This is a genomic window from Dyella sp. ASV21 (genome assembly GCF_016428975.1).
Taxonomy (GTDB): Bacteria; Pseudomonadota; Gammaproteobacteria; order Xanthomonadales; family Rhodanobacteraceae; genus Dyella.
This window is the reverse complement of record NZ_JAELTT010000004.1, coordinates 1-113,970: the sequence shown is the minus strand read 5'-3', so window position 1 is coordinate 113,970 and position 113,970 is coordinate 1. Positions and strand designations below refer to the sequence as shown.

Annotated in this window: 112 protein-coding genes and 1 tRNA gene (1 of these 113 only partly in view); 35 read left to right on the top strand and 78 right to left on the bottom strand. The window is 65.1% G+C overall.

Annotation, left to right across the window (positions count from 1 at the left end):
• The 3 genes from prfA to ppk2 all read left to right on the top strand — a co-directional run.
• A protein-coding gene (gene prfA, locus JHD67_RS02675) for a peptide chain release factor 1 (RefSeq protein ID WP_199097025.1) crosses the window boundary here: on the top strand, positions 1-252 show its 3' portion. 828 nt of this gene lie to the left of the window's left edge; only the last 252 of its 1,080 coding nucleotides appear in the window; its start codon lies beyond the left edge, outside the window; it ends in the stop codon at positions 250-252.
• A gap of 72 nt (positions 253-324) precedes the next feature.
• Positions 325-2,427, top strand: a complete 2,103-nt coding sequence (locus JHD67_RS02670) for a tetratricopeptide repeat protein (RefSeq protein ID WP_199097023.1) — start codon at positions 325-327, stop codon at positions 2,425-2,427.
• A gap of 33 nt (positions 2,428-2,460) precedes the next feature.
• Positions 2,461-3,246, top strand: a complete 786-nt coding sequence (gene ppk2, locus JHD67_RS02665; RefSeq protein ID WP_199097021.1) for a polyphosphate kinase 2 — start codon at positions 2,461-2,463, stop codon at positions 3,244-3,246.
• 3 nt (positions 3,247-3,249) lie between these two features.
• Here the strand turns inward: ppk2 and JHD67_RS02660 are convergent, their stop codons facing one another.
• Positions 3,250-3,750: a VOC family protein gene (locus tag JHD67_RS02660; RefSeq protein WP_199097019.1), complete on the bottom strand. Its 501-nt coding sequence runs from the start codon at positions 3,748-3,750 to the stop codon at positions 3,250-3,252.
• Between the two features lie 357 nt (positions 3,751-4,107).
• Here JHD67_RS02660 and JHD67_RS02655 point away from each other — a divergent pair, with 357 nt between their 5' ends.
• Positions 4,108-6,873 (top strand): EAL domain-containing protein, encoded by a 2,766-nt coding sequence (locus tag JHD67_RS02655; RefSeq protein ID WP_199097017.1) that lies wholly within the window; start codon positions 4,108-4,110, stop codon positions 6,871-6,873.
• A 7-nt stretch (positions 6,874-6,880) separates the two neighbouring features.
• Here JHD67_RS02655 and JHD67_RS02650 read toward each other — a convergent pair whose 3' ends face one another.
• Genes JHD67_RS02650 through JHD67_RS02640 form a run of 3 tightly spaced genes read right to left on the bottom strand, consistent with a single transcriptional unit; the run spans position 6,881 to position 8,903 of the window.
• Positions 6,881-7,147, bottom strand: coding sequence for an acylphosphatase (locus JHD67_RS02650; RefSeq protein WP_199097015.1), 267 nt, complete (start codon positions 7,145-7,147; stop codon positions 6,881-6,883).
• Positions 7,148-7,149: 2 nt separating this feature from the next.
• The gene (locus tag JHD67_RS02645; RefSeq protein ID WP_199097013.1) at positions 7,150-7,629 is read right to left on the bottom strand and encodes a TlpA disulfide reductase family protein; all 480 of its coding nucleotides are present in this window, start codon (positions 7,627-7,629) and stop codon (positions 7,150-7,152) included.
• Entirely contained in the window at positions 7,626-8,903 is a 1,278-nt protein-coding gene (locus JHD67_RS02640; RefSeq protein ID WP_199097011.1) for a YihY family inner membrane protein, read from the bottom strand. The genes JHD67_RS02645 and JHD67_RS02640 overlap by 4 nt, the downstream gene beginning before the upstream one ends.
• A 134-nt stretch (positions 8,904-9,037) precedes the next feature.
• On the opposite strand from JHD67_RS02640, the gene wrbA reads away from it, so the two are divergent.
• The 3 genes from wrbA (at position 9,038) to JHD67_RS02625 (ending at position 12,603) form a co-directional block, all read left to right on the top strand.
• Entirely contained in the window at positions 9,038-9,640 is a 603-nt protein-coding gene (wrbA, locus tag JHD67_RS02635; protein WP_199097009.1) for an NAD(P)H:quinone oxidoreductase, read from the top strand.
• The gene (locus JHD67_RS02630; RefSeq protein ID WP_199097007.1) at positions 9,637-9,984 is read left to right on the top strand and encodes a DUF2069 domain-containing protein; all 348 of its coding nucleotides are present in this window, start codon (positions 9,637-9,639) and stop codon (positions 9,982-9,984) included. The genes wrbA and JHD67_RS02630 overlap by 4 nt, the downstream gene beginning before the upstream one ends.
• A 120-nt stretch (positions 9,985-10,104) precedes the next feature.
• Positions 10,105-12,603, top strand: coding sequence for a prolyl oligopeptidase family serine peptidase (locus tag JHD67_RS02625; protein ID WP_199097005.1), 2,499 nt, complete (start codon positions 10,105-10,107; stop codon positions 12,601-12,603).
• Positions 12,604-12,677: 74 nt separating this feature from the next.
• Here JHD67_RS02625 and JHD67_RS02620 read toward each other — a convergent pair whose 3' ends face one another.
• Positions 12,678-14,168 (bottom strand): PLP-dependent aminotransferase family protein, encoded by a 1,491-nt coding sequence (locus tag JHD67_RS02620; protein ID WP_199097003.1) that lies wholly within the window; start codon positions 14,166-14,168, stop codon positions 12,678-12,680.
• Positions 14,169-14,250: 82 nt separating this feature from the next.
• Here JHD67_RS02620 and JHD67_RS02615 point away from each other — a divergent pair, with 82 nt between their 5' ends.
• The 4 genes from JHD67_RS02615 (at position 14,251) to JHD67_RS02600 (ending at position 18,332) form a co-directional block, all read left to right on the top strand.
• Positions 14,251-15,246 carry a transporter gene (locus tag JHD67_RS02615; protein ID WP_199097001.1) on the top strand — a complete coding sequence of 332 codons (996 nt, stop codon included), beginning with the start codon at positions 14,251-14,253 and terminating at the stop codon, positions 15,244-15,246.
• Positions 15,247-15,289: 43 nt separating this feature from the next.
• Positions 15,290-16,045, top strand: a complete 756-nt coding sequence (locus tag JHD67_RS02610; protein WP_199096999.1) for a class I SAM-dependent methyltransferase — start codon at positions 15,290-15,292, stop codon at positions 16,043-16,045.
• 69 nt (positions 16,046-16,114) lie between these two features.
• Positions 16,115-17,761, top strand: a complete 1,647-nt coding sequence (locus JHD67_RS02605; protein WP_199096997.1) for an acyl-CoA dehydrogenase family protein — start codon at positions 16,115-16,117, stop codon at positions 17,759-17,761.
• Positions 17,762-17,840: 79 nt separating this feature from the next.
• Positions 17,841-18,332 (top strand): asparaginase domain-containing protein, encoded by a 492-nt coding sequence (locus tag JHD67_RS02600; protein ID WP_199096996.1) that lies wholly within the window; start codon positions 17,841-17,843, stop codon positions 18,330-18,332.
• Positions 18,333-18,412: 80 nt separating this feature from the next.
• On the opposite strand, the gene JHD67_RS02595 is transcribed toward JHD67_RS02600, so the two are convergent.
• Positions 18,413-21,085 (bottom strand): protease pro-enzyme activation domain-containing protein, encoded by a 2,673-nt coding sequence (locus JHD67_RS02595; RefSeq protein WP_199096994.1) that lies wholly within the window; start codon positions 21,083-21,085, stop codon positions 18,413-18,415.
• Between the two features lie 941 nt (positions 21,086-22,026).
• Entirely contained in the window at positions 22,027-22,584 is a 558-nt protein-coding gene (gene sufT, locus JHD67_RS02590; RefSeq protein WP_199096992.1) for a putative Fe-S cluster assembly protein SufT, read from the bottom strand.
• A gap of 217 nt (positions 22,585-22,801) precedes the next feature.
• On the opposite strand from sufT, the gene JHD67_RS02585 reads away from it, so the two are divergent.
• Positions 22,802-23,245, top strand: coding sequence for a hypothetical protein (locus JHD67_RS02585; protein ID WP_199096990.1), 444 nt, complete (start codon positions 22,802-22,804; stop codon positions 23,243-23,245).
• A gap of 56 nt (positions 23,246-23,301) precedes the next feature.
• On the opposite strand, the gene JHD67_RS02580 is transcribed toward JHD67_RS02585, so the two are convergent.
• A complete protein-coding gene (locus tag JHD67_RS02580; RefSeq protein WP_199096988.1) occupies positions 23,302-24,735 on the bottom strand; it encodes an NAD(P)(+) transhydrogenase (Re/Si-specific) subunit beta in 1,434 nt (477 codons plus the stop codon).
• Entirely contained in the window at positions 24,735-25,040 is a 306-nt protein-coding gene (locus tag JHD67_RS02575; RefSeq protein WP_199096986.1) for an NAD(P) transhydrogenase subunit alpha, read from the bottom strand. The genes JHD67_RS02580 and JHD67_RS02575 overlap by 1 nt, the downstream gene beginning before the upstream one ends.
• Positions 25,041-25,178: 138 nt before the next feature.
• Between JHD67_RS02575 and JHD67_RS02570 the strand changes: the two genes are divergently transcribed.
• From JHD67_RS02570 to JHD67_RS02560, 3 genes are read left to right on the top strand one after another with little or no spacing between them, the layout of a single operon-like run.
• Complete coding sequence (locus JHD67_RS02570) at positions 25,179-25,760, top strand: RNA polymerase sigma factor (RefSeq protein ID WP_199097051.1); 582 nt, start codon at positions 25,179-25,181, stop codon at positions 25,758-25,760.
• On the top strand, positions 25,757-26,140 hold the full coding sequence (locus tag JHD67_RS02565) for a DUF3619 family protein (RefSeq protein WP_199096984.1): 384 nt from the start codon (positions 25,757-25,759) through the stop codon (positions 26,138-26,140). Before JHD67_RS02570 ends, JHD67_RS02565 begins: the two co-directional genes overlap by 4 nt.
• Entirely contained in the window at positions 26,140-26,721 is a 582-nt protein-coding gene (locus JHD67_RS02560) for a DUF3106 domain-containing protein (protein WP_233171591.1), read from the top strand. The genes JHD67_RS02565 and JHD67_RS02560 overlap by 1 nt, the downstream gene beginning before the upstream one ends.
• Positions 26,722-26,761: 40 nt before the next feature.
• Here the strand turns inward: JHD67_RS02560 and JHD67_RS02555 are convergent, their stop codons facing one another.
• Positions 26,762-27,862: an NAD(P) transhydrogenase subunit alpha gene (locus JHD67_RS02555; protein ID WP_199096982.1), complete on the bottom strand. Its 1,101-nt coding sequence runs from the start codon at positions 27,860-27,862 to the stop codon at positions 26,762-26,764.
• A 162-nt stretch (positions 27,863-28,024) separates the two neighbouring features.
• Between JHD67_RS02555 and cdd the strand changes: the two genes are divergently transcribed.
• The 8 genes from cdd to JHD67_RS02515 all read left to right on the top strand — a co-directional run bounded on the left by cdd (position 28,025) and on the right by JHD67_RS02515 (position 34,565).
• The gene (gene cdd / locus JHD67_RS02550; RefSeq protein ID WP_199096980.1) at positions 28,025-28,432 is read left to right on the top strand and encodes a cytidine deaminase; all 408 of its coding nucleotides are present in this window, start codon (positions 28,025-28,027) and stop codon (positions 28,430-28,432) included.
• Positions 28,433-28,524: 92 nt separating this feature from the next.
• A complete protein-coding gene (locus tag JHD67_RS02545) occupies positions 28,525-29,094 on the top strand; it encodes a nitroreductase (protein ID WP_199096978.1) in 570 nt (189 codons plus the stop codon).
• On the top strand, positions 29,091-29,981 hold the full coding sequence (locus JHD67_RS02540; RefSeq protein WP_199096976.1) for a 5'-3' exonuclease H3TH domain-containing protein: 891 nt from the start codon (positions 29,091-29,093) through the stop codon (positions 29,979-29,981). Before JHD67_RS02545 ends, JHD67_RS02540 begins: the two co-directional genes overlap by 4 nt.
• Positions 29,982-30,008: 27 nt before the next feature.
• On the top strand, positions 30,009-30,833 hold the full coding sequence (locus JHD67_RS02535; protein ID WP_199096974.1) for an AraC family transcriptional regulator: 825 nt from the start codon (positions 30,009-30,011) through the stop codon (positions 30,831-30,833).
• Between the two features lie 258 nt (positions 30,834-31,091).
• Positions 31,092-32,057 carry a DMT family transporter gene (locus tag JHD67_RS02530; RefSeq protein ID WP_199096972.1) on the top strand — a complete coding sequence of 322 codons (966 nt, stop codon included), beginning with the start codon at positions 31,092-31,094 and terminating at the stop codon, positions 32,055-32,057.
• Between the two features lie 70 nt (positions 32,058-32,127).
• Positions 32,128-32,703, top strand: coding sequence for an NUDIX hydrolase (locus JHD67_RS02525; RefSeq protein ID WP_199096970.1), 576 nt, complete (start codon positions 32,128-32,130; stop codon positions 32,701-32,703).
• Positions 32,704-32,798: 95 nt separating this feature from the next.
• A complete protein-coding gene (locus tag JHD67_RS02520) occupies positions 32,799-33,158 on the top strand; it encodes a hypothetical protein (protein WP_199096968.1) in 360 nt (119 codons plus the stop codon).
• 210 nt (positions 33,159-33,368) lie between these two features.
• Positions 33,369-34,565, top strand: coding sequence for a GGDEF domain-containing protein (locus JHD67_RS02515; RefSeq protein WP_199096966.1), 1,197 nt, complete (start codon positions 33,369-33,371; stop codon positions 34,563-34,565).
• Positions 34,566-34,595: 30 nt separating this feature from the next.
• Here the strand turns inward: JHD67_RS02515 and JHD67_RS02510 are convergent, their stop codons facing one another.
• The 12 genes from JHD67_RS02510 to JHD67_RS02455 form a co-directional block, all read right to left on the bottom strand.
• A complete protein-coding gene (locus tag JHD67_RS02510) occupies positions 34,596-36,065 on the bottom strand; it encodes a DUF4034 domain-containing protein (RefSeq protein ID WP_199096964.1) in 1,470 nt (489 codons plus the stop codon).
• Between the two features lie 240 nt (positions 36,066-36,305).
• Entirely contained in the window at positions 36,306-36,608 is a 303-nt protein-coding gene (locus tag JHD67_RS02505; RefSeq protein WP_199096963.1) for an STAS domain-containing protein, read from the bottom strand.
• A gap of 12 nt (positions 36,609-36,620) precedes the next feature.
• On the bottom strand, positions 36,621-37,805 hold the full coding sequence (locus JHD67_RS02500; protein ID WP_199096961.1) for a methyl-accepting chemotaxis protein: 1,185 nt from the start codon (positions 37,803-37,805) through the stop codon (positions 36,621-36,623).
• A gap of 15 nt (positions 37,806-37,820) precedes the next feature.
• A complete protein-coding gene (locus JHD67_RS02495) occupies positions 37,821-38,918 on the bottom strand; it encodes a chemotaxis response regulator protein-glutamate methylesterase (RefSeq protein ID WP_199096959.1) in 1,098 nt (365 codons plus the stop codon).
• Positions 38,919-39,027: 109 nt separating this feature from the next.
• Entirely contained in the window at positions 39,028-39,687 is a 660-nt protein-coding gene (gene cheD, locus JHD67_RS02490) for a chemoreceptor glutamine deamidase CheD (RefSeq protein WP_199096958.1), read from the bottom strand.
• Positions 39,684-40,565, bottom strand: coding sequence for a protein-glutamate O-methyltransferase CheR (locus JHD67_RS02485; protein ID WP_199096956.1), 882 nt, complete (start codon positions 40,563-40,565; stop codon positions 39,684-39,686). Before JHD67_RS02485 ends, cheD begins: the two co-directional genes overlap by 4 nt.
• Before the next feature lie 2 nt (positions 40,566-40,567).
• Complete coding sequence (locus JHD67_RS02480) at positions 40,568-42,280, bottom strand: methyl-accepting chemotaxis protein (RefSeq protein WP_199096954.1); 1,713 nt, start codon at positions 42,278-42,280, stop codon at positions 40,568-40,570.
• Positions 42,281-42,306: 26 nt separating this feature from the next.
• The gene (locus JHD67_RS02475; protein ID WP_199096953.1) at positions 42,307-42,813 is read right to left on the bottom strand and encodes a chemotaxis protein CheW; all 507 of its coding nucleotides are present in this window, start codon (positions 42,811-42,813) and stop codon (positions 42,307-42,309) included.
• Between the two features lie 118 nt (positions 42,814-42,931).
• Positions 42,932-44,617 (bottom strand): methyl-accepting chemotaxis protein, encoded by a 1,686-nt coding sequence (locus JHD67_RS02470; RefSeq protein WP_199096951.1) that lies wholly within the window; start codon positions 44,615-44,617, stop codon positions 42,932-42,934.
• Between the two features lie 169 nt (positions 44,618-44,786).
• Entirely contained in the window at positions 44,787-46,760 is a 1,974-nt protein-coding gene (locus JHD67_RS02465; protein ID WP_199096948.1) for a chemotaxis protein CheA, read from the bottom strand.
• Between the two features lie 136 nt (positions 46,761-46,896).
• Positions 46,897-47,259 carry a response regulator gene (locus tag JHD67_RS02460; RefSeq protein WP_199096946.1) on the bottom strand — a complete coding sequence of 121 codons (363 nt, stop codon included), beginning with the start codon at positions 47,257-47,259 and terminating at the stop codon, positions 46,897-46,899.
• A gap of 14 nt (positions 47,260-47,273) precedes the next feature.
• On the bottom strand, positions 47,274-47,651 hold the full coding sequence (locus JHD67_RS02455; protein ID WP_199096944.1) for an STAS domain-containing protein: 378 nt from the start codon (positions 47,649-47,651) through the stop codon (positions 47,274-47,276).
• 142 nt (positions 47,652-47,793) lie between these two features.
• Between JHD67_RS02455 and JHD67_RS02450 the strand changes: the two genes are divergently transcribed.
• Together JHD67_RS02450 and JHD67_RS02445 are read left to right on the top strand one after the other, a co-directional pair.
• Entirely contained in the window at positions 47,794-48,933 is a 1,140-nt protein-coding gene (locus JHD67_RS02450; RefSeq protein WP_199096942.1) for a flagellar hook-length control protein FliK, read from the top strand.
• On the top strand, positions 48,930-49,202 hold the full coding sequence (locus JHD67_RS02445) for a flagellar biosynthesis protein (RefSeq protein ID WP_199096940.1): 273 nt from the start codon (positions 48,930-48,932) through the stop codon (positions 49,200-49,202). The genes JHD67_RS02450 and JHD67_RS02445 overlap by 4 nt, the downstream gene beginning before the upstream one ends.
• A gap of 332 nt (positions 49,203-49,534) precedes the next feature.
• On the opposite strand, the gene JHD67_RS02440 is transcribed toward JHD67_RS02445, so the two are convergent.
• The 46 genes from JHD67_RS02440 to JHD67_RS02215 form a co-directional block, all read right to left on the bottom strand.
• Complete coding sequence (locus tag JHD67_RS02440) at positions 49,535-51,466, bottom strand: AI-2E family transporter (protein ID WP_199096938.1); 1,932 nt, start codon at positions 51,464-51,466, stop codon at positions 49,535-49,537.
• Positions 51,467-51,563: 97 nt separating this feature from the next.
• Positions 51,564-52,034 (bottom strand): chemotaxis protein CheW, encoded by a 471-nt coding sequence (locus JHD67_RS02435; protein ID WP_199096936.1) that lies wholly within the window; start codon positions 52,032-52,034, stop codon positions 51,564-51,566.
• A 52-nt stretch (positions 52,035-52,086) separates the two neighbouring features.
• Entirely contained in the window at positions 52,087-53,202 is a 1,116-nt protein-coding gene (motD, locus tag JHD67_RS02430) for a flagellar motor protein MotD (protein ID WP_199096934.1), read from the bottom strand.
• On the bottom strand, positions 53,199-53,939 hold the full coding sequence (locus tag JHD67_RS02425) for a flagellar motor protein (protein ID WP_199096932.1): 741 nt from the start codon (positions 53,937-53,939) through the stop codon (positions 53,199-53,201). The genes motD and JHD67_RS02425 overlap by 4 nt, the downstream gene beginning before the upstream one ends.
• Before the next feature lies 1 nt (position 53,940).
• On the bottom strand, positions 53,941-55,935 hold the full coding sequence (locus JHD67_RS02420) for a chemotaxis protein CheA (protein WP_199096929.1): 1,995 nt from the start codon (positions 55,933-55,935) through the stop codon (positions 53,941-53,943).
• 15 nt (positions 55,936-55,950) lie between these two features.
• A complete protein-coding gene (locus JHD67_RS02415) occupies positions 55,951-56,592 on the bottom strand; it encodes a protein phosphatase CheZ (RefSeq protein ID WP_199096928.1) in 642 nt (213 codons plus the stop codon).
• Positions 56,589-56,996 carry a chemotaxis response regulator CheY gene (cheY, locus tag JHD67_RS02410; protein ID WP_199096926.1) on the bottom strand — a complete coding sequence of 136 codons (408 nt, stop codon included), beginning with the start codon at positions 56,994-56,996 and terminating at the stop codon, positions 56,589-56,591. The genes JHD67_RS02415 and cheY overlap by 4 nt, the downstream gene beginning before the upstream one ends.
• A gap of 67 nt (positions 56,997-57,063) precedes the next feature.
• The gene (locus JHD67_RS02405) at positions 57,064-57,798 is read right to left on the bottom strand and encodes an RNA polymerase sigma factor FliA (RefSeq protein WP_199096924.1); all 735 of its coding nucleotides are present in this window, start codon (positions 57,796-57,798) and stop codon (positions 57,064-57,066) included.
• A 1-nt stretch (position 57,799) separates the two neighbouring features.
• Entirely contained in the window at positions 57,800-58,726 is a 927-nt protein-coding gene (locus JHD67_RS02400; protein ID WP_199096922.1) for a MinD/ParA family protein, read from the bottom strand.
• Positions 58,727-58,740: 14 nt separating this feature from the next.
• Entirely contained in the window at positions 58,741-60,138 is a 1,398-nt protein-coding gene (gene flhF, locus JHD67_RS02395) for a flagellar biosynthesis protein FlhF (protein ID WP_199096920.1), read from the bottom strand.
• Between the two features lie 151 nt (positions 60,139-60,289).
• Positions 60,290-62,380 (bottom strand): flagellar biosynthesis protein FlhA, encoded by a 2,091-nt coding sequence (flhA, locus tag JHD67_RS02390; RefSeq protein WP_199096918.1) that lies wholly within the window; start codon positions 62,378-62,380, stop codon positions 60,290-60,292.
• A gap of 11 nt (positions 62,381-62,391) precedes the next feature.
• Positions 62,392-63,528, bottom strand: coding sequence for a flagellar biosynthesis protein FlhB (flhB, locus tag JHD67_RS02385; RefSeq protein WP_199096916.1), 1,137 nt, complete (start codon positions 63,526-63,528; stop codon positions 62,392-62,394).
• Positions 63,529-63,538: 10 nt separating this feature from the next.
• On the bottom strand, positions 63,539-64,309 hold the full coding sequence (gene fliR, locus JHD67_RS02380; RefSeq protein ID WP_199096914.1) for a flagellar biosynthetic protein FliR: 771 nt from the start codon (positions 64,307-64,309) through the stop codon (positions 63,539-63,541).
• Positions 64,306-64,575, bottom strand: a complete 270-nt coding sequence (gene fliQ / locus JHD67_RS02375; protein WP_199096912.1) for a flagellar biosynthesis protein FliQ — start codon at positions 64,573-64,575, stop codon at positions 64,306-64,308. The genes fliR and fliQ overlap by 4 nt, the downstream gene beginning before the upstream one ends.
• A gap of 7 nt (positions 64,576-64,582) precedes the next feature.
• Positions 64,583-65,374, bottom strand: coding sequence for a flagellar type III secretion system pore protein FliP (gene fliP / locus JHD67_RS02370; protein ID WP_304487896.1), 792 nt, complete (start codon positions 65,372-65,374; stop codon positions 64,583-64,585).
• The gene (fliO, locus tag JHD67_RS02365) at positions 65,371-65,745 is read right to left on the bottom strand and encodes a flagellar biosynthetic protein FliO (RefSeq protein ID WP_233171590.1); all 375 of its coding nucleotides are present in this window, start codon (positions 65,743-65,745) and stop codon (positions 65,371-65,373) included. The genes fliP and fliO overlap by 4 nt, the downstream gene beginning before the upstream one ends.
• Before the next feature lie 5 nt (positions 65,746-65,750).
• Positions 65,751-66,095, bottom strand: a complete 345-nt coding sequence (gene fliN / locus JHD67_RS02360) for a flagellar motor switch protein FliN (protein ID WP_199096910.1) — start codon at positions 66,093-66,095, stop codon at positions 65,751-65,753.
• A complete protein-coding gene (fliM, locus tag JHD67_RS02355; protein ID WP_199096908.1) occupies positions 66,092-67,108 on the bottom strand; it encodes a flagellar motor switch protein FliM in 1,017 nt (338 codons plus the stop codon). Before fliM ends, fliN begins: the two co-directional genes overlap by 4 nt.
• 12 nt (positions 67,109-67,120) lie before the next feature.
• A complete protein-coding gene (locus tag JHD67_RS02350) occupies positions 67,121-67,627 on the bottom strand; it encodes a flagellar basal body-associated FliL family protein (RefSeq protein ID WP_199096906.1) in 507 nt (168 codons plus the stop codon).
• Positions 67,628-67,965: 338 nt separating this feature from the next.
• A complete protein-coding gene (locus tag JHD67_RS02345; protein WP_199096904.1) occupies positions 67,966-69,285 on the bottom strand; it encodes a flagellar hook-length control protein FliK in 1,320 nt (439 codons plus the stop codon).
• Positions 69,286-69,319: 34 nt separating this feature from the next.
• Positions 69,320-69,757 carry a flagellar export protein FliJ gene (fliJ, locus tag JHD67_RS02340; protein WP_199096903.1) on the bottom strand — a complete coding sequence of 146 codons (438 nt, stop codon included), beginning with the start codon at positions 69,755-69,757 and terminating at the stop codon, positions 69,320-69,322.
• Positions 69,754-71,118 carry a flagellar protein export ATPase FliI gene (fliI, locus tag JHD67_RS02335; RefSeq protein WP_199096901.1) on the bottom strand — a complete coding sequence of 455 codons (1,365 nt, stop codon included), beginning with the start codon at positions 71,116-71,118 and terminating at the stop codon, positions 69,754-69,756. The genes fliJ and fliI overlap by 4 nt, the downstream gene beginning before the upstream one ends.
• Positions 71,115-71,771 carry a FliH/SctL family protein gene (locus JHD67_RS02330; protein WP_199096899.1) on the bottom strand — a complete coding sequence of 219 codons (657 nt, stop codon included), beginning with the start codon at positions 71,769-71,771 and terminating at the stop codon, positions 71,115-71,117. The genes fliI and JHD67_RS02330 overlap by 4 nt, the downstream gene beginning before the upstream one ends.
• Positions 71,768-72,760, bottom strand: a complete 993-nt coding sequence (fliG, locus tag JHD67_RS02325) for a flagellar motor switch protein FliG (RefSeq protein WP_199097042.1) — start codon at positions 72,758-72,760, stop codon at positions 71,768-71,770. Before fliG ends, JHD67_RS02330 begins: the two co-directional genes overlap by 4 nt.
• 150 nt (positions 72,761-72,910) lie before the next feature.
• Complete coding sequence (fliF, locus tag JHD67_RS02320) at positions 72,911-74,614, bottom strand: flagellar basal-body MS-ring/collar protein FliF (protein ID WP_199096898.1); 1,704 nt, start codon at positions 74,612-74,614, stop codon at positions 72,911-72,913.
• Positions 74,615-74,662: 48 nt separating this feature from the next.
• A complete protein-coding gene (gene fliE, locus JHD67_RS02315) occupies positions 74,663-74,986 on the bottom strand; it encodes a flagellar hook-basal body complex protein FliE (protein WP_199096897.1) in 324 nt (107 codons plus the stop codon).
• Between the two features lie 152 nt (positions 74,987-75,138).
• The gene (locus tag JHD67_RS02310) at positions 75,139-76,566 is read right to left on the bottom strand and encodes a sigma-54 dependent transcriptional regulator (protein ID WP_199096896.1); all 1,428 of its coding nucleotides are present in this window, start codon (positions 76,564-76,566) and stop codon (positions 75,139-75,141) included.
• 361 nt (positions 76,567-76,927) lie between these two features.
• Positions 76,928-77,485 (bottom strand): PilZ domain-containing protein, encoded by a 558-nt coding sequence (locus JHD67_RS02305; RefSeq protein WP_199096895.1) that lies wholly within the window; start codon positions 77,483-77,485, stop codon positions 76,928-76,930.
• A gap of 92 nt (positions 77,486-77,577) precedes the next feature.
• Entirely contained in the window at positions 77,578-77,856 is a 279-nt protein-coding gene (locus tag JHD67_RS02300; protein ID WP_199096894.1) for a flagellar protein FliT, read from the bottom strand.
• Between the two features lie 16 nt (positions 77,857-77,872).
• On the bottom strand, positions 77,873-78,307 hold the full coding sequence (gene fliS, locus JHD67_RS02295) for a flagellar export chaperone FliS (protein ID WP_199096893.1): 435 nt from the start codon (positions 78,305-78,307) through the stop codon (positions 77,873-77,875).
• A 15-nt stretch (positions 78,308-78,322) separates the two neighbouring features.
• Positions 78,323-79,846 (bottom strand): flagellar filament capping protein FliD, encoded by a 1,524-nt coding sequence (gene fliD / locus JHD67_RS02290; protein ID WP_199096892.1) that lies wholly within the window; start codon positions 79,844-79,846, stop codon positions 78,323-78,325.
• 190 nt (positions 79,847-80,036) lie between these two features.
• Positions 80,037-81,476: a flagellin gene (locus JHD67_RS02285; RefSeq protein ID WP_199096891.1), complete on the bottom strand. Its 1,440-nt coding sequence runs from the start codon at positions 81,474-81,476 to the stop codon at positions 80,037-80,039.
• Positions 81,477-81,780: 304 nt separating this feature from the next.
• Positions 81,781-83,217: a flagellin gene (locus tag JHD67_RS02280; RefSeq protein WP_199096890.1), complete on the bottom strand. Its 1,437-nt coding sequence runs from the start codon at positions 83,215-83,217 to the stop codon at positions 81,781-81,783.
• Positions 83,218-83,504: 287 nt separating this feature from the next.
• The gene (locus JHD67_RS02275; RefSeq protein WP_199096889.1) at positions 83,505-84,932 is read right to left on the bottom strand and encodes a flagellin; all 1,428 of its coding nucleotides are present in this window, start codon (positions 84,930-84,932) and stop codon (positions 83,505-83,507) included.
• Between the two features lie 318 nt (positions 84,933-85,250).
• Positions 85,251-86,477 carry a flagellar hook-associated protein FlgL gene (gene flgL / locus JHD67_RS02270; protein ID WP_199096888.1) on the bottom strand — a complete coding sequence of 409 codons (1,227 nt, stop codon included), beginning with the start codon at positions 86,475-86,477 and terminating at the stop codon, positions 85,251-85,253.
• Positions 86,478-86,488: 11 nt separating this feature from the next.
• Positions 86,489-88,366: a flagellar hook-associated protein FlgK gene (flgK, locus tag JHD67_RS02265; RefSeq protein ID WP_199096887.1), complete on the bottom strand. Its 1,878-nt coding sequence runs from the start codon at positions 88,364-88,366 to the stop codon at positions 86,489-86,491.
• Between the two features lie 18 nt (positions 88,367-88,384).
• Positions 88,385-89,326 carry a flagellar assembly peptidoglycan hydrolase FlgJ gene (gene flgJ, locus JHD67_RS02260; RefSeq protein WP_199096885.1) on the bottom strand — a complete coding sequence of 314 codons (942 nt, stop codon included), beginning with the start codon at positions 89,324-89,326 and terminating at the stop codon, positions 88,385-88,387.
• The gene (locus JHD67_RS02255; RefSeq protein ID WP_233171589.1) at positions 89,326-90,495 is read right to left on the bottom strand and encodes a flagellar basal body P-ring protein FlgI; all 1,170 of its coding nucleotides are present in this window, start codon (positions 90,493-90,495) and stop codon (positions 89,326-89,328) included. Before JHD67_RS02255 ends, flgJ begins: the two co-directional genes overlap by 1 nt.
• Positions 90,495-91,178: a flagellar basal body L-ring protein FlgH gene (gene flgH / locus JHD67_RS02250; RefSeq protein ID WP_199096883.1), complete on the bottom strand. Its 684-nt coding sequence runs from the start codon at positions 91,176-91,178 to the stop codon at positions 90,495-90,497. Before flgH ends, JHD67_RS02255 begins: the two co-directional genes overlap by 1 nt.
• A gap of 8 nt (positions 91,179-91,186) precedes the next feature.
• The gene (flgG, locus tag JHD67_RS02245) at positions 91,187-91,972 is read right to left on the bottom strand and encodes a flagellar basal-body rod protein FlgG (protein WP_199096881.1); all 786 of its coding nucleotides are present in this window, start codon (positions 91,970-91,972) and stop codon (positions 91,187-91,189) included.
• A gap of 27 nt (positions 91,973-91,999) precedes the next feature.
• Complete coding sequence (gene flgF, locus JHD67_RS02240) at positions 92,000-92,740, bottom strand: flagellar basal-body rod protein FlgF (RefSeq protein ID WP_199096879.1); 741 nt, start codon at positions 92,738-92,740, stop codon at positions 92,000-92,002.
• A 9-nt stretch (positions 92,741-92,749) separates the two neighbouring features.
• A complete protein-coding gene (gene flgE / locus JHD67_RS02235) occupies positions 92,750-93,967 on the bottom strand; it encodes a flagellar hook protein FlgE (RefSeq protein ID WP_199096877.1) in 1,218 nt (405 codons plus the stop codon).
• A 35-nt stretch (positions 93,968-94,002) separates the two neighbouring features.
• The gene (locus JHD67_RS22845) at positions 94,003-94,698 is read right to left on the bottom strand and encodes a flagellar hook capping FlgD N-terminal domain-containing protein (protein WP_199096875.1); all 696 of its coding nucleotides are present in this window, start codon (positions 94,696-94,698) and stop codon (positions 94,003-94,005) included.
• Positions 94,699-94,715: 17 nt separating this feature from the next.
• Positions 94,716-95,144: a flagellar basal body rod protein FlgC gene (gene flgC / locus JHD67_RS02225; RefSeq protein ID WP_199096873.1), complete on the bottom strand. Its 429-nt coding sequence runs from the start codon at positions 95,142-95,144 to the stop codon at positions 94,716-94,718.
• Positions 95,144-95,545, bottom strand: a complete 402-nt coding sequence (flgB, locus tag JHD67_RS02220; RefSeq protein WP_199096871.1) for a flagellar basal body rod protein FlgB — start codon at positions 95,543-95,545, stop codon at positions 95,144-95,146. Before flgB ends, flgC begins: the two co-directional genes overlap by 1 nt.
• A gap of 439 nt (positions 95,546-95,984) precedes the next feature.
• Positions 95,985-96,917 (bottom strand): chemotaxis protein, encoded by a 933-nt coding sequence (locus JHD67_RS02215; protein ID WP_199096869.1) that lies wholly within the window; start codon positions 96,915-96,917, stop codon positions 95,985-95,987.
• A 170-nt stretch (positions 96,918-97,087) separates the two neighbouring features.
• Between JHD67_RS02215 and JHD67_RS02210 the strand changes: the two genes are divergently transcribed.
• The 5 genes from JHD67_RS02210 (at position 97,088) to JHD67_RS02190 (ending at position 101,297) form a co-directional block, all read left to right on the top strand.
• Entirely contained in the window at positions 97,088-98,395 is a 1,308-nt protein-coding gene (locus JHD67_RS02210; RefSeq protein ID WP_199096867.1) for a methyl-accepting chemotaxis protein, read from the top strand.
• Complete coding sequence (gene flgA / locus JHD67_RS02205; RefSeq protein WP_199096865.1) at positions 98,392-99,081, top strand: flagellar basal body P-ring formation chaperone FlgA; 690 nt, start codon at positions 98,392-98,394, stop codon at positions 99,079-99,081. The genes JHD67_RS02210 and flgA overlap by 4 nt, the downstream gene beginning before the upstream one ends.
• 90 nt (positions 99,082-99,171) lie before the next feature.
• Positions 99,172-99,495, top strand: a complete 324-nt coding sequence (flgM, locus tag JHD67_RS02200; protein WP_199096864.1) for a flagellar biosynthesis anti-sigma factor FlgM — start codon at positions 99,172-99,174, stop codon at positions 99,493-99,495.
• Positions 99,492-99,941, top strand: a complete 450-nt coding sequence (locus JHD67_RS02195) for a flagellar protein FlgN (protein WP_199096863.1) — start codon at positions 99,492-99,494, stop codon at positions 99,939-99,941. Before flgM ends, JHD67_RS02195 begins: the two co-directional genes overlap by 4 nt.
• A gap of 93 nt (positions 99,942-100,034) precedes the next feature.
• Positions 100,035-101,297 (top strand): HDOD domain-containing protein, encoded by a 1,263-nt coding sequence (locus tag JHD67_RS02190; protein ID WP_199096862.1) that lies wholly within the window; start codon positions 100,035-100,037, stop codon positions 101,295-101,297.
• Between the two features lie 52 nt (positions 101,298-101,349).
• Here JHD67_RS02190 and JHD67_RS02185 read toward each other — a convergent pair whose 3' ends face one another.
• The 7 genes from JHD67_RS02185 to rsmD form a co-directional block, all read right to left on the bottom strand.
• Positions 101,350-102,366, bottom strand: coding sequence for a TMEM43 family protein (locus JHD67_RS02185; protein ID WP_199096861.1), 1,017 nt, complete (start codon positions 102,364-102,366; stop codon positions 101,350-101,352).
• 35 nt (positions 102,367-102,401) lie between these two features.
• Positions 102,402-103,244, bottom strand: a complete 843-nt coding sequence (locus JHD67_RS02180) for an MBL fold metallo-hydrolase (protein WP_199096859.1) — start codon at positions 103,242-103,244, stop codon at positions 102,402-102,404.
• Between the two features lie 2 nt (positions 103,245-103,246).
• On the bottom strand, positions 103,247-104,968 hold the full coding sequence (ggt, locus tag JHD67_RS02175) for a gamma-glutamyltransferase (RefSeq protein ID WP_199096857.1): 1,722 nt from the start codon (positions 104,966-104,968) through the stop codon (positions 103,247-103,249).
• Positions 104,965-105,264, bottom strand: a complete 300-nt coding sequence (locus JHD67_RS02170; protein WP_199096855.1) for a YfhL family 4Fe-4S dicluster ferredoxin — start codon at positions 105,262-105,264, stop codon at positions 104,965-104,967. The genes ggt and JHD67_RS02170 overlap by 4 nt, the downstream gene beginning before the upstream one ends.
• Positions 105,265-105,402: 138 nt before the next feature.
• Positions 105,403-105,903 carry a hypothetical protein gene (locus tag JHD67_RS02165; protein WP_199096853.1) on the bottom strand — a complete coding sequence of 167 codons (501 nt, stop codon included), beginning with the start codon at positions 105,901-105,903 and terminating at the stop codon, positions 105,403-105,405.
• Positions 105,904-106,139: 236 nt separating this feature from the next.
• A complete protein-coding gene (coaD, locus tag JHD67_RS02160; RefSeq protein ID WP_199096851.1) occupies positions 106,140-106,643 on the bottom strand; it encodes a pantetheine-phosphate adenylyltransferase in 504 nt (167 codons plus the stop codon).
• 85 nt (positions 106,644-106,728) lie between these two features.
• Complete coding sequence (rsmD, locus tag JHD67_RS02155) at positions 106,729-107,298, bottom strand: 16S rRNA (guanine(966)-N(2))-methyltransferase RsmD (protein ID WP_199096849.1); 570 nt, start codon at positions 107,296-107,298, stop codon at positions 106,729-106,731.
• A 74-nt stretch (positions 107,299-107,372) separates the two neighbouring features.
• On the opposite strand from rsmD, the gene ftsY reads away from it, so the two are divergent.
• From ftsY to JHD67_RS02130, 5 genes are all read left to right on the top strand, one after another.
• Positions 107,373-108,521 carry a signal recognition particle-docking protein FtsY gene (gene ftsY, locus JHD67_RS02150; RefSeq protein ID WP_199096847.1) on the top strand — a complete coding sequence of 383 codons (1,149 nt, stop codon included), beginning with the start codon at positions 107,373-107,375 and terminating at the stop codon, positions 108,519-108,521.
• A gap of 13 nt (positions 108,522-108,534) precedes the next feature.
• Complete coding sequence (locus JHD67_RS02145; RefSeq protein WP_199096845.1) at positions 108,535-109,626, top strand: AsmA family protein; 1,092 nt, start codon at positions 108,535-108,537, stop codon at positions 109,624-109,626.
• Positions 109,623-110,654, top strand: coding sequence for an A/G-specific adenine glycosylase (gene mutY, locus JHD67_RS02140; protein WP_199096843.1), 1,032 nt, complete (start codon positions 109,623-109,625; stop codon positions 110,652-110,654). The genes JHD67_RS02145 and mutY overlap by 4 nt, the downstream gene beginning before the upstream one ends.
• A gap of 27 nt (positions 110,655-110,681) precedes the next feature.
• Positions 110,682-110,960, top strand: a complete 279-nt coding sequence (locus tag JHD67_RS02135) for an oxidative damage protection protein (protein ID WP_199096841.1) — start codon at positions 110,682-110,684, stop codon at positions 110,958-110,960.
• A 66-nt stretch (positions 110,961-111,026) separates the two neighbouring features.
• Positions 111,027-111,102 (top strand) — tRNA-Phe (locus JHD67_RS02130).
• Positions 111,103-111,352: 250 nt separating this feature from the next.
• On the opposite strand, the gene JHD67_RS02125 is transcribed toward JHD67_RS02130, so the two are convergent.
• From JHD67_RS02125 to JHD67_RS02115, 3 genes are all read right to left on the bottom strand, one after another.
• The gene (locus tag JHD67_RS02125; protein WP_199096840.1) at positions 111,353-111,757 is read right to left on the bottom strand and encodes a hypothetical protein; all 405 of its coding nucleotides are present in this window, start codon (positions 111,755-111,757) and stop codon (positions 111,353-111,355) included.
• Positions 111,758-112,070: 313 nt separating this feature from the next.
• A complete protein-coding gene (locus JHD67_RS02120; protein WP_199096839.1) occupies positions 112,071-112,436 on the bottom strand; it encodes a YciI family protein in 366 nt (121 codons plus the stop codon).
• A gap of 353 nt (positions 112,437-112,789) precedes the next feature.
• A partial coding sequence (locus tag JHD67_RS02115) for a hypothetical protein (RefSeq protein ID WP_233171588.1) occupies positions 112,790-113,970 on the bottom strand: 1,181 nt, incomplete at its 5' end.

The window sequence follows — 113,970 nt, the reverse complement described above, 5'->3', positions numbered from 1 at the left end:
CGCCTGCTCGATGACGAACGCAGCAAGCAGGCCGCCGTCCAGGCCGAATCGCGCCGTCTACAAGTGGGCTCGGGTGACCGCAGCCAGCGCATCCGCACCTATAACTTTCCCCAGGGACGCATCACCGACCACCGGGTCAACCTCACCCTGTATCGCCTCACCGAGGTGCTCCAGGGCGACCTTGATGAGCTGGTAGATACCCTTACGCGCGAAAACCAGGCCGACGAACTGAAGGCCCTCACCGCCGGCTAGGGGCTGTCGCAGCATCCTGCGGCGAGGGTGTTCGGATTGGCAGCCACCGCCGCGCTGCGCTAGTTTGCGCGGATGACGAATTCCTCCTCCCCCTCCCCGCAGCTGTTCGCTCAGCACATCGTTGAACAATTGGAGCGCGGCGACGTCGCGCGCGCCGAGGCGCAGGCCGAGCGCGCCTGCGCGCTGTATCCCCACGATCCCGAGCTGGCGCGCCTGCACGGCATCGCGCTACTGCAACTGGAACGCTACGACGACGCCGGCGCCGCCCTCGAACGCGCTGCCACGCTGGCTCCGCAAAGCGTCGAAGTGCAATGCAATCTGGGCAGCGTGATGCTGGCCCGCGGCGACGTGGACAACGCCATCGAGCGATTGCGCGCCGCCCTGCGCATGGCGCCAGGCCATCCGGCCGTGCTGCTGATCCTGGGCAACGCGCTGATGGCCGCCGGCCGCTACCCGAACGCGCGCGAGTCCTATGCCATGGCTACCCATGGCGCACCCGAGCACCCTGGGCTGCGCCTCAATCTTGCCGCGGCCGAGCTGGAACTGGGGCACTACGATCAAGCCAGCACGCAAGTGGACGAAGCCCTCGGCCTGCATGCGCGCTTTGACGCCGCCTATGCCTTGCGCGGCCGCATTCGCATGGGCCAGCACCGCCCCGCCGAAGCCATCCAGGCCTGGCAGGCCGCCGAGCGCATGGCACCCAACAATCCCATGCATCCGTTTGCCGTGGGTCAGGCCCTGGAAGACCACGAACAGTTCGCCGCCGCAGCCGATGCCTATGAACGGGCGCGTCGGCTGGCGCCGGATGACGGCCCGACCGTGGCTCAGCTGTTATTCGTACGCCGCAAGCTCTGCGACTGGCGCGGCCTGGACGAACTCAGCGCCAAGGCCCGTGAGCTCGCCGACGACGGACACAGCCTGGTCAGCCCGTTCGTCATGTTGTCCGAGGACGTCGACGCCGCGCTTCTGTTGCGCTGCGCCAGCACCTACGCGGCCTCGATCGAACGCCAGACTGCCGCATTGCGCAAGCAACTGGCCTTCACGCATGCCAAACCCATGCCCGACGCCGCGATCCGCGTGGGCCTGGTGGCCGATGGCTTCAACGAGCACGCTACCGGCCTGCTGGTCGTGGCCATGCTCGAAGCGCTGACCGACGACGACCTGGAACTGCACCTGTTCGCCACCACACCCGACGACGGCGGCACCCTCCGCCGCCGCCTCGCGGCGGCCGGCACCCTGCACGATGTGTCGGCCCTGCGGCCGGCACAGATAGCGCAGCGCATCCATGAAGTAGGCATCGAAGTGCTGTTCGATCTCAACGGCTATTCCGGTCGCGACAATGCCGAAGTGTTTGCCCTGCGACCGGCCCCTGTGCAGGTGAACTGGCTGGCCTATCCCGGTAGCACCGGCGCCCCGTGGATGGACTACCTGCTGGCCGACGCCTCCGTGGTGCCGGACAGCCTGCGCCCCTATATGAGCGAAAAACTCCTGCGCCTGGCCCGCTGCTACCAGCCCAACGACAACACCCGCGTGGTAGCGCAGCCCCCCTCGCGCGCCGAATGTGGCCTGCCTGAGCAAGGCATGGTGTTCGTTTGCTTCAACAACAGCTACAAATTGAATCCGACCGCGTTCGCCCGCTTCATGGTCATCCTGCAGCAAGTGCCTGGCAGCGTGCTGTGGCTGCTGAGCGGACCGGACGGCACCGATGATCGCCTGCGTGCCGCCGCCGTCGCGGCCGGTGTTGCGCCCGAACGGCTGGTGTTCCAGCCGCATCTGCCGCACGCCGAGTACCTCTCGCGTTACGTGCACGCCGACCTGTTCCTGGACACCCTGCCCTACAACGCCCACACCACCGCCTCGGACGCGCTGTGGGCCGGCTGCCCGGTGCTTACCTGCACCGGCCGCACCTTCGCCGGCCGCGTGGCGACCAGCCTGCTGATGGAACTGGGCCTCCCCGAGCTGGCCTGCGAGGATGAGGAAACCTTCATCGCCATGGCCACCCAACTGGGCAACGACCGCGATGCGCTCATCACGCTGCGTCAGCATCTCGCGCAGCAACGTACACATAGCTCGCTGTTCGATATGCGGGATTTCGCCGTCGATTTCCGCCGCGCCGTGCAGGCGATGAGCGCGCGCTACCGCATCGGCCGCAAGCCGGTGGACCTCGACATCTAGCGCTGGACATTCACCCTCAGGGAGCCTTTGCATATGGCCAAGCTCAAGGACAAGACCTACCGCCGCGAGATGGCGGCACTTCAACTGGAATTGGCCGGGCTCAATCGATGGCTGCGACGCAGCGGCCATCGATTGGTGGTGTTGTTCGAAGGTCGCGACGCGGCTGGCAAGGGCGGCACCATCAAGGCCATCACCGAGTCGATGGATACGCGCGGCTACCACATCGCCTCGCTGCCCAAGCCCGATGAAACCGAAGCCACCCAGTGGTACTTCCAGCGCTATGTGCAACACCTCCCCAGCGCGGGTGAAATCGTGTTGTTCGACCGCAGCTGGTACAACCGCGCGGTGGTCGAACCCGCCATGGGCTTTTGCACCAAGGCGCAATACAAAGCCTTTATGAACGCAGTGCCCGCGTTTGAGAAGCTGCTCACCGACGATGGCATCATCCTGCTCAAGTATTGGCTGGCCGTGGATCAGGAGGCGCAGGAAGAACGCTTCGCCGAACGTGCCAAGGACCCGCTCAAGCGCTGGAAACTCTCGCCCAACGACCTGGCCTCCCGCGAAAAATATGCTGAGATCGGCCACCTGCGCGACCTGATGATCGAACGCACCCATCGCCCGCACGCACCGTGGTTCGTGGTGGATTACAACAATCAGAAACAGGGCCGCATCAACCTGATCCGGCACCTGCTCGAACAGGTGCCGCGCCACGACGAAACCATTCCCGAACCCAAGCTGCCCAAGCTCAAAGGCAAACCCAAGACCGAGCACGTGACGAGCAAGGCGCTGTGGGTTCCCGACACGTGTGGCAGTGACTGAGCATCAGCCTGCGGCAGCCCGGCGCAACACGGCCAGATCCAGCTTCTGCATGTGCATGATGGCCGCGGTGACGCGGGCGACCTTGGCTGCGTCGGCATCCTTCAGCATGGCAATCATCTCCTCGGGCACCACCTGCCAGGAGAGGCCATAGCGATCCTTCAACCATCCGCATTGACCGGTTTTCACGGCGGCGCCATCGAGCAGTCGAGTCCAGTAGTAGTCGACCTCATGCTGTGACCGGCAGTTGATTACCAGCGACACCGCTTCGCTGAAGCGGAACATCGGGCCACCGTTGAGCGCCGCGAACGACTGGCCATCCAGCTCAAAGTCCACCGTCATTACCGAGCCTTCCGGGCGGCCCGATGCGTCGGCGCTCTCGCGCGTGTAACGCGTAGTCGCCAGGACGCGCGCGTTCTCGAAGATGGACACGTAGAAATTCACCGCCTCCTCGGCCTGATCGTCGAACCACAAAAACGGAGTGATGCGCTGAAAGCGACGGGACATGGATACATTTCTCCAAACCATGCGATGAGTAGATCGCCTTGTACCTTCGTCCTTTCGACGTACAGGCACGGCGCGAATCGACAGCCCACGACCACCGTCACCTGCGCGAGCTTTCGTGATCTTTGTGCAGGCCGCGTGAAAACATGCACGGGGATCTAGACCGCCGCCATGGAGACGCGCACACTCGGCCCGCCACAAGCGCCGTACCGCCGTACCCAGTAGTACCGCTGTACTTAAGCTCGGGCCATCCTGGCCGATACAGACATAACCTGTATTCCCAGACCGCACAGGGGGCGTGTCATGGCTGGACATAGCCGGGAGGCTGTGCCGCACAGGGATGAACAGACAACTGAGATCGTGCTTCCGTTCGTCTTGGTTGTTGCGGTGATGATCGGCTTATGCGTTGTCAGCCTCGACATTCTGTCCGCGGCCAGGGGTTTTGTTGGCGGCGAAAGCCACTGGTCCAAGGGCCAGAAAATTGCCACGGCGCATCTCGAGCGCTACCTCACCGATGCCTCCGAATCGGAGTACCAGCAGTTCCGTCAGGCCATTGCCGTGACCCAGGGCGATCGGAACGCCCGCCTGGAACTCGACAAACCCAACCCGGACATGGCGATCGTCGAACGCGAATTCGTCGCCGGCGGCATCGATCACGCGGATGTACCGGGCATGGCGCGCCTCTATCGCTACTTCCATGCCGTACCGCCAATTGCCCGCGCCATCGCGATCTGGCAACAAGGGGATGAGTTGATCGACCAGACCATGGCGCTGGGCGAACAGATCCACGCCCGCGCGACGCTCGGCGAACACGACGCGCCCTCCAGCAATCGCTACCGCGCGCAACTGCGCGACCTGGATGAACGTCTAACCCCGCTTGAGAATGCGTTTTCCGCCGCGCTGGGGCAGGCATCCAGCGATACCACCGACTTGCTGCGCGTATGCCTTTGCCTGATTGGCGCGGTATTGGCACTGGGTGCGGTACGGCGTGCCCGCCGCCTGCTGCGCGACCACATCCAAGTCGAACGCGCCCTGCGCGCCAGCGAGGATCGCTTCCAGTTGGCGGTGGCCGGCAGCAGCGATGGACTGTGGGATTGGGACCGCCGTAGCGGCCATATCTACCTTTCGCCACGCTTGCGCCAGATGCTCGGACTGAGTGGCAATGAAGATGCCCGCGGCCCCTCGATATTCCGACGCCTGCATCCTATCGATCGCCACTGCGCCAAGCGCGCCGTCGTGGCGCATGTGCGTCACGGCCAATCGCTCGATCTGGAATTTCGTGTGCCCCAGGTTGATGGCGGGTCGCGCTGGTTCCGTGCGCGGGGCACATCGGTGCGCGATCCCCAGGGCGTCGCCTTGCGCACCGCCGGCTCGCTGACCGAAATCACCGAACAACGCCGTGCCGAAGTCATGTTGTTCGCCGCCAAGGAGCGGGCGGAAGTCACCCTGCAATCGATCGGCGATGCCGTCATCACCACCGATGCCCACGGCCGCGTTCAATACCTTAACCCCAGCGCCGAACGCCTCGCGCAGTGCAGCCTGGAGGACGCCCGTGGACGCGCGGTGTCGTCGATCTGCTGCTTTGTCTCGGAAGCCACCGGCCAGCCGATTACCGACCCGATACGACAGGTATGGCGTGGTCGTAACAGCTGGAGTTCGAAAGACCGACTCGAGCTCGCCCAGGCGGATGGCCGCACCATTGGGGTGGACCTTACCGTTACGCCGATCCGCGATCGCCAAGGACACATGGATGGCATCGTGCTGGTGATCCGCGACGTCAGCAGTGACCGCGAGCACGCCGCACAACTCGCCTATCAGGCAAGCCACGATGGGCTGACCGGCCTGATCAACCGGCGTGAGTTCGAGCGACGACTGGGCCTCTCGACTCGCGCCATGCGATCCGGCGGGCCGCCTTTCGCCGTGCTGTATCTGGACCTGGACCAATTCAAAGTGGTCAACGACACCTGCAGCCACGCCGCCGGCGACGAACTGCTGCGGCAGGTCGCCCATCTGTTCACGCACCAGGTGCGCTCCACCGATGCGGTGGCGCGCCTGGGCGGCGATGAGTTCGTCATACTGCTGGAAGACTGCCCTGCCGATGCCGCGCGCAAGATCGCCGAAAACCTGCGAGCCACCTTAGGTGACCAGCACTTCGTATTCGGCGAACGCAGTTTCACCATCAGCGCCAGCATCGGGCTGGTCTGCCTAAGCAATGAGCAAATCGGGCGCGAGGAAATCCTCGGCGCCGCCGATGCCGCCTGTCACCTCGCCAAGGAGAAAGGCCGCAATCGCGTACAGACCAACCAGTTGGACAACGGCGAAGTTGCCGAGCGCCAGTCGGAAATGTGCTGGGTGAGCCGCATCCAGGCAGCCCTCACCGATGGACGCCTGCGGCTCTATGCGCAGGACATCGTGGACATGCGCCAACCGAACGAGCGCCGTCACGTGGAAATCCTGCTGCGCATGCTCAGCGAGGATGGTTCGCTGGTGCCACCGCGCGCGTTCATTCCCGCCGCTGAACGCTACGGCCTGATGCCATCCATCGACCGCTGGGTAGTGCACTCCACCTTCGCCGTGCTGCGGCGCCTCATCGATCATGAGCCCGAACGCGTCCCGCGCCTGTGCGCAATCAATCTTTCGGGCACCTCGATCTGCGAAGAAGGCTTTGCGGTCTACCTGCACCAGCAGTTCGCGGAACACGACATTCCGCCATCGCTGATTTGCTTTGAGATCACCGAGACCGCGGCGATCTCCAGCCTTTCGCGCGCCACCACCTTCATCAAAGAGTTGCGCGCCCTGGGCTGCCTGTTCTCGCTGGACGATTTCGGCGCCGGCATGTCCTCGTTTACCTATCTCAAGCACCTGCCGGTGGACTTCGTGAAGATCGAAGGGAGCTTCGTGAAGGACATGATCGAAGACCCCATCGATTTCGCCATGGTCGAGGCCATCAACAATATCGGCCACGTCACCGGCAAGCTGACCATCGCCGAATGCGTCAGCTCCACCGAACTGGTCTACGAAGTCGCGCGGCTTGGCATCGACTTTGCGCAAGGCTTCGCGCTATCGGTACCCCGCCCGTTTGTGGCCGAGGCATACGCGGCGGAGCCTTTGCTGGCCGTGCGCTGAGGAATACTCAGCGCGTGTGGAAGCCCTGCAGTTCGCCCGCGTCGCAAGCATCACGCACCACGGTTTCCACCCGCGCGGCCGCCGGCCCCTCCCACAACCATCGCTCCAGCGCATCGATAGCGCTATCGCTACCGACAACAACGACCTCCACGCCGCCATCGGGCAAATTCGCCGCGTAGCCGGCCAGGCCGAGCGCAAGCGCCTGCTCGCGCGTGCTGGCGCGATAGAACACGCCCTGCACGCGACCGCTCACCAGAAAACGCGCTCCCGCCATGCTCAGTGACCCAGGCCGATCGCCTGGCCCAGCGAAGCATCCGTCACCGGGCCCACGAAGCGCTTGGCGACCTTTCCATCCGGCCCGATCAACCAGGTGGTGGGCAGGCCACGCGGCTCATCGAAATCCTTCAGCGGCTTATCCAGCGTGACCTGCGCAATGGGGTAGCTCACCGGGTGCTTGGCCAGAAACGCCTGGATGTCCGCCGCGTCGCTGTCTTCGTAGGCCACGCCAATGGCGGCCACCTTGTCCTTGTGCGCAGCGACAAACTTGGAGATGTCGGGCATCTCCTTGATGCATGGCACGCACCAGGTCGCCCAGTAGTTCACGATCACCCACTTGCCGCGTTGTGCGGCGAGATCGAACGGCTTGCCATCCAGCGTGGTCACCTTCAGCGACGGCTGCGCGGGCATGGCCGCATGGACGGGAAGGGCCGCGGCAGCGACCAGCGCCAGTACGGCAAACGATTTCAGCAAAGTCATGCAGCGGGTTCCTCGGACAATAGGGGCGCCGGCACCGCCGGCGGAAACAGCTCATCGAGCCGGCGTTCCAGCGAGCCATGGACGGATTGCGCGGCGGCCTCTAGCACGCTCACCAGCACAGGCGACAGCGCGAGACCGGTGGCCTGCACATCCTGCGCCGGTCGCAGCGGCAAGCGGTAGCTGCTTTGCGCATACACGTGTTGCAGCTCGGTGCTGTCCGGGCTGCGCGCCAGCAGCCAGCTACCGTTCTCGTCACGCCGGATCATGCCGGCACGCTGCAGGTCTTCCACGTAGCTGCCGATCGCGCCACGGCGCAACGCCGGCTCGCGATTGCGCAAATCATCCAGGTTCAGCGCTTCGCCACGCCGATGCGCTTCAATGAAATGACGCAACACCACCAGCAAGCCGATAAATGCGCCGTCCTCGGACAGGCAAGCTGATGGCGGCTGGTAATCGAACGCCGAGAGCGACGCCGCCACGGACGCGCACAGAATCACGATCACCCACGACAAGTAGATCCACAGCAGCAAGATCGGCAGCGCCGCCAGCGCCGCGCCATACACTTGCTGATAGGTATGCGCATGATGGATGAAACGCGCAAAGCCCCAGCGAGCCACCTCGAACGCCACCGCCCCCAGCACCGCGCCTAACGCCGCCTCCTGCCAACGCACGCGGCGATTGGGCACCACCATGTAAATCAGCATAAGCGTGAGGAAAGTCACCAGGAACGGCAAGGTCGCCACCAGGCGCTGGCGCAGGCCCAGCTGATCGGCCGCGTCGTTCAACATCGGCAGCGCCGTGGCATAGGAGGCCACCGCCAGGCCGCCCACGATCAGCACCGGCCCCAGGGTCAGCGCCGCCCAATACAGCAGCAGGCGCGATACCCAGCCACGCTGGCGCTGCACACGCCAGATGCGGTTGAGGCGATCCTCGATACTCACCATCATCGACAGCGCACTGAAAAACATCACCATGATGCTGATGCCGGTGAGCTTGCTGGCGTTATCGGCGAAGCCGTTGAGGTATTCCTGTACACGCTCGCCGGCCGCCGGCACGAAGTTGCTGAAGACAAACTGGATCAGCATGGTGCGCGCATCGGCAAAAGCCGGGAACGCGGCAAAGATCGCCAGCGACGCCACGATCAACGGCACCAGCGACACCAGCGTGGTGTAGGACAGCGCACCCGCCGTCTCGAAACATTTGTCATCGATAAAGCGCTGCCACAGGAAATGGCTGAAGCTGCGCACGCGGTCGCGGTCGAAACGCAAGGCCATGACGGCTCCTTCTGCAGCGCCGGACATCGGCCCGTCATAGATGCACCGTGGCCCATGGGCCTGGCGTGAACGGACGGACTACACCGGCTTGATCGACCGGTACACTAACCGATCACTACGCCAGCGCCCACACCATGAGCCAAGACATCCTGGTCCTTTACTACAGCCGCACCGGCCACACCGCCCAGCTCGCACGCTTGATCGCGCGTGGCGTGGAAGAAGTGCCCGGCATGCGCGCCCGCCTGCGCCAGGTGCCACCCGTGGCCCCCGTAACCGAAGTGGCGCAGCCGCCGGAGCCCGAGCAGGGCGCGCCTTACGTGAGCCGCGAGGACCTGACCGAATGCGTGGGTCTGGCGCTGGGCAGCCCCACCCGCTTCGGCAATATGGCTGCGCCACTGAAATACTTCCTCGACTCCACCGGTGCCGAATGGGCCAGCGGCGCGCTGGCCGGCAAACCCGCCGCCCTGTTCACGGCAACCAGCACCATGCACGGCGGCCAGGAGTCGACCCTGCTTACCATGGCGCTGCCCCTGCTCCACCACGGCATGCTGCTGGTGGGCCTGCCGTATACCGAGCCCGCGCTCACCGCAACGCAGAGCGGGGGTACCCCCTACGGGGCAAGTCACGTGGCGGGCGCCAAGGGCGACAACGCCATTACCGAGCACGAACGGGAACTGGCGCGCGCCCTGGGCCGTCGCCTGGCCGACGTGGCCCGTCGCCTGAGTGCATCGGCATGACGGCGCCGGTCGCCAGGCACTACCGCGTGGGCCTGCTCGCCTGGGCCGCACTGACCGCGCTTCAACTGGCGTGGCATGGCTGGCTGTTTCCGGCCGAGCAGATGCCGATGGCGCTGGTGCTCACCCTGACGGTGATACCGCTGCTCCTGCCGCTGCTCGCGTTGCGCAACGTGCGTCGCGCCCTGCTGTGGGTCGGCATCCTCAGCCTGTTCTATTTTTGCCATGGCATCAGCGAAGCCTGGAGCGCCCCCGGACAGCGCGCGCTCGCCGTCGCCGAAATCGTGCTGACGCTGGTGTTGATTGGCACGCTGGGGCTGGGTGTGCGACGCAAGTCGCCCGCCTGAAGCGCTCGTTTTCCGGCGGCCCTGGCTAACGAAAAATATTGCGAGTCGTGACTTCCAGCAGGGAGCGCCGCTGACGGCGGTGTGTAATGTCCAGGGGATCACCCCCCGGGAGTACGCACGATGCCCTTTGCCGCCATTCACAGGCGACTGCCCCTCGTTGCAGGTCTTTTGGCCCTGCTGCCCGCCGCGCTCCAGGCCGGCTACGACAAGCCGCCGGAGCCCTTGCTCGGCGTCATGCATGCGCCGCTGCCGGCGATTCCCATGCTGGACCCTACGCGCCAACGCATGTTGCTGGTGGAGCAGGCGCAGTATCCATCGATCGAGCGCGTGGCCGAGCCCTACGTGAAACTCGCCGGCCTGCGCATCGAGCCGCGCAACCACAGTCGCCACGACGCCTCCAGCGGCTACGGCATCCGCACCTGCCTCAAACGCTTCACCGTGGAGGACGTCGCCAGCCATCAGCAGGTGCCCGTCGCCCTGCCGGCCGATGCCTGCCCCAGCGTTCCACTATGGTCGCCCGACGGTCACCGCTTCGCCTTTACCAATACCACCGACGAACGTACCGAACTGTGGCTGGGCGATGCCCTGACGGGCGCGGTGCATCGGGTCGATGGTGTCTCGCTCAATCCGATCATGGAAGACAGCGTGCAGTGGTTGCATAACAGCGACTCCCTCCTGGTGAAGCAGGTGCCGCTCAATCTCGGCGCCGCACCAAAGATCAGCGCCACCGGTGGCCCGGAAATCAAGGAATCGATCCAGGGCAAGGGCGAGAGCAGCACCTACGAGGCGCGCGACACGCTCGGCAGCCCAGAAGACGAAGCACTGTTCGACTACTACGCCACCGCCCAACTGGCCGTGGTGGATGCCGCCAGCGGACAGGCCCATGCGGTCGGCAAGCCCGGCGTGCTCGCTGGCGTCAGCGGCGCGCCCGATGGCGAACATGTATTGGTCGAAACGCTGAAGAAGCCCTACTCCTACGTCACCACGTATGAGCGCTTCGCGCGTGATGTGAGTGTGCTGGATGTGCGCACCGGCCAGTCGACGCCCATCGCCTCGTTGCCGGTTGCCGATCGCGTGCCGGTACGCGGCGTGCCGGTGGGCCCGCGCGAACTGGAATGGCGCGCCAACGCGCCAGCCACCCTGGTATGGCCCGAAGCGCTGGACCAGGGCGACTGGAAGGTCAACGTGCCTCATCGCGACAAGCTGATGCTGTGGAGCGCACCTTTCACTGGCAAGCCCAAGGAAATCGCACGTACCGTGCAACGCTTCAGCGGCATGCGCTGGCTGGCCGACGGCAACGAGCCGTTCGTGTACGAACTCGACGCCAATCGCCAGTGGATCCACATCACCCGCATCGACGTGGCCAATCCGTCCAAGCCGGCGCGCACGCTGTGGGACTACTCGCTCAACGAGGTCTACAACAACCCCGGCACGCTGCTCACGCAAACGCTGCCCAACGGCGCCAGCGTGGTGCGCCAGGATGGCGACGCCGTCTACCTGTCCGGTCCGGGCGGCACGCCCAAGGGCGATCGCCCCTTCCTCGACCGCTACAACCTCTCCAACGGTCACACCGAGCGCCTGTTCCGCAGCAGCGCCGACACCTATGAACGTCCGGTGGCGGTGCTGACCGGGGGTGAGCGCTTCATCACCGTGCGCCAATCGCCCATCGATCCGCCCAACTTGCTGCTCTACACACTGGGCGCATCGGTGGCGGGCGCCCAGGCCGGCGAGGCTGCGTTTGCCGCCAGCGCAGCGCCCATCACGCACATTCCCGACCCGACACCGCAGGTGCGTGGCATCGGCAAGCAGCTGGTGACCTACAAACGCAAGGATGGCGTGGAGCTGTCCTTTACGCTCTATACGCCGCCGGGCTACACGCCTGGCACGCGTCTGCCGGCCGTGCTCTATGCCTACCCGCAGGACTTCGCCGACCCCAGCCAGGCCGGCCAGATCAGCGGCTCCCAGCAAAAGTTCGATGTGCTGCGCGGCTACCGACTATTGCTGCTGTCGGGCTACGCCATTATCGACAACGCCTCCTTCCCCATCGTCGGCGATCCACGCACCGCGTACGACACCTACATCGACCAGTTGGTGATGGACGCACAAGCCGCCGTGGACAAGGCGGTAGAGCTGGGCGTGGTGGATCGCAACCGCATCGGCGTCACCGGCCACAGTCACGGCGCGCTGATGACCGCCAACCTGCTCGCGCACACCGAACTGTTCCGCGCCGGCGTCGCCACCAGTGGCGGCTACAACAAGACGCTCACACCGTTCGGCTTCCAGAACGAACGCCGCTCGCTGTGGCAGGCACCATCGGTGTATGAGCAAGCCTCCACCTTCTTCCACGCAGACAAGGTGAAGTCGCCGCTGCTCATCATGCACGGCATGGACGACGCCAACCCGGGCACCGAGCCGATCCAGTCGCAGAAGCTATTCCAGGCCATTCGCGGCCTGGGCGGCACCACCCGCCTGGTCATGCTGCCGCACGAACCGCACTGGTACACCGCGATGGAATCCAACGAGCAGGAGGTCTACGAAATGCTCAACTGGTTCGATCGTTATGTGAAGAACGCACCGGTGAGAACCGACACGGCGAAGCCTGCCAAGGCCGCACCGTAAGCCGGCACGCGCGGAGGGTCGCCAAGCGGCGGCCTTCCGCGCACATCGCCAACGCCTTTCCGCCAAGCGCTTGCTCAAAAGCAACGACTGAGCTGACGCACGCCTTCGCGAATCTCTTCCAGCGACGCGCCACCGTAGCCCAGGATCAGCCCGCCGCGCTGAGGCGGCTTGAGGTAGCACTGCGACAGCGGACGCACTGACACACCGCGCTGCGCGGCGGCGCGCGATACGGCCACATCATCGACGCCCGGCGGCAACAGCCCTGCCACTTGCATACCGGCATCGGCGCCGACGACGGCCAGGCGCCCCCCCATCTCTAGCTCTATCGCCGCCAGTACGGCAGCGCGGCGCGCCTGATAGAGCGTGCGCATGCTACGGATGTGGCGCGCGAAATGCCCTTCGCGAATGAAGTCCGTCATGGCGTACTGATAAAGGGTGGAAGTGAACGTATCGATGGCGTCGCGACCCGCCTCGAAGGCACCCGCCAGATCGCGCGGCACCACCAGATAGCCCACTCGGATGGCGGGAAACATTACCTTGCTGAAGGTGCCCACATAAATTACTCGTTCATGCGCATCGGTGCCTTGCAAGGAAACCAGCGGGCGACCGCCAAAGCGATATTCGCTGTCGTAGTCATCCTCGATGACCCAGGCATCGTGGCGCGCGGCCCACTCCAGCAGCCGCATGCGTCGTGCCGCACTCATGGTGCTGCCCAGCGGAAACTGATGCGACGGCGTGATGTAAACCGCGCGCGCGTGCGGCCCCAGGCGTTCGCCTTGCGCCACGTCGATGCCATCCTCGTCCACCGGCACCGGAATCAGCTGTGCGCCGGCTGTACGCAACGATTGATGCGCGCCGGGATAACCGGGATCTTCCATCCACACCGCATCGCCGTCGTCGAACAACACATGCGCGCAGATCTGCAAGCCCTGCTGCGAACCGGTGGTGATGAGCACCTGCGATGCGTCGCAGCGCACGCCACGCGTGGCACCGAGGTATTCGGCAATCGCGGTGCGCAGCGGCATGTGTCCCATCGGACTGCCATAGACCATGCCCTCCTTGCCCAGGCCACGCGCGTGCCGACTCACCAGGCGCGACCACACGCCCAGGGGAAAGTGTTCCAACGCCGGCACACCCACGCGAAACGCGCCCAGATTGGCTAGCCAGGTCTGCTCCGGCCCACGCATCTGCGCCACGCGCTGCGATACACGCCGCGAGGCCCCGTTGGGCCCACCATTGACGCCATGGGACAACGGACGCGGGCGCCCCGGTTTGGCCGGCCCCACCAGCACGGCGGGAATCGCCCGCGCGACGCAGGTACCCGCGCCCTGAAAGGTTTCCAGGTAACCCTCGGCCTGCAGTTGTTCGTAGGCGCCAAGCACCGGAATGCGCGAAATCTTCAGCTCGCTGGCCAGGCCGCGACTGGAGGGCACGCGCTGCCCCGGTCGCAACTGGCCGCTAAGGATGGCCTGGCGAAACCAGTCCGACAGTTGCAGGTACATCGGCATGCTGTTGTGCGGGTCCATCGCAACCGGGGGCACAAAGCCGGCAGGCAGGCGGCTCATGGCGAATCCCTCCAAGTGGTTATATGCAATCAGCGCAAAGTGGTTATTCCAGCAAACCACTTTTCGGCCTAGCTTGCGCCCCATGAACGGATCGGCACAAGCCTCCCCCGCACCACTAGCGCTGTTGCGACAGCTTGCCGGCGCGGGCCTCCTCGGCCTGCTGCTTTCGCTCGTGGCGCCCCTCCCGGCCTGCTCGCAGGAGCAACCGCAATCGCGTGACGACGCATGGTGGACCGGCCCCATGCTGGCCAACTCAGCCGAAACGCTGCCCCCGGGCCACTTTCTGCTGGAACCCTATCTGTACGACGTACAGAGCAAGGGCGTGGATAGCCTCGGCTCGCGCACCTATCTCAATTACGGACTCGCCAATCGCCTTACCGTCGGCATCATTCCCGTGTTCGGCTACAACCGCGTCAGCGGCGCGCCCGATAGCAGTGGCGTGCAGATGGGCGATTGGACGGTGCAGGCGCAATACCGGCTCACGCAATTCCATGAAGGCAGTTGGTTGCCGACGATTGCGCTGCAGATCCAGGAAACACTGCCCACCGGCAAGTACGACCAGTTAGGCAACCGCCCCGCCAATGGGCTGGGCAGCGGTGCTTACGGCACTACCATCGGCATCAATTCCCAAACGTATCTGTGGTTGCCCAATGGACGCATCCTGCGTGTGCGTTTCAACATCTCCGCCACGTTTTCATCGCGCACCGATGTCCAGGGCGTGAGCGTATACGGCACCGACGCGGATTTCCGTGGGCGCGCGCGGCCTGGCGACAACCTGTTCGCCGACGCCGCCGTGGAGTACAGCCTGAGCAAGCGCTGGGTACTGGCACTGGACCTCACCTACAGCCACAACGGCAGCACGCGAGTGAGCGGCGAGGAGTATCTCGGCAACAGTGATCCTTTCCCGCCCACGACACGACTGGGTAGCGGCACCAGCGCGGCCTTCGGCGTGGCGCCCGCGGTGGAATACAACTGGTCGTCCACTATCGGCTTGTTGTTTGGTGTGCGCGTGATTCCTTCCGGACAACGCACGGCGTCGTCGATAACGCCCGCGTTCGCGCTCAACGTGGTGCATTGAATGTCTCGGGTCCCCGTGCCCGCACTCTTATGCGGAGGTACGCATGAAAGCCTTGAAGCTGCTGGTTGTAGCCATGGTGCTGTTGCCCGTCGCCCGACTCTGCGTGGCGCAGGCCGCACCCGATGTCATCGCGGCGGCCCTCGCCGATACGCAACGCCCGGCGGATGATCGCGCGCAGGACGCCCAGCGCAAGGCCGCCCAAGTGCTGCGCTTCAGCGACGTGAGGCCAGGCGACGTAGTCGTCGATCTCATGCCCGGTTCGGGCTACTACACGCGATTGCTCAGTCGCATCGTCGGCCCCGCCGGCAAGGTGTATGCGCTGCAACCGGTGGAAATGGACAAAGCCGCACCCAAGGGCCTGCAAAGCCTGCATGGCTTTGCAGGCAAGGCACCCTACGCCAACGTGGTCGTGTTGCTGCAACCGGTAAGCGCGATGACGCTGCCCGAGCCGGTGGACCTGATCTTCACCTCGCAGAATTATCACGACCTGCACGATCCCTTTATGGGTTCGCCGGATATCGCCAAGCTCGATCGAGGCCTGTTCGAAGCGCTCAAACGCGGCGGTCGCTTGATCGTACTTGACCACGCCGCCACCGCCGGCAGCGGCCTGCGTAACACCGACGACCTGCATCGCATCGATCCAGCCACCGCGAAGGCCGAACTGCTTGCCGCGGGCTTTCAACTCGATGGGGAAAGCGATGTCCTGCACAACCCTGCGGACGATCACACGTTGGGGATACGCGATCCGTCCTTGCGCGGCCACACCGATCGCTTCCTGCTGCGCCTGCGCAAACCTTAGCGACGCTGCGTCGGTACGCGGGCCCAGGCCGAGCCTATACTCGACCTATCGATCCGCCGAGAACCGACCATGGGTTTCCTGCAAGATCCGCCGCAGCTCGCGCACCCTTATCGCGACGACCGCCTGTTGCTCAGCATGCTCGATCGCGCCCTGCCGCCCGCGCGGCGCGGCGCGCTCGACGCGGATCTGCACGCCCTGGGCGACTACGCACAAATGGCCTGGCAACGCGTGGGCGCCACCAGTCGCCGCAAGCCCGTGCTCACGCAATGGGATGCCTGGGGCCAGCGTATCGATCGCATCGAACTTACCCCCGCCTGGCAGGAAGGCCCACACCTGACCACACGTCATGCCGTGCTCGCCGCCGGGCACGAGGCGAGCGAACACGCGCGACTCGAACAGTTCGCCCGGGTCTATCTCTATCACCTGGCCAGCGAGTTCTACACCTGTCCACTGGCGATGACCGATGGCGCTGCCACCGCACTCAAGGCCTCGGGTAACCAGGCCTTGATGGAGCGGGCCTTACCGCATCTGCTTAGTCGCGACCCCGCCAACTTCTGGCTCAGCGGCCAGTGGATGACCGAGAACGCCGGCGGCTCGGACGTAGGGCGTACCGAAACCCTCGCCCGCCAGGACGCCTCCGGCCAATGGCGCTTGTATGGCCGCAAGTGGTTCAGCTCGGCGGTGGTGGGCGAAGCCGCCCTCGCCCTGGCCCGTCCCGAAGGTGCCGCCAGCGGCCCGGGCGCGCTGGCGCTGTTCTACGTGGAAACCATGGATGGCGCGCGGCGCAAGCCAGAATTGGTGATCGACCGCCTCAAGGACAAATTGGGCACGCACGAATTGCCCACCGCGGAAATCCATCTGGAAGGCCTGCCCGCGTGGCCACTGGGCGAGTTGGGCAACGGCGTGCGCCAGGTGGCGCCCATGCTCAATATCACGCGCACCTGGAATGCCGTGTGCGCCACCGCCAGCATGGCGCGCGCCATCGCCTTGGCCCGCGACTACGCCCTGCGCCGCCACGCTTTCGGCAAACGGCTGATCGACCAGCCGCTGCACGCGCAAACCCTGGCCGACATGCAGGCCGAGTTCGAAGGCGCGTTCGCGCTCACTTTCGAAGTGGCGCACCTGCTTGGCCGCGTGGAGCACGGCACCGCCGCCCCGCATGAGGCGGCCTTGCTACGCCTGCTTACCCCGCTGGCCAAACTGTGGACCGGCAAGCTGGCGGTGCGCCTGTGCTCCGAGGCGCTGGAATGCTTCGGCGGCGCCGGCTATATCGAAGACACCGGGCTCCCCCAGTTGCTGCGCGACGCCCAGGTCTATGCCATCTGGGAAGGCACCACCAACGTGCTTTCGCTGGACAGCCTGCGCGCCCTGGCTGGCGACCAGTTCGGCGCGCTCCAGTTGGCCATCGATGGCTGGCTGGCCGACAGCATCGACGCCCAGGCTCGCCACCACATCCATGCCGCCATGGCCGCCGCCAGCAGCTATCTCGCCACGCATGCGGGCCAACGCGATGCCCTGGAAGCGGGCGCGCGCGGCCTGGCCCTCACCCTGGCGCGCTGCACGGCGGCGGCCTTGCTGGCCCGCCACGACAGCTGGCTGGCACCCCGTGGCGCCGCCCACGCCGGGGCCGCCTTGCGCCGGTTCGTGGGCCATGGCCTGTCGCGCCTGAGCCATGCCGACCCTACCGACACGGCCCTCCTGCTAGGCCCACACTGAGCGGGGCTGCGGACGCCGCGAGCACGGGGAGGCCGCACTCGCTAAAATAGCCGCTTCCCCTACCTCGCGATCACAGACCATGCAGCATCTGACCATCGTCACCACCGGCGGCACCATCGACAAGATCTACTTCGACGACAAGTCGGATTACAAGATCGGCGCCCCGCAGATCGGCGAGATCCTGGGCCAGCTCGGTGTCGCGTTCCAGTTCGACGTGATCCCGATTCTGCGCAAGGACAGTCTGCACATCACCGAGGAAGACCGTGCGCTGGTGCGCTCCACCATCGAGGCGCAGCCGCATCGCCATGTGCTGGTGACGCACGGCACCGACACCATGGTGGAAACGGCGCGCGAGCTGGCCCACATCAAGGGCAAGGTGATCGTGCTTACCGGCGCGCTCAACCCGGCTCGTTTCCAGGGCTCGGATGCGGTGTTCAACATCGGCTGTGCCGTCGCGGCGGTGCAGACGCTGCCCGATGGCGTCTACATCACCATGAACGGCCGCGTGTGGGACCCGGCCAAGGTGCGCAAGAACCGCGACGCCAATCGCTTCGAAGAAGCCAACGGCTGATCGCCCTCGCCTTGACGACAAACGGCCCGGTCATCGCTGACCGGGCCGTTTGCTTTTCAGGGCGAAGGAAGCGCGCCCGATTACTGCACGGTGAGGTTCACGTCATCGAGCACGAACGAAGTCTGCCGCGAGGCATTCTCCGTGCCGGTGAACTTCAGCGTCACCGTCTGCCCGATGTACGCACTCAAGTCGAAGCTGGCCTGCGTATAGCCCGACGCCGCGTTGAGGTTCGAGTACGTCGCCAAGGTCTTGAGCACGGTGCCGCTGCTGTTGAGCACCTGTACGCTGAGCTTGTCGTTCGCAGCCGTCTTGCTGGTTTCGGCGGTGTCGATGTGCAGGTAGAAAGTCAGCTTGGCCGAGCTTTTGCCGCTGGGAATGGCCACGCTTTGCGACACCGTGTCGGTGTGCGTGCTGCCGTAGCCATCCAACCAGGCGAACCAGGTGCCGCTGTGCGCCGTCTCGCCACTGCAGGTGCTGTTGCTGCACAGCACGCCCGAGCTCATCGACCACGGGCTGGCGGTACCGGTTTCAAAACCCGGATTGGCGATGATCTGCTGCGGTGCGCTGGACGTCACCGTTACCGAGGCGGACTTGCTGGAGGTCTTGCCGCTCACGCCATCGGTCACCGTCTCGGTGACGGTATACGTACCCGCCGCCGCGTAGGTGTGACTGGGGCTGGCCGTGGTGGCGGTACCGCCATCGCCGAAGGTCCAGGCGTAGGAGGAAATGCTGCCGCCGCTATCGGTGGAGCTATCGGTGAAGTTCGCCGTGAGGCCGCTGGTGGTGTAACCGAAGTTGGCGGTGGGCGTGCCGCCCGTGCCGCCACCACCGCTGCTGCCGCCCCAGTACTTGGTCACATACGCACTGAACTTGGCGATATCCAGGCTGCCCCAGCCGGTGGTGTTGTCGTAGCCGGCCTTGGCGCTGTAACCATAGCCGTTGTAGCCATTGTTGCCCGAGGTCACGTCATGCAGCGGCGTGGCATCGGTGGGGAAGTACTTGTACATGTTCTGGGTGGGCAGGCCCAGGCTGTTGTTATTGGCCGAGAGGATGCGCGCCCAGATACCCACGAAGATCGGCGAAGCCAGGCTGGTGCCGCCAATCTGGTAACTGGTGCCCTGAATGATGATGTTGGCGCCCGTGGACTGCGCTGCATCGAATGCCAAGTCCGGCACCTGACGCTTGGTTGCGGTGGAACCCAGCGCGGTGGTCTGCCATGCCGGCGCGGTTTCAAACAAGCTCACGCCGCCGCCGGTGGCCCACAGGCGCTGGTTGTTGTCGCCATTGGACGGATCGATGGCCGCCAGGCCTTCGTTCCACACCGTCTCGCCCGTCCAGGTGGTGCCGCTGGTGCTCAGCGTGGTGCCGCCCACCGCCACCACGTTGGGCGACGTGGCCGGTTCGCTCACCGAATAATGGCTAAGCGAAATCTCCACCGTGCCGGCCGAATTGGTGACGTAACCCGGTGCGCCTTCGGTGGGATCGGCCGACCACTGGTACACACCCGCATCGCCCGAAGCGATGGAGAAGGTCTGCCCCTGCGCCACCGCCTGCGCGAAGATCTTGTCGTCGGCCGCCTGGGTGCCTGAGCTGTTGGCGGCGGTTTCGTCCTCGCCCAGCGAAACGTTGATTACCTTCGCCACGTTGTCGGTCACTGCGCGATTGTAGGCAGCGGTGATGGCCGCGTCGGTAAGGCAGCTGTCGTTCGCATCGCAGTTGGGCGCGGTATAGAACACCAGCGTATTCACGCCACCGGAGGTGCCCGTGATGGTCTGGCTGTCCAGGTTCCACTCGCCGTCGCCATTGGGGTCGTCCGCGTACGCGCTGGTGCCCGTCTTCACCACCTTGGTGTTGACCTTGCTCAGGCCCGCATTGGTGGTGAAGGTGTTGAGGTCGGTAATGGTCTGGGTGAGGTCACCCCAGGTGACGATACCCACCGTGGTGTTGGACGCGGTGGGCGTGCTGCCCACGTCGTAGATCGCGGGGAAATCCTGTGGGTTGTGCGACACCTGGCTGCCGGTGGCCTGGATGCCCACGGCTTGCGTGCCCGCGTGCGGCGTCGGCCCCAGGATGCGATGCATGGTGTGCGGCACATTGAAGTTCTGCAGACCCAGTACCGCATCGACGATACCCCCCAGCGCCTGCGGCACCTGCACCGGCGCATCGTTGGCGATGCGCTGCTTGCCGCCATAGGCGAAGGTACGCAGGGTAGTGCGGAAAGCCGCGCTCACCGTCGTGGCATTGCCGTCGGCCGACACCAGCAGGTTGTTGCCCGCGATGTGCACGTTGGTGAAACCCGCCTGGCGCAGATGCGCGGCGACTTGGGCCACGTCGGCGTCGCTCGGCGCGTAACGTGCCTTGAACTGCGCCGGGGTGAGGAAATGGTGGAACTGGGCGCTGGTGGGGTCGTTCACCGCCTGAAGAAAGCCGCGCAGCTCATCCACGTTGCGCAGGTTCAGGCTCAACTCCACATGCACCGGCTTACTGGCTTCCAGCGGCGACACCAGGGCCGCGTCCACGGTGGGCGCGCCGTGCATGCTCAGGGTCCAGCCCGGATGCGCCACGGAGGTCGTGGCCGCCGTGGTCGCGGCGGTGGCCGGCGCGGCCGCCTTCACCATGGCAGCCTGGGTGCGCGTGGTCACCCATGTGTCAGCGCTGGCCGCGTGCACCGAGCCGGCCATGGCGAACGAAACCGCCAGCGGCAACAACGCCTGGCGCAGAGCTTTTCCCCGAAAATCGATACGAACAGTCATTCATGTCTCCTTGACGTTTTTTGAGAACAAACCTCCCCGATGCGGTGCGACGCACCACATGCTCGGGTTGCCGTGAGAGCACGGCATCAGCTTTCGTGACTGTCTTGCGATCCGATTGGCGCCTGGACTTGCGCTACCCCTGCACTCCCTAGAACAGCAAGTCCGGCTCAGACTTCGTCGAGCGGCACGCATCCGTTAAAAACCGGTGCTGACGCCGCCATGGGACCATCCGTCAACCCTCCCGCTCACGGATTAATTGACGCTAATCAAGAAAATTCGAAGCGTCAATGCGAAAAAACCGCTTTGGCGAAAGCCATCACGCAAGCAAATAAATGCGAAACCCAATAACAAAATCGCCATTACTTGCGTTATGAATCAAGGCTTTCACCAAACCTTCCTTTCACTGGAAAGTACGTATTTGCCATTGGATTCATTGCACTAGACAAAATGGTCATATGCTTATGACCATTTACTCGACTACTCGCAAAACCGCATGGCGCGGTGATTATCTCGATCTGAATCGAGCATGCCCGTCGAGTAATGTTGCGGATGGCGCAGCGACCATCGGCGAATTAATTTGCGAATACCGATGCGACGAAGCGTATAACACGCCCCGACAAACCTAAACGGTAATTAAATTTCGCTCACCGAATGCTTTCCCTAGAGCGCCGTTGCGACGCTCCACCAGCGATGCGTTCGCGTGGATGGACCCGACGTGAGATGGCTTAGAGCCGACCCTTGAACCGCCGCTTTTCGCGCTTCAACCGCTCAATCGCCACGTCAGCAGCCCCCACCGCACCCGACCATGGGCACGTTGATGTGGACCAGGCCGCACGGCGAGCGCGGCGCGGCGCGGCGCGGCCCACGATCGTGGGGAATAAGGCGTTGGAAAGTGGCCTGCCCGGCCACTTCCTCGCCGGGAAACGATGCGGAACCGTCGCTTAGAGCATGCCCGTTTCAAGCTTGGCGACATCGGACATCATCGAGTGATTCCACGGCGGATCGAACACCAAGTCCACATCGGCCTCGGCCACGGTGGGAATCAACTCCAGCTTGGTGCGCACGTCGTCCACCAGGATGTCGCCCATGCCGCAGCCCGGCGCGGTCAGCGTCATCTTTACGTAGACCTTGCGCTGGTCGGACGCCACATTCTCCAGGCTCACGTCGTAGACCAGTCCCAGCTCCACCACGTTGATCGGAATTTCCGGGTCGAACACGGTACGCAGCTGCTGCCATACCAACGCTTCCACGTCGGCATCGGTGGCGTCCGCCGCCAACTCGATCGGCGGAGGGGGCTCCTTGCCCAGCGCGTCGGCGTCGTTTCCGGCGATGCGGAACAGGTTGCCCTCCACATACACCGTAAAGCTGCCACCCAGCGCCTGGGTGATATAGCCGATCTGGCCCGCGGGCAACGTCACCGACTCCCCTTGCGGCACCATGACTGCCTGACAGTCGCGCTCCAGGGTGAAAGGCTCGCTGCTAAGACTGAAACCACTCATGCCAAATCTCTTCCAAGGGCACGACAACCGGCCGCGCCAAGCTCGCTATTATGCCGCCTGACAGGCGGGCATGCCCGCTCACATCAGGCCGGAGCGGGCCAAACTCAAGGGCCGGAGCGGCCCAATCCGACATCGGGCCCGGGCATGTCCGCGCTATGATGGTCCTTTTTACGTTCGGACCCACCGTGCCTTTCACCCTGTCCACGTTCCGCCAGCCATGAGCGCACGGCGTGTCTTTTCCTGGGGCTTCGCCCTGATCAGCGCCCTTGCGCTGGGCCTGGCCGCTGGGGCGGTATGGATGGTGCCCACCCTGTACCTGCAACGCCCGCTGCCCTGGCTGGCGTTGCTGATCGGCTGGGCGCTGGGCAAGGTCATGCGAGCCTGGGTACGCCCCTCTGGCGCGGGAGCCGCTCTGCTCGCCGGGCTGGCAGTGCTGGTGGCAGCGGTCTATGTGAACCTGCTCACGGCGGGCGCGCGTATTGCCGGCCTGATGGGCCTTGGCCTGGTCGATGCCCTGCGCACGGCCGGCCTGGGGCTGCTGCTGCAGTTGAGCAAGCTCGGCGGCCTGACGACCGACTACGGTTGGTACGCAGCCGGCGCTGGCCTGGCGGCTGTCGCGGCGATCCGGGCCGGCGCCAAGCGCCCCCCCGCTCGCGACTGAAGCCTCGGGTGGCAAGGCAAGACATCTACCCTCGCCGAGGCCTTGATTCAGCTGCGCTAGACGTCCAGCGTCTTCAGCTCCGCCACCAGCTGGCCCGCCGCGGCCTGGCCGTCGCCATAGAGCATGCGCGCGTTATCGGCATAGAACAGCGCGTTCTCGATACCCGCAAAGCCGGTGCCCTTGCCGCGCTTGACGACGATCACCTGCTTGGCCGCCGCCACGTCCAGGATCGGCATGCCGTAGATCGGTGACGCCGGATCGGTCTTGGCCAGCGGGTTCACCACGTCGTTGGCGCCGATAACCAACGCCACATCGGTATTGGGGAACTCGGGGTTGATGTCATCCATGTCGGCGATCAGATCGTACGGCACGCCCGCCTCGGCCAGCAGCACGTTCATGTGGCCCGGCATGCGGCCGGCCACCGGATGAATGGCAAACTTCACCTTCACCCCACGCTCGATCAGCAGCTTGGCGAACTCCCACACCTTGTGTTGCGCCTGCGCCACGGCCATGCCGTAGCCCGGCACGATCACCACGCGCTCGGCGTAGGCCATCATCACCGCCGCGTCGCTCGCCTCGATCGGCTTTTGGCTGCCGCCGATGGCCTGGGCCTCCGCCCCGGCCGCCGCGCCAAAGCTGCCGAACAATACGTTGCCGATGGAGCGGTTCATCGCCCTGGCCATCAGCTGGGTCAGCAAGGTGCCCGCCGCACCAACCACCGTGCCGGCGATGATCATCGCCTCGTTCTGCAGCACGAAACCCTCAAACGCCACCGCCAGGCCGGTAAACGCGTTGTACAGCGAGATCACCACCGGCATGTCGGCGCCGCCGATGGGCAGGGTCATCATCAGCCCGAACAGCAGCGCCAGCACGAAGAAGCTGACGATCAGCGGCATGCTGAGCTGCCCCCCGGCGATCATCGCGCCCAACACCACGGCCCCGGCCAGCACCAACAGGTTGATTACCCGCTGGCCGGGAAACACGAAGCGCTTGTCCAGCCACCCTTGCAGCTTGGCGAAGGCGATCAGCGAACCAGAAAAACTCACCGAGCCGATCAGGGCGCCCAGCACCGCCAGCGTCAACTGGGCCGCCCCCGGGGTAGCCGCGCCGTTGGCGGTGAATTGGCCGCCATCGAGCAACGTGACCGAGTTGCTGGCGTAGCTGAACAGCTCCGCGGCGCCGATGGCCGCCGCCGCGCCACCGCCCATGCCGTTGTAGAGGGCCACCATCTGCGGCATGGCCGTCATCGCAACCCGGCGCCCTGACCACCAGGCCGCCGTGACGCCAATGAGCACCGCCGCCAGGATCAGCCCCCGGTTATGGATGTCCGGCAGGGCGAAGGTCGCCAGCACCGCCACCAGCATGCCCACGCCCGCCCAGACGATGCCGCCCCGCGCCGTGCGCGGCGAGCTCATCCGCTTGAGACCGAGAATGAACAGCAGGGCAGCGAGGAAGTAACAGGCCTTGATCACCATCGGCAGCCAGGCCATTACTTGGACTCCTTGCTTACGGCGGGCTTGCTGGCCTTGAACATCTCCAGCATGCGCTCGGTCACCACGTAGCCGCCGGCCGCGTTGCCGGCGCCCAGCAGTACGCCAAGAAAGCCGATGACCAGCTCGAAGGTGGTCTGGGCATGCCCTAGCGCAATCATGGCGCCGACCAGCACAATGCCGTGAATGAAATTAGAACCCGACATCAACGGCGTGTGGAGAATCACCGGAACCCGCGCGATGATCTCGTACCCCGTGAAAGCGGCCAGCATAAAGATGTAAAGCGCCAGGAACCCGTCGATCATGACCCCTCCCTGCCCGGACATCGTTGTCCCCGCATCATACGGACGCGGGTCAACCTGCGCGAGCCTTGAGCGTTGATGCACAAGGACGAACCGATGGAGTCACAGGATGCCCTGTCCGGCGAATTGGACGATGACGTCATGAGTAGCGTCGTCTCCACCCTGGATGCCGACCTGCTGACCGATACACGCGCAGTGCCGGCTTCGATGGATGCGTTTCTGGCGCAGGTGGAACGTCGCGCCTTCCGCATGGCCGAGTTGAACCTGGGCCATCGGGAAGACGCTCTGGACGCCGTGCAGGACGCCATGCTGCGGCTGGTCAAGCATTACGGCGACAAACCGCCGCAGGAATGGACACCCCTGTTCTGGGGCATCCTGCGCCGTCGCATTGTGGATTTACAGCGTCGCCGCAAGGTGCGCTCGATCATGGTCAACTGGCTAGGTGGCCGTGATGAAGATGGCGAGGAACTGCCCGCCTGGGACCCAGCGGATACCTCGCCTGGCCCACTCGAGCGCTTACACGACTCGCAGTCGTACGCGGACATGGCAGCAGCCGTGAAAAAGCTGCCCCAGCGCCAGCGCGAAGCTTTCATGCTGCGCGTGCTGGAGGGCCTGGATGTGGCGGAGACCGCACAGGCCATGGGTTGTTCGGAAGGGAGCGTAAAAACACACCTGTCGCGCGCGCTGCAACGCTTGCGTGACCTACTGGAGGAATGGCGATGAAAGCGCCTGATAACCACCTCGAACGCCGCGCCCGTGAGCTCTACCGCGAAGCGGCCCATCAACTCGATCCGGCCACGGCGGCCCGGTTGCGGGCGGCCCGTCGCGCGGCACTGGCCGGTGCCGAAGGTTCCTCGCTCGCCCATCGCCTGCTGCAGCTCTTGCTGCCGGCCGGCGCCTTCGCCGCCATCGCCTTTGCCGCGCTGATGTTCTCGGCGCCGGTGGAGGGTCCGGCGGGTGCGGGCACAGGTACATCTGCCATCGCCACCGACAGCGATAGCGAGCTGCCGCCGGATGCGGCCGCCGCCGACCCCACGCTGTACCAGAACATGGACTTCTATGGCTGGCTGGCGAAGAACGGTGACAGCCAGGCGAGCCGTTGATGATGTATCGACCTCGACTTTATGCGTTTCTGTTGCTCGCAAGCCTGCTGGGAGGTACCGCGTCGACCGCATTCGCACAGAACCTGCCGCCACCGCCGCCGCCCCCACCGGGCATGCCGCCCGGGCCGCCGCCGGCAGCGCGCCCGTGGAGCAGCCTCTCGCCCAGCGAGCAGGATGTGCTCAAGCCGCTGGCCGACAAATGGAATACGTTTCCGCCGGAGCGGCAGGCGCGCATGCTGCAACGCGCACAGCAATGGAAATCGTTGCCGCCGCAACAGCGCGAGGAAATCCGTCAGCGCATCGACCAGTGGCAGAAAATGACACCGGAGCAGCGCGAACAGGCGCGCGAGAACAGCCGCCGTTTCCAGGAGCTGCCGCCGGCCGAGCGTGACCGCTTGCATGCGGCGTTCCAGCATTTTCAGCAGTTGCCGCCCAACCAGCGTGAGCAATTGATGCGCCAGTGGCGTCAGGAAATGCGCGACGCGCCGCCGCCCTTCCCTGGTGGCGGTGGCCCGCACGGTCCGGGGCCGCGCGCTCCCGGGCCGCATGGCGGGGGTCCGCACAGCCCGCCCAAGTTCTAAAGAAAACCCCGCTTCGGCGGGGTTTTCCTTGCGCGTTAACTCACCCCTGGAAATGCGGCTCGCCGTTACGCGTAATGCAACTCTTGGCGATGAGTTCGTCGGTGAAATCCGGCGCCAGCGCACTGTCGTGCACCAGTAGTTCCACGAAGTTGTACACGTTGCGCGCATACATCTCCGACGCATGCAGCGGTGCACCCGCCGGCACGTTGAGCGGCCCCAGGATCACCACGCCGCCGTGTTCCACCCGTTCGCCGGGACGGGTCAGCTCGCAATTGCCGCCGCCCTCCGCCGCGAGATCCACGATCAACGCGCCCGGCTTCATGCCATCGACCATGGCCGCGCTGAGAATCTTCGGCGACGGTCGCCCGGGCACGGCCGCGGTGGTCACGATCACATCCACTTGCTTGAGGTGATCGGCCAACGCCTGCTGCTGCGCGGCGCGCTCTTGGACGGACAACTCGCGCGCGTAACCGCCGCTGCCCGCCGCGCTCACGCCCAGATCCAGGAACTTGGCACCCAGCGACTCCACCTGTTCGCGGGTTTCCGGACGCACATCGTAGCCTTCGGTCTGCGCACCCAGACGCCGTGCGGTGGCAATCGCCTGCAAGCCTGCCACGCCCGCGCCAATCACCAGCACGCGAGACGGGCGTATCGTGCCCGCCGCCGTGGTAAGCATGGGGAAGAATTTGGTCGCCGCTTCCGCGGCAATCAGCACGGCGCGATAGCCGGCCACCGCCGCCTGCGAACTCAACACATCCATGGCCTGGGCACGCGTGGTGCGCGGCAGCAGCTCCAGCGCAAACGCCGTCAGGCGTCGCTTGCCCATCGCCACGATGCGCGCCGCCGCACCGTAAGGCCGCAATTGCCCCACCACGATGGCGCCCTCGCGCAGGCGCGGCCATACCTCATCGTCGGGCGGCAGCACGCAGGTCAGCACGTCGGCCTGGGCCAGCACGCTCTCGGCATCGGCGAAATCGACCTCCGCATAGGCGCTGTCGGGAAAGCCCGCCGCCTCGCCCGCGCCACGCTGCAGCAGCACGCGCAGTCCCTTGCCCTGAAACTTCTTCGCCATCTCCGGCGTGATCGCCACCCGGCGTTCGCCAGCGGCGGATTCGCGCAATGCAGCCACGGTGATCGGCATCGTGCATCCCCTGCGGAAAGGTCTCCGCATCCTAGCCCAAGCCCCGCGCCGCAAACCACCTGCCACTTGCGGAGCGCGCGCCAACGGAGTTAACTGGCGCGCCACCGGTATCGATGCCGCTCCGGCGGCCACGACGATGGGGGTCCCGCCATGGAGATCCCGATGACCGTAGTCGTTGTTCCCAATGAGCTGATGAGCATGGCGCGCCAGGCGCGCGACAAGGCTTACGCACCGTATTCCCACTTTCTCGTCGGCGCGGCGCTGATAACCCACGACGGCCGCCATTTCACCGGCTGCAACGTCGAAAACGCCTCGTACGGCCTGTGCAATTGCGCCGAACGCACCGCGCTGTTCACCGCCATGGCGGCGGGCTGTAAACCCGGCGATTTCGCTGGCCTGGCCGTTATTGGCGACACCCCCACCCCGATCAGCCCCTGCGGCGCCTGCCGCCAGGTGATGGCCGAACTGTGCGACGACGCCATGCCGGTTTGGTTGGGCAATCTGGACGGCGCCTTGCAGGAAACCACCGTGCAAACCCTGCTGCCGGGCTCGTTCCGACTGGCCAGCTGAGCGTGCATGCGGGGCCGGCACCGGCCGGCCTCACTTCACGCGCTTCTCTCCCGGGGGTTAGCATGCCGCCTTTGCTTTCCCCGGAATTCCCCATGCCCCATCCTCTGTCTTTGCTCCAGCAGCGTCACTCGGTCCCCTCGCGCCAATTGGGCGCGCCGGCGCCGGAAGGCGATGTGCTGGAAGCCCTGCTCGCCACCGCCATCCGCGTGCCCGACCACGGCAAGCTGGTGCCATTCCGACTGATCCTGTTGCGCGGCGATGCCAAGCTGGCGTTCGGCGCCAAGCTCGCCGCACTCTCGCTGCGGGTTAATCCGGACATGCCCGAATCCAAGCGCGAGAAAGATCGCACGCGCTATGACTTCGCCCCGCTGGTAGTCGCCGTGATCGCGCACCTGGACCCTAGCAGCAGCGTGCCGGTGATCGAGCAACAGCTCAGCGCCGGTTGCGTGGCCTATAACCTGCTGCTCGGCAGCGAGGCCTTGGGCTTTGGCGCGCAATGGCTCACCGGCTGGGCGGCCTACCATCGCGAAGTGGCCGACCTCCTCGGGCTGGGCGAACACGAACAGGTGATCGGCTTCGTGCATATCGGCACGGCCCAGATCGACGTACCGGATCGCGATCGTCCCGCCGTGAATGATCTCGTCAGCGTGTGGGCGCCATGAGCCGTCCAGCCGTCCATTTGATCGACGGAAGCCTGTACGTGTTTCGCGCCTGGCATTCGATGCCCGACGAGTTCCACGATACCGATGGCCACCCCGTAAACGCCGTGCATGGCTTCACCCGCTTTCTGTGCGAGCTGCTGGAGCGGGTCAAGCCCGAGCACCTGGCCGTCGCCTTCGATGCCTCGCTCACCACCTCGTTCCGCAACGGCATCTACCCTGCGTACAAAGCCAACCGTGAGTTGCCGCCACCCGATCTTGAGCGGCAGTTCGTGCTGTGCCGCGAAGTTACCGAGGCGCTTGGCGTCACGGTGTTGATCGATCACACCTACGAAGCGGACGACCTTATCGGCAGTGCGCTGTGGAGCTTCCGCGGCCACGGTTTTCGCAGCGTAATCGTGTCGGCCGACAAGGACTTCGGCCAACTGCTGGGCGAAGACGACGAACAGTGGGACTACGCCAAGAACACGCGCTGGGGACCGGCCGGCGTGCTCGAGCGCCTGGGCGTGCACCCGCACCAGGTGGCCGATTACCTCGCCCTGTGCGGCGACGCGGTGGACAACATTCCCGGCGTGCCCGGCATCGGCGCCAAGACCGCCGCCGCGCTACTGGCCCATTTCGGCAGCCTCGACGACCTGCTCGATCGCGTGGACGAAGTGTCGTTCCTGCGTTTGCGCGGCGCCGCCAGTTGCGCCGCCAAGCTACGCCAGCATGCCGATGCGGCGCGCCTGTACCGCAGGCTGACCCGCATTGCGCTGGATGCCCCGGTTGCCGCCGATGTCAACACACTGCGCCGTCAACCCGGCACAGCGGCGACCGTCGATGCCTTGTGCGAACGGCTGCGCTTTGGGCCGCTGACGCGCACGCGACTGAAGTCGCTGGTCGGTTGATACGCGCGCCGCGCTAGCATGCCCGCCATGCAAGGCGTTCCCGACACGTTCTCCTCCACCCATGATGCCGCCCAGTTCCGGCTGGCCGCGCATCGCCCTGGCGTAGAGCTGTATCGCGCGCATATCGTGCGGCATGCGTTCGAGCCACATGCCCACGACGGCTTTGGCCTGGGTGCGATCGAGGCGGGTGTGGAACGCTTTCGCTATCGCGGCGCGGACCATCTCGCCCCACCAGATTCGCTGGTAACGATGAATCCGGAGGAACTGCACACCGGACGTGCCGAAACTGCGGGCGGTTGGCGCTATCGCATGCTCTACATCGAAGCCACGGCCGTGGCACAGATCACCGACGAGCCCGGCTGGTGGTTCAGCGATGCCGTGCACGAACACCCGGACCACGCGCAACGCGTCTCCGGCCTGCTCGACGGGCTTTGGCACGCGCGCGAGCCTCTGGCCTTCGACAGCCTGCTGTTCGAATTGCTCGCGCTGTTCCGCCAGCATGCACGCACGCCTCCGAACGCGCCAACCGCGGGTGCCATGCGCTTCGCGCCGGTGCTGGACTATCTGCACGCGCATCTCTCCCAACGTCTCACGCTGGAAGAGCTGGCCGCCGTTGCCGGGCTCAGCCCATTCCATTTCCTGCGCCAGTTCCGGGCGCAGCATCACGCCACCCCACAACAGATGTTGATGGCATTACGTCTCTCCGAAGCCAAGCGACAGCTTTCACACGGAGCACCCGCGGCGCACGTGGCGGCAGCCGTGGGTTTGGCCGATCAGGCGCATCTGACGCGTGCGTTTTCACGCCGGTATGGGGTGACGCCGGCGAGGTATCAGCGAGAGTTGCGCCGGTAGATGGTGCAACCGCAACGTAAGCCCCCCCCTCTCCCATCCCGTCATCCCTGCGCGCTGCGAAAGCAGAATCCAGCGCCGCTGCGCTTGTTGTGGCGACACCGCCAGACCCAAAGCGAAAGTCGCTGGATCCCCGCTCTCGCGGGGATGATGACCCAGGCTTGCCCGAGGCCGGGTTACCTGCGTGTCGCACCCGCCCCCAGCAGCCCCACCGCAATCTCGTACAAGACATCCACCCAGCGGCACCCCACGCTATCACCCATGTGGACTGGAACCCTCTACGCGCTTGCCGCCGGCCTTATGTGGGGCCTGGTCTTTATCAGCCCCTTGCTGCTGCCCGGCTACCCAGCCGCCCTGCAATCGGTAGGGCGCTACCTCGCGTTTGGACTGATTGCCCTGCCGCTGGCATGGATGGATCGGCGCGCGCTGCGCCAACTCCAGCGTGTGGATTGGATAGAAGCGCTGAAGCTCGCCGCCGTGGGCAACCTGCTCTACTACCTGTGCCTGGCCAGCGCCATCCAACTGGCTGGCGCGCCGTTGCCCACGATGATTATCGGCACCTTGCCGGTGGTGATCGCGGTGAGCGCGAACCTGCGCGATGCGCATCGCGATGGCCGCCTGCCCTGGCTCGGTTTGCTGCCGTCATTGTTATTGATCGGGGCTGGCATCGCCTGCGTCAATCGCGCTGAATTGAATGACTTGGCGCTGCCGACCCATGCCGAACTGTGGCGTTATGCGCGCGGCGCCTTGCTGGCCTGCGGCGCGGTGGTGTGCTGGACGTGGTATCCGCTGCGCAATGCGGATTGGCTGCGTGCGCATCCAGAACGACACCCGCGTACCTGGGCTACCGCGCAGGGGCTGGCCACGCTGCCGCTGGCACTGCTCGGCTATGCCGTGGTGTGGTTGTTCCTCCATCTGCGTGGCGACCCGTTCGCCATGCCGTTCGGGCCGCTGCCCTGGCGCTTCGTGGGTCTGATGGCGACGATTGGCTTGTTCGCCTCCTGGCTGGGCACGCTGTGCTGGAACGCCGCCAGCCAGCGCTTGCCAACCGCACTGGCCGGGCAATTGATCGTATTCGAAACCCTCGCCGCGCTGGGCTACGCATTTGCGCTGCGCGGACATGCGCCGGGGCCGCTGACCCTGGCCGGCGTCACGCTGCTGGTGGCGGGTGTGGCATGGGCGGTGCGCGTGCGGCCGCGTCCGGTGGAGCTGCACGTCGGCGAATGACGCGCCCTGGTTGTAGCTGACACATCGGCACGGCACCATGCGGGCTTCCCTTACCGCCCCGGTCACGCTCATGACTTCTACGCACAGCGCCATTCCCACCGACGCCAGCGCCCCCGAGGAAACCCTTTATGTGGGCCGCTGGCTGAGCCTGCGCAAGCGCGGGCGCTGGGAATACGCCGAACGGAACAATCCCGGCGGCGCCGTGATCATTCTGGCAGTGACGCCCGAAGACAAGGTGCTGTTTGTCGAGCAGTACCGCGTGTCCATCCTCAAGAACACCATCGAAATGCCCGCGGGACTGGTCGGTGACCTGCACGATCATGGCGACGAGGACGCGCTGCTGGCGGCCCGTCGCGAGCTGGAAGAGGAAACCGGCTACCGCTGCGAACGCCTGGAGTTCGTGCATGAAGGCCCGTCGTCCTCTGGCATGAGCACGGAAATGATCGCCTTTGTACGCGCCTGGGATCTGACCAAGGTGGGCCCCGGGGGCGGCGACGAATCGGAAAACATCGTGGTGCACGAAGTGCCCCGCAAAGAGGCTGGGCAGTGGCTGTTTGCCCGCGCGGCCGAGGGCTATTCGATCGATCCCAAGCTATTCGCCGGCCTATGGTTCATCGAGCACACCGACCTGCTCGCCCGTCGCTGAACGCAACTCCATGCGCTGGCTAAAGAATCAGGCAAAGCCGCCGATGTTGTTCTCGTCGCACCCCTTTTTCGACTTGAACTTTCGACGGACTCCACATGAAGACCCTGATTGCCTCTGCCTTGCTGCTGTTCGCCCCGCTGGCCGCCCACGCCTGCGCGCCCACGGATTTCGCCGTGGAAGGCTTCAAGATGAAAGTCGTCGGCTCCGGTATGGGCGCCCGTCTGAGCCTTGCCGGCCAGTTGGTGAACCATTGCTCGCAGCCCGCCGCCGCGCAGATCTCCATCGACGCCAAGGACGGCACCGGCAAGGTGCTGCAGTCCAAGAAGGGCTGGCCCGCCGGCACCACCAACATCGCGCCGGGCCAGTCGGTGGATTTCGATCTGGGCCGCCTGTTCCGCTTCGATCCTGAAATGCAGTCCTACACCGTCGGCGTGGCCGACGTGCGGACCTGGTAAGCCCGCCTACTTCTGCCGTTGCTTTGATTCGAGGCCCCCTCCGGGGCCTCTTTTTTTGGCCCGACGCCCCATTTTGTGACACAGTTCAAGTTTCGAAAAATCTGCCGATAAACTGGTGCATAACGGCGGAAGCGTCGATCCGCGGGCCTCGGCCTAGGCCCATCACACCTCTTGCGCAAGACGAGAGGCGTAGCGGCATGAGGGAGAGCGATGCATCTCGACATTCCCACCCTGACCTTCGTCAGCTTGCTGATGGGGATATCCGCCACGCTGGGCTTCACCGCCCTGATCAGCGTGCTGCATAACCAGGGGGTATTGCGCATCTGGGTCGCCAGCATGTGGATCGCCATGGTCGGGGTGATGTTGATCGGCTTTCGCAACAAGATTCCCGACCTTTTTTCGATCGTGCTCGCCAACGCCCTCCTGGTCACCGCCAACGTGCTAACCCTCAAGGGTATCGCCCAGCACGTGGGGCTCGCCTTTCGATGGCGCTGGCCCGGTTGCTTCATCCTGGCCTATAGCGGTTGCCTGGCCTGGTTCGCCTATGTGGTACCGGACCTGAGTACCCGCCTCACCATTGGCAGCTTGCAGGCCATGGCCTTCAACCTGGCTTATGCGTACCTGCTGCTGCGCTACGGCGAGCCGTCCATTCGCACCAGTTGCCGCATCGCCGCCGCGGTAATGTTCATGAACGCGGGTTTTTACCTGGTACGCGTATTCATGCCAGTCGATCCCCATGCGGGACAGGACATCATGATGGCCGGCACACCGGTGGCGGCTACTTATGTCGTGGGCATCATCGCCGGCATGGCGACGTACTTTGCGTTGCTGCAACTCATCACCGAGCGCCTGATGGTGGATCTGCGCCGCGCCGCGCATACCGATGGACTCACCGGCCTGCTCAACCGCAGCGCCATCGTGGCCAAGGGGCGCGCCAGTCTGGAGCGCGCGGCACAGCGGGGGCAGCCGTTCTCCCTGATCATCTTCGACCTCGATTACTTCAAGCAGATCAACGATCGCTGGGGCCACGACGCTGGCGACGCGGTGCTGCGTCATGTCACTACCGTGCTGCGCGAGCATGTGCACTGGCCCGGCCTCCTTGCCAGCCGCTATGGCGGCGAGGAATTCGTGCTCGCCCTGCCCGATGCCACCCTTGAACAAGCCCTGGCGATTGCCGAACGGCTACGCCAGGCGCTGGCCCATTCGCATGCGCGCGTCGACCATCACGCCATCCCGGTGACGGCAAGCATTGGCGTGGCCGCGGCACGGCCCGGCACCCGCTTCGAACAATTGGTGCGCCAGGCGGACGAAGCCATGTACCGCACCAAGTTCGATGGTCGCAATGGCGTGAGTACCGCCAACCCCGACGATTTCCGTTTCGCCGAAGTCGGTAACTCGCGCTGCTGACGTAGGCGACAAAGCGCCTCGCCACCCGCCTTACGAATGCGGCGGTTTCGCCGGCTCTTTCATGGCCAGCATCTGCTGCACCAACTGCTGCTTGCTAGGGTCCTGGCCAAACCGCGCCTGAAAGTCCGCAATGGTCTGATCCAGGCCGTCACGGGGTTGCTCCTTCTGGATGGCCGCACGCATAAACCAGCCATTCGGATTGTCCGGTGCCAATTGCAGCATGCGGTTGGCAACCTCCCACCCCTTGTCCCAATCGTGCATATCGTTGATGTAGATATCGCCCATGGCGGACAGCGTCCACGCATCAGAGGGGTTTAAGCGCAACGACTGCTCCAGATCGGCAAGCGCTGGGGCCGACTGACCCAGCATGCGCCGTGCTTGTCCTCGCACGGCGTAGGCATTGGCGTCCTGCGGCCCCAACTTCACCAGCGCGTCGCCTTCGGCCAGTGCCCAGTCGGTTTCGCCCAGCCGAAGCAACCCATAGGCGCGGCCCTGCCGATGCTGGAGCTGGCTGGGATCAAAGCGCAGCAGCTCAGAGCGGTAGATCACCGATAACGCCGCATTGTCTCGGTCGGCAGCAGCCCAACCGGCGCTCATCAGCATATTTAACGGCGGCGCCTCGGCGAACACCGTGCGATAGAGTGTGAATTCTCCTTGCTCATCGCAACGACAGTTCTCCACGTAATCCTCGCCGCCACTGCGTTCTGACAACAGCAGGAGCAGCAACGGGTTCTCGGCCGCATGACGCTGAGCATCGTCAATCACGCGCTGCATCTGCTCCACGCTACCGCCCCACTTGGGCTGACTGCCCCACACCAATCGCGCATAGATGGGGAAATTCGCCGGGTCCATCGCCAGCGCACGCTTGGCCGCGCTGACGCCGTATGCGCTATCGCTATCGAGCGTGGCGGCATAGAGCATGGCGCCATAGGCCGGCGTCATCTTGGGATCGAGCTCAACGGCACGGTCCAGATCCGTTCTCGCCTGCTCCAGCAAGCGATGCATTGCCTCGAAGTTGCTCTGCGGCGTCTCCGACACGTAATTACCGCCACGTTGACGCTGGGCCATCGCCACGTACGCCACGCCGCTGGCGGCGAGTGCGTAGGGGCTGTCCGGCGCCTGCCGCTTCCACGCATCCATCAGCGCGCGCGTGTCCGCCGAGCCATCACGAAAAATATGGTTATAGGTGGCGTCCAGCAGGCCGGGTATACCGGTGCGATTGAGCTGGATTTCCTTGGCGCGCGCGAGCTGCGCCTCCAGTTCGGCTACATGCCCTTGCTCGATCCAGTCGCGCGCTTGCGCCAGGGTTACCACCGGGTCCAGCAGGTAATGGCAATACGCCGACGTGACCGCCTTGGACCAGTGCAGTCCCGGAGGCTCCGGATAGGCAAGGCATCGCTGCAAGGGATCCTCGATAGCCTCGGCTTTGCGAGCCGCCTCGAGAAACGCATGGTATTCCGCCTCGCTGTAAGGCGGCACCACCACATGAACGCGCCGCATTGACTGCACGGCAGCCGCCATATCCTGTGGCTCCGACGCTGAGGGGGTCGCATTCCGAAACCATACCGCTCCACCGAGCGCTCCCCCCACGGCGACCAATCCGGCCGCCAACAACCAAGCTATCCGCGCCATCACTCCCTCCCTGATCGTCGACCCGGTGGCCGTCCTCGGGCGCGAGCATATCGCGGGGCACGCCGTGTGCCCACATCGGTTGCCCCGCCCTGAGCGGGGCGCCGAGGTTCAATGCAGCACGAACAGCTTATCGAAGCCGGCCACGCGCAGGGTGCCGCGCAGGCTGGTGCCAGCGTTGACGATGCGGATATCGGCGCGGTCGGAGCCTGCGTGTTCGCGCAGCAGCATCAACATGCCAAGAGCGGAGCTATCCATGCTGGTAACTTCCCCCAGGTCGATTACGTAGCTGCGGGCCACGCGCCCACCCAGGCAGGCGTCGTGAAAGTCGCGATGCACGCTGAAGTCAAAGCGTTCGCCCAGCTGCAGGGTCAGGCAATCTTGTTCGGTATCGTGGTGAACGGTCAGGCTCATGGCAGGCATCCTTTAGAACAGTTCGATCTCACCGGCATCCATCGAGTTCTGCAGCGCGGGGCCACGCGAACGGATACGTGCCTTCTCGCGCTGGATCGCCAGGCGGCTGCGTACGCGCTCGGCGCGCTGTGCCAGCAGTTCGGCGTCGACGGAGCTGCAGGCCAGGTCTTCGATATCCCGCGTGCACTCGCTGGTGACTTCCTGCAACTCGACCAGGCGCTGGCGGGTCTGGTTGATGAGCTGGCTGAGGATGTCTTCGAACTGCAGCGAACGCACCGTGGTGGCAACGTCGGTGCCCAGGCCGCGATTGATCTCCACCACCTGGTCGGCTACCTGGCTGGTACGCGCATCGCTCTCGGTTACATGCGCCATCATCGCGTCGATGCCGCCCTTGGCCGACAACGCCACGTTCAGATCCTGCGAGGCCATGGTGCCGACCAGACCACGCAACTGTTCCATGGCGGAGCGGGCGCGTTCAACGTGGCTGCCGATCTGCTCATTGAATTGGTTGGAGTGGCTGGCGAGGTTGCGGATTTCGCCGGCCACCACCGCAAAGCCGCGACCGGATTCGCCTGCACGCGCCGCCTCGATGGCTGCGTTGAGTGCCAGCAAGTTGGTCTCTTCGGCAATGGTGTTCACGTTCTTCAGCAGGCCGAACACCGCGTCCATTTCCTTGGCCATGCCGTCGATGCGGTAGACGATGCGCAGGCTTTCGCGCGACATCTGCACCACCATGCCCACGAAGTGCTCCAACAGGTCACCGGTGCGAGCGGCGAAATCCTGCACGGATACCCCACCGTTCTGCACGTCGATGATCTGGCGCAGCAGCGATTGCTGCATGCCGGTCTTGCGCGAAAGGCCATCGAAGCCGCCGCCCAGTTCGGACACGGCGTCGCGCAACAGATCCAGCGCCTGATGCAGCTCGCGGGTCGCATGGCCCATTTCATCGACCAGCGAGGTGCGCACTTCTTCCAGCGCCTCGCGCACTGGCGCGTGATGCGCCAGGGATTCTTCCACCACCGTCCGCACCACCGGCGGAGTACGGCGCATTTCCACAATCCAGGCGGCGGCGACCAGCACGATCAGCACCGGCGGTAGCCATGCGGATGGCCATAGCAAGGTCAACAACAGGGCGGCGGCACTGGCGACCAGGCCGACCACGGGTCGCACGCGCATGAAGGTATAGATGGCGTCCATGGGATATCCGAACAATCAGGTGGCCGGCACAGCGGCGCGGAGAAGGGGTTGATGCGCCAGCGCGAGCAGGCGCGCGGCGATATGGTCTAGCGGAAGCTTTTCGTCGGCGGCGCCCAGCTTCCACGCGGCGCCGGGCATGCCCCACACCACCGAGGACTCCTCGTCCTGCACCAGCGTGCGGGCACCGGCCTGCTGCATTTCCTGCAGGCCACGCGCGCCGTCGTCGCCCATGCCGGTGAGCAGCGCGGCAATGCCGGCCCGGCCCACACTGGCGGCCATGGAACGGAACAGCACGTCCACGCTGGGTTTATGCCGATTCACCGGTGGCCCGTTGTGCAGGCGGCAGACGTACTTGGCGCCGTCCCACATCACCAGCAGGTGCTCGCTGCCGGGCGCGATGTAAGCGTGCCCCGGCTGCAGCGGCTGACCATCGCGCGCTTCGCACACGCGCATGGCGGAACAGGTGTCCATGCGAGCGGCGAACGGACCACTGAAGGCGGCGGGAATATGTTGGGTAATCACGATCGGCGGCGCATCGGGCGGCATGGCCTCCAGCACCACGCGAATCGCTTCGGTGCCGCCGGTAGAGGCACCGATGGCGATGATCGGGCTGCCGCCGCGCGTGCCGGCGGTCTGCGCGCGCGGCAGCACCGCGTCGGCGGTGAGTCGCGGCGGCACATCGAGCTTGCGCACGGCCGTGCGCTGGCGCGGCTTGGCGAGTGCGGCCAGCTTTACCTTGGCGCAAATTTCCTGCGCGCCTTCGGCAAAGGTGCTGGCAAGGTCGTTGCCCGGCTTGGTGAAGAAGTCCACCGCGCCCAGCTCCAGCGCACGCAGCGTCACTTCGGCGCCTTCCTGGGTCAGCGAAGACACCATCACCACGGGCATCGGGCGCAGGCGCATCAGGTTCTCGAGGAAGGTGATGCCGTCCATGCGGGGCATCTCCACGTCGAGCGTGAGCACATCGGGGTTGAGCTGTTTGATCTTGTCGCGGGCAATCAGCGGGTCGGCAGCCGTGCCGACCACCTCGATGCAGGGATCGCACGAGAGCATGGTCGACAGCAGCTTCCGCACGAGTGCGGAGTCATCGACCACCAGGACGCGAACTCTTTCCATTGCGTATTCGTCTCGTCTTCGTCGTGCGGCACGGGCGCGCTGCGCCCATGCCGGTAGGCCCGTGCCGGCGCCGGATGCTTGCCAGGAGTCTGCTGCCGCGCCCTGCGCGTCAGAACAGCTCCACCTCTCCCTTTATCGGATCATTTGCCAAACGCTTGAGGTAAAGCCGCTCGCCGTCCACCAGCACCTTGTCGGCGCGACCGCGCAGTTGACGCACGCGCACCTTGCCGGTGCTGGGGAAAAACTGCACATGACGCGGATGCACGTCGCCAAGGTCCTCGGCGCTCACCGGCAGGCGCTCGGCCTCCAGGTAGCGCCGCACGAAGGCGATGTTGCGCTGGCCGATGTCGGTCATGGTGGCCAGCACGCGGCCACCGCCGAACACTTTTACTTCCAGGTTGGCGCGCTGGCCGCCGGCCTTGAGGATCGCGTTGATCAGCTGTTCCATGGCGTCGTTGCCGTAGCGCGCCGCGCGCCCCACGGTATCGGCCCAGCTGCCGCGCTCGCCGCCCAGCGGCTCGGGCAGCATGAAGTGATTCATGCCACCCAGACGCCGCAAGCGATCGAACACACAGGCCGATACGCAGGAGCCGAGCACGGTGGAGATCATTTCGTCCTGCTGGCTGACGTAGTAGTCGCCGGGCAGCACCTTCACCGTGACACAGCCGTGAGCGGGGTCCCAGAAACGCCGCAGATGCTCGAAACCGGGCAATACGCGGGCGGGGTCGTAACTGGACCCGGCGGGAATCTGTACAGCAGGGACGCTCATGGGCTGCGTTTCCGGTAGACCGTGCGTCCGATCAGGTCAAAACTGTCATTGAGTCCGTACATGGACTCAGAGTGGCCAAGGAACAAATAGCCCCCTTCCGGCAGCAATCCGGCGTAACGCTGGAACAGGCGCTGCTTGGTGGGCTTGTCGAAATAGATCACCACGTTGCGGCAGAAGATCGCGTCGAACGGACCCTGCATCGGCCAATCGTGAAGCAGGTTCAGCGGCAGGATGCTTACGAGCTCGCGCAGACGCGGGTGCACGCACGCGAACTGCGCGTACTCCCCTTCCCCACGCAGGAACCAGCGGCGGCGACGCTCGTCGCTCACGCCTTCCAGTCGTTCGATGGGATACACACCCTTGCGTGCCGTCTCCAGCGCTTGCGGCGACAAGTCGGTGGCAAGAATCTTGGCGTCGACCTGAGCGCCATGTTTCTCCAGCGCTTCGGCCAGCACGATGGCCAGGGTGTAGGGTTCCTCACCGGTGGCGCAGCCAGCCGACCAGATGCGCAGGCGGCCGCCGTCCTTCTTCTTCTCGGCGATCCAGCGTGGCAGCAGCTCGTTGCTGAGCAAGTCGAAGTGATGCGACTCGCGGAAGAACGCCGTGACATTGGTGCTGATGGCGCTGGCCAGCTCGCCCAGTTCACCGTGCGGATCGCGCCGCAGCAGTTCGCAGTAATCGGCGAAATCACGCAGCTTCAGCGCGCGCAGCCGGCGCAGCAAGCGCCCTTGTACCAGCTGCCGCTTGTGTTCCCCCAGCGAGATCCCGCAGTGCTCGTAGACGAACGCCCGCAGGAACTCGAACTCCGCGTTGCCTAGTGACGGGCCACCCATGCCCGCCACGGCGTTGTTGTTATCCATCGTGGCGGCGGTGGTCATGCTCAGAATTCCTTCCAGGAACCTGCGTCAGCCGCTTCGCTGCGCGGCGGACGGGAGGCGGGCGACGAGCTGCCGCGCACAGCGGCGAACACCGCTTCGGCTTCTTCCATCACGGTCTGCGAACGTGCCTTTTCGCTGGCAACGGACGACTTGCTCTCGCCCACCTGGAAGAAGCTCACCTGGCGCGCCAGCTCACCGGCCTGCTCGTGCATGGCACGGGCAGCGGCGGCCGCTTCTTCCACCAAGGCGGCGTTCTGCTGGGTCATCTCGTCCATCTGCAGCACGGCGTGGTTCACCTGGTCGATGCCCGCCGACTGCTCCTGGCTCGCGGCGGCGATCTCGGCCACGATGTCGGTGACCTTCTTCACGCTGTCCACGATCTCCGCCAGCGCCTTGCCGGACTGATCCACCAGCGAGGAACCCACGCGCACCTTGTCGGCGCTGTCGTTGATCAGGCCCTTGATCTCCTTGGCCGCACCGGCACTGCGCTGCGCCAGGTTGCGCACCTCGGTCGCCACCACCGCGAAGCCGCGGCCCTGCTCGCCGGCACGCGCCGCTTCCACGGCGGCGTTGAGCGCCAACAGGTTGGTCTGGAAGGCGATTTCATCGATCAGGCTGACGATCTCGGAAATCTTGCGGCTGGATTCGTTGATCTCGCGCATCGCCGCGCTGGCCTGGGAGGCCACTTCGCCGCCGTGCTCCGCCTGGCGACGGGTCGCGGTCGCCAGTTGGTTCGCATGGCTGGCGTTCTCGGCGTTCTGCTTGACGGTAGAGGTCATCTCCTCCATCGACGAGGCAGTCTCTTCCAGGCTGGAGGCCTGCTCCTGCGTACGCTGGCTCAGATCGTCGTTGCCGCGAGCGATCTGCTGCGCCGCCGAGCTCACCGAGCCCGCGCCATGACGCACTTCGCCCACGATGGTGCTAAGGCGCTCGTCCATGGTGCGCAGCGCGCCGAGCAACTCGCCCAGCTCATCGTTGCGGGTCACCTTGATATCGTGACCCAGCTTGCCGGTCGCGATGTCGTCGGCCACCTTCACCGCCACGCCCAGCGTGCTCAGGATCGAGCGCATCAACAGCACCGCCATGATGCTGGCGATCAGCATGCCCGCCAGCAGCGCAGCGATGCTGAGCGCGCGGATGGCGTGGTAACGCGACACCTGGTCGTCGAAGATCTGCTTGGCGTCCGCGCGCTGCGCGTCCACCATCTTCGCCAGCGCGTCCTGGCGCTCCATCATCAACGGGCGCACCTGCATTTCCAGTAGCTCGTTGGCGCCGGTATCGCCCTGCTTGAGCGCATCGACCAGCATGCTCTTGGCATCGGCGTAGTCGGCGTCGGTCGAACGCCATGCGTCGTACGGCTTCTTGACCGCCTCGCTCATGGGAATGGCGGCGAACTGCTTCTTGAGCTCGTTCATTTCCGCCTGGATCTTGTCGTACTCGGCCAGTTTGGCCTTCACCTGCTCGGGCTTGCTGACCAGCGAGCTGGACTCACCCAGCAGGATGAACGACATCAGCGAGCGCGTGGAGATCTGGGAGGCCAACTGGGTCGGCACGATCTCCTCTTCGTAAATCCTGCCCATGCCGTTGTTCTGCATCTGCATGGAACCCAGACCGATCACCGCGCCGCCGATCAACATCAGGCCCAGCAGGCCGAACACCACGCGCAGGCGGTTGCGCACAGACAGCTGAGGCATCTTCAAAGCAAATTTCTTCATGACGATTCGACTTCCTGCTAAATCCATCAGGCCACGGCTTTCACATCAGAGGCAGCGGGCAGCGCCGCCTCCAGCATCTGGGCATCGTGGGGCTGCAACAGCTTGTCCACGTCCAGCAGCAGCACCATGCGCTCGCCGGTGGAAGTGAGCCCCTTGAGGTATTCGGTATCCACCGTGGTGCCCAGGTCAGGCACGGGGCGAATGGCGTCGTCGCTCACGTCAAGCACGTCGGACACCGCATCCACCACGACGCCGAAATGGCGGCCGGCCACGGTGATGATCACGGTGACGGTGGTGGCGGTGTAGGTTTCGCGCTCCAGACCAAAGCGCAGGCGCATGTCGATCACGGGCACGATCGCGCCGCGCAGGTTGAGCACGCCCAGCACGTAGTGCGGCGCCTGCGGAATGCGCGTGACCGGCGTCCAACCACGGATCTCGCGCACCGCCAGAATGTCGATGCCGTATTCCTCGTGGGCGAGGTTCACGGTGAGGTACTGCGACTGGAGCGCCTCGCTCCGGGTGTTATCGGACATGTTTGCCTCGTCGTCGGGACCCACTGCGCGGTCCCATTCGGAAACTGAATCGGCGGTAACGGGGGAAACTTGAGTGGCGCAGTAGGCGAAATGCCCTATCGCGCGTACGTGGATCGGCTTAGAAGTCGCTCCAGCCGTCGGCCGTCACCGCCTGCGGCGGCGCCGGCTTGAGCGGGCGCACGGGAGCCTGCGGTGCGGGGTCGGACGGCCGCCGGCTCGGGCCCTCGGAGAGCTCGTTCAAGCGGAAGTAGCGCACCTGGCGCTGCAACGCATCGGCCTGCTCCTGCATGGCCCGCGCGGCAGCGGCGGCCTCTTCCACCAGGGCTGCGTTCTGCTGGGTGACCTCGTCCATCTGCATCACGGCCCGGTTTACTTGGTCGATGCCGCTGGATTGCTCCTGGCTGGCGGCGGCGATCTCCGCCACGATGTCGGTTACGCGCTTGACGCTATCGGCAATGCCGGCCAGTACTTGCCCCGATTCCTCCACCAGCATCGAACCGGCGTGGACCTTGCCCACGGTATCGCCGATCAAGGCCTTGATCTCCTTGGCCGCACTGGCACTGCGCTGGGCCAGGTTGCGTACCTCGCCAGCCACCACCGCAAAGCCGCGCCCCTGCTCGCCCGCACGCGCCGCTTCCACGGCCGCGTTGAGCGCCAATAGATTGGTCTGGAAGGCGATGTCGTCGATCAGCTGCACGATGTCGGTGATCTGCCGGCTGGCCGATTCAATCTCGCGCATGGCGCCGCTGGTGCGCTGGGCCACCTCGCTGCCTCGCTCGGCCTGCGCGCGGGCGCTACGTGCCAGCTGGTCCGCATGGCCGGCGTTGTCGGCGCTCTGGCGCACTACCGAGGTCATCTCCTCCATGGAGGCGGCGGTTTCCTCCAGGCTGGAGGCCTGCTCCTGGGTGCGGTGGGACAGATCGTCGTTGCCGCGCGCCATCTGCCCGGCAGCGGCGGAAACCACCTGCGAACCTTGCTGTACCTCGTGCACGATCTCCGCCAGCTTGCCGCGCATGCGCTGTAATGCTTCGAGCATGCTGCCCGGGCGGAACTGCCGGTTTGCACCATCCTGTGCCAGGTCGCCATCGGCGATGCGTGCGGCCATGGCCATGGCGAAGGCCGGCTCGCCGCCGATGCTCAAACGAATGCTGTGCATGGAACGCCACACCACCGCGATCACCAGCAAGGCCACCAGCAGGGCGCGCAACAGGTTCACTTCCAGCATGCTGGCGAACTGGGCGTCGATATCCACGAAGTAGGCACCCGAACCGACATGCATGTCCCACGGCTTGAACCAGGCGGTGTAGGTCATCTTCGGTTCGAGCTGCTTGTCCGGCGGCATCGGCCATACGTATTCAGTGATGCCGGCGCCATTGGCGCGGTCGGTCGCCAGCATCAACTGGTACAGCGGGCGACCGTTGGGATCCTTGTCCTCACGCACGTTGCGGCCCACATCGCCGCTGAGCACCGGATGCATGCGCAGTATGTAGTTGCCGTCAAAGACGAACACATAGCCCTTGCCGTTGCCCCATCGCATCACGCGCAGTTCGGCCAGCGCGCGCTTCTGCGCCTCGGTCTCGCTGAATTCACCGGCCTTGAAGCGGTCGTAGTAGTCCTGCATCACCGCCGTGGCGGTGCTCACCTCGTCCCGCAGCGCATGCTCGCGTGACTCCAGCTGCTGACGCCGGCTGCCGATCGAGGAGATCACCGTAAGCGTGGTCAGCCCTGCCAAGACGAAGGCGACCACCAACCACACCTTGGCACGCAGGCTAAGGCGATCGACGTACTGCAAAGGGGACTTCATGAGGAAACCTTCAGAATGAAGAGGGCGGGATGCGATTGCCGGATTCATTCCCTGCACTGCTCTACACCGGCCTTGCGGTCGGTGGTCACGGCTTCCTGTCGCGACGGGTGTTGCTTACTAGGTTTTGCACGCCACCCCGGAGTGCGCCGGGACACCTTCGCGCGGGGAATCAGGCCGCTTTGCGGCGGCCCTGCATGCGTACCAGGCCGGCGATATCCACGATCAGCGCGACCGAACCGTCGGCCAGGATGGTGGCGCCCGACACGCCCTGCACGCGGCGGTAGTTGGCTTCCAGCGACTTCACCACGGCCTGTTGCTGCCCGATAAGGCCGTCGACAAACAGACCCACGCGGGTACCGTCGCCTTCCACCACGACCATCAGCCCTTCGTCGATGGCCTGCACCGCGCTGTCGCAGTTGAAGACATCGTGCAGGCGGATCACCGGCAGATACTCGTTGCGGAAGCGGAACAGCTCGCCGCCGCCGGCGACGCTGCGCACGGCTTCAGCGCGCAACTGCACCGATTCCACGATGGATACCAGCGGCACGATGTAGCGCTCCTCGCCCACGGCAGCGGTAAGCCCATCGATGATGGCCAGCGTCAGCGGCAAGATAATGGTGAACGTGCTGCCCTTGCCCTGCGTGCTGCGGATGGTGACCGTGCCGCCAAGGTCGGAAACGTTGCGGCGGACCACGTCCATGCCCACGCCACGACCCGACAGGTCCGTGGTAACGGCGGCCGTGGAGAAGCCCGGCTGGAAAATCAGCTCGGCCACCTGGTCGTCGGTCATGCCTTCGGCGCTGGCGATGATGCCACGCTGGATGGCCTTGTTGACGATGGCATCGCGGTTGAGGCCAGCGCCGTCGTCGGACACTTCCACCACGATATTGCCGCCGCGATGCGAGGCTTGCAGCTTGAGCGTGCCGGTGTCGCCCTTGCCGGAGGCGCGGCGCTTGTCCGGCGTTTCCAGGCCGTGGTCGATGGCGTTGCGCACCAAGTGCACCATCGGATCGCCGATCTTCTCCAGCACCGTCTTGTCCAGCTCGGTCTGCTCGCCGACCAGCTCCAGCTTCACTTGCTTGCCCAGCTTCTGGCTGATGTCGCGCACCATGCGGGGGAAGCGGTTGAAGACCGACGCAATGGGCAGCATGCGAATGCCCATCACGCTTTCCTGCAACTCGCGCGTGTGGCGACCCAACTGGGCCAGGCCCTGTTCGAGCATGGCCAATCGCGCCGGGTCAATCTCGCCGCCACGGAAGGTGTCGAGCATGGACTGGGTAATCACCAGCTCGCCTACCAGGTTGATCAGTCCATCGATCTTGTCGATGGATACACGCACCGAACTGGATTCGGCGCTGGATTCGCGCTGGGCGCGCACGGCCCCCACATCCGCCACCGGTGCCGCCGCGGCAGGCGCGGGTGCGGCCTCGGGGGCCGGCACGTGCTTGGCCTCGATGGTCAGGTCGCACTCACCCTCCACCCAGTCGAACACCGCACTGATATCCGCGCGCTTGGCGAGGCCCTTCAGCTCGATGATCCAACCCAGATGGCACTCGGTGGGCTCCAGGGCCGCCAGCGTAGCCGGCAGCTTGTCCAGCTCCGCGGCGACCGTGAGCTCGCCCAGCCCGGTAAGTTCGCGAATCAACCGCAGCGGATCGTTACCGCCCGCCAGCATGCCGGCATGCGGACGAAACCGGATAACCCAAACGTCGCCGTGATCCTCCGCGCGCCGCGCCTTCACCTCGGCGACGGGCGCGCGCCCCATGGCCGTCGCCAGCTCGGCACGCAACCCATCGGAAACCGCATCGTTGAGTGGCTGGCCAGCCTGAGCGCGGGCGAACATGCCGCGCAGGCAATCCACCGCGCGCAACAGCAGTTCGATGATGACGCTGTCGATGACGCGCTTGCCGCCGCGCACTTCGTCCAACAGCGATTCCGCATCATGAGTGAACGAGGACATCTCCGGAAAGCCGAAGGTGGCCGCGCCGCCCTTGATCGAGTGCGCCGCACGGAAAATGGTATGCACCAGCTCCCCGTCACCGCCGTTGTCCAGCGCGAGCAACGACGACTCCATCGTATCGAGCCCTTCCAGACTCTCTTCGATGAACACTTGTTGGAACTGCGCCAGACCGGCCTTGCTCATGGGGTGTTTCTCTTTGGATTGGCGCCTGCGGGGCGCTCCAACGGTGGCGCTATCCCGGCACAAGCCGGGAGCCCGCGCCGCTCCAGGGTAGGTGCACAGTCACGGGACTCCGGCCGGGACCGGAATCCGGCTCTGCTTAGCCCAGCACGCGCTTGACGGTGGCCAGCAGCTGTTCGGGGTCGAACGGCTTGACCAGCCAGCCGGTAGCACCCGCCGCCTTGCCTTCCATCTTCTTGTCCGTATGCGACTCGGTGGTCAGCATCAGAATCGGCACACCCTTGTACGACGGCATGGTGCGCAGCTCACGCACCATGCTGATGCCGTCCATCACCGGCATGTTCACGTCGGCCAGTACCAGGTCGAAGCTGCCGCCGCGCGCCACGTCCAGCGCCATCTGGCCATTCTCGGCCTCGCTCACCTCGTGACCGGCGCCACGCAGGGTGAAAGCCACCATGCCGCGCATCGAAGCCGAATCGTCCACCGCAAGAATCTTTGCCATCGTCCACCTCAGTTTCAGGCCGGCATCGGTGCCGGCAATTCCAAAGCCTTTGCCAAGCCGAGCACGCCGGCGGCATCGTGTATTGCTGCGCTCACGCCCAGCCAGGTCGGCGACTGGCCGCGTGCCGACGCTTCGCGCCGGAACGCCACCAGCAGCTGCAGGGCAGCGGTATCCACGCGTTCCACCGCGGCGCCGTCGAGCTGCACCGCCGGTGCATCGAACGCCTCGACCAGGCACGTCTTCACCTCGTCCAGCCCGGCCAGGCGAAAATCGGCCGGCAGCGCCACCGTACGTGCGTCGCCCTGACCCGCCTGCGTTATCGCCTGCTTTGCGCCCATGCCACCTGTTCCTCGCTGCGCCCCGTGGGCGTCTTCGTGGGTTGTATCGGCCATGGCACAGATCGCTTTAGCCGTGCGACGCACCTAAAAGCTGTGATGCGAGCCGCCAAAATGGCCCTAAAGTTCCCGCCAGGGCGGCCGATGACTAGGGCACGGATGGGCGCGTGCGCAACGCGCCCCCTGCAAGGAGCCTTGCTTGGTCATACAACCCACCAGTTTCGCCGCCCTCACCTGGGCCGGCGCCGCCTCCGGCAGTGCAGCGGAGAGTTGGCGCATAGGCACGGTGCTGGCTGCGCGACCGTTGGGCGTCAACCCGCAAGGCTTGCTGGTATTGCAGATTGGCGCCCTGGCGGTGGAGACCGAGGCCCCTCGTGGGCAACTGCCCTCGCAGTTTCAGGTGCGCGTGCTCACGCTGGGCGCCCAACCGCAGTTGGAGGTGATCGCGCCGCAAACCGCCGAGCCCGCCACCCAGCTCGCCATGCGCGAACGGCTGCCCCAGCAGAATGGCTACGCCCCCCTGCTGGCGACGCTGGCGGCGCTGTCCCAGCGCCCCGCGCTGCGTCAGCTCCCCCCCTATCTGCGCCCCGCCCTGGCCCTGCTCGAACACGGTGTACGCACGCCGGCCGAAATCACCCGCGCCGAAGGGCTAAAAGAAGCCATCGCGCGCAGCGGCCTCTTTCTGGAATCGGAACTGGCCGAAGCCCAGGTCAACATGGCCGCCCTGGGCCAGGAGGACTGGAAAGGCGCGCTGCTGCGACTGGCCAGCCTGCTCGATGATTACCTGCCCGGCCGCCGCAGCGCTGATAACGGCACGGAAACCCCGCCGCCGCTGCAACAACGCGGCCTGCAGGTGCAGCCGCGCATGGCCCTGCCGCCGGAACTGCTCGATGACGACGTGGACGTGCTGCTCGGCCGCCTCAACGGCGAAGTGCATGCGGCGCTGGCACGCGTGGAGGTGGCCCAGTTGGAAGCCACCACGGTACCGGCGTGGATGATCGAGATTCCCATCCAGGGGGAAGGCGGTCACGACATCCTGCAGATCCACCTGCAATACACCGCCGATGACGATTACCGCAGGGCCTGGGTGTTCGGCTTCGCCATCGACCTGCCCGCGCTGGGGCCGCTGCAAGGCGAACTGCAACTGCGTGACCTGCGCCTGTCGGTACGCTTGTGGGCCGAGCGTGCCAGCACGGTGGAACGACTGGAGCAGCAATTTGGCGCCTTGCGCCAGCAACTCAGCGGGCACGGGCTGATCCTGGATCAACTGAGCTGCCAGCAAGGGTTGCCGCAAACCAACAATCCGCACAGCGCCATACTGCTGAAGACCACCGCATGAGCACACCACTGCCAACTGCTCAACGCCGCGTCACCCTGCGCCTCACCGGAGGCCCTGCGGATGCGCCCGCGCCAGCCACGCTGCCGCCGGAGTCGCTGGAGACCCTGCTGGCGCGCGCCCGTGCCCTGGGCATTCCACTGCATCAGGATCCGCAGATGGCGGCCCTGCTCGCCTCCCTGCGCCTGCGCAACGATGTACCGGCCACGCTTTACGCCGCTGCCGCCGCGGTGATGTCCTGCATCTACGACGCGGCCGAACCGGAAAGCTGAGCAACACCCGTCCTACACGACGGCACGGTATCCCCGCCTTCGCCGGGATGGCAATGAACCGAGCACCTCCAGCGGCAAATTGGCCGTCCGCTTTGGAGCGCACCACACGCGCATCGGCTTGTGCCTCCCGGGCAAACCTAGCGAGTTAGGACCTACGTCCTCTCATTGCATCGCTTTCATCGCTACTTGAGAGGGCATGCATGGCTGCACGGAACTAGCCAGCCATGTCACGCGAATCCATTTGCAACAAAGATATACGCGCGCGCGTCACGCCCATGCGCGTGCACCGTACCCAGCATCACAAGCACGATCACTCGATAGTCGGGGCAAGACTACGGAGCGTCGGCCCGCCCTTGGGGGAAGCGTGCGATGGCCTGCTGCGCGGCTTGCTCCAGCGAGCGTGCCACTTCATTGAAGTCGGGATTCAGCGGCTGGGTGAGGTCGGGCTCCACCAGCGGCTCGGGCAAGAGTAGGCCGACCAGGCAGACCTGCGGAATCTCACGACGCAGGCGCTCGGCCAGGCGGTTGAGGGCGTCCTTTTCCGCGCTGGGCTCGCCGCTCACCAGGTAGGCCATCGACACCGCATCGGGCGTCATCTCCGGATGCGGCTCGGCGGCGAACGCGGCAAAGTCCTCCACCGCCAAATGGCGGGCATCGATCTGCAGGTCGCGCAGCACACGGGTGAGCAACTCGGCCGCCAGATCGTCCACCATCGAACCCAGGCTCACACATAGCACCACCGAACCCGGCGGCACCACCAACGGCCCCTGCCAGCGCCCGGTGGCGTCCTCGCGCTGCTGACGCAGGCTGCGGCCAATGCTGGTGCCCTCCAGTACCGATGGGCGATGGCGCCAGCGCGACCACTTGCGCTCCTTGCTGCTGAGCGACTCCAGCACGGCCGAAATGGTATTGCGTACCGCCGACTGCTGCGTGGGGTTGATGGTGCCGCGCGTGCGATCGATACGCGCCAGCTGCATCGCCGGCAACAACACCGCATCGCAATACGCGGCGAAGCTCTTGCGCTTCAGGAACTCGCGCGCCTCACCCAGAATTTCCGCCGCGTCGCCCGACAAGGCGCGCTGATACACCCGTTGCGGCAGGGTGAGCGCTGGCGCATCGCCCAGCAGGATGTTGAGTAGATCCAGCGCCTTCACATGACGCCCTGCCACCACCAGGCACAACGTGAGTGGCGTGGACATCAGCAGGCCCACCGGGCCCCACAGCCAGCTCCAGAAAATGGCCGATACCACGACGGCGAGCGGCGACAGGCCCGTGGTGTGACCGTAGAGAAACGGTTCGATCAACTGGGACACGACCAGCTCCACGACCACGTAGAGCGTCACCGTCATCAGCAGCAGCGACCATCCCGGCGACACCGCGGCCGCGAACAGCGCCACCAGCGCGGCCACCAGCCAGACGCCGATGTAGGGCACGAAACGCATCGCGGCGGTGAGCGCACCCCAAAGTGGCGCACTGGGTACGCCAATCAGCGTCAACCCCAGCCAGACCGCCACGCCCACGCCGAAATTGACCGAGAACGTGGAAAGGAAAAAGCGCGACAGCCGCTCGCCCGCATCGTTGATCGCCGCCGTGGTGGCACGCAGGTCCGAGCCGCCGGTCAAGCGAATAAAACGATCGCGCAGCGACTCGTGCTCCAGCAGCACAAAGATCAGCACCACCAGCACGATGCCGGCCGTTTCCACGGGCGTCCACGCGGCACTCAGCACGCGCGTGACGATGCCCACCGGGGTGGACGGCGTATGCGTGGGCACCTGCGCGGGCTTGGCGCCTGCAGGCAAGCTGAGATACGGCGGCAGCGCAAAAGGCGCGGCGGTACTGGCCGATGCCGGCGCAGGCGACGTGCCCTGATCCTCCATCACCTTGCCCAATTCGCCCCGCATGAAATCCAGCCGCCCCAGGGTTTCCCCGCGCAGCGCCTGCACCTTGGCGTGGATGGTCACCTCGTACTGCGGCAGGCTGCGTGCCACGTGCACCAGCTGCGAGCCAATGATGGTGGTCATGCCGGTGACCACTACCACCAGCGCGACCACGGCAATCAGCACCGAGGCGGCATGGCCAAAGCCAAGGCGCCGATAGAGACGGACCCACGGCGCCATCAAAAGGCTGAGGAACAGCGCCAGCACGATCGGCACCAGCACTTCACGACCGAAGTACAGCAGGGCCAGCACACAAGCCGCCGCGATGATGACCACCGCGCGCTGGCTGGCCGAAACGGCGGACGAAGCCGGTACTTGCGAAGACATCGGGCGCTCTCCTGGCGGGTCCCTCATGGGGATACGCGCCAGCCCTCGCTGGGAGCGGCGCGAACCCAAGCATAGCCGCGCCAGCGACAAGGATGGATCAGGCCGCGTCCTGCTCCTGCGGGAGACGGCACAGACGGCGTACGTCGAGCAGTGCGACAAAACCGCCCTGCCACGGATAGACGCCGAACACCGGCTCATCCATGCGCACCACGCCGCCCGGCGGCGGCGGCGCGATGTCCTTGGTAACCACCGAGATCAGGTCGCCAATGGCATCCACGCGCAAACCCACCAGGTGCACGCCATGCGACAACATCACCAGGCGCACCTGCGAGGAATCGCCACCGCGCTCCACCGGCATACCCAGGCGATGCCGGCCGTCGAGTACCGGCACGATGCGGCCGCGCAGATGGCGGATGCCGAGCAGGTCGGATGCCGCACCCGGCACCGGGGTAAGTTCGCCGTCGCGGATCACTTCGCTGACCTGCGTGAGCGGCGCGGCATACAGCTGCCCCCCCAGACGGAAGGAAAGCCAGCGTTCGTCCGCGCCTTGGATCGGGTTGGGGTTCACGACTTCAACTCCCTCGGATACGTCGATGCCGCGCGTGGTGCGGCATGGTGGATTACGGGCCGTGTTCCGGCGTGGTCAGGCGCGGTGCGCCCAGCGTCATGGCGCCAGCGGTAGCGCCGGGCAGCGCGCGACGCGCGTCGTCGGTGGCGGGCGCGGCAACCGGCGGCACACTCATCGGCGGGTGCACCAGCAACACCTTGTTTGCCGGCAGCGCATCGGCCGCGCCCAATGGCGCCTTGGCCAGGGCTTGCACCATCGGCAGCGTGCCGCCGACCGAGGTGGCCGATGCGGGCGTGTCGTCGTTGCCGGCGAACTGGCCCTTCTGCGCGTCGTTGAAGAGGCGGTGGGGCGCGGCGTCCTCGCTGAGGATCACCACCAGCACGCGGCGATTGTGGTTGCGCCCGTCTTCGGTGCTGTTGTCGGCGCTGGGGCGATATTCGCTCCAGCCGACGATGCCCAGCCGCTGCGGATCGACACCGTGTTCGGAGAACATTCGCGCCACGCTGGCGGCGCGCGCGGCAGACAGCTCCCAGTTGGAGGGATACAACGCCGTGTTGATCGGGCGATCGTCCGTATAGCCCTCGATGCGTACGGGGTTGGGGAATGGCTGGAGGATCGTAGCCAGCTGGTCGAGCACGGGATCGGCCTGCTCGGAAATCTTGGCCACCCCGCTGGGAAACAGGATGTCCGTGCGCAGTTCGATCTCCAGCCACGAGGTGGTCTTGCGCACCACCACCATCTGCTTGTCGATCAAGGGCTGCAGCGCGCGCTGCACCTGATCGCGGATCACTTCCAGGTTGCGACGCTGATCGCGCATCTGCGCCGCCACGCGAACATCCGCCACGCGCATGGGTGAAGGGCGGGCGGGAATGGGTACGTTAAGCGGATCGGCCGCGGCACCGGGCTGACCCGACGGCGAAGCCATCGCCGGGTCCACGTTGCGCGGTTTGGCGCGCGCTTCGGGCATGGGGGCAATGACGTGACTGGAGCCGTTGAACGCCTCGATGATCGACTCGGACATCACGCGGTACTTGCCCTCGTTGACCACCGAAACGGCGTACATCACCACGAAGAATGCGAGCAGCAGCGTCATCAGGTCGGCATAGGGAATGGCCCATGCCTCGTGGTTGACGTGATCCTCGTGGTGCTTTTTGGAGCGGCCTTTCACGGCAGGTAACCCTGCAATTTGGATTCGATCTGGCGCGGATTGCTGCCTTCGGCGATGGCGACCAAGCCTTCCACCAGGATCTCGCGCATCTGTGTCTGCTTGTGGATCAGGCCTTTCAGGCGCGCGGCCATCGGCAGCATCAGCAGGTTGGCCAGCGCCACGCCGTAGATGGTCGCCACGAAGGCCGCCGCGATGCCGTGGCCGAGCTTGCTGGGGTCGGCCAGGTTCTGCATCACCGCCATCAAGCCCATCACCGCGCCGATGATGCCCATGGTGGGCGAGAAGATACCGGCGTTCTCGAACACCTTGGCGGCGGCAAGATCGGCGTGCTCGCGCGCGCCCACTTCCACTTCCAGCACACCGCGGATCGCATCCGGCTCACTGCCGTCGACCAGCAGTTGCAGGCCCTTGCGCACGAAATTGTCGCTTTCCGATTCGATCTGCGGCTCCAGGCCGAGCAGGCCCTGGCGACGGGAGATTTCGCTCCAGCCGACGATGCGGCTGATCAGGTCGGCCGGCTGGTGATGCGGCGGCTTGTACACCATGGGGAACATGCCCATGGCCTGCTTGAGCGTCTTGCCCTGGTTCTGCACCAGCAAGGCGGCGATGGTGCCGAGAAACACGATCACGAACGCGGCCGGATTCCACAGCGCTTCCACGCTGGAACCCTTGAGGATGGTGCCGACGATCACCACCACGAAGGCCAGGATCGTACCGATGAGACTTACCAGGTCCATGTCAGGCGCTTACTCGTAAAGATGGGAGGAGTTGACCGTCGCCGCCGGCCAGGCCGGCCAGATCCATCACCAGCGCGAGACGGCCATCGCCGGTAACCGTGGCGCCCGCCACAGCGGGCACGCCTTCGAACAGGGGGCCAAGCGGCTTCACCATTACGTCTTCGCGACCCAGCACTTCGTGTACCAGGCAGCCCAGTCGCGTATGACCGATATGCAGCACCACCACGTGGCTGCCGCAGGCGCCATCCACACCCAGCCAGCCGCCGAGATCGGCCAGCGCCAAGGCGCGTCCGCGATGCGAGGCAACCACGCGGCCGTCCAACTTTTGCTTCTGTCCCTGCGCTAGTTCGAATACCTCTTCCACGTTGCTGAGCGGCAGCGCCAGCAGGCGTCCCCCCACGCGCACCATCAGCACGCGCTGGATCGCCAGCGTCAGTGGCACGGCCAGTTCCAGCGTGCTGCCACGACCCAGTTGCGAGCGCACCTGCAAGGTGCCGCCCAGCTCGGCTACGCGCGTCTTCACCACGTCCATGCCTACACCGCGGCCGGAAATGTCCGAGACCGTGGCGGCCGTGCTGAAGCCGGGACGAAAGATCAGTTCATAGCATTCGTTTTCGCTGAGGCGCGCCGCCTGGGCCTCGTCGATGACGCCCTTCTCCACCGCCTTGCGGCGCAGAACGTCGGGGTTCATGCCGCGACCGTCGTCGGCCACGGTAATGATGATGCGTTCGCCGCGCTGGCTCGCGCCCAAGGTCACCGTGCCTTTGCGCGACTTGCCGGCATGCTCGCGCTCGGCCGGCATTTCCAGGCCGTGGTCGAGGGCGTTACGGATCAGGTGGACCATCGGATCGGCGAGCGCTTCGACCAGGCTTCGGTCGAGATCGGTGCCCTCGCCTTCCAGCACCAGTTCTACTTCCTTGCCGAGCTGGCGCGAAAGATCGCGCACGATGCGCGGGAAGCGTTGGAACAGGCGGCTCACCGGTTGCAGCCGCATACCGAGCACGGCGTTCTGCAGCGCATCGGCCACGCGATCGAGTTCGCTGGCCGCCAGCGCCAGGGTTTCGTCCCCGTGCTTGGCGGACAGACTAAGCAGGCGGTTGCGTACCAGCACCAGTTCGCCCGCGCGATGCACCAGTGCGTCGAGGCGCGCGGTATCCACGCGCACGGTGTTTTCCGGCGGCGGTGCGGCGTGCTTGGCGGCCGCCGCCGCGGGCGCGGGCGCGGGCGCGGGCGAAGCTACTGGTGCCGGCACCGAGGCGATGGCCGTGGCGCCCGGCGCGGCGCCCTTGCCGTGCAGGTTGTCCAGCAGGGACTCGAACTCATCGTCGCTGATGCCGCCCGATGCCACCCCGTGCGCCGGTGCAGAAGGCGCCGGTGCGGAAGTCTCCGTGCCCGGCGTACCACCCTTGCCGTGCAGATTGTCCAGCAAGGCTTCGAATTCGTCGTCGCTCATGCTGCCCGTCGTGGCCGGCGCGGTCGCTGGTGCGCCCGGTACGCCGCCGGTGCCGTAAAGGCTATCGAGCAACGCCTCGAATTCGGAGTCGTCGATGCTGCCATCGCTCGGCGGCGCCACCGGGGCGGCCACCGGCGCCGGCACGGGCTTGGGCACCACCGCGCCAGCGGGCGACAGGCGCTGCAACAGGCTCGGCGGCGGCGGCGTCATGCTTTCGCCGCCAGCGAGCGCGGCCAGCATGTCGTTGAGCAAGTCCAGCGCTTCGAGCAGCGCGTCCATGCGGTTGGCGTCGAGCAGCAACTGCCCGTTACGCGCCACATTGAGCAGATCTTCAGCGTGATGGCACAGGTGCACCATCGGTTCGATGGCGAGGAAGCCCGCGCCACCCTTGACCGTATGGAACGCGCGAAACACCGCGTTCAGCAGATCGGCATCGCGCGGCGCGGCTTCCAGTCCGATCAACTGCTCGCCCAGGCGTTGCACGAGCTCCCCGGCTTCCACCAGGAAATCGTTACGCAGCTCGCTGTCCAAACTGGGATCCATGAGGAACCGCGCTCCTTAGAAGCCGAACTCGCTAAGCAGACGATCGGCCTCGTCCTGGCTGGACACCTTGACCGGGCCCACCGCGGTCTCGCCGCTGGCCAGTGCGCCAGTGAGGTTCACCAGTTCCAGCAATGAGCTCTCCACGCTGCTGATGAAATTGACCACCTTCTTGATGCGCTGGCCGGACAGGTCCTGCCACGATTGCGCTACCACGAAATCGGCCATGCCATCGCGGCACTCGGTGGCGAACGCCAGCGACTGCTGCGCGAGCACGTGAGCGACGTCACCGGCCGGCGTGCCATCCACCACGGCATGTGCGTTCTCGGCCAGCGCTTCGGCCTGCGGGCGCATGCGTTCGGCAAAGTCGAGCGTGCGATGCGCGGCCTGCGCGCTCATCTCCAGCACATCCTGCAGGTGCTGGCGGGCATCGGCGACGCTGCCAGGCACGCCCTCCTGCGCCAGATCGCCGCCAAGGCGGCGCACGGCGTCGTGCAGTTCACGCGCAAGCAAACCAAGCGCCCGGAACAAGCGCTGCTCGCGCTGGCGCACCAGTTCATCCAGCGCCTGCTCGAAGGCGGCGCCGTCGGCGCTGTTGAGCAGGTCGTGCAGTTCCTGCGGCATGGCTTCGGCAGCGATCAAGGCGGGTTGTGCGTTCATGCGGCGGCTCCGGCGGCGCCGAGGCGCTCAAAGATCTTGCCCAGTTTTTCTTGCAGGGTGGCGGCGGTGAAGGGCTTGACGATGTAGCCGTTCACGCCGGCCTGTGCGGCGGCGATGATCTGTTCGCGATTGTTCTCGGCCGTGACCATGAGCACCGGGATGGATTTCAGCGTGGGCTCCGCGCGAATGGCGCGCAGCAGGTCGATGCCCGTCATATTGGGCATGTTCCAGTCGGTTACCACCATGTCGAATGGTGTGCTGCGCAGCAACGTCAGTGCGCTCTCGCCATCGTCGGCCTCCTGGATGAGGCCGTTGCTGAAACCCAGCTCGACGAGCAGGTTGCGAACGATGCGCCGCATGGTGGAGAAGTCGTCCACCACCAGGATCTTCATATTCTTGTCCAAACCACGTTCTCCGCTTGCACCGTGTGGTCCGGTGCGCCATGCCTTGAGGAAATGTCCGGGGTACTGCTTATGCGCGTTCGCGCCAACCGGCCATGCGCGCCCGCAAACGCACGATGGCCTGGCCATGAATCTGACAAACCCGAGATTCGGTGACGCCAAGCACCGCACCAATCTCTTTGAGGTTCAACTCCTCTTCGTAGTACAGCGACATCACCAGCTGCTCGCGTTCGGGCAAGCCGCCAATGGCTTCCACCAACGCTCCACGCATGCCCTCGTGCTCCACGCTGTCCTGCGGCCCCAGGCTGTCGCCATCGGCCACATCGAACGCCGCGCCGCCATCGGCGTCGTCGGGCGCTGACAAGCTGAGCAACCGGGCGCTTGCCGCATCGGCCAACACCTGGTGGTACTCCTCCGCGCCCATGCCCAGTCGCCGCATCACTTCGGCGTCATCGGCATCGGCGCCGGTTTCGATCTCGATCTGGCGCACCACCTCCGCCATCTCGCGAACCTTTCGGTGCACCGACCGGGGTGTCCAGTCGGTGCGCCGCAATTCATCGAGCATCGCGCCACGAATGCGGATACCCGCAAACGTCTCGAAACTCGCGTTACGTCCTGTAGCGAAATTTCGCGCCGCCTCCAGCAAACCGATCATGCCGGCCTGAATCAGGTCGCTCACATCCACACTAGGCGGAAGCCTGCCCATCAAGTGATAAGCAATGCGTCGCACCAGGGGCGCATGTTGGCGGACCAGTTCGTCGGCACTCTGCTTCTGCAGCTGCAGATATTCGGAAGCCACGCTCATCTCACCACCCCGTCGCCACTGTGGCGTGCCTGCTGAAGAACGCAATGCGGTCCAGCCCCAGTCGCTCGGGTTCACCCCATGTATCGACCGCACCCGCCAATTGCTTGAATGCCTGCCCCGAGCGACTTGAGGGCCATAGATCCACCACGGCGCTCTGGCGGCGAATGGCCTGCTTAAGCCGTTCGTCGTTGGGCACCATGCCCATGAACTCCAGCGCCACGTCGAGGAAGCGGTCGCATACGCGCGCCAGCTTCTGATGCAGCACGCGCGCCTCGCTGGCGTTACGCACCATGTTCGCCACCATGCGGAAGCGGCGTACGCCGAAATCGCGGCTGAGCACCTTGAGCAGCGCGTAGGCGTCGGTGAGCGAAGCCGGTTCGTCGCAGACCACCAGCACAACGTCGTCGGCCGCCGCGGCGAACATGGCCACGTTGTCGGACAACCCGGCGGCCGTATCGACCAGCAGGTAATCCGGTGGCTCCGGCAGGTCATCGAAGGCGCGGATCACCGCCGCGTGCTCGCCGTTGCCCAGTTGGGCCAAGCGCCGCGTACCGGAACCGGCCGGCACCACCTTCAGGCCGTGCGGCGCGGACAACAGCAGATCTTCAATGCCGCAAGTGCCGTCCAGCAGATGGCCGATGTGGCGGGTGGGCGTAAGGCCCAGCAACACATCGATATTGGCCAGCCCCATGTCGGCGTCGAGCAGGATCACCTGCCGCCCCTCCTTGGCCAGGGCCATACCCAGGTTCACCGACACCGTGGTCTTGCCCACGCCCCCCTTGCCGCCTGCCACCGCAATGGCGCGGCAGCGCCGGCGCGGCGTGGGCGCGGCGACATGGACGGGCGGCTCGGGAGCAGGCACCGGCTTGCTGCCGTGACGTTCCGCAAGAGCATGCAACATGGCTTCCAGCCCTATGGCTTGATTCATCGCAAAGACACCATTCATGCGTTCACCACTGCGAGTCCGAAACGCTCGGCCATGACATCGTCATCGGCCGAGGTATTGCCCTTGAGCGCCTGGGCGGCACGACACACCAGCAACCGCGCATCGGCATTGGCGATGTCTTCGGGCACCCGCTGACCGTCGGTGACGTAGTCGAGCGCGAGCTGATGGCGAATGAGTACCGACAGTGCGCCTCCCAGATTGGGCGCCTCGTCGAGTTTGGTCAGGATGCAGGCGTGCGGCTTCACCGGCAGGTACGCGCGCACCGATTCGTCGAGCGAGGCGGCGTGCGCGTTGGCCGCCAACACCAGACAGGCACGCAGGTCACCACCGTTGCCCAGCACTTCGAGCTGCTCGGCCAGGCGAGGATCATTGCCGGCGAGGCCCGCGGTATCGACCAGCACGGTCTGGCAGCCACGCAGCAGTTCCAGCACTTGGCGCAGGCTGTCCGCGTCATAGGCGGGATACACGCGCACGCCAAGCAGGCGACCGTAATGTTCCAACTGCGCGGCAGCACCGATGCGGTAATGGTCGGTGCTGACCAACGCTACCTGCGAGGCGCCGTAGCGCATCACCGCGCGAGCCGCCAGCTTGGCGATGGTGGTGGTCTTGCCCACACCGGTGGGGCCGACCATGGCGATCACCCCACGCCGCTCGAACTGGTCGCGGCGGCTCACCGACAGACTGCGACTGAGTATGCCCAGCGGCAGATAGCGCGCCTGGTCGGCATTGATATTGTCGGGCAGCTCGCTGACCAGCTTGCGGGCCACATCGGCTTCGATGCCCAGGCGGGTCATTTCGCGCAGCACGCGCGCCCGCATCGGCTGGCGCCGCTCCATGTCGTTCCACAACAGGCTCGATAGCTGCGTCTCCAGCAGCTCGCGCAGGCTGCCCAGCTCGGCGCGCACCCGGGCGGTGTCCTGCATGGCCCGCTCCAGCAGCGGATGCAAGGATTCGGCGCTCTCCGTGTTGGCGAGGACCGGCTCGGCGACCGTTGCCGGCGCTTCGGCCATCGTCGTCGGCACGTCGGCCGCCGCCACGGTCGGCGGAGGCGGCGCGCGATGGGAAAGGGAAACCGTCACGCCATCGTCTTCGTGACGGGAAACCGGCGGCAGCGGCGGCGGCAAGACTTCCTGACGACGAACCATCATCGCCGTGATCTCGCCGGGCGCTACCGCGACACTCGCGGGCGTCGCCGAACGCGGGGTTTCCGGCAGCGGCGTGCCATGGCGGGCGGCTTCGCGCACCAGGGCTTCATCGAAATCGACGGCCGCGATGATCTCGATGCCGTCCTCCATGCGTCGCGTGGAGAGGATGACCGCATCGGGCCCCTGCTCCTCGCGCACTTCGCGCATGGCCTGGCGCATATCGGCGCCCACGAAACGCTTGATCTTCATGCTTTGCCACTCCGCGAGCGCGGCGCAGGGCTGGCGTGGTCCGACACGCGCAGCGCATTCGTTGCGCTGGCGGTCGCGCGAGCGCGTCCACTGGAAGCACCGCCGCTAGCCCGCATCCATTCCCGTTTCGCCATGACTCTGTTCCTCTCCGTTACCGACCCAGCGCCTGCACCAAACGCACTCTGCGGTTGTCAGGCACCTCGTTGTAGGCCAGTACGTGCAGGTTCTGTGCCACATGACGAGTGAAGCGCGCGAGCCATGGACGAAGCTGCGGCGCGACCAGCAACACCGCCGGTTCGCCGCTCATTTCCTGCTTGCGCGCGGCCTCGGCGACGCCTTGTTGCAGGCGGTCGGCAAGGCCCGGTTCCACCGCCGCGCCCGCCACACCGCCGTTTGCGAGGGAACCCAGCAGGATCTGCTCCAGTTCCGGTGCCAGCGTGATAACCGGGATCTCGGTACCGAGCCCGGAGATCTCCTGCACGATCTGGCGACCCAGCGCCACGCGCACGGCCGCGGTGAGCGCGCCGGGATCCTGACTCTGGCTCGCATGCTCCGCCAAGGTTTCGACGATGCTGCGCATGTTGCGAATCGGCACGCGCTCGGCCAGCAGGTTCTGCATCACCTTCACCACCACGCCCAGCGACAGCCGCTTGGGCACCAGGTCTTCCACCAGCTTGGGCGCGGTCTGTGCCAGGCGATCCAGCAACTGCTGTACATCCTGGTGGCCGAGCAGCTCGTGTGCGTGCCCCTGCAGGATGTGCGACAGATGCGTGGCGACGACCGTGGCCGGGTCCACCACCGTGTACCCCAGGCTTTGCGCCTGCTCGCGCTGCCCCGGCTCGATCCACAGCGCCTCCAGGCCGAACGCCGGATCGCGCGTGACGATGCCCTGCAGGCCCTCCTGCACGCGACCGGGGTTGATGGCGAGCAGTCGATCGTTGTGTACCTCGGCCTCGCCCATCGGCACGCCCATCAAGGTGATGCGATAGGTGTTCGCGCCCAAGTCCAGGTTGTCGCGGATATGCACCGGCGGCACCAGGAAGCCCAGCTCCTGCGACAGCTTGCGGCGCACCGACTTGATGCGCCCCATCAACTCGCCGCCCTGGTGCGTATCCACCAGCGGAATTAGCCGATAGCCCACTTCCAGGCCCAGCGGATCGACGCTGGCGACATCTTCCCAGCCCAGCTCCAGGCGTTCGGCCGGCACCGGCGGTGGCGGCGCCTCGGCCACCACCTGGCTGGCGCGCTCCTTCGCCTCGCGCTCGCGCTTGATCATCAACCACGCCGCACCGCCGCAAGTAGCGCCCAGCAGCAGGAACGCGATGTTCGGCATGCCCGGGATCAGGCCCATCACGCCGAGCACCACACCAGCCACCGTCAACGCGCGGGGTTGGCCGAACAACTGGCCCACGAGCTGCTTGCCCATGTCCTGCGACTTGGACACGCGGGTCACGATGACCGCCGTGGCAATGGAGAGCATCAAGCCCGGCACCTGCGCCACCAGGCCGTCGCCAATGGTCAGCAGTGTGTAGGTTTTGGCGGCCTCAGCCGCCGACAGGCCGTGTTGCAGCACACCGACGAAGAAGCCGCCAACGATATTGATCAGCAGAATCAGGATGCCCGCCGTGGCGTCGCCACGTACAAACTTGGAGGCACCGTCCATCGAACCGTAGAAGTCCGCCTCCTCGCGCACTTCCTGACGACGCTCGCGCGCCTGCTCCTGGTTAAGCAGCCCAGCATTGAGGTCGGCATCGATCGCCATCTGCTTGCCGGGCATGGCATCGAGGGTGAAGCGCGCAGTCACTTCGGATACGCGCGTGGCGCCCTTGGTCACCACCACGAAGTTGATGATGGTGAGGATGGCGAACACCACCAGGCCCACGGCGAAGTTGCCGCCGATCACGAACTCGCCGAAGGCCTCGATTACCTTGCCTGCGGCACCGGGGCCGTCATGGCCATGCAGCAGCACCACGCGGGTAGAGGCGATGTTGAGCGCCAGGCGCAACAGTGTCGCCATCAGCACCACCGTGGGAAAGGCAGCGAACTCCAGCGGCCGCATCACATAGATCACCGCCAGCAGGATCACCAGCGACAAGGCGATGTTGAAACTGAACAGCATGTCGAGCAAGAACGGCGGCAACGGCAGCATCATCATCGCCAGCGCGGCGAGCATGATGACCGGCGCACCCAGGCCTCGACGGCCGAGCGACTTCAGACTATCGATGGCGTTTGCTGTTGCCATGCCTGCTTCCATCAGAACTGGTAGGGACCCATCAGGTCCGGATCGACATCGGGTTGCGGTGCCGTGGGCGGCTCTTCACCGCGCGACACCGCCTGCTTGAGCTGGAACACGTAAGCGAGCACCTGCGCTACCGCCACATATAGCGACGCGGGGATTTCGCGATCGATCCGCGTGGTGGCGTACAGCGCGCGCGCCAGCGGCGGCGCTTCCACCGTGGGAATGCGATGGCTGGCCGCCACCATGCGAATCTGCAGCGCCAGTTCGTCCATGCCCTTGGCGATCACGCGCGGCGCACCCATGCGGCCTTCGTCGTAGCGCAGCGCCACGGCGAAGTGCGACGGGTTGGTAATCAGCACGTCCGCCTTGGGCAACTCCTGCATCATGCGTTTGCGCGCCATCTGGTATTGCATCTGGCGAATGCGGCCTTTCAGCTCGGGGTTGCCGTCGCTTTCCTTCGATTCGTCCTTCAGCTCCTGGCGCGTCATGCGCAGGCGCTTGTTGTGGTCGAACTTCTGGTACAGCGCGTCGACGCCGCCGATCAGCGCCAGCACCGAGCCGAACAGCAAGGCGCCGTGGCCAAGCAGGCTCATCGCGCGCAGCATGCCAGGGCCGACTTCGCCCAGGCCGGTGCCCATCAGGTCGTCTTGCCAGTTCTTCAGCACCATCACCAGCACGCCACCGATCAGCAGCAGCTTGAGCAGCGACTTGGCCAGCTCCACCAAGCCGCGCATGGCGAAGATGCGACCCAGCCCAGCGATGGGATCGAGCCGCTCCAGCTTGGGCTCCAACGCCTGCGTACTGAAGTTAAGGCCGCCCAGAAGGATCGGCGCCGCCAGTGCCGCCAACACCGTCGCCAACCCTAGCGGCGCCAGCAACAACACCGCCTCGCGCGTCGCCAGGCTCAATACGCGCGAAGGCAATTCGTCGCTGAACAGCGCATCGCGCCGATAGACCAGCCCCAGGCGGTAGATGCGCTGCACATGCTCCAGCGCGCCTTGCCCGCCGCTGATCAGGGCACAGACGCCGGCCAGCACCACCACGGCACCGGAGAGATCGCGCGAGCGCGGCAGCTCGCCCTTTTCGCGCGCTTCGCGCAGGCGTTTTTCAGATGGTTGTTCGGTTTTTTCCTGGTCGCTTTGCTCGGACATGGCGCGCTCCTCAACCGCCCACCAGTTCGTGCATCAACGTCCATGCCTGCACCTGCAAGGCGTCGAACGCACCCGGCACGCTGCGCAGCGACAGCCACAGCGCGACAAATCCCAGCGTCACGGTGATGGGAAAACCCACCGCGAACAGATTCATGGACGGCGCGGCGCGACTGATCGCGGCGAAACCAATGTTCACCATCAGCAGCGACGTCATGGCCGGAAGCGCCACGCGCACGGCACCGCCGAACAACTGGGCGGCAAACGCCAGCACCGCATGCAGCCCGTTGCTGTCGATGGCCGAACGGCCCGGCGGCAAGGTATGGAAACTGTCGGCGAGCAAGCTGATCAGGCGCAGATGGCCGTCCATCGCCAGGAACAACAACGTCACCAGCAATACGTAGAACTGGCTGAGCACCGGCGTACTGCCGCCCGCGCTGGGATTCACCGTTTCGGCAAACCCCAGGCTCATGCTCTGCCCCACCAACTGGCCGCCAAACGATACCGCCTCGAATATCAGCTTGAGCACAAAGCCAATCGCCGCGCCGATAAGCACCTGGCTCACCATGGTGGCGATGCCGTCGGCGCTCATCGGGTCGATGGTGGTCGGTGACAGCGGCGCCAGTACCAGGGTCAGCAGCACCATCACCGCCAGGCGGATCCGTTGCGGCACCACTTTGTCTGAAAATATCGGCGCGGTCATGCACACCCCGCCCACGCGGCCCATGGCCCACAGCACCGAGCCCAGCGAGCGTTGCAACTCGGCCAGATCGACCGTGGTCATTTCACCGCTCCCGGCAGGCTTTCGATCAACTGGCGAGTGAACTGCACCAGCGTGCGCAGCATCCACGGCCCGGTGATCAGCGCCACGGTGGCCATGGCGATGACCTTGGGGATAAAGCTCAAGGTCATTTCGTTGATCTGCGTGGCCGCCTGCACCACACCGATGATCAAGCCCACCGCCAGCGCGGTGAGCAGCAAGGGTGCGGCCATGATCATCGCGACGTAGAGCGCGTGCTGGCCGAACTCGATGACGGATTCGGGAGTCATGGCGCGCTCAGGTGTAGAAGCTGCCGGCGAGCGTGCCGAGCAGCAGGGTCCAGCCATCGACCAGCACGAACAGCATGATCTTGAACGGCAGCGAGATGATCGCCGGCGACACCATCATCATGCCCATGGACATCAGCACGCTGGCGACCACCAGGTCGATGATCAGGAACGGAATGAACAGCAGAAAGCCCATCTGGAACGCGGTTTTCAATTCGCTGGTGACAAACGCCGGCATGGCCACGCGAAACGGTACGTCGTCCTTGCTGGCATACGGCTTTTCGTTGGCCAGATGGGTGAACAGCTGGAGATCCGCGTCGCGCGTCTGGTCGAGCATGAAGTGCTTGAATGGCGCGGCGGCCGCTGGCACCGCCTGCTCCATCGCCAACTGCCCATCCATGTACGGCTTCACGCCATCGGTATACGCATGGTTGAGCACCGGCGACATCACGAACAAGGTGAGGAACAACGACAAGCCCAGGATGATCTGGTTGGACGGGGTGGACTGCGTACCCAGCGCCTGACGCAGAAAGCCGAGCACGATGATGATGCGCGTGAACGACGTCATCATCAGCAGCACCGCCGGCAGCAGCGTCAGCACCGTCATCAGGGCCAACATCTGCAGCGACAGCGTCCAGTTCTGCGCACCGCCCGGCGCGTTCTGCACGGTCAGCACAGGAATACCCGAGGGCGATGACGGCATCTGCGGCATGCTCGGCATCGCCGGCATGGCGGGCGCCGCCCAGGCGAACAGCGGGCACAGCAGGAACAGCGACAGCAAGATCCAACGCAGAGGCTTCATGATTTGCGCTTCCAGCGCGCCAGCACGTCGCCGAAAGCCGGCAACGGGGGGTGTGAAGAAGGTTCGGGTGCGGGTGCCGCGCCCTCGTACACGTGCAGCGTGCGCATGCCACCCTGCCCCACGCCCACCAGCAGGCGCTTGCCATCCGCGTCGATCAGCAACACGCGATCGCGGGCGCCGACCGCCATGGATTCCACGCAGCGCAGGCGTCGACCGCCCGGCGAAGTGCGCGCCTGCAGTCGGCGACTGAGCCAACCCGCGGCGAAGATCAGCAGCACGATGCCGGCGAGACTGAGCAGCACGCGGATCAGTTCGCCGCCGACATTGATCTCGGGCGCGCTGGCGACAGGGAGGGCAAGGGCAAGCAGCATCGAACTCACCGCAGCTTACGCACGCGTTCGGCCGGGCTGATCACGTCGGTAAGGCGGATACCGAAGCGCTCGTTGATCACGACCACTTCGCCATGCGCCACCAGCGTGCCATTGACGAACACATCCAGCGGCTCGCCCGCGGAGCGGTCCAGTTCCACCACCGAGCCCTGATTGAGCTGCAGCAGGTTGCGAATGCTGATGCGGGTGCGACCGACCTCCATCGCCAAGGTCACCGGCACATCGAGGATCATGTCCAGGTTGACGTCCGCACCCTCGCCCCCTGCGGCGGTGATGGGATCGAATTCGACGCGCTGCGTCGCGCTGCCAATGGCTTCAGTGGTGGTGCTCATGCGGTGAGGCTCTCCAGGGGATTTTCGGAAGGCAGACGCACTTCGCGCCGGCCGGCCTGCTCTTGAAATCGAACGGCGTTACGGTTGTTGTTCTGGCCATAGCGCGCGCGGAAGATCGGCACGTCTTCGGCGAAGACGGTAGCCAGCTCCGGCAGGTTGATCGGGATGATGTCGCCGGGGCGAAGGCGTAGAAATTCGCGAATGGTCAGGCGCTTTTCCAGCAGCAGCGAGCTCAGCTCCACTTCCGCATCCAGCACTTCGTCCTGCAAGGTTTCGGCCCAGCGATGGTCGCGATCCACGCGATCGCTTTGCACGCCCGCGTCGAGCAGGGTGCGAATGGGCTCGATCATGGCGTAGGGCATCGTGAGGTGAATCTCGCCGCCGCCACCGTCCAGTTCGCAATGGAACTTGGACACCACCACCGTTTCGGTCGGACTCACGATGTTGGCGAACTGCGGGTTGATCTCCGAGTTCATGTATTCGAAGTTCAGGGGAATCACCGGCGCCCATGCCTCCACCATCGCGGCGAACAGCTCGGTCAGCACGATCTGGATAACGCGGTTTTCGGTGGGCGTGAAATCGCGGCCCTCAATACGCGCATGGAAGCGCCCGTCACCACCGAAGAAGTTGTCGATGATGGTGAACACCAGGCGTGGCTCCATCACCACCAGCGCGGTGCCGCGCAGCGGCTTGATGCGTACCAGGTTGAGATTGGTGGGTACGGTAAGCGCGTGCACGTACTCAGCAAACTTGATCATCTTGACGCCGAGCACCGAGACCTCGCAGGTCTTGCGCAGCACGCCGAACACGGCGCTGCGGAAGAAACGCGCGAAGCGGTCATTGACCATTTCCAGCGTCGGCAGGCGGCCGCGCACGATGCGGTCCTGCTGGGTGAAGTCGTAGGTGATGATGGCATCGGAAGATATCGGCTCGTCGCTGCCGGTCTCCACCGCACCACCTTCCACGCCATCCAAGAGGGCGTCGATTTCTTCCTGGGAAAGCAGATCGCTCATTGGCGTTGCCCGTTACTGCATCACGAAACTGGTGAAATACAGCGCTTCCACACCGGGTCGACCCACGCGCTTTTCAATGATCTTGCGCACGGCGTCCAACGCCTGTGCCTGCAACTTCTGCTTGCCGGCGGCGTCGCTGAGAATGGTGTAGTCCTGACTGCTGAACAGCATGACCAGCGCATTGCGAATGACTGGTTCGGCGTCCTTGGCCGCGGCCAGGGCCGCAGTGTCGTGCGACATCAGGCTTACGCCGACCTGCAGGTAGCGCATGGACTGATCGTCTTTGAAGTTCACCACGAAGGGCGGGTCCAGCGGCAGGAACTGCTCCTGCGCCGACATCACCACCTTGGGTTCCTCCGGGGCGTTGCCGGCGGGTGCGTGGCGCGTGCCAAGCAACACATAAGCGCATACGCCGGCCATCGCCAGCAAAGCCACGCCCATGATCAACACCATCTTGGAGGACCCCTTCTTGGGGGCGCTGCCGCTGCTGCCTTCCGTTACCTGCTCGTTCTGAGCCATGCGATCCCGATCCCTATCATTCGTCGATGCGTCGACGGCCACCAGCGGCCGCCCCTGCCGGTTGGTAGCAAACGCCATGCCATCGACGAAAAGCCTTGTATTCAGCGGGTTTGCGCGCTCAGGCGGGACGCCTGCGTTGCTTTCTTGACGCGCGACGGGGAATGCGCGCGACGCTGCCATGGCGATCGTCGAAAGCTCGTCGCGGTGGGCACGCGCCCAGCCACGGGATCGAGACGCGTCGTATGCGCCAGCGTGCGGGGACAATCAGGAGTGGCAGGTGGTCGTGACGGTGACGCGACCACACGCCCGCCGCGATGGCGGGCGGCCGTGGGGATGGATCAGGCGAACATATCCAGCAGGCCGACGGCCTTCATTACTGGCGCGGTAACGGATGCCACGCTGCCGCCATCGCTGCCGTTGGCATCGCCGTCCGTGCCGGCGGCGTTCTGGCCTTGGCCGGCGGAGGCGTTGCCCTGGCCGCCCTGCCCTACCTGGGCCTGCCCCAGGGTGAGACCGTGATTGGCCAACATGCTGTCGAGCTGGCTCAGGGTCTGCTGCACGGCATGCACAGCCTGTGGATGCTGCGCGACGAAACTCACGTCCACGTGGTCGTGCAGCACGCTTACTTTCACGTCGATGGTGCCGAGGTCCTCCGGATGCAAGCGAATGCGGGCTTCCTTGACGTCCTGTCCGCCCAGCCAGGCCACCTGCTGGCCAAGCTCCTGCGCAAAGGCCGGCGTACCCACGCTGGACTGCATGGTCAACGCATGCGGCGTCGCAGTCGCTGGCGGCTGAGGCTGCGGCAACGGGGCCGACACCAACGCATTCAATGCGTCGAGCGAGCTGCTTCGGTTGTCCTGGGTGGTTCCACCGGACGACGATGCGCCCGACACGGCGGACATCGCCTTGGCCACTGCGGCGAACCCCGTGGATATGGCTGGGGTGGCGGTGTCGTCCGCATCGTCGGCGGCGCTGGCGAGGGTCTTGTTGGCGAGCGCGTCGAGGGATTTGGCCGAGTCGGAGAAGTCCTCGGCATCGCCGTCGTCGCCCTGCGCTGCCGTGGCTTGAGCGCTGCTGGAATAAGTCTGAGCGAGCTGCATGGCTGCCAAGCCCGTCTGCGCCGTGGCCGGCAGCGCCGCCTGGGCCGAGGCTGCCGACACCGTGGCGCCCAGCTTGCCTGCGGCATCGCCGCTGGGCACCGGCGCGGGCGCTGCCGTGGCGGGAATGCTCTGGCCCAGCAGGGCGAGCATGGCGGCAGCGGCGTCCGGCGTAGGCGTGGTGGCTGCGGTGTCCTCGTCCTTGCTCTGTCCGCCGCTGGCGGAAGGGGCCGCCGATGCAGCCGCAGCTCCGCTGGACGTTGCGGCCGTTGCGCTGGCCGGGGGCGAGGCCGTCGCGCTGGCCGCCGCCGATGCGCGCGAGACAGGGGAGGCCGCGCCGGGTTTGTTCGATGTGGCCGACGAACCCGTGGCTCGCGTCGCGGGCGCAGGCGCCGATGCGCGCGCTGGATTATTGGTCGCTTGGCTGGCCTGCTGCTGGCGCGCCTGCTGCAGGGGCTGGGCGAAGTCTGCGGCGCTATCGCTGTCCGAGGACAGGTAGCTGTTGGACGCGGCGGGCGCCGGACTGGGCGTGGGGACGGCAAGGGCAACGGGAGGCGTCATCGGCCTGTCTCCTGAATTGGACAGCGCGGCGCGGTCATCGCGACCACTCCCGCGCAGGGCGACGATGCTGCATGCGCTCGTCGATTTCCGCTTGTTCGCGACGCTCTTCGCTCTTGCGTTCCTGCTCGCGATAGCGATCGATCACCTGGCTCAAAGCCTGCTCGCGCGCATGCGCCTCGCGCCACTGCCCGCGCACATGATCGAGCTGTCGGTTCAGGCGCGCCACTTCGGTGCCTTGCTGGGCAATCACCTGATCGATGCGCTCCACGAACTGGCGCCGGTTGAGTAATGCCGTCACGGTGACGCCGCCGGAGGTTTCGGCGTATTCCTCGCGATAACGGCACAAATCGGAAAGCTGTTGCTCGGCCTTGGCCAAGCGTTGTTGCTGCTCGGCGAGCCGCTGCATGGCGGTTTCCTGGCGCTCACGCGCCAGGTCCGCGGCCGGCTGCAAGCGCGTTGCTCGCGATGTCACGGAGCGCCTCCGCTGGTGATCTGTTCGAGCGCGCCGATGGCGTCGGCGAGGTTGGTGGGGTCATCCACTTCCTGCTGCAGGAACTCGCGCAGGCGTGGCCACATGGCGATGGCGTGATCCACCTGCGGGTCAGAACCCTTTTGATAGGCACCCACCGCAATCAGGTCGCGTTGCTGGCGATACGCCGAATAGACCTGACGGAAGCGCTGCGCGGCACGCAGATGCTCGCGCGTCACTACCGCCGGCATTACGCGACTGATGGATGCCTCGATATCGATGGCCGGGTAATGGCCAGCTTCGGCCAGATCACGCGAGAGCACGATGTGGCCGTCCAGAATGGCGCGCGACGCATCGGCGATGGGATCGTGGCGGTAGTCGTCGCCTTCGGTGAGCACGGTATAGAAGGCGGTGATGGAGCCGCGCCCTTCGGCGTCGTTGCCGGCGCGTTCGACCAGGGCGGGCAACATGGCGAACACCGACGGCGGATAACCCTTGGTGGCCGGCGGCTCACCGATGGCCAGCGCGATCTCGCGCTGGGCCTGGGCATAACGGGTAATGGAGTCCATCAGCAACAGCACGCGCTGACCACGGTCGCGGAACCATTCGGCGATGGCGGTGGCGTACTGCGCACCGCGCAGGCGCTGCAGCGGCGGCGCATCGGCGGGAGCCGCCACGATGACGGCGCGTACGCGACCTTCCGGCCCCAGCGTGTGCTCTACGAACTCCTTCACTTCGCGGCCGCGCTCGCCGATCAGGCCCACCACCACCACGTCGGCGTTGGTGTAGCGCGTCATCATGCCAAGCAGCGTGGATTTGCCCACGCCGGAGCCGGCAAAGAGACCAAGGCGCTGGCCACGGCCGACGCTGAGCAAGGCGTTGATGGCGCGTACGCCGGTATCCAGCGGCGTATCGATGGGCTTGCGCGCCATGGGATTGATCGGCGCGCCCTTGAGATTGGCGTGCTCATCCACATCCAGCGGACCCATGCCATCCAGCGGCACGCCATCGGCACCCACCACGCGCCCCAGCAAGGCCGGCCCCACCGGCAGACCGGTGGTGTGCGCGCAGGGCCGCACGCGCGCGTTGGGCAGCACGCCATGCATTTCGGTCACGGGCATCAGCAGCAGGCGCTCATCGGCAAAGCCCACCACTTCGGTATCCAGTTCACTGCCATTGGCGGTGGAGACCAGGCAACGCGCGCCTAGCGGCGCCTCGCAGCCTTCGGCTTCCAGGGTCAGGCCAACCACACGGCGCAGGCGACCTTCCACGGTGAGCGTGCGCGCGGCCAGGGCGCGCTGGCGACGCCGCGCCAGCCGCTCTTGCCACAAGCTCGCGGGCGAGTGGCCGGCCGGATCGCTCATCCGCGCACCTCACCCTGGGTAGCATCCGCGTCGTCCGCCTCGGCGCCGAGCACGGCATCCACCACGGCGGCCAGACGGGTTTCCACCCGCGCATCCAGGCGAGAACGTTCGCTTTCAAGCACGCAGTCGCCCGGGTTCAACGCGGGGTCCGCCACCAATTGCCAGTGCGGTTCGGCGACCTGCAGGCTGCGCAACAGCGCCAGATCGTCGGCATGCAGGCGTACGCGCAGCGTGCCGGTGGCCGACGGCAGCGCCAGCGCGGCGCGGCGCACCGCTTCCACCACCAGATCCGGCGCGGTGCGCAGTTCGTGCGCCAACACTTGCCGCGCCACGGTCATGGCCAGGCGGGCCAGTTCCAGCTCGACCAATTCGTCCATCGAACGCAGCGGTCGAGCCGCGGCGTCCAGCAAAAGATCCAGGCGCCCCAAACGGCCGTTGATGAGATCACGCGCGGCCGCCATGCCTTCGGCGTGGCCGGCGGCATAGCCTTCGTCGCGCGCCTGCTGCTCGATCGACTCCAACTCGCGCAGCGTGGGCTGCACCGCTGGCTCGGCGCTTGGCGTCGACGCGGGCGTTTCGGCGGCCTTGCCCACTTCGGGCGGCTGCCAGCGCTCAAACACCGAAAAGTGCTCGCGGTCGAGTACGGCGCTCATGACACCATCTCGTCGCCGGTACCGGAAAGATTGATCTGGCCGGCGTCAGCCAGCTTGCGCGCAATGCCCAGCACTTCCTTCTGGGCCGAATCCACTTCGCTCAGGCGCACCGGACCGGACACTTCCAGATCGTCGCGCAGCATGTCGGCGGCGCGCTTGGACATGTTGGCAAAGATGCGTTCGCGCACCCCCGGCTCGGCGCCCTTGAGGGCCGTGACCAGGCGCGCGGTGGGTACTTCGCGCAGCAAGGTCTGCATGCTGCGATCGTCCAGCTCGGCCAGATCCTCGAACACGAACATGAGTTCTTCGATGCGCCCACCCAGGCCCGCGTCGTGCTGGCGGATGGAAGTCATCAGCTCGGTCTCGCGGCTGGTTTCCATGGCATTGAGAATATCCGCCGCGGCCTTGAGGCCACCGACGCTGGCCGATTTGAGTTTCTTGGTGCCCCCGGAGAACTGGCGCTCCATGATCTCGTCCAGTTCATTGAGCGCGTGCGGCTGGACGCCGTCCAGCGTGGCGATGCGCATCACCGCATCGCTGCGCGTGCGTGGGGGCAGGTAGCCGATGACTTCGGCGGCCTGATCCGGCTCCAGGTGCGCGAGCACCAGCGCGATGATCTGCGGATGCTCCTGGTTGATCATTTCGGCGATGGCGCGACTTTCCATCCACTTGAGCGATTCCAGGCCCTTGCTGGTGCGACCGAGCAGGATGCGATCGATCAGGCCGCCTGCCTTGTTCTCGCCCAGCGCGTTGACCAGGATCTTGCGGATGTATTCCTCGGTGCCCATGCCCAGCGCGGTGTGGTGTCCCATGTCGTCGTTGAGACGATCCAGCACCTGCTCCACCTGTTCGCGCGACACGTTGCTGAGGCTGGCCATGGCCGAACCCACGGCCTGCACGTCGCGAGCGTTGAGGTGCTTGAGCACCTCCGCCGCGTCCTGCTCACCCAAGGTGAGCAGCAGAATGGCCGCGCGCTGCGCGCCGCCCAGTTGTAGTTCTGCCTTCATGTCCTGTCTCGCCCGACCGCAAGGGTTCGCGTATCTGCTCGTAGTGCCGCCGCGTGCGCGGTCGGCCGGTTATGTATCGGCGCCTCCACCGCGCACCAGAACGGTCGCGGGCAGCCACTGGCAAGGGCGCGCTTAGCCGCCATCCTCGCCCACCCAGCTCTTGACCACCTGCGCCACCTGCTTGGGGTTGTCGTTGACCATGCGGCGCGCCATGGAAATGCGCTGCTCGTAGGCCATCGCCGGCGTGACGGTGCTGATGCGCGCCACGTCGTCCTGGACGTCGTCTTTATCGTCGATGCGAACGGACATGGTCGGCGCCGCCATGCCGGCACCAGCCAGCGCCAGCTCCTGACCGGGCAAGGGACTGCGGGCCAAGCCGCGCAACAGTGGGCGCAGCAGACCAAACGCCACCAGCAGGGCCACCAGGATGCCGGCCGCCTGCTTGATCAGGTCGATCATGCCGGGGCGCTCCCAGAACGGCACGGAGGTGGGCGTGACATCGCCCGTGGCGTCCTGGTGGAACGGCTGGTTGATCACGCTCACGTTGTCGCCGCGCGTTTCGCTGAAGCCAACCGCATTGCGGGTCAAGGTAGTGAGGTGTTCCAGTTCCTGCGGCGTGAACGGCACGCTCTTGCTGCCGCCTTTGTCACCCGCCACGGATTTGTTGTCCACCACCACCGCCACGGTGAGGCGAGCGAGCCGCCCGGCCGGATCGCTCACGTGACTGACGGTGCGATCGAGCTCGTAGTTGCGCGTGGCGCTGCTGGTGGTTTCGCCCGGCGGTGCCGCCTGCGCCGTGGTGGCGCCCTTGCCTGGCGCCTTGCCTGCCGCAGGACGCGCCGCCGTAGGCTGGGCCACGGTGTTGGGCGGCTGGTTGCTCAGTGCACCCGGCACGGCACCATCGCTGGATTCGCCCACACGCTGTTCGCTGCTGGTCTGTTCGCTGCGCAGCGCGGGATGCTCATGACCGTAGGTTTCGGTGGCCTTCTCGGTCTCGCTGAAATCAAGATCGGCATACACCTGGGCGCGCACCTTGCCCGGACCCACCAACGGCGTCAGCAATTCTTCGATGCGCTGCGCATAGGTGTTTTCGATACGGGTAGCGAGGCGCAGGCGCGCATCGCCCACCGAACTGGCACTGGCGGGATCGGCGTTGGTCAGCAGTTGCCCTTGCTGATCGACCACCGACACTTGCTTGGGGTCAAGGCTGGGCACGCTGGAGGCCACCAAGTGCACGATGGCGGCCACCTGGCTGGCATCGAGCTGGCGGCCCGGATACAGCGTCACCAGCACGGAAGCGCTGGCCTCGCGGTTGTCGCGAATAAAGGCCGAGGGCTTCGGAAGCGCCAGGTGCACGCGCGCGGCGCGCACCGATTGCAAACCGGAAATGGTGTTACCCAGATCGGTTTCCAGCATCTGCTGGTAACGCGTGCGCTCGGCAAGGTCACTCATGCCGAACGGCGAATCGCCGCCCGCGGCCGTGGTGGTGCTGACACTGCCTTGCGGCAGACCTTGGGCGGCGAGCTTGAGGCGTACCGCGGCCAGATCGGACGCGGGCACCATGATCGAGGTGCCGTCGGCACCCAGCGTATAAGGCACATTCGCCGTCTGCAGCGCCTGCGTAACGGCGGCGGCATCCTTTTGTTCCAGGCCGGCGTACAGCAGGCCGTAGTTGGGGCCGCGCGACCAAAGCACCACGGCGACACCGAGTGCGACAGCCGCCGCCACACCGATCAGCAACAGCAGTTGCCGCGTCGCCGGTGTACGGGCGAGTTGCTTGAGGTCCAGGCGAGAACCGGACTTTTCGTCGGTGGTCGCGAGGGCGTTATCGGCCATGAAGACAGCTCGTGCTTTGAGGATGCGAGGGCATCAGCAACACGCCGGTCAAACCGGCATGTTCATGATGTTGTTGTAGGCATCGACCAACTTGTTGCGCACTTGGGTAAGTGCATTCAACGACAGGTCGGCCTTTTGCACCGCCACCATGGTGCGGCCCAGATCGGCGCCGGCATCGCCTCGTTCAAAGCTGGCCGCTTCGCGACCGGCGTCCACCTGGCGATCGGCCACGGAGGAGATCGATTGCTTGAGCAGACCGGCGAAATCCGGCGTATCGGTGGCGGCCGCCGTAAAGGATTGCTCGGCCGGCTTGGTCTGCAAGGAAAGCTGGCGCATCTGCGACAGCACACTGTTTACGTCGATCTGGCTCATGACGGAAATCCAACGCGTGACGGGTTACAGGTGTGTAGAAGCACAAGACGTGCCACCGTCGAAAGAAGCGTCGCAAGCGTAGCTCTTGTCACAAAAAACAGCTTAAAAACAGCACTTTTGTGAGCAAGAGCCATCGCGTGCGATGCGTTTCTTCAAGCCTGCATCGGCTGCAAACCGTACTTGCGCAGCTTTTCCACCAAGGTGGTGCGTTGCATGCGCAGCAGTTTCGCTGCATGCGCCACCACGCCGCCGGTAACGTCAAGCGCTTGACGGATCAAACCCACCTCGATGTCGGCGAGATGATCCTTCAGGTCGAGACCACCTTCGGGCAACATCACCAGCGAATCGCTGGACGCCACCGTCATCGGCTCAGCCAATACGCTCGGCTGGCCGGTCATCAGCGACAGCAAGGCCGCGCCACGCACCTCTTCGATCACCTGCTGGCCGCGATATTTCTCCGGCAGGTCGCTCACACGCACTTCGCTGTGCGGATAGAGGATGGAGAGTCGTTCAACGAGGTTGTACAGCTCGCGCACGTTGCCCGGCCAGCTGTAGCCATGCAGCGCGTGCAGCGCACCGGCGCTGAAGCGCACACTGGCCAGTCCCCGGCGTGCCAGGCGCTGGTTGAACTCCCCCACCAGCTCGTGCAGATCGTCCAGATGCTCGCGCAGGGCGGGCATTTCCAGCGGGAATACGCTGAGGCGGTAATACAGATCTTCGCGGAAGCGGCCTTCGGAGATGGCCAGCTCCAGATTGCGATGCGTCGCGGCGATGATGCGCACGTCGCAGCGCTGCGTGCGATTGCTGCCCACGCGCTCGAACACGCGCTCCTGCAGCACACGCAACAGCTTCACCTGCATGGGCAGGCTCATGTCGCCGATTTCATCGAGAAACAGCGTGCCGCCCTCGGCCATCTCGAAACGGCCCTTGCGCGTGCTGATGGCACCGGTAAAAGCGCCCTTTTCGTGACCGAACAATTCGCTTTCGAGCAATTCCGCCGGAATCGCGCCGCAATTGATGGCGACGAACGGCTTGTCCCGGCGGTCCGAGCACTCATGAATGCTGCGCGCCACCATTTCCTTGCCGGTACCCGACTCGCCCAGCACCAGCACGCTGGAATCGAACGGGGCGACCTGGCGCACCAGCGCATTCACGCGCGCCATCGGCCCGGAGCTGCCAACGAGGCGCAACTCGGGGCGACGCACCGTAATCTGCTCCGGCACGGGCTTGCCCCGCATCGCTTCGGTGAGCTGTTCATAACGCAAAGGAAACTCGACGATGCCTACGCGCGCGGCGAACGGCGAACTGGCCGCCCCCAGGCGCGCGGTCCAGGCCGAGTCGGCGGACAACAGCACCATCACATGGGATGCATCCGCTCCCAGCAGGGCGAATTGCTGCTCTGCTTCTTCGTCTTCCGATACCGAACCCACATAGACCGCACGCCAGGCATGTGTCGCTACATCCACTTCTGTCACGTCCTGGCCGCGCTGCGGGCGATAACCGAGAAACTGAAGTGCTGAGACAACCGATTCCGCTTTCTGCTGATCCGACTCGATCACCAGTACGTCGAACTTACTCATGCCTTGATCTTCTGCTTGCTGCTTCATCTGTGGACCCCCGAACCCTGACTTGTTGCTCGCGTCGACAATCCGTCTCCGCTACAGGGGGTGTTCAGCAAGAAGAAGGCCAGCTTGGCACGCTTTTCCGTCGCCTTACGGCGAGCCTGCGTGCCACATCGCGTCACCTGGGCTGGAAGCTCCGTGAAACGTACGTCACGGGATGCCTTAGAGCGCTGAATTCATTGGACAATTCAAGGGTCTACCGGATCGCAAGAAGGTGACCCAAAACGGCACCGTGGCGAGATGTGCGTCAAAGAACTTTCGTGCCAACCTTTCGTAGCGTGATGCGAGTCACATAACCGGCGCCACTGAAATTAGACGTCTAACCGGCCGCGAGGCGACGACCTGCCACTTTGCGTCGGTGATGTCGGAATACGAGGCGCTCAAGCGCGTCACGCGTCACTTCGTCCATCGTTTCGAACGCAACGAAAACGTGATCCTTATCACGTTCTTGCAGGAGTCGTGCCGGAAGCTCGAGTGGAAGCGCCAGACAACCGTCGATATGCAAATGCACCACGGCGAAATCACTGCCCTCGGGCCAGATCACCCGTGGCAACACCGCCCCCACCGCGTTGAAGCACACCGAATGGCGCGGCGGCAGCTCCACGTTGCGACGAAGCAGCTGATCGAGCATGGCCATCAGCACGTTGAGCTTGCTGTCCAGGCGCTGCAGTTCGATGGCCGCCGGATTGTCCTCATCCGTCGGTTCACTGCGACGTTCCGCAAACGTAGCGAGCGTGCTCAGCACACTGAGATTGCGCTCGCGCAACGCCAGCAGCTCCAGATCGGCCAACGGCTGCGGCTGCGCCACGCAGGCTACGTGCAGCGCATCCTCGTACATCACATGATCGTTAAAAGCTTGCCAGGTGTCGCTTTGCATAATGCCCTCGTCGGGTCAGCGGACGGGCCGCGCGTATAGTCGGAGCGGAGGGGATTATGCGCGCCGGCGCCCTGCGCGTCGCCGCGCCCGAATCACTCGGCCGCCGCGTCCAGGTAGGTGGTCAACGCCCGGTGCGTCCGGTGGTGCTGTTCCATGGCGGCGCCGGCTTCCTCACGGGCCTGGGTCACGAGGGCGATGACTTGCTCGTTATGCGCCTGCAAGGCCGTCAGCAGTTCGCGCATGGAAGGATCCTGCACCGGCAGGGAGTGCAGCAGGCGATCGCGCTCGGCAGCGTGCTGCGATACTTCGCTCCAGTCGCCGGACTTGGCCGAACACAGCATCCGCTCACTGGCTTCAAGAACAACGTGCACGTGGGTCACCAGAGCCTCAGGCCGCCGCGTCGGCGGAGCGGGCCGGCTGCGACGCCAGATAGGTGTCGCGGATTTGACGCCAGGCGTCTCGGATGGGGGTTAGCAGACGGATCACTTCGTCCATGGCCGCCTCATCGTCGTTGAGCTGCGCCTGCAACAGGCGGCGCTCGCTATAGCCGTACAGGCCATCCAGCCGCGCCGCCAGTTTGCCGCCGGTGTCATGATCCAGGCTGATGCGCAGCTCGGCAAGGATGCCGAACGCGCGCGCGAAATGGGTGCCCTTGGCAGGAATGTCGCCGCGGCGCATCGCACCACGGGCCTGATTGATGCGATCGATCACACCGTCGTAAAGCATCCCGGTCAACTGGTGGCGATCGGCGCCTTCCACACTGCCACGCGCACTGGTGTCCTGGTAGATCGCGCTGGCGTTACTCATGTATCCGTAGCTCATCCGGCTCTCCTACGATCAATTCTTGGAGTTCGAATTGGTCAGCTGCGCCAGCGCCGTGGTGAGGTAGGTACTGGTGTTATTGAGCGTGGACATCAAGGTATCCAGCGCGGTGTACTGTTGCTGCAGCTGCGACTGATAGACCGCCATGCGACTGTTGAGTGCGGTCTGCTGCTGGCCCAACTGGGTCAGCTGGTTGTTGAGGTTGGTGGTACGCGTGGCAATGATGCCGCCCGTGGAGGTGAAGGTGTTTACCGTGGCGTTGAGCTTGGTCGCATAGCCATTGGCGCCCATGAACAGGTTCTGCACCGCATTCATGTTGGAATTGAGGCCGTTGTTGAGCTTGGTGGAATCAACGCTCAGCGTGCCGTCGGCCTGGCGTGTGATGCCCAGCATGGCCAGCGTGCCAATGGCATTGCCCTTCACCGCCCCGCTAAGCACCGAGTTGATCTGGTTGTTGACCGAGGTGAGCGTGGCATCGCCCAGCAATACGCCGGCGGTGCCACTGCTCTGGTTGTAGCTGGAAAGCGACGATACGGTGCTCACATAGCTGTTGTAAGCCGTCACGAACGACTGGATCGCCGTCTGCGCCGTGGCCGGGTTCTGTGCCACGCTGAGCGCGTTGGTGCCGGTAGAGGTGAGATTGAGGGTGACGCCATCCATCGCGCCGGTCACGGTATTGGTGGGGCTGCTTACCGCGATGCCGTTGATGGTGAGCTTGGCGTCCACCGCTTCGTTGCTGCCGGGCGTATTGAGTCCGGTCGCCAACGATTGCAGGCCCGCGCTGCTGGAACCTGACGCGCTGATGGTGAAACCGTTGGAAACGCCGGTTTTGCTCGAGCTCAGCATCAACTGCTGACCATTGGTGCCGTTGATGATGGTGGCCGTGACGCCCGGGTTGGACGAGGAACTATTGATGGCTGCCGCGATGTCCGACAGCGTGTTGGTCGCCGACACCGTGATGTTCATCGAATTGGCACCGACGCCGATCGTCAAAGTTCCGGCGCCAACGGCCGCCGTGGAACTGACGGCCGCACTGGCGCGCTGCTGCGCCGTGGCGAGCTGCGACACCGCTACCGTGTAGTTACCCGGCTGCGCGCTGGCCATGGTGGTGGCCGTACCGATGCTGTTGGTTCCGTTGAGCTGGGTGAGCGTGGCGTTGTAGCTGGCATAGGTGCTGGCGGTGGTGAGCGTGGTGAGCGCGCTCTGCAACTGGGTCAGCGCCTGGTTCAGGCTGCTGAGGCCTCCCAGCGTGGCATTGATCTGGTTGGTCTGCGTGGTGATTTGCTGCTGCGGAGCGGCGCTGCGCGCATTGACCAGCGCCGTTACGATCGAGGTCACGTTCAGGCCCGAGCCAATGCCCAGTGAGCTGATCAGGCCACTCGTGCTGCTCGACGACCCCGTCGAGGAACTGGAAGAACTGCTCGAGGAGCCGCTCGATGAGCTGCTCGATGAGCTGTTCGAACCCGTAGCGGTGTTACCCGTGAGCGAGCTCAGCAGCGAACTGAGGCTGTTGCTGGAGGTGGCACTGGTGGTGGTCATGGCACGGCCTTGTAGAGTTTTTCGTTGGTCCCGACGGGCTTTCGCCGGGTCCGAGTCCCTGGCAAAGCCTTCGTCATGCAAAGACTTTGCCAGCGGCCTCGCTCATGGCAGGCGACGCCGAAACGCCGCCTGCCCCTATGCACGCAACGAAGGCCGCAATGCACACGCATCACGGCCGGGTCGTCGCCTGTTACTGCAGGAGCTTGAGCACCTGTTGCGGGTTGGAGTTGGCCTGGGCCAGCACCGAGATACCCGCCTGCTGCAGCACCTGGGCCTTGCTCAGGTTGGCCGTTTCGGCCGCGAAGTCCGCGTCCTGAATGGTCGACTGCGAGGCCTGCAGGTTGGTGGTCTGCGCCGCCACCGTGGAGATGGTGGACTGGAAACGGTTCTGCACCGCGCCCAGCTGCGCGGCGAAATTGCTCACCGACTGCAGGGCCACGTCGATACGGGAGATCAGGTCGTTGGCCGAATCCACCGAGTTCACGTTGCCGTTGGCCAGCGAGCCAGACGCCGACACCGAGCTGCCTGCGGTATAGGCGGCGCCGGTGTTGCCGTTGGTGGCGTTGGCACCGATCATATTGCCGCCGGTATCGGCGATGGTCAGCGCACCGCTGGAGTAGAAGTTGATGCCGTTGCCGTTGCCGTTCACTGCCGCGGTGACGCCGGTGATGCCGGCCGCGTTGATGGCGTCGGAGATGTCCTGCATGCTCTGCGCACCGCTCAGCGATACTGCGGTGCCATTGATCGACAGACCTTCCGAAGACAGGTTCGGGGCGGCCGCCGTGGTCGGCGTGCCGCCGAACACCGCGGTCAGGCCCGCCGCCGCGCCGGTGATGGCCGGTGCCGCACCACCCACCGAGTTGTTGGCGATTTCCAGGCCGCCGGTGCCGCTGTTCACGCTGACGGTATAGGTGCCCGGCGACGCGGCATTCAACTGGCTCTGCACCGCCGACGCGAGACCCGCTTCGTTGGTGACGTTGCTGTTGAGGGTGACGGTATTGCCATCCACCGAGAACGTCTCGGCATTGGCACCGGAGAAGTTGAAGCTGGCGGCAGCGGCCGTGCCGGTGGCGGTACCGCCCAGCACCAGGGCGCCGGAGGACACTTCGGCTACCTGGCCCATGGCGCTGGCCTTCACGTCGGTGCTCAGGTTCACGCTGATGGTCTGGCCAACGTCAGCGCCGACCTGGAAGCTCTTGGTACCCAGCGAGCCGTTCAGCACGTTCGAACCGTTGAACGTGGTCTGGTTGGCGATGCGGGTGATTTCCGCCAGGCGCTGCTGCACTTCCTGGTTGATCGAGGCGCGGTCCGAGGCGGTGTAGGTGCCGTTGGCCGACTGCACGGCCAAGTCGCGGATGGCCTGCAGGTTGGAGGTGACCTGATCCAGCGCGGAGCCCGCGGTCTGGGCAAGGTTGATCGCGTCCGATGCATTGGCACTGGCCTGGTTCAGGCCACCGATCTGCGTGGTGTAGCGCTGGGAGATGGCGAAGCCGGCGGCGTTGTCGGCCGCGCTGTTGATCTTCAGACCCGAAGAAAGGCGCTCGGTGGCCTGCGACAAGGCGCTCTGCGACTTGCTCAGATTGTTCTGAGCCATCAGGGACGAGATATTGCTATTGATGACGAGTGACATGGAAGTCTCCTACGAATCCGATGACCGCTTTGCAGTAACCGGCGTTGGCTCTGTAAATACCGGCGGCAAGGATTCGTCTGGATGCCATCCGCCTCGAAGAGCTTTTCGGCCTGCCGGGGCTTTACTTGAGCGAATAAGCACCATCTTCGTGACGCAGCTCACCTTTCGAGCATGTGCGCGATGCCATGCGCCACGCTAACCACGGTCCCAACAAAAACGGGCGGGGCCAAGGCCCCGCCCGTTCCGTCATTTCCCCGGCGAAACCGCGACGGATAAGCGTCACGATCTTGCGCAAGGCAGCGCGTTACTGCAGGAGCTTGAGCACCTGTTGCGGGTTGGAGTTGGCCTGGGCCAGCACCGAGATACCCGCCTGCTGCAGCACCTGGGCCTTGCTCAGGTTGGCCGTTTCAGCCGCGAAGTCCGCGTCCTGAATGGTCGACTGCGAGGCCTGCAGGTTGGTGGTCTGCGCCGCCACCGTGGAAATGGTGGACTGGAAGCGGTTCTGCACCGCGCCCAGCTGCGCGGCGAAGTTGCTCACCGTCTGCAGCGCCACGTCGATACGGGAGATCAGGTCGTTGGCCGAATCCACCGAGTTCACGTTGCCGTTGGCCAGCGAGCCAGACGCCGAAGCCGAGCTGCCCGAGGTATAGGCGGCACCGGTGTTGGCGTTGGTGGCATTGGCGCCGATCACGTTGCCGCCGGTATCGGTGACGCTCAGCGCGCCGCTGGAGTAGAAATTGATACCGTTACCGTTGCCGTTCACCGCCGCGGTGACGCCCGTGATACCGGCCGCGTTGATGGCGTCGGACACGTCCTGCATGCTTTGCGCGCCGCTCAGCGACACCGTGGTGCCATTGATCGACAGACCTTCGTTGGCCACCGTGGAGGTGGTCGGCGTGCCGCCGAACACGGCGGTCAGATCGGCTGCCGCACCCGCCACCACCGGAGCGGCCGAGCCGACGGTGTTGTTGGCGATTTCCAGACCACCGGTGGTGCTGTTGACGCTGACCGTATAGGTGCCGGCCGATGCCGAGTTCAACTGACTCTGCACCGCCGACGCAAGGCCCGCTTCGTTGGTGACATTGCTGTTCAGGGTGACGGCGTTGCCGTCGACCGTGAAGGTCTGCACGCCAGCGTTGCCCGCGGTGAAGTTGAAACTGGCGGCAGCGGCCGTGCCGGTGGCCGTACCACCCAGGTTGATGGCGCCCGTGGACACTTCGGCCACCTGGCCCATCGCGCTGGCCTTCACGTCGGTGCTCAGGTTCACGCTGATGGTCTGGCCCACTTCCGCACCGATCTGGAAGCTCTTGGTACCCAGCGAGCCATTCAGCACGTTCGAACCGTTGAACGTGGTCTGGTTGGCGATGCGGGTGATTTCCGCCAGGCGCTGCTGCACTTCCTGGTTGATGGAGGCGCGGTCCGAGGCGGTGTAGGTGCCGTTGGCCGACTGCACGGCCAGGTCACGGATGGCCTGCAGGTTGGAGGTGACCTGATCCAGCGCGGAGCCCGCGGTCTGGGCAAGGTTGATCGCATCCGATGCATTGGCGCTGGCCTGATTCAGGCCACCGATCTGCGTGGTGTAGCGCTGGGAGATGGCGAAGCCGGCGGCGTTGTCGGCCGCGCTGTTGATCTTCAGACCCGAAGAAAGACGCTCGGTGGCCTGCGACAAGGCGCTCTGCGACTTGGTCAGGTTGTTCTGCGCCATCAGCGACGAGATGTTGGAATTGATAACGAGTGACATGGATGTCTCCTGCGAAACCGGTAGCCGGTAGCGGATAGCCGGCTGATTAGCTCTGCTCCTGCCGGCGGCCCGTTCTCGCAAGAAATACGGCCTGCCTCGAAAAGCATGTCGACTCGCCGAGGCAATACTTGAGACATCACGCAGCAGTAAATCACCCGATCATCCCTGATCGTGTGTTCTTGCGTTCATTTCGAGATGTACGCCCTCCGTGGGCTCGTTACGAGGCGCACGCTCCGGGCGATGTGTCATGCCACGGCCCTAGCGGGCCGTGGCATGCCTTTTACCTGTTACTGCAGGAGCTTGAGCACCTGTTGCGGGTTGGAGTTGGCCTGGGCCAGCACCGAGATACCCGCCTGCTGCAGCACCTGGGCCTTGCTCAGGTTGGCCGTTTCAGCCGCGAAGTCCGCGTCCTGAATGGTCGACTGCGAGGCCTGCAGGTTGGTGGTCTGCGCCGCCACCGTGGAGATGGTGGACTGGAAACGGTTCTGCACCGCGCCCAGCTGCGCGGCGAAATTGCTCACCGTCTGCAGCGCCACGTCGATACGGGAGATCAGGTCGTTGGCCGAATCCACCGAGTTCACGTTGCCGTTGGCGAGGTTGCCATCGGCCTGGGCTGCCGTGCCCTGCACATAGGTCTTGCCCGTGTTGCCATCGGTGGCATTGGTGCCAATGATCTTGCCGCTGGTGTCATCGATGCTCAGCGCACCATTGGAGTAGAAATTGACACCATCGCCATTGCCGTTGACCGCCGCGGTGACACCGGTGATGCCGGCCGCGTTGATGGCGTCGGACACGTCCTGCATGCTCTTCACGCCCGCCAGGCTCACCGACTTGCCATTGATCGACAGGTTGGTGCTCGACAGATCCGAGGTGGTCGGGGTGCCGCCGAACGCAGCGGTAAGGTCAGCGGCAACGCCTGCCACGACCGGCGCAGACGAACCGACCGCCTTGTTGGTGATCTGCAGGCCACCGGTGGTGGCGTCGAAACCGACCGAGTAGGTATTCGGTGCGGCGCCGTCCAGCTGCGACTGCACCGCCTTGGCCATGGCGGTCTTGTCGGTGTAGGCCTGGTCGAGCTTGACGGTCTTGCCGTCGACCGTGAACGTCGCCGAGGTCGTCGAGAAATCGGTGGAGGCCGGGGCGGCGGTGCCGGTGGTAACGCCGCTGAGGTTCAGCGAACCGGTGGACACCGAAGCCACCTGGCCCATCGCGCTGGCCTTCACGTTGGTGCTCAGGTTCACGCTGATGGTCTGGCCCACGTCGGCGCCGATCTGGAAGCTCTTGGTACCCAGCGAGCCATTCAGCACGTTCGAACCGTTGAACGTGGTCTGGTTGGCGATGCGGGTGATTTCCGCCAGGCGCTGCTGCACTTCCTGGTTGATCGAGGCGCGGTCCGAGGCGGTGTAGGTGCCGTTGGCCGACTGCACGGCCAGGTCGCGGATGGCCTGCAGGTTGGAGGTGACCTGATCCAGCGCGGAGCCCGCGGTCTGGGCAAGGTTGATCGCATCCGACGCGTTGGCGCTGGCCTGCTTGAGGCCACCGATCTGCGTGGTATAGCGCTGCGAGATGGCAAAGCCGGCGGCATTGTCGGCCGCACTGTTGATCTTCAGACCCGAGGACAGGCGCTGGGTAGCGCTGGACAGCGCGCTCTGCGACTTGGTCAGGTTGTTCTGCGCCGACAGCGACGAGATATTGGTGTTGATGACGAGTGACATGGATGTCTCCTGCGAAACCGGTGTGCGGTCATGGGCTTGTTCTAACCGGCGGCAAGATTTCGTAGGACTTCGCCCGCCTCGAAAGTTATTTCGGCCTACGCCGCATCTTCTTGAGGGCGGACCGCAATTATTTATTTATCTCGCAAGAACCGTCGCCGAGTCTCGCCTTGCACGGCCTGACCTACAGCCCTGCCCGCCCGCGCAAACGCATCGGGCCGGGCCTGTCAGGCCACCGGGCGAACACACCGCCTGGTGGCCTGACAGACCCGGCCCGAGGAATGGCCAAGTCAGGGCACGCCCGCAAAGCGGGCGCGCGTCTTATTTGATGTAGTTGAACAGGCTCATCGACTTCACCTGCGCGAACAGCTGCTGCGAGGCCTGCAAGGCCGTCTGCTGCAGGCTAAGGTTACTGATGGCTGTATACGGGTCGGCACTTTGCACATCCGACAGCGCCGCCTGGTAGGTCACATTGAGGTCGGCATAGGTGGTCTGCTGCGACTGCAGCGTGCTGAGCCGGCCGCCCACCGACACCTGCGTAGCGCTGATCGCCGACTGGGTCTGGTCCAGCGATTCGATCTGGCGGCTGAGCACGTTGGTGACTTGCACGTTGGAGCCACCCGACTGCAACGCCGAGATCATGTTGTCCAGCGTGCTGAAGACGTCTTGCTTGCCGCCGGTTTGCACTGACACCGTATCGCCGGTGGCCGGGGTACCGCTCATGGCGATGGTCATGCCATTGAAGCTGATCGAACCGCCATCCGTATACGTGCCCGTCACCGGGTTGCCGCTGCTGTCGAGCACCGCCGCGCCACTGGCATTGGTGGCCGCCCAGGTACCGTTGGCGCCAAACGTGATGGTGTAGCTGCCGCCATTGCTGGCAAGCCCACTGTTCCACGCGGCGATGTCCGTCACGCTGTTGGAACCGACCAGCAGCGTTCCGGTGTTGCCCGCGCCTGCACTGGCGGCGAACGAGCCATTGCCAGTGGGAATGTTCATGAACAGGCCCGCGCCGGCATCGCCCGTCACCACCTGCAGGCCCGAACCAATCAGGGTGGACTGCTGACCGTTGTTACCCGCATAGGTCACCGCGCCGGTGCCACTCACCTGGAACGGCGTCGCCACGCTGCTGGTACCGGCGAACAGCGGATTGCCATTGTTGTCCGTGCTGTTGGCCAACTGCACCAACTGACCACGCATCTGTTGCAACTGGCTGGCGATGCTTTGCTGGTCGCTGCTGGACAACGTGCCGTTCACCGCTTGCAACGCCAGCGTCCGCGCGTTGTCGAGCACGCTGTAGACGGAACTGAGCGTGCTCGCCTCGGTATTGAGGCTGGTCGTCGCCGCGTTGATATTGCTGGTGTACTGGTTGTTCTGCGCGATGACGTGGTTCAGGCTCACCACCTGGCCAGCGCCGGCCGGGTCGTCCGAGGCCACGTTGATGCGCTGGCCGCTGGATACCTGGTTCTGCGACTGCGCCAACGCGCTCTGCTGGCTGAGCATCTGGTTGACCGACTGCTGGAACATCCAACTGGTGGAGAGGCGCATGGCTGAGTTCCTTAGGCGGTCTGGACCGCGGTGAGCAGACTGGCGAAGATGGTCTGCGCCGTGGAAATCACCTGGGCCGAAGCCTGGTAGGCCTGCTGGTAATTGACCAGGTTGGCGGCTTCTTCATCCAGGTTCACGCCCGACACGCTCTGCTGGGCCGACACGGCCTGGTTGTAGAGGCTGGTCTGGGTGGTGAGGTTGCTCGCCGCCTGGCTGCCGGCCGTACCGATGGTGGTCGTGAGCTGGCTGTAGGCCGCCACGATGGACTGCGTACCGCCGTTGAGCACGCCCGTGTTGGACAGCGACGCCATCGCCAGCGCATTGCTGGTGTCCTTCAGGCCGTTGCTGTTCAAGCCGATGCTGAAACTGTCGCCGGCCGCGGGCGAACCCGAGGGCGTGACGCTCCAGCCGTTGGCGCTGATGGTCTGGCCGGCGGTATAGGCGCCGCTGGACAGCACGTTGCCCGTGCTGTCGGTCACCTGGTAACTGCCCGTGGTGGGGAAGCTCAGCGTGACGCCATTGGTAAGCGCCGCATTGGCGGTGTTCTGCGCCGTCACCGAACCGATCTTGCCGGTACCGGTGTTGCCGGTGGCCGGCGAGGCGGAGAGCAGCGCGGCGGACGCGATGTTGTTGGGGTCGGTCATGCTCACGGCGATGCCGGTGGAGGCTTGCGCCGTGGGCTGAATCTGGAAGCTGTCACCCGCCTGCGCGGTGCCCGATACGCTGAACGTCATGCCATCGGCGGAGTAGGAGCCATCCGGGTTGCTGGTCAGCGCCACGTTCTGGCCGCTGGTGGTCTGCAGGCTCCACGCGCTGCCGTTGTAGCTCATCACGTAGTTGGAACCGGTGAGCTGCCCCACGTTACTGATCGTGGCACCCACCGACGCACTACCCTGGTTGGCGCTACTGCCCTGCACGGTCGGCGTAGGCACGCTGAACATGGGGCCACCCTGCTGGCCATTCGCGGTGAGGCCCTTGGCCTGCTGCGCGTTGACGCTGGAAGCCAGGCCCACGGCCTGCAGGCCCAGCTGACTCTGCGCATTGTCCAGCACGCTGCTGCGATAGTTGAGCAAAGCGCCCAGCGAACCACCACTGATGCGGTTGCTGACGTCGTTGCCGGTGCTGTCGAACACGTCGGTACGGCTCGCGTTGTAGGCGTTGGCCCCCGAGGACAGCGCATACGAATTGCCGCCGCTCACCAACGATTGCCCATTGCTGGAGTACACGCTGATGGAGCCGTCGGGCTGGTTGGTGGCGGTTACGCCGATGTAGCCGGAGAGCGTCTGCACCAGGCTGTCGCGCTGATCCAGCAACTGGTTCGGCGGATTGTTGCCGGCCTGCTGGATCTGGCTGTTCAGGCTGGCGATGTTGGCCGCCACCGTGTTGATGCTATTGACCGTGGTGCTGATCTGGCTGTTGATCTGGCTTTGCTGCGACTGCAACTGCTGACCCAGCGTGTTGAACGTGGTCACCAACGAGCTGGCATTGCCCAGCAGTGCCTGACGGCTGGACGCCACACCCGGCGTGTTGGCCACCGTGCTGAAGCCACCGTAGAAGTTGTCCAAGGCGGTCTGCAGGCTGCCACTGTTGGCCAGCGAGCTGTTCAGCGTGGTGGCCAGGTTATTGGTGGTGGTCGCGCTCTGCATGCTGGAATTGGCATTCCACACGGCGGCGGTCAGGTAGGCGCTGTAGGCGCGCTGCACGGACTGCACATTCACGCCGCTGCCGATGGTGTAGTTCGCACCATGGGCCGTCACGGCCTGCACTTGGAGCACGGTCTGCCGGCTGTAGCCCGTCGTATTGACGTTGCTGATGTTGTTGCCGACGGTGCTGAGCGCCACTTGCGCTGCATTCAGCCCCGACGCACCGATGGTGAGGAGATTAGCCATGGTTCAGTCCTGAACAGATCACTCGGAGGAATTCGGCCCGTTGCCCAATTTCTTGAGCGCTTCCAGCGCTTCGCGCATGGCCGGGCTGTTGGCGATGGCGACTACTTTCTGCACGTAGCCCGGGTCGGTGGCGTAGCCACCATTGACCAGGCCGCGGGCAAAGCCCACAACGTCGTCACCGTGATTAAGCGCCTTGGCGTAGCGCGGATTGTCGGAAACCAGCTGGGCATAGTCGTCGAACGACTGGCCAGGATTGTCATAGGCGCGGAACTGGGCGCGCTTGCGCACCGCCACGCCGTCCTCGAACTCCAGGGTAGGCACGCTCACCTTGTCCCCGTCCCAGCTGCTGCCCGCCTTCATGCCGAACAGGTTGTTGCTGGTATTGCCATTGGAATGGGATGGCATGTGCTGGCCCCATTGGGTCTCCAGCGCCGCCTGCGCCAGCACTGCCCGCACCGACACGCCCAGCTTCTGGGCGGCCTTTTCCGCGTACGGCGCAAGCTGCTGCACGAACTCCTGAGCGTCCTGGGGCAGCCATTTGAGCACCTTGTCGCCGGCCGAACGCGCGGCGCCCATGACTGAGCGCAAGCGCTGTTGCCAGTCATCACTCGTCGCCACAGTGGAGGCCGCGTCGGCGCCATTGGTGCTGGCGCCCCCCAGCTGACGCACCAGCATCTGGGCAATGCCCAGGCCATTGCCATGCTGCGACAGCTCGATCGACAGCTGCTGGTCGAACATGTCACGCCAGGCATTGCCGGCGTCGCTGTCGAACATTCCATCGCCAGGGCTGGCCTCGCGCATGGACTTGAGCATCATCTGGGTGAAGATCGACTCGAACTGCTTGGCGACTGCAGGCAACGCCGCTTTCGCGTCGCTCTGCGCACTGCTGCGCAGCGCCTGAAACCCGGACAGATCCGTCCAGGTGTTCAGGCTATTGCTGGCGTCGCCGCTGATCGCCATCAGATCACCACAAGCTCGGCATGCAGTGCGCCGGCCTGCTTTAGCGCCTGCAGGATCGAAATGAGATCGGTGGGCGATGCGCCGACCTGGTTCACCGCGCGCACGATGGTGTCGAGGTTGGTTCCCGGGCCGAACTTGAACATGTGCGCCCCGTCTTCGCTGACTTGTATGTCGCTCTGCGGCACCACCACGGTCTGGCCGCCCTTGCTGAAGGGGCCGGGCTGGCTCACTTGCGGCGTCTCGGTGATGGTGACCTGGATGGAGCCGTGCGCAACGGCGGCAGGCGTCACGCGCACTTCCGAGCCGATGACCACGGTGCCGGTGCGCGAATTGACCACCACGCGGGCGGGTGCATCGCCGGGGGCGACTTCCAGCCCCTGGATCGCGCCCATCCAGGCCACGCGCTGGGCAGGGTCAAGCGGGCCGCGCACGCTGACCGAACCGCCGTCCATCGCGCTGGCCGTGCCCGCGCCATAGGTGCGGTTGATCGCCTCGGCAATGCGCGTGGCCGTAGTGAAGTCGGCAGTGTTGAGGTTGAGCACCAGATCGCCGCCATTGGTGAAGGAGGACGCCACCGCCCGCTCCACCGTCGCGCCGTTGGGCACGCGACCGCTGGCGGAGATGTTCACCTGCACGCTGGAGCCGCTCTTGCCCGATGCGGTGATACCACCCACCACCACACTGCCCTGCGCCATGGCGTAGACGTTGCCATCGGCGCCGCGCAGCGGGGTCATCAACAGTTCGCCGCCACGAATGCTCTTGGCGTTGCCGATGGAAGCCACGGTGACATCGATCATCTGGCCCGGCTTGGCGAACGCCGGCAACTGCGCCGTCACGGTCACCGCGGCGGCGTTCTTAAGCTGCGGGCGCACGTTGGCCGGCACCGTAATGCCGAACTGCACCAGCATGTTTTCCAGGCTTTGCGTGGTGAACGGCGCCTGCGTGGTCTGGTCGCCGCTGCCATCCAAACCCACCACCAGGCCGTAGCCGATGAGCTGATTGGTGCGCACGCCGGCCACCTGGGCCAGATCGCGAATCTTGTCGGCATGCACCGGCTGGTTCACCGACAGGCTGGCACACAGCACGATGGCCACGCCACGCCATGCCGACAAGGCGCGACCTGCAAGGCGACGCAGCGTGGAACGATCAAAGCTGGTCTGAGCGTTCATCAGTAGGGCATCCACTTGGAGCTGAAGAAGCGTGACAGCCAGCCTTGCGTATTCGCATCGGCCAGCGCCCCCTTGCCGGTGTAACCGATCTGCGCGTCGGCCACGCGCGTGGACGGCACGCTGTTGTCCTGCAGGATGTCCTGCGGACGCACGATGCCGGAAATGCGGATCTGCTCCTGCCCTTGGTTGATGGTGACCATCTTCTCGCCACGTACCAACAAGTTTCCGTTGGACAGCCGCTGCGCCACCGTCACCGTGATGGAACCGGAAAGCTGGTTGCTCTGGCTGCTGTCGCCGCTTCCATCGAACGCCCGATTGCCGTTGAGGCTGGTATCGGCCGTGGAACCGGCCACTTTCAGCGTATGCCCAAGGATGCTGGGCGCGGCGATGGTGCTGGTGTCCTTCTTGCTGGTGTTGGTGGTGGCTTTCTTGGACGCCTGCGTGCTTTCCACCAGCGTGATGGTGAGGATGTCGCCCACGCGATGCGCACGCGCATCGTTGAACAGCTCCATGCCCTGTTCGGCGTGATAGATGGAGCCATCCGTCGGCGGCGGCGCCGTCGGCTCCGCCGGCATGGTGGCTGCCCACTGGTGGTCGTCGCGCGGCTGCGGCATGACGCAGCCCGCCAGCGCGGAGAACACCAGCACGAGGGAAAGGCGAGGCAATACGCGGAAAGACACCATGGCAATGCTCACATCTTGTCGGTCAGGTCCTGCAGCATCTGGTCGGTGCTGCTGATGGCCTTGGAGTTCATTTCGTAAGTGCGCTGCGTCTCGATCATGTTCACCATTTCCTCCACCACGTTCACGTTGGAGGACTCCAGCGAACCCTGAGTCAGCGAGCCCATGCCGTTGAGGGACGGCTGGCCGGTCTGCGGCGCACCGCTGGAAGCGGTTTCCAGGTAGAGGTTCTGGCCCATCGGCTGCAGGCCGGCGGGGTTGATGAAGTCAGCCAGCTGCAGCGTGCCCAGCGTCGCAGGCGCAGCCGAAGCCGTGGTCGTCGCCGACACCGTGCCGTCCGCACCGATGGTGACGCTCTGCACATTCGGCGGCAGCGTGATCGCCGGCTCCAACGGATAGCCATCGGCGGTAACCAACTGGCCATTGGCATCGGTGTGCAGCGAGCCATCGCGGGTATAGGCGACGCTGCCATCGGGCATGCTCACCTGCAGGAAGCCACGCCCCTGGATGGCGACGTCCAGCGAGTTGCCGGTTTGGGTGAGGTTGCCTTCGGTGAACAATTTTTCGTTGCCCACCACGCGCACGCCGGTACCCAACATCAGGCCGGAGGGCGACAGCGTCTGCTCGGTGGTTTGTCCACCGGGCTGCGCCTTGTTCTGGTACATCAGGTCCTGGAACGCCGCACGCGAACTCTTGAACGCAGTGGTGTTGGCGTTGGCCAGGTTGTTGGAGATTACGTCCATGCGCGTCTGCTGCGCATCGAGGCCGGTCTTGGCAATCCACAATGAGGAAAACATCGGTCACTCCATGAATAAGTTGGGCGGTCAGCTCGACTGCATCAGCTTGAGGCTGGAGTCGGCGTCGTCCTCGGCGGTCTTGATGGACTTCACCTGCATGTCGTACTGACGCGACAACGCGATCATCTTCACCAGCTCGGCGGACGGGTTGACGTTGCTGCCCTCCAGCACGCCCGAGGACACGATCACGTTGTTGTCCTGCTCGGCGGTGCTGCCGTCGGTCATGTGCATCAGCCCGTCACTACCCTGCGCGAGCTGCGTCGCATCCGGGTTGACCAGCTTGATGCGATCCAGCGTGGTCACCGAATTGGGCCCCTGCCCCAGCGGCACGCTGGAAATGGTGCCGTCGGCGCCGACATTGATCTCGGCCGCGGGCGGAATGGTGATGGGGCCGGAGCTACCCAGCACCGGATTGCCGCGCGAGTCCGTCAGCCCACCATCGGCGGTGAGCTGAAGGTCACCGGCACGCGTGTAGGCTTCGCTACCGTCCGGCGCCTGCACCGCGATCCACCCGTTGCCGCGCACTGAAATATCCAGCGAACGACCGGTGTTGATGGACGAACCCTGCGTCGCGCTCTGCCCGATGCCCTGCGTCACCGCGTTGATGCGCGAGGGCGTACCGGTGCCAAGCACCGGTACGCTCTGGAACGCGGACAGCTCGCTTTTGAAGCCGACCGTGGAAGCGTTCGCCAGGTTGTGGCTCACCGCGTCCTGGGCGCGCATGATCTGCGTGGCCCCGGTCATCGCTACATAGACGGAACGATCCATGGCGGCTTATCAGCGCGAAACGGCGTTGAACAGCGCCGACGCCAGCGTGTTGTCGGTGGACAACACCTGCGCATTGGCCTGGTAGTTGCGCTGCGCCTGGATCATGTTCACCAGCTGGGAGGTGGTGTCAGCCGTGTTGGAGCTTTCCAACGCACCCGACTGGATGTTGCCGAACTGACCCACGCCCGCCGTGCCCAGCACCGCCGGACCCGATTGCGTGCTGGCGGCCCAGTTCACGTTGCCCAACTGATCCAAACCCTGCACGTTGGCAAAGTTGGCAATCGCCACCTTGCCGATCTGTGCGCTCTGGTTATTGGAGTAGTTGGCGGTGATCACGCCGCTGCCGTCGATGTTGAGCGAGCTGAGCGTGCCAGCCTGGAAACCGTTCTGGGTGATCGAGCCCGCCGAGTAAGCGGTGCCATATTGAGTGGTGTTGGCCACGTTGATCGACAGCTGCAGCGGCGAGGAACCGTTGTTGAGGTTCACGCTGTTGAATGCCAGCACGCCGTTGGACGGCGCGGTGAGCTGACCGGTGCTGTTGAAGGTCATCGGCTGCGTGCCGGCGCTCTGGCCGTCCACGTACAGGTTGGCGTCCCAGGTGTTGGTACCGGTCTTGACGTAATAGATCGTGGCCTGATGCGAACCGCCCTGCGAGTCGTACACCGTCACCGGCGCGGGAGCGTTGTAGCTGGTGGAATCGCTGGGGCTGAACGGATTGGTCGGCACCGTGGCGCTGGCCGGCAGGTTGGATGCCATGGTCACCGTGGAGGTGGCCGTGGCGTTGCTTTGCGCGGTCATCCAGCTGAAATCCGTCAGGCGGCTCTGGTCGAAACCACCGGCGCCGTTGGACGGATAGATCTGCAGGCGCGAACCGTCCGGCGTGGTGACGAAACCGTTGGAGTTCTGCATGAAATCACCGGCGCGCGTATAGGTCGCACCGTTGCCATTGTTGATGACGAAGAAGCCGTTGCCGTTGATCGCCAGGTCAAGGCTGTTGTTGGTGGTCTGGATGTCGCCCTGGCTGAACTGCTGGGCCACGTCCTGCAGGTAGGTACCCGAACCCACCACGGTGGAGTTGAGGTTGAGTCCGGTCACCGCGTAGATGTCCGCGAACTCCGCACGCGAACCCTTGAAGCCGGTGGTGTTGGCGTTGGCGATGTTGTTGGCGATGACATTGAGGTCGGACTGCGCCGCGTTGATGCCACTGAGCGCCGTACTGAGAGCCATGTTTGGATCCTCGTTCTAGAGTGTTGCGTTGAGCGTCACAGGATCTGCGCGACCTGGCTGAGCGATACACCGCCCACGCCGGAGACCTGCAGGTAGGTACCCAGCGAGCTGCCACCGTAACCAACGCCGGTAACCGTGCCCGCCACATACGTATTGAGAGTGGTGCTGCCGCTGCTGGCGGCGAGCGTGTAGCTGCCGGCCGGCAGCACATTGCCGCTGTCGTCCTTGCCGTCCCAGGTGAACTGCGAAAGACCCGCGCCTTGCGTACCCAATGACATGGTGCGCAGCACATTGCCCGAGGCGTCCTGCACCTGCACCGTCACCGGTCCAGTGCTCGTGACATTCACCGCGCCCTTCACCGCATCGCTGCCGTCGAAACTCACACTGCTGGCAGGCACCAGCACCGAGCGGTTCACCAGGTTGGACGAACTGAGTACTTGCGAGGTCTGCACGGCAGCGTTCATGTTGCTGCTGAAGCTCTGCAGATCCGTGTCCAGCTGCTGCGTGGCCGATAGCGTGCTGAATTGCGCCATCTGCGACACGAATTGCGAGTTATCCACCGGATTGGTGGGGTCCTGCGCCTGCAGCTGGGCCGTCATCAACTTGAGGAAGTCGGCCTGCGTCATCGTGCCCGACAGCGCCTGGCTTACGTTGGACGAGTTGCTCTGGTTGGCCGCGTTGCTGGAGCTACTGGAGCTGGCGGCGTTGTTGGTGCTGGGAATGGTCGACACGTAGGAATCCTCCCGGCTTACTTACCGAGGTCGAGGGTCTTGAGCATGAGCTGCTTGGTGGTGTTCATCGCTTCGACGTTGTTCTGGTACGAACGCGACGCGGTAATCATGTTCACCAGCTCGTCGATGGGATTGACGTTGCTGCCGTACACGTAGCCGTTGGCATCGGCCATGGGATTGCCTGGCTCGTAGCGGCTCTGCACATCGGCCTGGCTTTCGGTTACGCCCTTCACCTGCACGCCCACCGCGCTATCGGCGTCGGCGCTGCTGGCGCCGCCCATGGCGCGCTGTACGGCGGCGAACAACGGCTGTTTGGCGCGATACGCGCCTTCGGGTGTGCCCGATACGCTGTCCGCGTTGGCGAGGTTGCTGGCGACGGTATTCAAGCGCAGCGATTGCGCTGCCATGCCCGAGCCGGCCACATCGAAGATCTTGAACATCGACATTAGCTCTGGCCTCCGGTGATGGCGGTGCGCAACATGTGAATCTGCGCGGTGATGAAGGAAAGGCTGGCCTGGTAATGCACGCCGTTGGCGGCGAAGTTGGCCTGCTCGGTTTGGGTGTCGACGGTGTTGCCGTCCATCGACGGCTGGCTCGGCACGCGATAGGCGAGCTTTTGCTGGGCCTGGGCCTGAGGATTGATCTGCCCCTGCTGAGTAATGGTCATCGGCAACTGTTCGCTGTTACCGCTGGCCTGCGATAGCGCCTTCTTGAAATCGACATCGCGCGCGAGATAGCCGGGGGTGTCGGCATTGGCCAGGTTACTTGCCAGCACTTCGCTACGACGCTGCCATAGGTCGAGCGCCTGGGTGTGCAAACCGAACAAGTTGTCGTTGATCGAACTCATCACTCACTCCTGCGGGGATGACCGCGGGAGGATTTCAGCAATTTGCGTGCCACGCTTTGACGATGTCACCGCAGGCCGCGCGGTTACTGGGTTTGCGCGATACGGGGCGATGATTTATCAGCGTTGATCCGAGCGGGTGTCAGCTTTTCGACAGGGGGGATAGCGGCTTCCCGTCGCCAGGGTTTTGACGGGCGGATTGGTGGATGGAGCGCGCGCGGCAGGGTTGTATGCGGGAGCACCCTCGCCGAGCCCGCAGGCGATCGAAACGCCCGCCGCGCAGGCGGCCAGGTCTGCGCATCACCGCAACAAGAAGCCAAAGGCACTGGGTTGCCAGCCCTTCGGCTGTTGAAAAGCACCCCCTGCTTTCGCAGGGATGATGCCTCGGCATTCGGCATGAGCAATCGTGTGCGCAGCCCAAAACTCGAGCGAACCCAAGAACTCAGAACGAGCCCAAGTTCTCCGGCATCAGATCCAACACCGTCTGCGCCAACACATCCGGCTGGAACTTCGCCACAAAGCGATCGGCATTCACCTCGCGCACCATCGCTTCGTTGAAGATGCCGCTGATCGAGCTGTGCAGCACCACCTTCAGCGAACGCAGCTCCGGCGTCTCGCGGATCGCCCGCGTCAACGCATAGCCGTCCAGGCGCGGCATCTCGATATCCGACACCACCAGAGTCACATGCTTCTCGTCCGGCGCCTTGGCCAGCTCAGTCAGGCGCTCCAACGCTTCGCGACCGTCCTGGGCGACCAGGCACTCCACGTCCATCTGGCGAAACAGGTTCACCAACTGGTTGCGGGCCACCAGCGAATCGTCCACCACCATCACGCGCCGCGGCTGCAGATCATGCACGCGGGCAATGCGCTGCATCGGCCCCGATAGCTCGGTTGCGGTAGCGTTGAGGCTGGCAAGCACATGCTCCACATCCACGATGGCGATCAGGGCGCCATCGATGCGGGTAACCGCATTGACCCGCGTGCCAAAGCCCAGCGCGGGCGGCGGCGTCGCCAGGGATTCGCCCGCGCAATGCACCAGGCGTTGCGGCTCGGCCACCAGGAAGCCCTGCACCGTACGGCTGAACTCGGTCACCATCAGGTGGGCCAAAGGCTCCGAACGCAGCGGCGGGTAACCCAAGGCCACGGCCAGGTCGATCACCGGGATGGTCTGGCCGCGGTAGTCACAGCTACCGGCCACCAGCGGCACGGCGTCGGGCATGCGCTCCATCGGCGGGCGGCGCATCACTTCGCGCACCTTGAATACATTGATGCCGAACAGTTGCTCGTCGCCCATCCGGAACAGCAGCATGGCCACCCGATTGTGACCGGCCAGCCGGGTCTGCTGCTCCACCTTTTCCATCCACGCGCCGCTCATGCGGACTCCTCGCGATGCGGCCATAGCCGCGGGTTACAGGTCGCGTATCGGCCAAAAAGGCGACCGCTTGAGGCGCCGCCCCTCCAGGCATGGCACGTCGCTTGCTTTCTCAAGTTCCGAGCTGTCCCGCCGATGCCGGGACGACCTTTTAAGGAAGGAACGATTCGCCCATGAGTCTGATCTGGAGCCAGCACCTCACCGAGCTTGCACGCGCCGCCGCCGCAGGTGATCGGGCGCGCGTGGCACAGCTGTCCGCCCGCCACCCCCGCGCCGCGCAGGCGTTGGCGCCGCTGCTCAAAGCGGTGTCCACCGTGCCCCCGCCGGCTGCGGTGGCCTTGCAAACGTTGGAGCAGCAAGGCCTGGTGCTCAGCGCCTCGCAAGCCCTGGTGCGGGAGCAGGCCGGCATGCGCCAGTCCGCCGAGGAGAGCCGCGATGGTGTCGGTCGCTTGACGGATGGCAGTGCCGGAATCTCGACGGCCCTGCAGCAGATCACCACCGGCCTGGATTACGCCCGCCAGACCGGCGAGGCGAGCGAGCGCAGCGTAAGCGAGCTCGACGGTCAGCTCCGCCTGCTGCGCACCGCCCTTTCCACCATGAACCGCAACCAGAGCCGCCTGGCCGAACAGGTGGCGCAGATCCGCAAGCTCACCGGCGTGGTGCAGGAAATCGCGCACCAGACCAACCTAGTGGCGCTCAACGCCGCCATCGAGGCCGCGCGCGCAGGCGAGGCGGGCCGCGGCTTTGCCGTGGTGGCCGACGAAGTGAAGCAGCTGGCCGAGAAGACCAGCCAGGCCACCGCCGAGATCGAACAGGTCACCGGCTCCATCGGCGACTTCTCACTGCAGTTGGATGGCGACGTGCAACAAGGCTTGCAGCGCCTGGAGCGCGCCCAGGACGGCGTGGCCCAGACCGGCACCACCTTGCAGGACAGCGGCGAAGCACTGCGCCAGGTCGGCGAGCGCATCACCACCATGCATAAGAATCAGGACGCCCACCACGCCCGCGCGGTCGCCGCGCAGGCCGCCCTGGGCGCCTGGCACCGTCGTGCGGCCGAGGCCAGCCGCCAGGCCGAGGCGCTTAGCCGCGCTGCCCTGCTTTCGCACCGCCTCTCGCTGGATTGGCTGGAGAGCGAAAGCGGCCACGACCCGGCCAGCCTCAGCCTGACCGTGCGCGAAGCGGCCCAGAGTCTGCGCCAGGCCATGGAACTCGCCCTGCAGGAGCCGGCTGCGCTCGATCGCCGCTGGTTCGATACCCAGGCGCTCTCGCGCACGCTGCAGCGCCTGGCAGAGGCTCGTGGCAGCCATCCGGCCGCTCACGCGATCACGGCCTCCGGCGAGCGCCTGCGTGAACAGGGGAGCACCTTCGCCACCCTGCTTACCGACGGCCAGCTCGATCAGGCCAGCCAGATGGTCGAACAGTTGGAAAGCGAACGCGAAGTGATGTTGGCCCAGCTCAACGTGCTGCTGGCCGACCTATGACCTGTCGCCCGCTGGCCGCCCTGCTGCTATGCGCTGCCGCGCTGCCTGCCTACGCCGTGGATACGGTGCAGGCGGCACGCGCGACGGCGGAGCAATGGCTGCGCGGCCAGTACGACACGCCTGGTAGCCGCGTGGTGGCCCAGGCCGCCGCGCTGGACCCGCGCTTGCAGCTGTCCCCTTGCCCGGCGGCGCTCAACGCCAGCCTGCAGGAAGGCACCCGCCTGATGCCGCGCATGAATGTCACCGTGCGCTGCCCCCAGCCGGACGGCTGGACGGTGCGCGTGCCCGTACAGCTGCAGGTGTTCCGCCAGGTGCTGGTGATTGCCCGCCCCTTGCAGCGTGGCGATGGCGTGCGCCCGGACGACGTACACAGTGAAGAACGCGATATCACCCGCCTGGGCTACGGCTATGTCAGCGACATGGGCGAGGTCGAGGGGCGTACCCTCTCGCGCGCCATAGGCGCCGGCACCGTGCTTACCCCCAACGCGCTCGGCGGCCGCACGGCGGTCAAGGCCGGCGATCAGGTACAGCTGATATCCCGCCTCAATGGCATCGAGGTGCGCGCCAGCGGCATTGCCCTGGGCAGCGGGGACAGCGGTTCGCGCCTGCGCGTGCGCAATGGCAGTTCCGGCAAAGTCATCGACGCCATGGTGATGGCACCGGGCGAGGTACTCGCCCTCCCATAGCTTGTGGCGGCATAGACCACTAAAGTTTGCGGCCATCCGGCCGATCCTGAGATCAACAGGGCCAAACCTACGTACTTTGAGAACGGACCCATGAACACCACAATTTCCAACAATGGCTTGCCCAAGCTCCCCCAGGCCCCTTCCGGCCAGGGCAGTGCTTCGACGCAGGGTGCCACCAGCGCCCCCGGCACCGAAGCCACCACCGGCAGCAACAGCGGAGATGACCGTGTGCAGCTGACTGACTCCGCGCGCGCCCTCCAGGAAGCCGCCCGTACCCACAGCGGCGCCACTGTCGACACCAAAAAGGTAGAGCAGGTGCGCCAGGCCCTGGCCAACGGTACCTACAAGATCGACCCCAGCCGCATCGCCGATCGCATGATGTCGCTGGACAGCCAGATCAGCGGTAAATCATGAACTACGCACTGCAAGCCGAACTGGACCATGCCCTGATGGCCGCGGTCGAGGAGATGCGGCTGGCAGTGGAGCAATTGTCCGATACGTTGCAAACCGAGCGCCTCGCGCTGGAAACGGCCGATGTCGATGCGCTCAACCGCGCCGGCGCCAGCAAGCATGCATTGATGCTCCGCCTGGAGCAGCTCGACAGCGAACGCGTGCAGCTCAGCCAGGGCGCCCCCGAAGCCAGCCGCGCACTTGCCCCGGTATGGCAGCAGATCCTGCAGTCGTTGCGCTCCTGCCAGCAGCTCAACCAGCGCAACGGCAACTTGGTGGGTATCCGTCTGCAGCAGGTGCGCAAGGCGCTGGCCGTGCTGACGGGCACCGATGATGTCGAAGCAAGCGTGTACGGCCGCGCAGGCGAACTGCGCACGAGCCTGCGCTCGCAACCCCTGGCTGAGGCTTGATTTCATGGTGCACGCGAAAGTTGACTCGCGGCGCATGCAACAACAGGCGGCCAACGTCGCCCCTTTCTCCCACTTCCACTTGATCGACCGACCATGAGCGAAGCTGCGGCCATCCCCTCCGCCCTCGACGCGTCTGCCGCCTCCGCCAGCGAGCAACCGCTGCCGGTCATACGGCTGCCGATGCTGGACACCAAGCGCGAACTGTTCGCCTATGAGATCGTGTTCCAGAACGACGACGAGGACGAGGCTGCGCTCATGCGCCGGGCGCTTGCCACCATCACCGATGGCGCGCTCGCGCGCCTGGTGCGCGGCAACCGCACCTTTCTGCGCCTGACCCGCGACCTGTTGATGGAAGAAACCGACGTGCTGCAGCATCAGCCGCGCTTTGGCGTGCTGCTGGACCCGCAGGCTGCCGCGGATACCGCCCTGGTGGAGCGCCTCACCCGCATGGCGCAGCGCGGCTGTCCGTTGATGCTCGATGCCGGCGATGTAGAACTGGAATTCAACGCCGCCGTGGAGCCGCTGCTCAAGGTGGTGCAGTTCGTTCGACTGGACGCCAGCAAGCTCGATCCGGCCACGCTGCGCACGCGCAGCGAGTACTTGCACGCACGCGGCACGCATGTGGTCGCTGGCCACGTGGACGATCACTCTACCTACCGCCGTTGCGAAGAGTTACCGGTGCAGGCGGTGCAAGGCCAGTTCCTGCTCAAGCCAGAACCGGTCGAAGTGCCGGTGCTCACCGCCAATCGCCTGAGCCTGCTGCGCCTGATGAAGGCCTTGCAGGAGGGCAACCCGGGTCCGGTCGAGCTGGGCCAGATCGTGCGCGACGACGCCATCCTCAGCTACAAGCTGCTGGGCTGCGTGAACTCCGCATACTTCGCCCTGCCCCGTCAGCTCAAATCCGTGCAGCAAGCCGCGATCTTCTTCGGCGCCGCACGCATGCGCAATTGGATCTACATCATGGCGCTCAGTGGCATGGGCGATCGGCCGCCGGAACTGCTGCGCGCCGCGCTGATCCGTGCCCACATGTCCGAGAAGCTCGCGCAACACATGGCGCCCGAGCAGCGCGAAATGGCGTTCACCGCCGGCCTGTTCTCGCTGCTGGATACGCTGATGGAGGCACCCATGGATTTCGTGCTGTGGCATCTGCCGCTGGCACGCGAGATCAGCAGCGCGCTGCTGGAGAACAAGGGGCCCTTCGCACCGTTGCTCGAACAGATTCGTGCCTGGGAAGCCGGCGACCTGCGCAGCGGCGAAGTACAGCCGCAGGTGATCCGTCGAATGGCGGCGATTTACCTGGAGGCCACCCAGTGGGCCGATCACGTGTACGCCTTTGCGGACCAGCGCCCCAACTAAGCACATGAGCTGGCGCTCATCCCGGTGCCTGCCGGGATGACGCCCCCGGCCGTCAGTGGGGTATCGCGCGCATCCGCCACACCGCCAGGCCCAGTCCGACCAGGGCTAGCAAGAACCATGCACCGCCCAGGGCCAGATCCGTCCCCAGCCACATCACGCTGGCGACTGCGCCGATCAGCAGCGAACTGGTGCCCAGCGCGAGCAGGCCATCGTGATGCGTGCGCTGGCGGTCCGGCAGCAACAACAGCACGCCCAAAGCGCCCAACAGCAAAGCAGCCAAACGACGCAGCCACACGAAATTCGGGGGTTGCGGCACGTCGGGTGCCAGATCGCTCAGCGTGCGCTCGCCCACCTGCACATCGAATCCCTTGCCGTCGGCTGCATGCGCGGCCGGCACCAGTTGATCACCGTCGATCTGCGCAAACACCGTTACCGGCTGAATCGGCACGATTTCCCAACTCACCCGCACATCCCCCAAGCGTGGCTGCTCCGGCTTGGCGCTGGTGGTGAAGTAGTGGTCGTAAAGCGCGAAGCTGGCCGCCAGGTTGGGCGGCAACGACTTGGGGTTGGGCGTGAGCATGTCACTGCCCGGCAAAGCATGCAGCAACGCGGGCGCCAGCGCATAACCGCCGACACGCACCTGGCCTGCATCGAACTGCTTGCCCTGGATCGGGAAGCGTGAAGGATTGAGGTGACCGCCGGGTTGCGCAAAACGACGGGAATCCAGCGGACGGTCGACCCAATCCAGCTCATAGTGGACTTCGCCGCTCACCCGCACTTCGCGCCACTGGAACATCTCCACGTGACGGATCAACAGTGGCGTCGATGCGCGCTGTCCGAACTCCGGATCGTAGGGCTCCTCCACCACGCGGACTGGACCGGTGATACGCGCGAGGTAGCCATGCTGGCCGGACTCCGGCGTGCCGCCCGCGCCCAGGTCGAGAATCTGTCCACCATGGCGCTCAGCAGCGCGCTGGTGATCGAGCAAACCCTGCTCGGTCATCGCCACCAGTCCGGCGCCGCCGAGCAATAGCAGGGCACCCAGCACACGTCGTAGCCATCGTTGCATAGCGGTCTTCCCCCGTGTCGACCGTGTCAGTCCGTTCAGCCTCGCAGTTCGCGCTGTTCGTCCGTCGTGCCGTAACGCCCCCGCTCGTCACGCACTACGCGCGCCACTGCGCAATCGTGATCGTGCGTGAAGAACAACCGCACGCCCCGCGCCAGCTTGTCATCCAGGAAACGCCGCTTTTCATCGATCAGCGCCTCGGGGTAGCGGTCATAGCCCATCGTAATGGGCAGATGCACCCAGAACCGCCCCGGAATCAGGTCCGCGCAGAACACCACGCCACCGACTTCCGACAGCATGAGGCCCGGCGTATGGCCGTCCGAATAGCTGAAGCGTACCGCCCTACCCAAGGCCGCGGCATGCTCGCCCTCCACCAGTTCCAACCGGTTACTGGCTTCCAGCAGCGGCTGGAGTTCTGGCACGAACGACGCGCGATCGCGCGGATGCGGCGCCAGCGCTCGGCGCCAATGCTCGGCGCCGACCACATAGGTTGCCTTGGGAAACAACAGCCGCGCCGGCTGGCCTTCTTCCCATGCGGCAAGCAGGCCGCCAGCGTGGTCGAAGTGCAAATGCGACAGCACCACCACATCGATGTCTTCGTGGCGCAGGCCGACCTGCGCCAGCGAATCAAGCAACACGTGCCGGTCTTCCACCACGCCGTAGCGCTCACGCAGCGAGGGCTCGAAGAACGCGCCGATGCCGGTTTCGAACAGCACGTTCTTGCCGTCCAGATTCTTCACCAGCAGGCAGCGGCAGGCCAACGGAATGCGGTTCTCCGCATCCGGCGCAATCCAGCGCGACCAGAGCGCCCGAGGCGCATTGCCAAACATGGCCCCGCCATCGAGCTTCTGGGAATTACCGATAAGCGACCAAAGCTCCATCGCTACTGCACCTTGCCCAGACCCGATTCGCGACGCGGATCGCTGGCGGCGTCGAGCGTGTTGGTCTTGAGATCCCACGTGACCACGTTCATGTAGCCCCAGGGGTTGCGGTCCTTCAGCGTATAACCCATGCGGGTCAGCGCTTCGGCCGTGGCCGGAGAGAACGCGCCCGGCTCCACGTCCACGCGGTCAGGCATGTACTGATGGTGGAAGCGCTTCTGCGCCACGATGCCCTTGGCGTCCTTGCCATCGATAAAGGCCAGGATGCCTTCGAGCACCTGCGTGATGATGGTGGAACCGCCCGGCGAGCCGATCACGCCCACGCGATCGGCGCCGAACACAATGCTCGGCGTCATCGACGACAGCATGCGCTTGCCCGGAGCCGGCGCATTGGCCGCGCTGCCCAGCAGGCCGTACACGTTGGGCTTGTTCGGCACCAGCGCGAAGTCGTCCATCTCATCGTTGAGAAGCACGCCAGTGCCCTCGGCCACAAACGTGGAGCCCATGGTGTAGTTCACCGTGAGCGTGATCGAGGCGATATTGCCGTCCTTGTCGATCACGGAGAAATGCGTGGTGTGCATGCCCGGATCGATGCCCGTGCTGGCCGGCAGCATCGAGGACGGCGTGGCCTTGTCCATCAGGATGGTCTGGCGCAAGCCGGCCGCGTAATACGGCGACAGCAGCATATCCAGCGGCATCTTCACAAAGTCCGGATCGCCCAGATAATCGTTGTGGTCGCGGAAGGCGCGACGCATGGCCTCGATCACCAGGTGCAGGCGGTGCGGCTCGTCCAGCTTGGTGAGGTCGTAGCCGGAAAGAATGTTGAGGATCTCGGCCACGGCCACGCCGCCCGACGAGGCAGGCGGCGCGGTGACCACGCGATAGCCGCGGTAATCCACGCTGATCGGGGTGCGCTCCTTGATCTGGTAGCTCTCCAGATCCTTGGCCGTCCAGTTGCCACCGGCGGCGCGCACGGCGTCCACCAGCTTCTTGCCGATTTCGCCGCGATAGAAACCATCGAAGCCATGCTCGCCCAGCAGTTCGAGCGTGCGCGCCTGATCGGGATCCTTCCAGGTCTGCCCGGCCACCGGCGGCTTGCCGCTTGGCAGATACTTGGCCACCGAGGCGGGCCAGCGGCGGATGTCCTGCTCACGCTCGGCAATGGCGTTAATCAGGCGGCCATCCGGCACAAAGCCATCGCGCGCCACGCGCACGGCAGGTGCCAGCGAATCCTTCAACGGCAGCTTGCCGTAATGCGTGGCAAGCCATGCCAGGCCAGCCGGCTCACCGGGAATGCCCGCGGATAGCGGGCCATTGAGCGCGGTGTCGCGATTGGGCTCGCCGTTCTTGTCGAGGTAATCCTTGGGGTTCACCGCGGCCGGCGCGGTTTCGCGCGCATCGATGAACACCTCACGGCCGTCGGCGCGATGAAGCACCGCCATAAAGCCACCGCCGATACCGGAACTCTCCGGCTCCACCACCGACAAGGTGGCCGCTACGGCAATAGCGGCATCGAATGCATTGCCGCCCTTGGCCAATACTTCCAGGCCGGCTTCCGTGGCGTGGAAATTGGCGCTGGCGATACCGGCATGGCCGGGGCGCTGGGCCAGGGCCGCAGGCGCGGCGGCGGGGGTAACAGGTGGGCGGCCATCGGCGGCGTATGCAGCGCTGGTGGCAACCAGCAAACCAAGCAGCGCTGCGCGCCAGTTGAACGAAAACGTCATGCCTTGTCCTTTGCAGAAGCGCCCGACGCTGCCCCGGCGGCATCGCCGGCCACGGCCATCAGGTGGTGGTACTTCAGTTCGAGCTGTTCATGCGTCTCGGTGTGTTGGGGGTCGACGATGATGCATTCGACCGGACACACCTCCACGCATTGCGGCTGGTCGTAATGCCCGATGCATTCGGTGCACAACGACGGATCGATCACGTAGTACTCCTCGCCCAGCGAGATAGCCTTGTTCGGACAAGCCGGTTCACAGACGTCGCAGTTGACGCAGGTATCGAGGATTTTCAGGGACATTGGCTCAGTTTACACGCTAGTCCCGTCCGCTGCGGCCGACCAAACCCGCCGCAAGAACCTAAGTGCCTGCCACCAAAAACGAAAAAGCCCGCGACGCTGACGCATCGCGGGCCTGTTTTCAGCGAGGAAACCCCGCGCTTACATGTTCACGTAGCGCACCGTGGCGCCGGTCGGCTGCAGCACGGTGGAGACGCGATCCTTATCGGCGGCGTCGCCGATCACCAGCACGATCACGTCCTTGAACGCGCCCGGCTTGGCGTCCTTGAAGGCCTCGGTCACAAACTCGGCGGTCTTGCCCGAATCCGGACCGGCAAACACCAGCATGTTGCCCGGCAGCACGCCGCGGGCCACGGTGTCCTGCACCTGGTCGAGCTGACGCTGGCGCAGGGCGTTGGCGTCGTCGCTGTCACCGGCCGGCACCAGGTACGGGAACGGACGGTCGGCCGTCATGCCCTGCATGTTCTTCTGCACGATCGAACCCAGGTAGGCGTTCCACGCCTTGGAGTCGTTCGGGTCGGTCGGCTTGGACACGGCCTGAACCTGCTCGGTGGGCTGCTGGGCTTCTTCCTGCTGGCTGCAGGCCGTGATGGACAGGGTGCCAGCGAGCGCGATGGCGGCGATGAGGGCGTACTTGTACATGTGTGTCACCTTGGATGGTGGAATCTGGGGCTATGGATCCATTGGATGACTGGACCATCCAGCCGTCACGCGACTGCACCGGAAAACCCGGGGGAAGTGCCGGTTGCGGCGCGCGCGCCAAACCCTTCGGCCCCTGGTCCGCGGCGAGTGACTGTCCTGTCCGCAGGATGCGGGCGAGGATACACGACGGCGAGCCGGCCCGACACCGTTGGCCGTGCTGCAGTGCGACGCGAAAATCAGCTCCGCTGCCAGCGCTGGCGCATGGCCTGCTGCACCGCCGGGTGAACGAACCCGGAGATATCCCCGCCCAGACGGCCGATTTCGCGCACCAGCGTGGAGGAAATGAAGCTGTACTGCTCGGCCGGGGTAAGGAACAGCGTCTCGGCCTGCGGAATCAGGTGGCGGTTCATGCTGGCGAGCTGGAACTCGTACTCGAAATCGGACACCGCGCGCAGGCCGCGAATGATCACGCCCGCCCCCACCTCGTCGACGAAATGCGCGAGCAAACCATCGAAGCCGCGCACTTCCACGTTCTTGAGGTCCGCCAGTGCCAGGCGCGCCAATGTAATGCGCTCGTTGAGGCTGAAGCCCGGCCCCTTGTTGGGACTCTCGGCCACCGCCACGATGATCCGCTCGAACAACGGCGCGGCGCGCGCCACCAGGTCCGCGTGGCCATTGGTGATAGGGTCGAAAGTGCCAGGGTAGACAGCGAGACGCGTATTGACCGGCGGCTTGTTCACGTGATGAACCACTGGGGAGCAGGGGCGGCTAGCTTAGGCTTGTTCGCGATCCTCGCCTAGCCTTCGCCCGGACCATACGCCAAGGTCAGGAAACCGCCGCCGTACGGCGATACAGCGCATAGCGCACCTCACCGGCGGCTCCTTCACGATGCAGGCTCCACGCAACAGGTAGTACCGGCGGCAAACCCTTCGGGCTCTCCACATAGATCCACGCGCTTGGCGCTAACCAGCCGCCCTGCTCCAGGCCCTCGGCCAGCGGCGTCCACAGGTTCTGCGCAAAGGGGGGATCGAGAAACACCAACCCGAACGACTGGGCCGCCCCTTGCAGAAAAGCCTGTGCATCCGCCGCCGTCACCTCGCCGCCGCTGGCCTTGAGCCGCGCCAGGTTGTCGCGCAGGGCTTGGGCCGCGCGTGCATCGCGCTCCACGAAATGCACCGCCGCCGCGCCGCGTGACAACGCCTCCACACCCAGCGCGCCCGTGCCGGCGCACAGGTCCAGGCAGCGCGCCCCGGAAATCACCGGGGTCAGCCAGTTGAACAGCGTCTCCCGCACCCGCTCGGCCGTGGGACGCAGGCCGGGCAGTTCAGGGACATCGAGACGGGAGTTGCGCAGTTGGCCGCCGATGATGCGGATGCGCCCAGGCGCACTCTTCACGGCGGGCACGGCTCAGCGGTGAGTATGGGTCGGGGTGGTAGCATGCCGCCCATTGTCTTTGAATCCTCGCCGCAATGCTCAAGTTCTGGAAGAAGAAACCCGCTGAAACGCCTCCGGTCCCGCCTGCCGCGCCTGCGGCCGAGCCCGCTCCGCCGGCCGGGTTGCCGCACGACACGGATGCCGCTTCGCTGGAACATGCCACGCCCGCCCTGGACGAGGTGCTGGCCGAAACCCCGCCGTCGCCCGATGCCCCCGCCGAAGACGAAGCGTTTGAACGCGCGGCCATTGCCGAAGCCGCAGCGCCGACCAAGCGCAGCTGGCGCGATCGTTTGGCCGGCAGCGCCTTTGCGCGAGGCCTCAGCTCGCTGTTCGTCCGCCACCCCAAGCTCGACGACGACTTGCTGGATGAACTGGAAACCACGTTGATCACCGCCGATGTGGGCGTCGAAGCCAGCACCGCGCTGGTGGAGGATTTGCGCAAGCGCATGCACAAGCGCGAGTTCGCCGATGCGGGCGCCTTGCTCGCCGCGCTGCGCCAGTCGCTCATCAGCATGCTGCGCCCGGTAGAACTTCCCTTGTCGATCGGCGGCCAAAAGCCGTTCGTCATCCTCACGGTGGGCATCAACGGCGTAGGCAAGACCACCACCATCGGCAAGCTGGCGCGCCGCTATCGCGACGAAGGCCGTCAGGTGATCCTCGCCGCTGGCGACACCTTCCGTGCCGCCGCCGTAGAGCAGCTCAAGACCTGGGGCGCGCGCAACCAGGTACCGGTGATCGCCCAGGGCCAGGACGCCGATGCCGCCAGCGTGATCTTCGATGCACTGCAGGCCGCGCGCTCGCGACAGGTGGACGTGCTGATCGCCGATACCGCCGGACGTCTGCATACCCAGGCGGGCCTGATGGACGAACTGGGCAAGATCGCCCGCGTGCTCAAGAAAATCGATGTCGACTCGCCGCACGAAGTGCTCATGGTGATCGACGGCACCACCGGCCAGAACGCCGTGAACCAGGTACGCCAGTTCCGCCAGATCGTGGGCGTCTCCGGCCTGGTCGTGACCAAGCTCGACGGCACCGCCAAGGGCGGCGTCGTGTTTGCATTGGCGCGAGAGTTCGGCCTGCCGATCCGTTATGTCGGCCTGGGCGAAACCGCCACCGACCTGCGCGTATTCGACGCGGAGGCCTACGTCGACGGCTTGCTGCCCGCCAGCCTGGGCCAGGGCTGAGGGGCGCCGACCGGTGCCGCGCTGGCTCCGACTAAGCTTGCTGATCGCCAGCAGCGTCACGCTGGCGCTGGTCGCCGCCGCCCTGGTGGCCGTGCATGTACTGCTGCAGCCCGAGCGCATCACCGCCATGCTGCAATCGCAGGCTCGCGCCGCGGGGCTGGAGCTGAGCCTGTCCAGCCCCGCCACGCCCGCGCTGTTTCCTCGCCCCGCACTGGAACTGGAAGGCATCACGCTCAATGCGCAGGGCGCGAGCATGCCGATCCTGCTGGCCGCGCGCGGCTCACTTGCACTGCCTTGGCGCACGCTGTTTCGCGGCGAAACGATCATCTCGCAAATGCAGATCGATTCCCCGCGCGTGGATCTGGATGCCCTGCAGTCGTGGTTCGCCGACCTGCCCTCGGGCCCCAACGCCGCACCCACCAGCATTCCAAGCATCGATGCCGGCGTGCACATTACGCGCGGCACCTTGGTGCGCGGTAATCAACTGCTGCTCAGCGATGTGGATCTGCTGACCGGGCGTCTTGCTGCCGAGCACGTGTTCGCACTCACCGCATCGGCCAAGGATTCACAAGGCACGCCCACCCAGCTTCGCCTCACACTGACGCCACGCATCAAAGGCCAGGCATTGCAGCTGGACAACATTGCGCTGCAGCTCTCGCACAGCAATACGCTCACGCTGCACCTGCTGGGTGACGCGCGCTGGCGCGGCGCCGCCGATGCCTCCGCGCACCTGGCGGGCAAGCTCGATCATGCCGACAGCGGCGAATACACCATGGCGATCGAGCTGACCCCGGCGGACGAAAGCAACCCGCTTATGCTGGCACTGAAACTCGACGGCCCGGACAACCACGCCGACCTGCGCCTGCCGCCGCTGACGCTGGCCAGTTGGTGGGGCCAGCTCGATCACGACGAAGGCCCGCGCCTGGCCGTGCCGCCCGGCAGTGGCCACGCCGAAATCGCCAAGCTCGACCTGGGCGACATAAGTATCGAAGGGCTAAGCATCCAGGCAGGCAACGACGTGCCTGCCCCCGCATCCACCGCCGCAACGCCCGCACCGGCCAAGAACACCCCGGCCAAACCGGCTACCACGCGCAAGTCACCATGAATCCGTTCGCCTCCGCTCTGCTGGCCTGGTTCGACGAACACGGCCGCAAGGACCTGCCCTGGCAACATCCACGCGACGCCTACCGCGTGTGGCTGTCCGAGGTGATGCTGCAGCAAACGCAGGTAGCCACGGTGATTCCGTATTTCCAGCGTTTTGTGGAAGCGCTACCTACCCTGCGCGCCCTCGCCGCCGCGGACGAGGACACCGTGCTGGCACTGTGGTCGGGCCTGGGCTATTACCGCCGCGCCCGCTTCCTGCAACGCGCCGCGCAGATCTGCGTGGAACGACACCAGGGCGAACTTCCGCGCGATTTCGACGCCCTGGCCGAACTGCCAGGCATCGGCCGCTCCACCGCTGGCGCCATTCTCGCGCAGGCGTATGGACTTCCATTCGCCATTCTCGATGGCAACGTCAAGCGCGTGCTTACCCGCTACCTGGGCATTCACGGGCACCCCGGCCAGAGCGCCATCGAAAAGCAGCTATGGCTGCACGCGCAGGCGTTCACACCCGACACGCGCACCGCCGATTACACGCAGGCCATCATGGACCTGGGCGCCACGCTATGTACGCGCACGCGCCCCGACTGTAATGCCTGTCCCTTGGCCGCCTCATGCGTCGCCAAACGCGATGACCTCACCGCACAGCTGCCCAGTGCAAAGCCCAGCAAGGCCGTGCCGACGCGCGAAACTGTGATGCTGATCCTGCGCGACGCACATGGGCGCGTATTGCTGGAACGGCGTGGCGCGCAAGGCGTGTGGTCGGGCCTGTGGAGCCTGCCGGAAGCCAGCGACCACGACCACGCGTGGCGCGCCGCGCAGGCACTGGCGCGCATCGACGACGCACAGGCCCTTCCCGCATTCGTACACGTGTTCAGCCACTACCGCCTCAAGATCGAGCCCTTGCTGTTCGATCAGGCGACAGCGCACCGACGCATCGGCGACAATGCCCACCTGCGTTGGTGCGACGCCACCGAACGCGCAGCCCTCGGGCTGCCCGCTCCGGTGCGCAGCCTGCTCCACGATTTGTAGAACACCATCATCAAAGAGCCACACCTCATGAGCCGTATCGTTCACTGCGCCAAACTTGGCCGCGACGCCGAAGGACTGGATTTCGCCCCCTGGCCGGGCGCGCTCGGCCAGCGCATCTACGCGGATATTTCCAAGGAAGCGTGGCAACAGTGGCTGGCTCATCAGACCATGCTGCTCAACGAATACCGGCTAAACCCGCTGGACCCCAAGTCGCGCCAGTTCCTGAGCACCGAGATGGAGAAATTCCTGTTCGGCGGCGACGTGCAGGCACCCGAAGGTTTCGTGCCGCCCGACGCCAAGGCTTGACGAACTCCCTCGCTTCGGATTTAATGCACGGCTCCACGCGGCATCATCGATGCGCGTAGACATTTTGGCCGGGTAGCTCAGTTGGTAGAGCAGGGGATTGAAAATCCCCGTGTCGGCGGTTCGATTCCGTCCCCGGCCACCATGATTCCAAGGGCTTGCAGCGATGCAGGCCCTTTTCTTTTGGGCCGGGGAAACCGAGGGCCGCCGTTCACTCAGCACGGCAGGGCCTCAGCGGAGCGCCCCCTGCCCCAGCGACGACGCCCTCCACGTGAACCATCCGCAATCCAACGGTGCTTCGGGCGAAATGGCTTGAGTCCACCCTCTCGACCTGCACAACGGCTGGCCTCGCCAGGCTACCTCACCCAGGGTCGAGCGTACCGCTCGCGCCACACTTAGACCTCATCCGCGCTTTCCGTCCCTGGCTCAGCCATTTCCGCGCGCGCACGTTCAACGTACGCATCAAGCGTCATGCCTTGCTCAAGCGCATCACGCTCGGCCTCAGCCTTGAATGTTTCGGTGTAGGAATTGAAAACACCTCCCCCATCCTTCTGCTGAATGTCGGCAAGGCAATGGAACATGGCCATCACTTCCGCCGCGCTAGCGCCGCCGCCGATGACCTGATTGCCGATGACCAACACCCAATCGCTGCCCTGGCGCCCAATACCCGCAATCACCCGACCATCCGCGTCTTTCATCTCACCGTGAGGCTCAATCTGACGGCTTGTATGGCCGCCATGAGCACGCGCAGGGAGCTTCTTCCTTTTCGCGTCACGCTTAGCCTTTGAGTTCTTGGACACAACATGCTCCCTCAAATCGAGAAGTATATTCAGGCCAGCACCGCGACCGACCGCCACCCCGAAGCATAGCCGCACCCATCCAACCAGTTGCGGCAAGGGAACCTGACGCCACCGCTGCTTGCAGCCAGGTTTTGAATGAATGCCCTGCGCAGACATTCAGCTTCGGAAGACTGGCCAACGATTCCAGCCATGGATTACATCGACCGGCTAACGTGCCAGTCGAAAGCGGATACCCAATGCCTGAATTAAAGCGTGCCGCAAAGCGGCGTGAGCTTGACTGAATGGTTGGGCCGCGCAGCCTGGCAAACCCCTATCAAGACTCCGGATCAAACATGATCTCGCGAACCTCCTGCGCGCAGCGACACGCCGCGGCGAATCTGGCAGCCCAAATATGGGCCTCTTCGCGTGAAGAAACCTCAATGATCGAAAACCCGCCGATAACTGCCTTTACCTCCGGCGCCGGCCCGGCCGTGATCGTCCCGTCTGTCGCAACAATGGTCGACTGTTGGCGTGCTACACCGCACCCGAAAATCCAGACGCCGGCGGCCTTTGCCGCACGAAGCACCTTATGTGCTTCCTCGCCCACGGATGGAAAATCATCCTGAGGAATATGGTCCATCGAGCCGTCATCAAACGAAATCAAGTACCGTTGAGTCGCAAACTTGGTATCGATGGTCATGAGGATCTCTCTATGGGCCGGATCAGGCCGCCAGCCACAGTGACTAGCTTGACTTGGTCCTACCTATCCGACGAGCAAGGGGGAACGCAATCGACATGGCGTCGATGTGCCGCACCCACCGGCTAACCTCATAGTCGAAAGCGGCACCACCACGGATCATCCCCGCGCCGTCCCTTCACTCGCCCATGAAAGACGCTGCTTTCGCTATCGGGTACGGGGAGTCGAGACATGGACGTGCGGCCGCCGTTAGTCAGGTCGTCCATCCCACGCGTTATCACAGGCGTCGAGCAGGGCTTGGGTCCAGCAGCGTTGAGGGGGGATGCGGGCGAGCAGGAAATGCAGCTTGCGTCCCCTCATGGAGACAGCCACACCCAACGTACACGTGCTTCTTCGTGAGGATTGGCATAGCCCACGGCAGGCAGTAGTTCGCCGCGCTGACAGGTGACGATGGTGTCGGCGTTCGGGCTATACCCTACGCGCGCGCTTCCTTCGGGAAGTTTGGCGAGCCAGCGGCCGCTCTTGGGGCACGGCATGCGAGATGAGGCTTCCACCACGCTGTCGATATCGGCTTGCCATAGCCACTTATAGGAACCAGGGCCTAGCGGGCGTCCACTCACATCCAACTGGCCGGCAGGATCGGGAGCAACCTGCCCCCGCTCCAGACGCACCACAAAACGACCTTGCACGTCGGAGCGTGCACGAGTGTCGTAGGGACGATAATAGCCTTCCAACTTGGCTTTTCCGCCGATTTGGACCGGCCATTTCAGCATGAGCTTACGTTGAGCTGTTTCGTACTCTTCCAACTCTTGAGGCGTAGACGGGTAACCCCGAGCGATATTGACTTTTGGGTCGCCGTGATCATCCGATGCAAAATCGACGTGAGCACCTCGCGCCCATGGAGAGTTATCCACTGTGATATGCATGTGTGTCAGGACACCAAACTGAAACGTTCCGGGATAAGTCCTGCCCGTGGGCGCCGTCAGATAGACAAAATCTCGAGCCTCAGCAGGCCCCAGTTCGATTCCTTGATTTATTAAGGTCCCTAGCGGCATACGAGCTGCGCCGGCGAGCTGGAAGCCGATGCCTCGTGACAAGAATGGTTCCACCGCCAATCCCTCATCCCCAGGGTACGAAGCGCCAACACCGAGCGTTTCGTCAAAGATTTCCCCTGACCATAGGCTGGGATCTCTAAATCGAATGGTTCGCTCGCCAGTATTGATGAATCGCACGGTCACCAGAAAGTTATGCGGCTGTGGTTGCACATTGACGACGGCCACATCCAGCTTTACCAACTTGCGACCATGGGTATGCACCCAACGCTCCAAAGGTACGAATAAGTCACCGAGTTCGTTGAATAGGGGGCGCGGCATCAGCCAGAACGAGCCGCTCTTGTCTAGGGTCTGCCCGTTGCGAGTGCAATGAAGGGAAAAGCCGGAGGGTGCATCAGAGATCAAGGATCGCTGATATGTGCTGTCGCTTTGAATATCCTCACGGCAAAGCAGCTTCACGATGGCGCGCGCCTTAGCGCGACCGT

Bases quoted from the DNA above. Each gene is read 5' to 3' on its own strand.
- fliF (WP_199096898.1), bottom strand. From the start codon at position 74,614: ATGGCCGATAACGCCCTCGCGACCACCGACGAAAAGTCCGGTTCTCGC.
- JHD67_RS02445 (WP_199096940.1), top strand. From the start codon at position 48,930: ATGAGCACACCACTGCCAACTGCTCAACGCCGCGTCACCCTGCGCCTC.
- JHD67_RS02600 (WP_199096996.1), top strand. From the start codon at position 17,841: ATGCAGCATCTGACCATCGTCACCACCGGCGGCACCATCGACAAGATC.
- flgL (WP_199096888.1), bottom strand. From the start codon at position 86,477: ATGCGCCTCTCCACCAGTTGGATGTTCCAGCAGTCGGTCAACCAGATG.
- JHD67_RS02500 (WP_199096961.1), bottom strand. From the start codon at position 37,805: ATGGACGCCATCTATACCTTCATGCGCGTGCGACCCGTGGTCGGCCTG.
- fliQ (WP_199096912.1), bottom strand. From the start codon at position 64,575: ATGACTCCCGAATCCGTCATCGAGTTCGGCCAGCACGCGCTCTACGTC.
- wrbA (WP_199097009.1), top strand. From the start codon at position 9,038: ATGAGCCAAGACATCCTGGTCCTTTACTACAGCCGCACCGGCCACACC.
- JHD67_RS02165 (WP_199096853.1), bottom strand. From the start codon at position 105,903: ATGTACAAGTACGCCCTCATCGCCGCCATCGCGCTCGCTGGCACCCTG.
- JHD67_RS02345 (WP_199096904.1), bottom strand. From the start codon at position 69,285: ATGACGCCTCCCGTTGCCCTTGCCGTCCCCACGCCCAGTCCGGCGCCC.
- JHD67_RS02170 (WP_199096855.1), bottom strand. From the start codon at position 105,264: ATGTCCCTGAAAATCCTCGATACCTGCGTCAACTGCGACGTCTGTGAA.
- JHD67_RS02515 (WP_199096966.1), top strand. From the start codon at position 33,369: ATGCATCTCGACATTCCCACCCTGACCTTCGTCAGCTTGCTGATGGGG.
- fliD (WP_199096892.1), bottom strand. From the start codon at position 79,846: ATGACCACCACCAGTGCCACCTCCAGCAACAGCCTCAGTTCGCTGCTG.
- JHD67_RS02415 (WP_199096928.1), bottom strand. From the start codon at position 56,592: ATGAACGCACAACCCGCCTTGATCGCTGCCGAAGCCATGCCGCAGGAA.
- JHD67_RS02545 (WP_199096978.1), top strand. From the start codon at position 28,525: ATGCCCCATCCTCTGTCTTTGCTCCAGCAGCGTCACTCGGTCCCCTCG.
- JHD67_RS02605 (WP_199096997.1), top strand. From the start codon at position 16,115: ATGGGTTTCCTGCAAGATCCGCCGCAGCTCGCGCACCCTTATCGCGAC.
- JHD67_RS02540 (WP_199096976.1), top strand. From the start codon at position 29,091: ATGAGCCGTCCAGCCGTCCATTTGATCGACGGAAGCCTGTACGTGTTT.
- mutY (WP_199096843.1), top strand. From the start codon at position 109,623: ATGAATCCGTTCGCCTCCGCTCTGCTGGCCTGGTTCGACGAACACGGC.
- JHD67_RS02535 (WP_199096974.1), top strand. From the start codon at position 30,009: ATGCAAGGCGTTCCCGACACGTTCTCCTCCACCCATGATGCCGCCCAG.
- flgK (WP_199096887.1), bottom strand. From the start codon at position 88,366: ATGGCTAATCTCCTCACCATCGGTGCGTCGGGGCTGAATGCAGCGCAA.
- JHD67_RS02480 (WP_199096954.1), bottom strand. From the start codon at position 42,280: ATGAAGAAATTTGCTTTGAAGATGCCTCAGCTGTCTGTGCGCAACCGC.
- JHD67_RS02400 (WP_199096922.1), bottom strand. From the start codon at position 58,726: ATGAATCAAGCCATAGGGCTGGAAGCCATGTTGCATGCTCTTGCGGAA.
- flgJ (WP_199096885.1), bottom strand. From the start codon at position 89,326: ATGGCGATCAGCGGCGACGCCAGCAATAGCCTGAACACCTGGACGGAT.
- JHD67_RS02455 (WP_199096944.1), bottom strand. From the start codon at position 47,651: ATGGCCGATACAACCCACGAAGACGCCCACGGGGCGCAGCGAGGAACA.
- fliR (WP_199096914.1), bottom strand. From the start codon at position 64,309: ATGACCACGGTCGATCTGGCCGAGTTGCAACGCTCGCTGGGCTCGGTG.
- JHD67_RS02190 (WP_199096862.1), top strand. From the start codon at position 100,035: ATGAGCGAAGCTGCGGCCATCCCCTCCGCCCTCGACGCGTCTGCCGCC.
- fliO (WP_233171590.1), bottom strand. From the start codon at position 65,745: ATGCTGCTTGCCCTTGCCCTCCCTGTCGCCAGCGCGCCCGAGATCAAT.
- flgC (WP_199096873.1), bottom strand. From the start codon at position 95,144: ATGTCGATGTTCAAGATCTTCGATGTGGCCGGCTCGGGCATGGCAGCG.
- cheD (WP_199096958.1), bottom strand. From the start codon at position 39,687: ATGAGCGTCCCTGCTGTACAGATTCCCGCCGGGTCCAGTTACGACCCC.
- JHD67_RS02560 (WP_233171591.1), top strand. From the start codon at position 26,140: ATGATGTATCGACCTCGACTTTATGCGTTTCTGTTGCTCGCAAGCCTG.
- JHD67_RS02440 (WP_199096938.1), bottom strand. From the start codon at position 51,466: ATGTCTTCGCAAGTACCGGCTTCGTCCGCCGTTTCGGCCAGCCAGCGC.
- JHD67_RS02425 (WP_199096932.1), bottom strand. From the start codon at position 53,939: ATGGACCTGGTAAGTCTCATCGGTACGATCCTGGCCTTCGTGGTGGTG.
- flgA (WP_199096865.1), top strand. From the start codon at position 98,392: ATGACCTGTCGCCCGCTGGCCGCCCTGCTGCTATGCGCTGCCGCGCTG.
- fliI (WP_199096901.1), bottom strand. From the start codon at position 71,118: ATGAGCGATCCGGCCGGCCACTCGCCCGCGAGCTTGTGGCAAGAGCGG.
- flgM (WP_199096864.1), top strand. From the start codon at position 99,172: ATGAACACCACAATTTCCAACAATGGCTTGCCCAAGCTCCCCCAGGCC.
- JHD67_RS02495 (WP_199096959.1), bottom strand. From the start codon at position 38,918: ATGGAAAGAGTTCGCGTCCTGGTGGTCGATGACTCCGCACTCGTGCGG.
- JHD67_RS02640 (WP_199097011.1), bottom strand. From the start codon at position 8,903: ATGGCCTTGCGTTTCGACCGCGACCGCGTGCGCAGCTTCAGCCATTTC.
- JHD67_RS02650 (WP_199097015.1), bottom strand. From the start codon at position 7,147: ATGGCGGGAGCGCGTTTTCTGGTGAGCGGTCGCGTGCAGGGCGTGTTC.
- JHD67_RS02610 (WP_199096999.1), top strand. From the start codon at position 15,290: ATGAAAGCCTTGAAGCTGCTGGTTGTAGCCATGGTGCTGTTGCCCGTC.
- JHD67_RS02195 (WP_199096863.1), top strand. From the start codon at position 99,492: ATGAACTACGCACTGCAAGCCGAACTGGACCATGCCCTGATGGCCGCG.
- JHD67_RS02660 (WP_199097019.1), bottom strand. From the start codon at position 3,750: ATGTCCCGTCGCTTTCAGCGCATCACTCCGTTTTTGTGGTTCGACGAT.
- flgE (WP_199096877.1), bottom strand. From the start codon at position 93,967: ATGGCTCTCAGTACGGCGCTCAGTGGCATCAACGCGGCGCAGTCCGAC.
- JHD67_RS02570 (WP_199097051.1), top strand. From the start codon at position 25,179: ATGAGTAGCGTCGTCTCCACCCTGGATGCCGACCTGCTGACCGATACA.
- JHD67_RS02525 (WP_199096970.1), top strand. From the start codon at position 32,128: ATGACTTCTACGCACAGCGCCATTCCCACCGACGCCAGCGCCCCCGAG.
- fliN (WP_199096910.1), bottom strand. From the start codon at position 66,095: ATGAGCACCACCACTGAAGCCATTGGCAGCGCGACGCAGCGCGTCGAA.
- JHD67_RS02310 (WP_199096896.1), bottom strand. From the start codon at position 76,566: ATGAGTAAGTTCGACGTACTGGTGATCGAGTCGGATCAGCAGAAAGCG.
- JHD67_RS02530 (WP_199096972.1), top strand. From the start codon at position 31,092: ATGTGGACTGGAACCCTCTACGCGCTTGCCGCCGGCCTTATGTGGGGC.
- JHD67_RS02630 (WP_199097007.1), top strand. From the start codon at position 9,637: ATGACGGCGCCGGTCGCCAGGCACTACCGCGTGGGCCTGCTCGCCTGG.
- fliP (WP_304487896.1), bottom strand. From the start codon at position 65,374: ATGAAGCCTCTGCGTTGGATCTTGCTGTCGCTGTTCCTGCTGTGCCCG.
- JHD67_RS02670 (WP_199097023.1), top strand. From the start codon at position 325: ATGACGAATTCCTCCTCCCCCTCCCCGCAGCTGTTCGCTCAGCACATC.
- JHD67_RS02465 (WP_199096948.1), bottom strand. From the start codon at position 46,760: ATGAGCAAGGCCGGTCTGGCGCAGTTCCAACAAGTGTTCATCGAAGAG.
- flgF (WP_199096879.1), bottom strand. From the start codon at position 92,740: ATGGATCGTTCCGTCTATGTAGCGATGACCGGGGCCACGCAGATCATG.
- JHD67_RS02255 (WP_233171589.1), bottom strand. From the start codon at position 90,495: ATGAACGCTCAGACCAGCTTTGATCGTTCCACGCTGCGTCGCCTTGCA.
- fliS (WP_199096893.1), bottom strand. From the start codon at position 78,307: ATGAGCTACGGATACATGAGTAACGCCAGCGCGATCTACCAGGACACC.
- JHD67_RS02510 (WP_199096964.1), bottom strand. From the start codon at position 36,065: ATGCGGCGCGTTCATGTGGTGGTGCCGCCTTACAGCGAGGCGGAATAC.
- JHD67_RS02460 (WP_199096946.1), bottom strand. From the start codon at position 47,259: ATGGCAAAGATTCTTGCGGTGGACGATTCGGCTTCGATGCGCGGCATG.
- JHD67_RS02625 (WP_199097005.1), top strand. From the start codon at position 10,105: ATGCCCTTTGCCGCCATTCACAGGCGACTGCCCCTCGTTGCAGGTCTT.
- JHD67_RS02350 (WP_199096906.1), bottom strand. From the start codon at position 67,627: ATGGCTCAGAACGAGCAGGTAACGGAAGGCAGCAGCGGCAGCGCCCCC.
- JHD67_RS02620 (WP_199097003.1), bottom strand. From the start codon at position 14,168: ATGAGCCGCCTGCCTGCCGGCTTTGTGCCCCCGGTTGCGATGGACCCG.
- ggt (WP_199096857.1), bottom strand. From the start codon at position 104,968: ATGACGTTTTCGTTCAACTGGCGCGCAGCGCTGCTTGGTTTGCTGGTT.
- JHD67_RS02420 (WP_199096929.1), bottom strand. From the start codon at position 55,935: ATGGATCCCAGTTTGGACAGCGAGCTGCGTAACGATTTCCTGGTGGAA.
- JHD67_RS02120 (WP_199096839.1), bottom strand. From the start codon at position 112,436: ATGACCATCGATACCAAGTTTGCGACTCAACGGTACTTGATTTCGTTT.
- JHD67_RS02405 (WP_199096924.1), bottom strand. From the start codon at position 57,798: ATGAGCGTGGCTTCCGAATATCTGCAGCTGCAGAAGCAGAGTGCCGAC.
- cdd (WP_199096980.1), top strand. From the start codon at position 28,025: ATGACCGTAGTCGTTGTTCCCAATGAGCTGATGAGCATGGCGCGCCAG.
- JHD67_RS02330 (WP_199096899.1), bottom strand. From the start codon at position 71,771: ATGAGCGCCGTACTCGACCGCGAGCACTTTTCGGTGTTTGAGCGCTGG.
- flgH (WP_199096883.1), bottom strand. From the start codon at position 91,178: ATGGTGTCTTTCCGCGTATTGCCTCGCCTTTCCCTCGTGCTGGTGTTC.
- JHD67_RS02475 (WP_199096953.1), bottom strand. From the start codon at position 42,813: ATGTCCGATAACACCCGGAGCGAGGCGCTCCAGTCGCAGTACCTCACC.
- sufT (WP_199096992.1), bottom strand. From the start codon at position 22,584: ATGAGTGGTTTCAGTCTTAGCAGCGAGCCTTTCACCCTGGAGCGCGAC.
- JHD67_RS02210 (WP_199096867.1), top strand. From the start codon at position 97,088: ATGAGTCTGATCTGGAGCCAGCACCTCACCGAGCTTGCACGCGCCGCC.
- JHD67_RS02285 (WP_199096891.1), bottom strand. From the start codon at position 81,476: ATGTCACTCGTCATCAATAGCAATATCTCGTCCCTGATGGCTCAGAAC.
- flhB (WP_199096916.1), bottom strand. From the start codon at position 63,528: ATGTCCGAGCAAAGCGACCAGGAAAAAACCGAACAACCATCTGAAAAA.
- JHD67_RS02585 (WP_199096990.1), top strand. From the start codon at position 22,802: ATGAGCGCACGGCGTGTCTTTTCCTGGGGCTTCGCCCTGATCAGCGCC.
- JHD67_RS02505 (WP_199096963.1), bottom strand. From the start codon at position 36,608: ATGAGCCTGACCGTTCACCACGATACCGAACAAGATTGCCTGACCCTG.
- JHD67_RS02555 (WP_199096982.1), bottom strand. From the start codon at position 27,862: ATGCCGATCACCGTGGCTGCATTGCGCGAATCCGCCGCTGGCGAACGC.
- JHD67_RS02275 (WP_199096889.1), bottom strand. From the start codon at position 84,932: ATGTCACTCGTCATCAACACCAATATCTCGTCGCTGTCGGCGCAGAAC.
- JHD67_RS02595 (WP_199096994.1), bottom strand. From the start codon at position 21,085: ATGACTGTTCGTATCGATTTTCGGGGAAAAGCTCTGCGCCAGGCGTTG.
- JHD67_RS02565 (WP_199096984.1), top strand. From the start codon at position 25,757: ATGAAAGCGCCTGATAACCACCTCGAACGCCGCGCCCGTGAGCTCTAC.
- JHD67_RS02485 (WP_199096956.1), bottom strand. From the start codon at position 40,565: ATGACCACCGCCGCCACGATGGATAACAACAACGCCGTGGCGGGCATG.
- flhF (WP_199096920.1), bottom strand. From the start codon at position 60,138: ATGAAGATCAAGCGTTTCGTGGGCGCCGATATGCGCCAGGCCATGCGC.
- JHD67_RS02575 (WP_199096986.1), bottom strand. From the start codon at position 25,040: ATGATCGACGGGTTCCTGGCGCTTTACATCTTTATGCTGGCCGCTTTC.
- flgG (WP_199096881.1), bottom strand. From the start codon at position 91,972: ATGTTTTCCTCATTGTGGATTGCCAAGACCGGCCTCGATGCGCAGCAG.
- JHD67_RS02520 (WP_199096968.1), top strand. From the start codon at position 32,799: ATGAAGACCCTGATTGCCTCTGCCTTGCTGCTGTTCGCCCCGCTGGCC.
- JHD67_RS02280 (WP_199096890.1), bottom strand. From the start codon at position 83,217: ATGTCACTCGTTATCAATTCCAACATCTCGTCGCTGATGGCGCAGAAC.
- flhA (WP_199096918.1), bottom strand. From the start codon at position 62,380: ATGGCAACAGCAAACGCCATCGATAGTCTGAAGTCGCTCGGCCGTCGA.
- JHD67_RS02180 (WP_199096859.1), bottom strand. From the start codon at position 103,244: ATGGAGCTTTGGTCGCTTATCGGTAATTCCCAGAAGCTCGATGGCGGG.
- ppk2 (WP_199097021.1), top strand. From the start codon at position 2,461: ATGGCCAAGCTCAAGGACAAGACCTACCGCCGCGAGATGGCGGCACTT.
- JHD67_RS02645 (WP_199097013.1), bottom strand. From the start codon at position 7,629: ATGACTTTGCTGAAATCGTTTGCCGTACTGGCGCTGGTCGCTGCCGCG.
- JHD67_RS02470 (WP_199096951.1), bottom strand. From the start codon at position 44,617: ATGAAGTCCCCTTTGCAGTACGTCGATCGCCTTAGCCTGCGTGCCAAG.
- JHD67_RS02215 (WP_199096869.1), bottom strand. From the start codon at position 96,917: ATGAGCGGCGCGTGGATGGAAAAGGTGGAGCAGCAGACCCGGCTGGCC.
- JHD67_RS02185 (WP_199096861.1), bottom strand. From the start codon at position 102,366: ATGCAACGATGGCTACGACGTGTGCTGGGTGCCCTGCTATTGCTCGGC.
- fliE (WP_199096897.1), bottom strand. From the start codon at position 74,986: ATGAGCCAGATCGACGTAAACAGTGTGCTGTCGCAGATGCGCCAGCTT.
- fliM (WP_199096908.1), bottom strand. From the start codon at position 67,108: ATGAGCGATCTGCTTTCCCAGGAAGAAATCGACGCCCTCTTGGATGGC.
- ftsY (WP_199096847.1), top strand. From the start codon at position 107,373: ATGCTCAAGTTCTGGAAGAAGAAACCCGCTGAAACGCCTCCGGTCCCG.
- JHD67_RS02580 (WP_199096988.1), bottom strand. From the start codon at position 24,735: ATGGCCTGGCTGCCGATGGTGATCAAGGCCTGTTACTTCCTCGCTGCC.
- flgB (WP_199096871.1), bottom strand. From the start codon at position 95,545: ATGAGTTCGATCAACGACAACTTGTTCGGTTTGCACACCCAGGCGCTC.
- JHD67_RS02135 (WP_199096841.1), top strand. From the start codon at position 110,682: ATGAGCCGTATCGTTCACTGCGCCAAACTTGGCCGCGACGCCGAAGGA.
- JHD67_RS02615 (WP_199097001.1), top strand. From the start codon at position 14,251: ATGAACGGATCGGCACAAGCCTCCCCCGCACCACTAGCGCTGTTGCGA.
- JHD67_RS02305 (WP_199096895.1), bottom strand. From the start codon at position 77,485: ATGCAAAGCGACACCTGGCAAGCTTTTAACGATCATGTGATGTACGAG.